The organism is Pseudovibrio sp. W74 (genome assembly GCF_001623085.1).
Classification (GTDB): domain Bacteria; phylum Pseudomonadota; class Alphaproteobacteria; order Rhizobiales; family Stappiaceae; genus Pseudovibrio.
Genome location: NZ_LMCJ01000016.1, coordinates 1 through 109899, shown reverse-complemented (window position 1 = coordinate 109899; position 109899 = coordinate 1). Strand labels below are relative to the sequence as shown.

Below are 109899 nucleotides of genomic sequence, written 5' to 3'. Positions count from 1 at the left end.
ACTTCGTTCCTGCCACTCAAACTCAATACGGCTGGTGTTATTCCACCGATTTTTGCGAGCTCCTTGTTGCTGGTACCAGCGACTGTAGCCAGTTTCCAAACCGGTGATTCCACTGGTTCGATGGCGTGGTTGACAACAATCACTGCGCTGCTGGGACACGGTCAACCAGCCTACATGGCTCTTTATGCAGCATTAATCATCTTTTTCTGCTTCTTCTACACCGCGATTGTTTTCAATCCGTCGGAGACAGCAGACAACCTCAAGAAGCATGGTGGCTTCATTCCAGGAATTCGTCCAGGCGAACGTACTGCGCAGTACATTGACCATGTGCTAACTCGTATTACGGTTGTCGGTGCAATATACATTACTCTCATTTGTTTGTTGCCAGAGTTCCTGATCTCAGCAACGGGTGTGCCGTTCTACTTCGGTGGTACGTCTCTGCTCATTGTTGTTAGCGTCACCATGGATACCGTTTCTCAGATCCAGGGACACCTTCTTGCTCATCAGTACGAGGGCTTGGTGAAGAAAACGAAGTTGAGGGGGAAACGTAGATGAGATTGATTCTTCTTGGCCCTCCTGGTGCTGGTAAAGGCACTCAGGCAGGTCGACTTGTTGCGGTGCATGGTATTGTCCAGCTTTCTACTGGTGACATGCTTCGTGCAGCTGTTGCAGCTGAAACCGAAGTCGGCTTGAAGGTTAAAGATGTTCTGACACGTGGTGACCTGGTTTCTGATGACCTGATTTGTTCCATAATTTCTGATCGTATTGATCAGGCTGATTGTGCAAAAGGGTTCATTCTGGACGGTTTCCCACGCACCATTGCTCAGGCGGACGCTCTTGGCGAATTGCTTGAGAAGAAGGATCAGAGACTTGATGCTGTTGTGCAGCTGAAGGTCGATGAAGGTATCCTTCTTGAGCGTATCGAAACACGTGCTCGTGAAAGCGCGGAAGCTCGATCCGATGACAATGCAGAGTCTTTGAAGAAGCGTCTTGCAGTTTACAACGAGCAGACAGCCCCGCTTATCAAATACTATGGTGAGCGGAACATGCTGATGAGCGTTGATGGCATGAAGTCCGTTGACGAGGTTGCTTCAGAGATCGATACGATTTTGAGCACGGTTTAATCCGTGCTTTTTGAAGGCAGGCGCTTGCGCTTGCCTTTATAATAAAGTATAGCCGGCGCACATCGACACCATAATCGATTGGCGCCGGTTTTCCTTGGGAAACCGAGGCTGATCTTTTTGCTGTGTGATGGTGCGCCCTCAACCTGCCTGGTTGTAGGTGTGTTATCGGCAAAAAAATGGGAGAGGGAACAAACGTACCCTCGTAATTGGAGAAAACAAACGTGGCACGTATTGCTGGCGTCAACCTTCCGACGAATAAGCGCGTAGTTATCGCGCTGCAGTACATTCATGGCATTGGTGCGAAGTTCGCGCAGGAAATCACCGAGAAAGTCGGTATTGCTGCAGAGCGTCGCGTCAACGAACTTTCTGATGCAGAAGTTCTGAAAGTCCGTGAAGCAATCGACGCTGAATACACCGTTGAAGGTGATCTTCGTCGTGAAACTGCAATGAACATTAAGCGTCTCATGGACCTTGGCTGTTACCGTGGCCTGCGCCACCGTCGTGGTCTGCCTGTCCGTGGTCAGCGCACTCATACCAACGCTCGCACCCGTAAGGGCCCTGCTAAAGCGATCGCTGGTAAGAAGAAATAACTAGCCGGTTATCCGGTGGAGCCGCCGGCTATACGGCGGTGTAGATATCGAAGTTAGGAAATATAATGGCTAAAGAATCGACGCGCGTGCGTCGTCGCGAACGGAAGAACATTTCTTCAGGTGTCGCGCATGTGAACTCTACGTTCAACAACACCATGATCACCATCACCGATGCTCAGGGCAATGCGATCTCTTGGTCGTCTGCCGGCGCGCTTGGCTTTAAGGGTTCTCGTAAGTCTACCCCTTATGCTGCACAGGTCGCTGCCGAAGACGCTGGTCGTAAGGCTGCTGAACACGGCATGCGTACTCTCGAAGTAGAAGTACGTGGTCCAGGTTCTGGACGTGAATCCGCTCTGCGTGCGCTTCAGGCTGCAGGTTTCGTTATTACATCTATCCGTGATGTAACTCCGATCCCGCACAATGGTTGCCGCCCACGCAAGCGTCGCCGCGTCTAACAGTTCGTTAGGCTAGTTTTCCACCCAGGCAAGGATTAGTTGACTTTTAGGTCAACGGGAAAGCCAGAGGGTTTATGAACGTGACTATTCAAAAAAATTGGCAAGAGCTTATCAAGCCAACTAAACTCGACATTCGTGCTGGCGATGATGCACGCTTTAAGGCTTCTGTGATTGCAGAACCTCTTGAGCGTGGCTACGGCCTGACTCTTGGTAACGCTCTGCGCCGCGTTCTGCTTAGCTCTCTTCAGGGTGCTGCAGTGACTGCGGTTCAGATTGATGGCGTTCTCCATGAGTTCTCATCAATTCCTGGCGTTCGTGAAGATGTGACTGACATCATCCTGAACATCAAGGAAATCGCGCTTCGCATGGAAGGCGAGGGACCAAAGCGTATGGTTCTGCGTAAGCAGGGTCCAGGTGCGGTCTACGCTGGCGATATTGAAACTGTAGGTGACGTTGAGGTTCTTAACCCAGGTCTGCTGCTGTGTAACCTTGATGAAGGTGCGGAAGTTCGCATCGAATTCACTGTAAACACCGGCAAGGGTTATGTTCCAGCTGCCGCTAACCGCCCAGAAGACGCTCCAATCGGTCTGATTCCGGTTGACAGCCTGTATTCTCCGGTTAAGAAGGTTTCTTATAAGGTTGAGAACACCCGTGAAGGTCAGGTTCTTGATTATGATAAGTTGACTTTGACTGTTGAAACTGACGGATCTGTGATCCCTGAAGATGCAGTAGCGTTTGCTGCTCGTATCCTGCAGGATCAGCTGTCTATCTTCGTGAACTTCGAAGAGCCACAGCGTGAAGTTCAGGAAGACACAGTCGCGGAACTTGCGTTCAACCCAGCACTGCTGAAGAAGGTTGATGAGCTTGAGTTGTCTGTACGTTCGGCAAACTGCCTGAAGAACGACAATATCGTATATATTGGCGATCTCATTCAGAAGACAGAAGCAGAAATGCTTCGTACACCGAACTTCGGTCGTAAGTCTCTCAACGAGATCAAAGAAGTTCTGGCGCAAATGGGCCTGCATCTCGGTATGGAAGTGGCAAACTGGCCGCCTGAAAATATCGATGAGCTCGCTAAGCGCTACGAAGACCACCAATATTAAAGGAACAGGAACCGATCGCGCTGCGTGAGGTTCCGACGATCTGATGTACTAGATCGTAATTGACTTAACAAAGGAGAGGGCCATGCGCCACGGTAATTCCGGCCGCAAGCTCAATCGGACGTCAAGCCACCGTAAAGCGATGTTCGCTAACATGGCAGCTTCGCTCATCCAGCATGAGCAGATTGTTACGACGCTTCCGAAAGCAAAAGAGATGCGTCCAATCATCGAGAAGCTCATCACTCTGGGCAAGCGCGGCGACCTGCATGCACGTCGTCAAGCAATTTCTCAGATCCGTGACACTGCAATGGTAGCAAAACTGTTTGATACCCTTGCAGAGCGTTATGCGGACCGTCAGGGTGGTTATTCTCGCGTGCTGAAAGCTGGTTTCCGTCATGGTGATAATGCACCTATGGCTGTTATCGAGCTGGTTGAGCGCGACGTAGAAGCTAAAGGCGCTGCAGATCGTGCACGCGCTGCTGCTGAAGAAGCTGCTGAGACAGCTGAAGCTGCTGCATAAGCTTTTCGCATAAGCGATTTGAAAAAGGGTGCCTTCGGGTGCCCTTTTTTGTTGCCTGAATGAAATTCACTCAAAGGCTCTCAATTATTTCAGAACGAATCTGATGAAATAGTTTGCGTAACGTGAGTTTTAACAGGTGGAACTGGATTGTTCGGATCAGGTTGGTACTGCAACTTATGATAGTGCAACGTGCTTCGAGTTTTGTGAGAAAACACAGCTAAATCATATCGGTATTTCAATTTTTCTTCGATTTGAAAAGCATTTTAAATATTTGTTTTAAGCGGAGATTAACACTATAGCCCGACTATGCTCCCAACGTATTACTCGGGGGCAAATATGCGTTCTAAATCTGATGAGAGCGGCTCTGTATCCTCACCTAGAGTCAAAAATTATTTTAATCGTATTGCTGTTCGTCTTCCATTCATTATGGTTGGGCTTGCAATTATTGCGAGTGCCGTTGTGGCATTCCTTGGGTATACGCGTGCTGAGAGCGCGCTGACTGAAGCGAGCAAAACACAGCTCGTACTTGTGGCACAGGCTCGACGGGATACTCTCGATGAAAAGTTGGAGCGCGTTGATAGTGACATCAAGCGCCTGGTCAAGAGTAGCGCGATGCGCGTTACCATGACCGACCTACTGGCCTCTATGGATTCTCTAAGTGCAGATAAGGATGATATCCTTAGCTATTTCCAAAAGAGTGGCTCGTCTGTGGCGGACCGTCTGCAGCTGACTGGGAATGGCAACAAGACGCTTTATTCATGGCGTCATGCTGTTGTTCATCCAGACTTTGTGGCGAGTGTAACCGGTGGAGGTTATGCGGACATCCTGATCATGGATGCAAATGGTCTGGTGATCTATTCTGCGACCAAGTCCTCTGAGTTTCTTGAGAGCGTGAAGGATGGCAAGCTATCCGGTACATTGCTCAGTCAGGAATTTAATAAGGCGGCGAAAGCGACAGAAGGCGACGTGGTCTATTCTGAGATCGCTCAATATGCGCCCGATGGAAATTCTGCATCCCTTTTGATTTCGGCTCCTGTGTTTGTTGAAGACTTCAATCAGGTCACCTTTAAGGGTGTGATCGCCATTCGTCTCAGCTCTGAGTTCTTCGATAGTGTCTTGCAAAATCGCGAGAACATGGGTGAGACAGGTCAGACCTATCTGGCACGCATTGATGGCACGATCCTTTCTAATCAGGTTCTGTCTGATGTGCCGACAGCGCTGGTGAAGAAAGATGATCCAAAGGTTGTTGCGAAAGTTGTCGAAGATCTGCAGGCGAACCTGGAAAGCAATGTTGGCTTTGCGGAAGTGAAGGAACAGTTTATTCTGGCCCTGCCACTTGGCTTTGAAAAACTGCCGACTGTTATTGTCGCAAAGACTGATGTGAGCGAAGCGCTGGCTGTTGTGCATGCACTCGCCAAAGAAATCATTATCAGCGGATTGATCGTATTGGCAGTCGTTGCTGCGATTGGCATCTTCATGGCACGTAGTCTGTCTACTCCGCTTAATCGCCTGTCATCCAATCTTAATAAGATTGCGAACGGTAATCTGGATGTGGAGATTATCTCTGCTCAGCGTAAGGATGAGATCGGCGATATTGGCCGAGCTGTTCAGTCTTTCCAAGCTGGTCTTGTCCGTGCAAGAGAGCTGGATGAGAAACAGGTGCGTGAGCAACATGAACAGGAAGAGCGCGTGAAACGCGTGGATGCTTTGAACGAGAACTTTGATGTTGGCGTTCGTGATATCCTGACCACTGTGACTGATGCTGGCGGTAATCTGGAAACCACTGCGAAGAGTATGGCAAGCATCTCTGAGCAGACCAACACTGAAGCGCAGACGGTGTCTTCTGCCTCTGAACAGTCCCTGATGAACCTTCAGGCTGTTGCGGGTGCTGCTGAAGAGCTTTCTGCAACTGTTGGTGAAATTGACCGCGAGGTCCGTCGTTCTGCTGACGTCTCCAAACAAGCGGCTGAGAAGGCTGCTGCGGCTGAGGTGTCTGTAAACGGTCTCATGGAAGCTGCGCAGCGCATTGGTGAAGTTGTGTCTCTCATCAATGATATTGCTGATCAGACCAACCTGTTGGCGCTGAATGCGACGATTGAGGCTGCTCGTGCAGGCGAAGCCGGTAAAGGCTTTGCGGTTGTTGCATCCGAAGTTAAGGGCCTTGCGAACCAGACTGGTCAGGCAACTGGCGAGATCAGTGTTCAGATCCAATCTGTTCAGGCTGAGACGGAGAAAGCCGTTGCGGCTATCAAGGAAATCAGCACGGTTATTGGTGACGTGAATGAAGCGGCGACTGCGATTGCAGGTGCTGTTCAGGAACAGGCTGTAACCGCAACAGATATTTCCAGCAATATTCAGCAGGTGACTTCTGGTAGTTCTGAGGTTGCTCAGGCTATTACCCGTGTGAGCATGATCGCAAGTGATGCGGGCCATGAAGCGGAAAACGTTCTTGGTGCTGCAAATCAGCTGACACACCAGTCCGAAGAGCTGAAGAACATGGTTGAACAATACCTTGAGAACATCCGGGCAGCCTAAATTCTGTCAGGTTTTATCGAGACGAGTGAGGCGCCGGGGAGACCCGGCGTTTTACGTTTTGAGCAGGTGAGATCTTTTTTAGTGCACTCAAACTGTTACTAGTTTGAAATCCACATGCAGTTTTCGGGGATACGAGCTCGCTGCTTAAAACCGACAGATTGGCCTTTTCATTTCCATATTGCAGACTTATCTGTAACCTGCTGCTCCCAAATTTTTTGAAAGAAAATCATTGTGAACTGGGGGCTCTTGCCGAAGGGATTTAAGAATGGGTCAAATCAGGAAGTCAGCTGCTCACCTGCTTTTTTGTGCAGTTCTTGGGACTACTGGCGTTGTGGCAACGCAAAGCACTGGTGCACTGGCCAGTGAAAAGACTGTTCCAACATCTCAAGCCGAGATTTCACTTTCCTTCGCTCCTGTTGTGAAGAAGGTCGCACCAGCGGTGGTGAATGTGTACGCAAGTCGTACTGTTCAGGAGCGCCGCAGAGTTTCTCCATTCTTTGATGATCCGTTCTTCCGTCGTTTCTTTGGTGAGCAATCCGATCGGTTTGCACCTCGTTCGCGTAGCCGTGTTCAGAGCTCTCTGGGCTCTGGTGTGATCGTTTCTGCTGATGGGACGATAATTACCAACCATCACGTTATTGCCGGTGCTGATGAGGTGCGTGTGGCACTTTCTGACCGGCGCGAGTTTGACGCCGATATCATCTTGATGGATGAGCGCACAGATCTTGCTGTTTTGAAGGTGCGCAACGCAGAAGGGGCGTTCCCTGTTGTGCCGTTTGCCAACTCTGATGAACTTGAGGTGGGCGATCTGGTGCTGGCGATTGGCAACCCGTTTGGTGTTGGGCAGACCGTGACGCAGGGAATTGTCTCTGCTGTTGCGCGAAATCAGGTGGGGGTCTCGGACTATCAATTCTTCATTCAGACAGATGCCGCGATTAATCCGGGTAACTCGGGTGGGGCACTGGTTGATCTGAACGGGCATCTTGTTGGCGTAAACACTGCGATCTTCTCGCGTTCTGGTGGTTCCAACGGTATTGGTTTTGCAATCCCTGCCAATATGGTGGAAGTGGTTGCTTCGGCTGCTGATGACGGTGGTATCGTGCGGCGTCCATGGGTTGGAACCAGTGTGCAGCCAGTCAGCTCGGATATTGCTGCCAGCCTTGGGCTGGAGCGTCCTGGCGGGGTTCTGGTGACACGTATTCAAGAGGGAAGTCCTGCTGACCGTGCTGGTATTCGTGTGGGTGATCTGATCCTGTCTGTTGGTGGCACTCAGGTGGATGATCCAGATGCTTATGGTTACCGTTTGGCCACGAAGAAAGTTGGCGGTGTCACGCGTTTTGAGATGTTGCGCGGTGGTGAGGCCTTTGCTGTCGAGATCAGCCTCGAGCGTGCACCGGAAACTGTGGCTAGAGATGAAAGAGAGATCAAAGGGAACTCGCCATTTACTGGTGTACGGGTTATGAATCTTTCTCCTGCTGTGGCTGAAGAGTTGCGCATGTACAACGAGTTTTCAGGCGTTGTAATTGCTGATATTAAAGCTCGTAGTACTGCTGCCTATGTCGGCTTTAAACCCGGTGATATCGTGGTTGAGATTAATGGCGCTGAAGTTCAAAGCACCAAAGACCTTTCCAAGCTGACCGGCAAGAAGCAGCGCACCTGGAACATCACTTTCAAACGTGATGGTCAGCTACGACAGGTAAGTTTGCGATAATGCTGTTTTGAGAGTTTTACCCTCCAAAACAGTTTAGAGGAATGTTGAGAGACCATGAGTGATCTATTTTCCGCCAATGGGATGGATCAGCTGGAAGACAGGCCGCTTGCAGATCGCATGCGGCCTCGTGTTCTGGAGGATGTTGTCGGACAAGGCCACCTTTTGGGTGACGCTGGTATTTTAAGCCGCATGCTGCGGTCCGGCTCTCTGGGGTCTCTCATCTTCTGGGGGCCTCCGGGTACCGGTAAGACCACGGTTGCCCGTTTGCTTGCAGATGCTACGGAACTGGAATTTGAGCAGATCTCTGCCATTTTCTCCGGTGTTGCTGATCTCAAAAAGTGTTTTGAGCGTGCTAGAGGACGTCAGATTTCCGGCAAACGGACTTTGCTGTTTGTTGACGAGATCCATCGCTTCAACCGCGCTCAGCTGGATAGTTTTTTGCCTGTGATGGAAGATGGCACCATCACTCTGGTGGGAGCAACGACTGAGAACCCGAGCTTTGAGCTGAATGCCGCGTTGCTGTCCCGTTCGCATGTGTTGACGTTCCATTCACTTGATGAAGATGCGCTGATTGATTTGCTCAAACGCGCGGAAGAAGTGATGGGGCGTGACTTGCCTCTGGATGAGGATGCGCGTCTATCACTCGTGCGTATGGCAGATGGTGATGGCCGGTCTGCATTGACTTTGGCGGAAGACGTTTGGCGTACGGCTGGCGATGACGAGATTTTCGACACGGAACGCCTTGCGGAAGTGGTGCAGCGACGTGCGCCGATCTATGACAAGACCAAGGACGGGCATTACAATCTCATCTCTGCGCTTCATAAGTCCATTCGCGGGTCGGACCCGAATGCGGCGCTCTACTGGATGTGCCGGATGCTGGAGGGCGGAGAAGATCCGCTATACATCATCCGCCGTTTGACAGTGATGGCTTCTGAAGACATTGGCATGGCTGATCCCAATGCGCTGGTGCAGGTGAATGCTGCACGTCACGCGTTTCAGCTGGTTGGGTCACCAGAAGGGGAGTATGCGCTGGCTCAGGCTGCGGTCTATCTGGCAACGGCCCCTAAATCGAATGCGTCTTATCTGGCTTATAAGGCTGCTCGCATGGATGCGCGGGAACATGGATCTCTTGTGCCGCCAAAGCACATCCTGAACGCACCGACCACGCTCATGAAGAAGATGGGGTATGGTGAAAGTTATCGCTACGATCATGATGAGCCAGATGCGTTTTCTGGTCAGGATTATTTCCCTGAGAAGATGGGTCGGCAAAAGTATTATGAGCCGAATGCTCGTGGGTTTGAGCGTGATGTTCAAAAACGACTGAGCTATTGGGATCGCTTGAGAAAAGAGCGTGGCACTGCCTAGGGCCGTCTGGCTGGGTTCTCATTGGAACGTTGCGACAGAGTTCGTTGTTTCGCCTTTTCTGAAAACTGGCGGTTACTTTTCAAGACTACACATAAACTACACGTAACTTTGTTTGGGTTTCCCGATTGCATTAGGGCATCCTAATTCGCACACTGACATATGAGCTTGTTGCGTTCATTTTTATCTGCGCATCATACTCTGACTTCTTTATTTAAGCGAATTCTGGTGCGTGCATGAGGCAACTTGAGCTGAGATTGGGACTGGTGCTGTATGGTGGGGTTTCGCTTGCCATTTATATGCATGGTGTCACCCGTGAACTCCTAAATCTTCAGCGTGCTTCCCATGCGTTGCATCAGTTGCGGAGAGACCGTGAGCGGGGTGTTGAGAGCGATGTCGCTCTTGAAGGCTCTGCAAAATCCTACTTCGATCTTCTTGAAAGCTTTGGGCCGCAGCTGGACCTGCGGGTTGTGACTGATGCAATCTCTGGCGCGTCTGCCGGAGGTGTGAATGCGATCATGCTGGCGCGGGCACTGGCTCATGATCTGCCGCTCAAGCACCATAGCGATTTATGGCTGTCGCTTGCTGATGTTGATAAACTGGCCAATGAGACATCCGGGGTCAGTAAACACGCCAAGCGGGTGCTGGCGCCCATTCTGGATAAGCTGTTGGTTTTCCTCGGGACTGACGTTCCCCAGAACAAGGAAACGCGCACCAAGCTACGAGACTTTATAAGTTCACGATGGTTTACGCCGCCGTTCTCAGGTGAGCGATATTCAGGATGGCTGGTGGATGCGTGCCGCGCGATGGATGAAGAGGATCGCGGGGAGACGTTGATCCCTTATGGGCAGCGGTTGGAGCTGTTCGTGACACTCACTGATTTCCACGGTGTGTTGCGGCGTATTGCGTTGCACGATCCGGAGTTTATTGAGGAGTTGGATCATCGACGTATTGTGAAGTTCAATGCCATTCATCGGGTGTCCAGCGGTTTACATAGCCAGATGAGTACGGAGTGTATTCCTGATCTGGTCTTTGCTGCGAGAGCGACTTCGAGTTTCCCTGGAGCCTTTCCGCCTATGAGTGCTGAGGAGATGGATGGCGTTCTTGAACGTCAGGGTCTTGAGTGGAGTGGACGTGAAAAGTTCCTGACCAATGTGCTTCATGCCAATTGTGATGCAGAAGGGGAGCGGATCTTCATTGATGGGTCGCTGGTGATGAACAAACCTTTCGAGCCGCTTATTGGTTCCATTGCACAACGACCTGCAGCTCGCGAAGTAGTGCGTCGTTTGCTTTATCTTGATCCGTTGCCCTTTTCGCACCGTGATGTGCCAGCAGAGCCAGAGCCTCCTGGGTTCTTCAAAAGCATCTTTGCATCGTTAGCTCACATTCCGCGGAATGAACCGATTGGTGATGAACTGCAGGAAATTGAGCTGATCAATATGAAAGTGCGGCGGATACAGGAAGTGGCTGAAGCTGCATTGCCGATGGTACGCCATGAAGTGCAGCTGTTGCTTGAAAAACATGGCAGTCTGCCGGAGACCGAGGGTGACTTCTCAGTTGTGCGGCAAGGGGCTGAGCTGGCGGCAATGGAGCAATCTGGTTTCGCCAATGCCGGTTATCTTCAGCTTCGTTTGGGGCATCTCGCCCACCGGGTTGTCTTGTTGATTTCCGAGCTTTCCGGCACACAGCAAGAGGGGTGCGTTGAAAAGGGCGAGGAGGTTGCTCTCTGGTCCTGGGAAAGCGTGGAAGAAGTGGTCGTGAATGCGTTGACCTTCTCCAAAGAAGAGGAGGGGGAAGCGCAGCGGGATCAAGCTAAGATACTTCGTGAGCTGAAGAGCCTTGATGTTGACTATCGCATTCGTCAGCTGCGGTTTTTGATCGAGCAGATCAACAAGTTCTATCACCATGAAGAGATTGCTGGGTCTGTTGAGTTTGCGCGCCACCTGGATGTCTTTAAGCGTGAACTTTATGGGCAGATTGCCAACTTGCGGAGCCGTTGGTCCGAAGAGTTTTATGGCACAGAGACCATCTACCTTGCGACGCTGCTGAAGGAAGTATCGCCGCAATTGGAGACAGTGCGCAAAGTGCTTGGGGTCCTCAGCCTTCGTATGGGGCTTTCTGATCTTGATAAACTGACAGATTCCATCGTGTTCGAGGGAGTTGGTAAACTGGGCGATCTGAAGGCGGCGCAAGGTATTTTAGAAGGCTATATCGGCTTTCCGTTCTTCGACACCAGCATGTTTCCGGTTCAGCAGGCGCTGGATGCTTTTGAACTTCGTAAGATTGAGGTGGGGCGCATCAGCCCAAAGGATGCGCAATTGCTTTGTCCTGGTGGCGTTGATTTGAAAGGCGCGCAATTGCAGATGTTTGGCGCATTCTTCAATCGGGGATGGCGCGAGCATGATTATCTATGGGGACGGCTCAACGCTGCTGAGCGGTTGGTGCGGTTACTGCGGGATGTTTATCATCAGTGCCACGGGTCAGCTCAGCGGATTGCTCCTGGTGATGATATGAACCTGCGCGCGATATTCCTTGATATTCTGGATGAGGAAGAAGAGCATCTGGAAGATCATGAAGAGTTGGTGGAAGCTTGCCGTGAGAAGGTTGACGAGGTCTTCTCTAAGGGATGTTAGTTACTGTGCAATTTGTGCAAGACATGCCATTCAAAATCCGATAGGGAGAATGCATGAAAAATCTCATCCTGATAGCACTTGGTGGTGGGGCAGGAGCGGTTTGTCGACATCTGGTTTCAATGGCCGGACTTCGTCTTCTAGGCCCTTCATTTCCGTGGGGCACTGTCACTGTAAACATTCTTGGTTCGTTGCTGATGGGAATCTTTGTTGAGGTTCTTGCTCAGCGACTGAATGCTTCTTCTGAGCTGCGTTATCTGATCGCGACGGGTTTCCTTGGCGGTTTCACTACCTTCTCCACCTTCTCGCTGGATGTCGCTGTGTTGTGGGAACGCGGAGAACCTATTGCGACCGCCGCTTATGTGTTGGTCTCGCTTGTTCTTTCCGTTTCAGCCTTGTTTGCAGGTCTTTATCTCACACGGCAGGTTCTCGCCTAATTTGCAAGTTGCCCGCAAAAACTCATAGAAACTTGATGGTTTTTCGTTTTTAGGGGCTGAATCTGCGTGAAAGACTTGCATGTTTTGCCTTCACCTGCCAAATGAGCGCCAACGGATTTAATAGGAACGGCTGGCGCACCCTTCGTGCTGCCGCCGCGTTAGAAGTCAGGACCTTCACCCATGAGTGGCTCCCAGAACAAAGCAGCGCCGCAAAACAACGGTGGCAGCCCAGTTAAAATTGAGATGCGCCGCGTTGATGCCGACGAAGCAGGCATGCGTCTTGATCGCTGGTTTAAAGAAAACTTCCCGGAACTTGGTTTTGGCCGCTTGCAGAAACTGCTGCGCACCAAGCAGGTTCGCGTAGATGGTAAACGTGCCGAAAGCTCTACCCGATTGGAAAAGGGGCAAGAAGTCCGCATTCCACCGCTCGGTGTTGAGCTGGCTGCTGATGACCGCAAGAATGCCAGACCTCGTCCGCGCAAGTTGGTTGACAGTGACCGTGAAGCCATTGAGCAGATGATGCTCTTTGAAGATGCGCATGTGATGGTACTGAATAAGCCCGCTGGCCTTGCTGTGCAGGGTGGCTCAGGTTTGACGCGTCACGTGGATGGTATGCTTGATGCCTTCGCCAACCAGAAGGGCGATAAGCCGCGTCTGGTGCACCGTCTTGACCGTGAGACCTCCGGTATTTTGCTGGTTGCGAAGACCCGCCGTGCAGCTCAGGAGCTGACAAAGGCATTTCGTCATCGCAACACGCGTAAAATCTACTGGGCGATGGTTGCTGGCGTGCCAAAACCGCGTCAGGGTCGTATCTCGACCTATCTGGCGCGTGATGAGGGCGAAGAGCGTATGCGTGTTGCTCGTCATGGTGATGATGAAGCACAGCACGCAGTCAGCCTCTACAATGTGGTTGAACAGTCCGGTCAGAAGCTTTCCTGGGTGTCATTGAAGCCTGTAACTGGCCGTACGCACCAGCTGCGTGCCCATGCCGCGCATATTGGTTGCCCTATCGTCGGTGATCCAAAATACTTCAATATCAAGAACTGGGAGCTGCCCGGTGGCATCCAGAACAAGCTGCACCTGTTGGCTCGCCGGATTATGATTCCGCATCCGTCAGGCAATGGTGTGATTGATGTTTCTGCTCCGCTGCCATCGCATATGCAGCAGACCTGGAACTTGCTTGGTATGGATGTGAAGGACTATGATCCGGACATCAATGAACCAGAATAAGTAATAGCAAAGTTACGGGCTGATCTTCATGTATCTCATTGTGTTGGATTGCGACGGCACGCTTGCGGATAGCCAAGACAATATCATGATTGGTTTTACTGCGGCGTATCGGTTTGTCGATCTGCCTATGCCATCGAGAGATGAAATTCTTGCAACGGTTGGTCTGACACTGGATGTGGCGTTTGAACAATTGCTGGGGCGGAATGACCCGGACTTGATTGAGCAGATGGTCAAGGGATACCAACAGATCGTTTGGGAAATGCGTTCCAAAGGGCGTGATTATGATCCTCTTTATGAGGGGGCGATTGATGCTTTGCGAGAGTTGGATAGCCGGGAGGATGTGCTTCTTGGTATCGCAACAGGCAAGCACTCCCGCGGTATGAAGCACCTGATCAGCTTGCATGAGCTGGAAGGGCTTTTCACCACCATGCAGACAGCAGATGTTGCGCCATCCAAGCCGAATCCAGGTATGATTTTTCAGGCGATGAGCGAAACTGGTGTTGATCTGGAAAACACGATTATGATTGGTGATACGACTTTTGATATGCACATGGCGCACAATGCAGGTGTGAAATCTGTCGGAGTTACATGGGGTTATCACAGCGCTGAAGATGTGAAGAGCGCTGGAGCCACCTATGTTATCAATCAGTTTAAGGAACTCATTCCGGTGCTTAGTGAGCACTTCAAATGGAATAAGGAAGTTGCATAATGCGTGACATTTTTGAGCAGATTGCAGATGACATTGCAAAAGGGCCTGTTGATGCTGTTCAGGCTGCACGTGAGCACACCAAACGGAACTTACCGAAACGCTTTTATGAGCGTGTGAGCGTTGAGCTGAAAGATGACGTCTTCGCTGTTTTGCTGGATGGACGCTCTATTAAAACACCCGGTCGCAATGCGCTGGTGTTTAAGGATGAAGTGATTGCTGAAGGCGTGGCTGCCGAATGGGAGCTGCAGGAAGAAGAGATTGATCCGGCGACGATGCCGCTGACGCGCATCGCCCATTCTGCGATTGATGCCGTTGAAGACAAGTTTGCGGAAGTTGCAGACGAGATCACACGGTATGCCGGAAATGATCATTTGTGTTACCGCGCAGCTTCCCCTGCAGAATTGGTCACTCGCCAGAAAAATCAGTGGGACCCAGTCTTGGATTGGGCGGAGAAGTTGTTTGCTGGTCGCTTCAAACTCGTTGAAGGGATTATGCATGTCGCGCAAGATGAGGCGGTGACAACAGCCTATCGTGCGCAACTGGGCAAATATGATGCGCTTCAGTTAACTGCGATCCATACAGTGACGTCCATTAGCGGTTCTGCTTTGCTGGCGCTGGCGCTGGCTGAAAAAGCCTTTGAGGCGGATGTTGTCTGGTCTGCAGCTCATGTTGATGAAGATTGGAACATTCAGCAGTGGGGGCAGGATGAAGAGGCTGCTCGTATTCGTCGTTTCAAAAACGACGAGTTCAACGCAGCAGTGCTTATTCTCGTTGGAGCACCAGAAGAAAGCTAAGGTTTATTCTTTGCGAAGTTGTCTTAAGGCGCGGCTTTTGGCTGCGCTTTTTTGTTGGTGTTATGGCTTCTCCTGATTTCGTAGAAAGAAATCAATAGTTTGTAGTATGTGGGCAAGTGAATTTCATTTGCCGTGTTACCATCGAATCTGTTGAACTATGCACTCTTGCTGCACATATGAGTTCAGGGCTTTCGTAATAACGAAAACATCGCCAAATACTGCCCTAATCAAGAATATTGAGGAATTCCGCAGATGAAACATAATGAGAAAGTTATTGAGCGGCTTAACGAAGCTCTGAAACTGGAGCTTGGTGCCGTCAACCAGTACTGGCTGCATTACCGCCTGCTGGATGATTGGGGTTTTGGAAAGTTGGCGCAGAAAGAGCGCGAAGAATCCGTTGAAGAGATGCAACATGCCGACAAGCTGATTGAGCGTATTCTCTTCCTTGGTGGTCATCCAAATTTGCAGACTGTTGGCGCTTTGAAGATCGGCACCAATCTTAAGGAAGTTCTGGAAGCGGATCTTGCTGGTGAACATGAAGCTCGCACCTCTTATAAGAAGAGCCGTGAGATTTGTGATGCTGAAGGTGATTACGTCACCATGAAGCTGTTTGATGATCTACTGGTTGATGAAGAAGGTCACATTGACTTCCTTGAAACTCAGCTGGATCTCCTTGAGAAGGTTGGTGAACAGCACTACGGCGCGTTGAATGCAAACTCGGCTGATACTGGCGAATAAGTTCGCCTAACCGTTTGTTTTGATTAGAAAGAGCTGTCCTGTTGGGCGGCTCTTTTTTGTTGGGTTAAAGTTGTTTGTTTCAGACTAGCGCTTCATTAGGAACGATAGGGGATTTGAGTTGGCGGCGGGTTAGGCTGATCTATGTTTACTGGATCAAAGCTCGTTTTAGGGTCGGTTCATAACGAGTTGTGTTTCACCTGCATTCCCTAAGGAGCAGTGCTTGCACTGAGAACTCATGAGAGCAAAAGACGGTGTCATTGAACGTTTGAACAAAGCCATTTCCATGGAACTTGGAGCTGTCAATCAATACTGGGTGCATTTCAGACTTCTTGAAGATTGGGGTTACACCAAACTCGCAAAGAAAGAGCGGGCTGAATCGATTGAAGAAATGCATCATGCGGATCGGTTGGTGGAAAGAGTTGTCTTTTTGGAAGGGCACCCAAACCTGCAGCATATCGCGCCCTTACGCATCGGTTCCTCAGTGAAGGAAGTGCTGGAAGCTGATCTGGCAGGGGAGCGTGAAGCGATTGTGTATTACAGCGAATCTCGAGTGTTCTGTGAGCAGCAAGGTGACTTTGTAACAATGGCTCTTTTTGACAGTTTACTGGCAGATGAAGAAGGCCACTGTGATTTCCTTGAGACTCAATTGGAGCTTCTTGAGCAAATAGGCGAAGAAAAATATGGATTGCTCAATGCTGGCAGTGCTGATGAGGCAGAGTGAGTTTTAGCTGTCAAAGCATCAAAGAATGCTTGGTTTCCCAAGGGTTATTGGTTGTTGGGTTGAGGCAGTAATCAGTTGCATCACATGAGGCTTCTCAATCCAACGGCTTACTAGTTTTTGTGCGTAGGGGCGTGCTAGGAGATAACTCAGTTAGATTGGGAGCTGAGATATCTGATGAAGGAAGTTCTAGCTGAATTAGAAAAAAGACGTGATGAAGCGCGGCTTGGTGGGGGACAGCGCCGAATTGATGCGCAGCACAAACGCGGAAAACTCACCGCACGAGAGCGCATTGAAATTCTGCTAGATGAAGGTTCCTTCGAAGAATTCGATATGTTCAAGCAGCACCGCTGTACTGAGTTTGGTATGGAGGAAACGCACTTCCCTGGGGATGGTGTTGTTGCTGGTTGGGGAACCATCAACGGCCGTACCGTTTACCTCTTCTCGAAAGACTTCACTGTGTTTGGCGGATCGCTGTCTGAGACACACGCCGAGAAGATCATGAAGATCCAGGATATGGCGCTGCAGAACCGCGCACCGATCATCGGGATCTTTGATGCAGGTGGTGCTCGTATTCAGGAAGGTGTTGCTGCGCTCGGTGGATACGGTGAGGTATTCTGGCGCAACATTCAGGCATCTGGTGTTATTCCGCAGATTTCTGTGATTATGGGTCCATGTGCTGGTGGTGATGTGTATTCACCTGCCATGACCGACTTCATCTTTATGGTGCGCGATACCTCCTACATGTTTGTCACTGGTCCTGATGTTGTGAAAACAGTGACCAATGAGACTGTGACGGCTGAGGAACTGGGCGGCGCGAGCATTCACACGACCAAATCTTCCATCGCCGATGGTGCGTTTGACAATGATGTGGAAGCGTTGCTGCAGATTCGTCGTTTGGTGGATTACCTGCCGATGAACAATCAGGCTCCGCTGCCTGAACTTTCCGTTTATGATGATCCATCTCGTTTGGATGAGAGCCTCAATACGCTGGTTCCGGATAATCCGAACAAACCGTATGATATGCGGGAACTGATCCTGAAGACTGTCGATGAGCAGGACTTCTTTGAGATTCAGGAAAGCTTTGCCGGAAACATTATCACTGGCTTTGGCCGCGTCGAAGGGCGCACAGTTGGTATTGTCGCCAACCAGCCAATGGTTCTTGCGGGTGTTCTGGACAGTGATGCAAGCCGGAAGGCTGCGCGTTTTGTTCGTTTCTGTGACTGCTTCAACATTCCGCTAGTAACCTTCGTGGATGTTCCGGGCTTCTTGCCAGGGACTGCGCAGGAATATGGCGGGTTGATCAAGCATGGCGCAAAGCTGCTGTTTGCTTATGGTGAAGCGACTGTTCCGAAAATCACAGTGATTACGCGTAAAGCTTATGGCGGCGCGTATGATGTGATGAGCTCCAAGCATATTCGTGGTGATATGAATTATGCATGGCCATCTGCTGAGATTGCTGTGATGGGTGCAAAGGGTGCTGTTGAGATCCTCTATCGCAACGAGCTGGGTGATTCCGAGAAGATTGCTGAGCGCACCAAGGATTATGAAGATCGGTTTGCGAACCCGTTTGTTGCTGCGGAGCGTGGCTACATTGATGAGGTGATCATGCCGCAGTCTACACGGATGCGCATTTCGAGAGCGCTTGCGATGTTGCGGACCAAGAACCAGCAGATGCCTTGGCGAAAGCACGATAACATTCCGCTCTAAAATTGCTGTTTGATCGAACGAAACATAAAAAACCCGGCCTTCATACGGAGGTCGGGTTTTTTGATGGGAAGGGAGACTAACTTGGGGCGAGTTAGGTCTTATCTTTCGTCGTTTTCGATCACGCAGGTGTAACCAATGAGGGAGTGGTTGGAGTCTTTTGTCACAACGTAGGCGCGCTGTGTTTCTTCGCTTGGGCTACAGTAAGAGCCATTTGCTACGTAACGGTCATAAAGGCCAGGACCTGTGGAGAGAACGATCGCACCTTTTTCTTGCACCAGAGACTTTACCTGAGACCCTGTGAGGTCAGTTGTATTGGTGCGTGGAGCGTTCATAGCCTGAGCAACAGAAGCAACAGAGACAAGGCTGAGGACGGAAAGGGTCAGAGCGATCTTTTTCATTTGTTTAGCTTTCGGTTTCTTAATTCTTATGGGAAATGGGGGAGGGAAAGGCTAGGAGGCAGAGCCTTTCCCTGGGACGTGATGATGGGGGACGTGCGTCTAACTTGGGGCGAGTTAGATTTTAGTTGTTTTTGTTGTCAACCACACAGGTGTAACCAATGAGGGAATGATTGGAGTCTTTGGTCACGACATAGGCGCGCTCTGTTTCTTCATGTGTTGCGCAGTAGGAAGCGTTTGCAACGTAGCGGTCGTAAAGACCTGGGCCGGTTGCGAGGACGATTGCACCTTTGTCCTGTACGAGTGATTTTGCCTGGGAGGCAGTCAGGTCACCGGTGTTCACCAGAGCAGCCTGAGCGATGGAAGCAGCAGATACGAGGCCGAGTACGGATAGGGTCAGAGCGATCTTTTTCATTGGTCTTACTTTCAATTTTAATTTGTATCATTTGGGGAGGGAAAGACTGGGGAGGAACAGCCTTTCCCTAAGAGGTTGATGGGGGAAGCTCTCTAACTTGAGGCGGATTAGAGGCTTAGTTATCTCTGTTTTCGACGACGCAGGTGTAACCGATGAGGGAGCTGTTGGAGTCTTTGGTTACGACGTAAGCGCGCTGAGTTTCTTCGTGTGAAGCACAGTAAGAAGCGTTTGCAACGTAGCGGTCGTAAAGACCTGGGCCAGTTGCGAGAACAATTGCACCTTTGTCCTGTACAAGTGATTTTGCCTGGGAGGCAGTCAGGTCACCGGTGTTTACCAGAGCAGCCTGAGCGATAGAAGCAGCAGATACGAGGCCAAGTACGGATAGGGTCAGAGCGATCTTTTTCATTTGTTTTACTTTCAGTTCTAGTCATTTTCAGAGCGAAAGACCGGGAGGAGCAGTCTTTCTGATGGGGTTTTGCCGATGTTGGTTGTTACTTCGGCGTGTCTTTTCAATTTAGACTGATACAAGGCAACTCCGTGCCGCCTTATATCTTGTGTTTTGTAGTTATCTTGTTTTTCTTCAAGCTTATTTTTGTTGTATGCTTTGTTTTTTGATGTTTGTGGTTTGTTGTTGTTCGTTGATGATTGTATGTTTACTGGAAATTTTTGAGTAAGATGTGTTTTGGAACACAAAATTTTCTTTTCGCAACTTTGAATTTAAGCCGGTAACGAACTCGTGTCTTCGTGTTCTTGGGGATTACTTGCCTGTCTGTGATCAAGCTCACACTTTTGCTTGATGGTGGTGCAGAAAGGAGTTCTCAACCGCCTGTTGGTCATGCTGAACGGGCAAGGTGAGCTTTGCAGGATGTGGATGAAGGATTCGAATGTGGGTAACTGCAGCTGCGTTTTATGGTGCAACTGCAGTGTATTTGCGTGAAACGTGGATCTTCAAAGGGCTCAGTCGAAGATATCGGAGCCGAATGGTCCTTCGCCGCTGTTGTAACCCGGCTCACATGAATAGCCGATGAAGCAGCGCTTCTGGTCTTTTGTGGGGACCCAGCGGCTCATCAAGCGTTCGTAAGGCTGACAGAACTGGAGACCTGCGACGAAACGGTCGTAGGTACGAACGCCAGTGCTTAATACAATGCCGCCAGCACGCTGTACGACGGAGCGGGCTTCAAGACAGGACATTTGCCGTGTATCAGGGCGTGCGTGCGCTGTGGTGGAAACCATGAGAGCCAGAGTGCTCGAAAGAACGAGCAGTGTTGATATCCGCATAGTCTCCTCCCTTATTACTGGTTCTGCCGTGTGCGTGGTGAACAGCGATAACCGATCTGGCAGGAGTTGTTGTCTTTGGTCTTGGCCCACTCTCTGCGAAGCACTTCGTTGTGCAGGCAATACCTGATGTTACTCACAAAGCGCTCATAGGTTCGCGGGCCCGTGGTCAGGACGACGCCTCCACGACTGTCGACCAGTTGCTTTGCCTGCTCGCATGTCAGGGCCCTTGCATCTGGACGTGCCTGAGCATTGGCTGAGGCTACCCACAACAGAGTTATGAGACTACTGGCAATAATGGTGGTGGAGGCACTACGCATGGGATCAGTTGCCTTACAATGCAGATGTTGATGCTGGCTTGAACGCCGCAGTTCCATATGTTTTGAAGGCAATAGCCCAAAAGTGCGAGTATCAAGGTGAGCGGTGGTTAGCCGGTTCTAAAGAAGATGCCGCTGATTTAACTTTTTGCAGCAGGGCGTGCACGTGTGACTTCTACGCCAAACCCGCCTGTATGAACCGGCACCGGGGCAGAGGGTTTATTCACTTTCACAGTGATCTTGGAGATTCGCTGATCCATCGCGAAAACGGCCTCACAAATAGCTCCGGCAAGACGTTCCAACAGATTGAAACGGGAGTTGGTCACAACATCCTCGACAGTTTTTGCAAGGGTGCCGTAGCAGATGGTGTCTTCGTAGTCATCTGAAACCGTTGCCTTTTCAAAATCCGCCCAACAGGTCAGATCAATGATAAAGCGTTGGCCCAATTTAGCTTCTTCATCATGGAGACCATGGAATGCATAGAAAGACAGGCCTTCCAGAAAAATCTTGTTTTCATTCATTGTTTGGCTCCTGAGGACTTTCCGACTGTTGGAAAACTGTGTTGCCAGAGGTGAGAGAGAAACTCAACGCATTTTAAGAGATAATGCTCTGTATTTGGGTGAAACTCCGTCAAAACTTAGATGCTTTGCGCATCCATTGCCCCTACGAAAGTGCGATGGTTCTTCGCCCAATTGTGAGGTTGCGGAAGTGCGTAGAGATGCCTACAACCCTGCACTGTAAATAAAGAAGGTGTGTATGTGGGATGGGCATGTTTTCAAAGATTCTGATCGCAAACCGTGGGGAAATCGCTTGCCGGGTTATCAAAACGGCAAAAACGATGGGGATCAAAACGGTTGCTGTTTACTCCGATGCGGACCGAGATGCGCTTCATGTGGAGATGGCTGATGAGGCCGTTCACATTGGTGAACCGGCTGCAGCGAAATCATACCTTGTGATCGACAAGATTATTGAAGCATGTAAGCAGACCGGTGCTGAGGCTGTGCATCCAGGTTATGGCTTTCTTTCCGAACGCGCAGAATTCTGTGAGCGTTTGAAGCAGGAAGGCATTGTCTTTATCGGCCCTAATCCAAGAGCGATTGAGGTGATGGGAGATAAGATCACCTCCAAGCGATTTGCAGCTGAAGCTGATGTTTCCACTGTACCTGGTTATATGGGGTTGATTGAAAGCCCTGAAGATGCCAAGCGGATTGCCTCTGAGGTTGGTTACCCGGTGATGATTAAGGCCTCCGCCGGTGGCGGCGGTAAAGGCATGCGTATTGCTTGGAATGATGAAGAGGCCATGGATGGCTTCGAGCGCGCAAAGTCTGAAGCTATCAGCTCCTTTGGCGATGATCGTATCTTCATCGAGAAGTTTATTGAGAACCCGCGCCACATCGAAATTCAGGTGCTGGGCGATAAACGCGGCAATGCGGTTTATCTGGGTGAACGCGAGTGTTCCATTCAGCGTCGTAACCAGAAGGTGATTGAAGAAGCGCCGTCTCCTTTGCTGGACGAAGAAACTCGCCGCAAGATGGGTGAGCAGGCAGTCGCGCTTGCCAAGGCTGTTGACTATGACAGCGCGGGAACTGTTGAGTTTGTTGCTGGACAGGACAAGAGCTTCTTCTTTCTTGAGATGAACACCCGCCTTCAGGTGGAACATCCGGTGACTGAACTGATCACTGGTGTGGATCTGGTTGAGCAGATGATCCGTGTTGCAGCTGGTGAAGAGCTTTCTTTGAAGCAGGAAGAGGTCAAGCTGAATGGCTGGTCTGTTGAAAGTCGTATCTATGCTGAGGATCCGTACCGCAACTTCCTGCCGTCCATTGGCCGCCTGACGCGCTATCGTCCACCTGCAGAAGGTGATCACGGTACTTATGTGGTGCGTAATGATACTGGCGTGGTGGAAGGCTCTGAAATCTCCATGTTCTACGATCCGATGATCGCAAAATTGGTGACCTATGCGCCGACACGAGCTGAAGCGATTGAAGGCATGAGCACTGCACTTGATGAGTTTCAGGTGGATGGCATCCAGCACAATGTGCCGTTTCTTGCATCTCTCATGAAGCATCCGCGCTGGCGGTCTGGTCAGTTGGCAACTGGCTTTATTGCTGATGAGTATCCAGATGGGTTTGAACCAGCTACACCTGATGCTGGGGCTCGTAATGTGCTGGCATCTGTTGCGCTTTCCATGCACCTGATTGAGCGTGAGCGTCTGGATCACTTGCCGGGCCGCCTGCGTCCGCATCATGGCGGTGTACGCCGTGAGTGGGGTGTTTTGATCAATGGTGAGAAGCTGGATGCTGAGTTGATTGAAGGCATGGCGGCAACACCACTTGATATTGATGTGTGTGTTGAGGGTGGTGCTCGCGAACGCGTTGCGTCCTCCTGGGTTCCGGGTGATATGCTTTGGAAAGGTCACGTTGGTGATCGTGCTGTAAGTGCCCAGGTGCGGTCTGTTGAGAATGGCTACCAGCTGGACTGGCAAGGTTATTCTGTTGTTGCCAAGGTGATGACGCCTCGCAATGCTGAGCTTGCAGCACTGATGCCTGAGAAGGTTGCGCCGGATACATCCAACCTGTTGCTTTGCCCAATGCCAGGCCTTGTTGTTTCTCTTCATGTAGAAGAGGGGCAGGAAGTGAAAGCTGGAGAGCAGCTGGCCATTGTTGAAGCCATGAAAATGGAAAATGTGCTTCGGGCCGAACGCGATTGTGTGGTAAGCGCTATCAAGGCTGCACCGGGTGACAGTCTGGCAGTTGATGCTGTTATCATGGAATTTGAATAAGGAGTTGGTGCGAAGCCAATTCCTATGTTGAGGATTTGGCTTTGCGCACTCTGCTTTTTGATCTGGATGGAACGCTGACAGACCCTTTTGTCGGCATTGTAACGAGCGTTCAATACGCGCTTGAAAAACTTGGCCGCGACGTTCCTCCCGCTGAAGATCTTGCTTTCGTCATCGGGCCACCTCTCACAGAAACCTATCGCCAGCTTCTCAATACGGAAGATGAAGAACTGATCCGTGAGGGTATTCGCCTTTATCGCGAGCGCTTCACCACTGTTGGGCTTTATGAAAACGTGCGTTATGACGGGATCATTGAGCTGCTGCAGGCTGCTAAGGATCGCGGAGATCGCTTGTTTGTTTGCACATCCAAACCTTGGGTTTATGCGGAAAAGATTGTCGCGCACTTTGAGATGGATGGTTTTTTTGAGAAAACCTATGGCTGCGAGCTTGATATGACCCGTGGCAACAAGGTGGATCTTCTGGCTTATCTGTTGGAGCAGGAAGGTCTGGACGCGTCTCAGTGTCTTATGATTGGCGATCGTAAGCACGATATTATTGCAGCAAAAGAAAATGGTGTCCGATCCATTGGTGTGCTCTGGGGCTATGGTTCTGAAAGTGAGCTTGCAGATTGCGGAGCCGGCACCGTGGTTGCTTCGCGTGAAGAGCTTGCCGCTCACCTTGCTGACAGTCTTGTCGCCTGACCTTCTTTGTAATGAGTTGAATTGATGCCGATTTATTTCGCTTATGGCCGCTTGATGAACCCGAAGACCATGGCAAGCCGTTGCCCGCAAGCCAAAGCGCTGGGGCCAGCTTCCATGGATGGCTATCGCTTTATCGTGACGTCTGAAGGCGTTCCTTCCATGGTGAAAGCGCCGGGGAAGCGTGTTCACGGTGTTCTGTGGGATTGCCGCATTGGAGAAATTACAATTGTGGATGGCGCAGAGGCGCTTTTCCGCAAGGGTCTGGACAAGGTCTTTCTTCCGGTTCGCAGCGGTGGGCAGAATAAGTCTGCCATTATGTATATGAGCCGCACTGTGCGGACGGGGAAGCCTCACGTAAAAGCGTGGGAAGGTGTTTTAGAAGCTGCAGAACACTGGGATTTTCCCGAGACATACCGTGAGGAACTGCGCCAATGGGATCTGCGTTAGCAGCTCTTCTGGCATCAGGTTGTAAGGCTACCTTCGAGTGACAGTCCGTTCACAAATGTGTTTTCAGTTAGACTGAAAGACAACTCGCAATTTCCTGAGAATCTGTTAGAAATCAGGTCTCCCTATGATGGGAGATAATTCTCAGGGCGGGGTGTAATTCCCTACCGGTGGTGATGGGCCTTCGAGCCATAAGTCCGCGAGCGCCTTCCATATTCAGGAAGGGTCAGCAGATCCGGTGAGAACCCGGAACCGACGGTTATAGTCCGGATGAAAGAGAATGTAGGTGAGGGGTGCTTTGAAGAGCACTGTTTGCTTGCGCGTCCTGATTCAATGAAACGTGGCGGGTTTCCGCTCTTTGGATCAGAAAGATTTCTTATGTTTATTCCGTTTTTATCTCGTGAATTTGAGGTGCGTGTATGAGTTCATCACGCAGTTCTACTCGCGCGTCTGCAGCTGTTGTGGGTGCAAGCTGGATGGTTTTTGCTGGTGCAGCTTTTGCTATCACCAACTCTGCCATGCAGTATCTGACGATGGTGCAGGGGTTGAGTTCTACCAGCGCAACCTTCTGGCAATACCTGATCTCGCTTGTTGCGATGCTGCCGGTTATCTGGCGCATTGGTGTTGATGGACTGCACACCGAACAACTGGCGCTGCATATCTTCCGTGTCTTTCTGGCGGCGCTGGGCGTTCAGTTCTGGGTAGCCGGTTTGGCGAATGGTGTGCCAATCTGGCAGGCGATTGCGCTTTTGATGACGTCTCCGTTCTTCGTGACCATTGGAGCGGCGTTGTTCTTGCGTGAGACTGCAAGCAGGCAGCGCTGGGCGGCGACAGCTGTCGGCTTTGTGGGTGGCATGATTATTCTGAGTCCTTGGGATGATGCCTTTCAGCTGGTTGCTTTCCTGCCGATTATCGCAGCTCTGCTGTGGGGTTCTTCTATTCTTTGTATGAAGAAGCTGGAAGAACGTGAGAGCCCGCAATCTGTTACGCTCTATCTTCTTCTACTGCTGACACCAGTTAATTTCGTCCTGGCTTTCCTGGCTCCAGGTGGTTTGGCAATGCCAGTTGGCATGAACATGTGGTGGTTGATTATTCTGGCGGGGCTTTTGGGGGCGATTGCGCAAGGCTCTTTGGCTATGGCCTATGAGAAGGTCGATGCAGCTTATCTGCAGCCGTTTGATCATCTCAAGCTGCCGCTTAATGTGCTTTGTGGATTTCTTATTTTCGGCTGGGTACCACCGGGCAACTTGTGGCTTGGAGCTGCGCTGATCATTGGCGCATCGCTCTATACTGTGCATGTAGAGCGCAAACAGAACTAATTGAAAAGCCCGGTCTAATTGCCGGGCTTTTTCTTTAGGGGAACAGTTAGTTGAACCAGACCGCAAATGAACCGAAGTTTCGGCCCATTGGGCGCGTTATGGTGCGCATGAAATCTCCTTCCCAAACAGGGCCTTGTTCCACATAGTCAACGGAGTTTGGTCCGGTGATGAAGAGCACAAGGTCGAAGGTCTTTGCGGTCTCGAAGAAGGTCTTCATGTTGATCCCGCCTTCAAATACCATGGATGGAATCAGGAGCTTGCCGTTCAATACCAGTTCGGAGGCTTTGACGGCTTCCAGCCAACTGTCGATGGTCTCTTGCGTGACAGGGAGGGCTTGAAAGGGGCTGGTCTGATTGGGATTTGGCAACCATTCGTTGTCGTTATCCGTTTCTTTTTGAACCAGATCCCATGTCTCGTAGTTCAGCTGCATCACCTGCAAGAGGTTCTGGCGCGTTGCTTTTAGGCGATCAGGGTTCTGTACAGTCCAGTTGATGGAATGCAGGAAGTTGATTGGAGTGGCAAAGGAACCAAAACCGCGCCCGTTGTCTGCTTTTCCCATGTCTTCTAACTGCTGACCGTATGTGGTTGCAGATGCGCCGAAGAGACTATGGAAGGTGAGGTCGTAGGTGCTCTCATAGTCAAAGGTGAGTAGGAAATTTCCCATTGACATGAGTAGGTTAGAATATCCCTGTAGCCACTTTGCGTCTGCCCTGTCAAAGGTTATAGGAAACGCAGTTGTATCATCCTCAAGCTGAAACGGGCTTCTTCTGGAAAGACCAGATAGGATTACTGCAAGGTTCTCGTGAGGATCAACAGTTCCACTGTTGTCTGCATCTAAGTTGATCTTCAAAAGGTCTACCGTGAGCTTTACTGGTTGCTCTGATATCCCGTTCAAAGTTTCATTTGCCTGTTCCAGCTGAGTCACGAATTCTTCCAGCATTTCCCTTGTCTTGTCGTAAGTAACTGGTTCTGGCGTTGGGTTTGGGGCAACCGGGATTCTGAAGACGGGGAGGATCGATCTCAGGCTTCTGTTTGGGGATGTGTTTCCGGCGCCATATTTGTATAGGTCCTGTTGAATGCCTTGGAGGGCATTGAGAAACTGCAGGGCGCCCAATGCGAGCTTTGCCTGATTGTTTTCCGGGTTCTGCTTAGTGTTGCTTACAAAAGATGCGATGCCGGTTTCATAATCAGCCGTTTCTATGATCTCGTTGAACTGACTGGTGAAATCAGTCTGAGCAAAGGCTTGAGTTGGTAGAAAAATCATGACTGCAGAGAATGAAAGAGCAGTCAGGCGGGATTTGAGAAAATTCATAAAGTCTCTCCTAAAGGGCTACCTATTAGATATAGGAGTTGATGTTTTTTTTATGGCTTGCAATCTAAGGCTGTGGCGAGGCTGAGCTGTGTTGCCAACTTCGCCCTCTGAATCGAGAAAAGCTTTATCTGTGAAGCCTTTAAGCGCACCGGGAGATACCAATGAAAACCAAACACTTTTCCATTACGGGATTGGTGCAGGGTGTTGGATATCGTGCGTGGCTTTATAAAAAAGCCGGAATGCTCGGTGTTTCCGGCTGGTGCAAGAACAATGCTGATGGATCGGTAGAGGCAGTTGTCACCGGTGATCCGGAAAAAGTGGATGCCCTGTTGATGGCTGTTCAGCAGGGGCCTGTCGGGGCACAAGTTGAAGCGGTGACACTGCTGGCGGATGCCCCTGACGAAAAGGGGTCTTTCCGCATCGAGTACTAGTTATACGCTCTCAGGCTTTTGAGCGAGGCCGGATGGGCCAAAGGTTTCTGTGGCTCCGAAGATCTCTTCGAATTGTTCGCGCAGGATGATATCCACCTCTGGCATGGTGAGTGGAAGGCCAAGATCCACAAAGCTGGTGACACCATGTTTTTGCACGCCGCAGGGGACAATGCCGGTGAAGTGCTCCAGATCCGGGTCTACATTCAGTGAGATGCCGTGGAAGGTTACCCACTTGCGCAGGCGAATGCCGATGGCGGCAATCTTATCCTCGACGTCCTTGCCTTTTTCGGGACGCTGAACCCAGACGCCAACACGATCTTCCCGTCGTTCTCCGCGGACGTGATGCTGCCACAGGGTGTCGATGAGCCATTTTTCCAGCGCTGCGACGAAGGCGCGAACGTCTTGCAGGCGGCGCTTCAAATCGAGCATAACATAAGCAACACGTTGTCCCGGACCGTGATAAGTATACTGCCCTCCGCGACCTGTTTCATAAACCGGGAAGCGGTCTTTGGCGATCAGGTCGACTGGATCGGCGCTTGTGCCTGCTGTGTAGAGGGGCGGATGTTCCAAAAGCCAGACGCGTTCGTTGGCTTCGCCAGCTGCGATTGCGGCAACGCGGTCTTCCATTTCCTTCTGGGCAACTTCGTAAGGTACAAGATCGTCGTCGATCACCCACTCAACAGGGGGAGATCCCTCTAAGGGGAAGAAGTCTGTTTTAAGGGTTTGACGATCGGCCATGTTGTTATCCCAAAATGATCTGCGGATTTCGGTTAGTTGGTTTGCCCTAATGAGATGTAAGCGTCTACACTAAAAATAACAGGGCACCAACTCACAGAGACGAGACGGGTGCATTTTATTCCCTCAGATGGAGGCAGACAGAGATGAACAGGTTTGATGATATCTCCGTCGACATATCAGTGGTGCTGGGCAAATCTGAAATGCCAGTGCACCAGTTGTTGCGCATGGGACGAGGTGCGGTGATTGAGCTGGACACCCATGAAGCTGATGATGTTACGATTTTGGCAAACAGTACACCTGTTGCTGAAGGGCAGGTGACTGTGGTTGGCGATAAAGTTGGCATTGTCATCACAAAGGTATTGCAGCGTGCTGTGGATATGCGACCTGTAAACATGGAAGATCGCATCTGAAATATCTCGTGCAGTGGATAAGTGCCCGTCTAAAAGAGGTTTTTTCGATTTTTTTCCTCTGCGCTGTGAATTTTTGAAAAAGGGTACTTGCGCAGGTTCGAGGGGTTGGCTATATCACCGCTCACCAGCCGACGGGGCGAGGCCAACGAGCCAAACAAACCGGAGGCAAGCCAAGGTTTTGCGGCCGTGGCGGAATTGGTAGACGCGCAGCGTTGAGGTCGCTGTGGGGTAACACCCGTGGAAGTTCGAGTCTTCTCGGCCGCACCAAAAGCCCCGAGCTCTTTATGAGCCGGGGTTTTTTGCTATCTAAGCTTCTGTTTTTTCTCAGTATAAAATATGCATATGCCATTCCCTGAAAAGGGGAGTGTCGCTGGTTTGCGTTGCTTTGTGATTTTTTGCGCGAATTTGCGTTATTTACGTTTTTGATGCGTTCGTTGGTTGAGCGTGCGTTCTCAACCTGAGTGCGGTTGCTCAAACAGAATGCGTTTTGATGTAAATCGTGAATTCTTCGTAAAAGGATTGCACGGTCTGCGCAGGTCGCTATAAACACAAAACTGTGCATAGGGACGATGGTTCCACGTGCATTTCAATTTTCAGCAATCTCGAAGGACGATGCTCACGCCAAGCATTTGACTCTGGAACGCGTCGCGGTCATTTACATTCACGCACCGCATTCTAGCATCTTTGGTGGAGCGAATTCTTGTCGTTTGATTAAATCCAATTAAACGGAACGCGCTCTAACGTGTGGAGGTCACATGACCCAATCGGAAAATCCCGGTGCGCTTCATGCCGCGCCCCCTCCACCACATGTCAGAGATGCAAGCGGATACCTTGATACCGGCTTTGTTGCGCACGTTGAAGCAGCCCTTGATACGCGGGATGCGGCTGTTGTGCGTGAGCTGGCGGGTAATCTGCATGATGCGGATATGGGTGACCTGCTGGAGATGCTGCGCGAGGATGATCGCCTTCTCCTGATTCAGCTGCTGGGTGAAGAATTCGACTTTGCCGCTTTGACCGAAACCGAAGAGTCTGTGCGCGCGCAGGTTCTGGAAGCATTGCCGGATGGGGATGTTGTTGAGGGGATTGGCGAGCTTGAGTCAGATGACGCGGTTTATCTGCTTGAGGACATGGAGCAGGAAGAGCAGGAGAAGATCCTTGCTCAGTTGCCCAATGTGGATCAGGTCCAGATTAAACGTGCGCTGGAGTTTCCCGAGGATACTGCTGGACGTATTGTTCAGACTGATTTTATTGCCGTGCCGCCGTTCTGGACTGTAGGGCAGGTGATTGACCATCTGCGCAGCTCCAAAGATCTGCCGGACAGCTTCTATGAGCTTTACGTGGTTGACCCCGGCTTCCATCTTTTGGGTGCTGTGGCGCTGGACCGGTTGTTGCGCACGAAGCGATCAAAAAAGATCTCCAAGATCATGGAGGAAACCCGTCATTCTGTTCTGGTCACCGATGATCAGGAAGATGTGGCGCGTTTGTTTGAACGCTATAACCTTGTTTCTGTGGCGGTGACTGACGTCTCCGAGCGTCTGGTCGGTATTGTGACCGTTGATGACATTGTTGACGTCATTCAGGAAGAGGCTGAGGAAGACATGCTGGCGATGGCTGGTGTGGGGGATGAGGAGATCTCAGACAGTGTGCTTGAGATTGCCAAGTCCCGTTTCTCCTGGTTGTCGGTGAATGTGTTTACCGCAATCTTTGCCGCTTTTGTCATATCGCTCTTCACGGCCACGATTGAGCGCATGGTGGCTTTGGCTGTGTTGATGCCGATTGTGGCGTCCATGGGCGGAAACTCCGGTACGCAGACCATGGCGGTGACGGTGCGCGCAATTGCGACCCAGGAATTGAACCGGCGTAACATTCTACGCGTTTTGCGACGTGAGCTGTTGGTGGGCCTTATCAACGGTGTCGGCCTCGGATTCCTGATTGGTGCTATCGCGGGGGGATGGTTCCTCAACCCAGAACTTGGGGTGGTTATTGGCAGCGCAATTCTGATTAACTCAATCTGCGCTGGTCTGTTTGGATTGCTGGTTCCTATGGGCTTAGAGAAAATTGGAGCGGATCCTGCCATTGCTTCTTCAGTTTTTGTGACCACCATAACGGACGTTGTTGGCTTCTTTACATTTTTGTTCCTGGCTGCGTGGTGGTTCGGTCTGCCATACTAGCCAATCAGGAGGTTAGGAATGGACGCCCCAGGTATTAATGGAATTGTCGAAACTGCCGTTTACGTTGATGATTTTGCCAGTGCGCATGATTTTTATGGTGAGTTTTTGGGGTTGAGGCGGGTTGTTGAAGGCGAGCGCATGCATGGGTATGACGTTGGCCCCAATCAGATGCTTCTGGTCTTCAGGCGCGGTGTGTGCCGTGAGGATGTTGAAAGCCCATATGGCATGGTACCGGGGCACAGCACTGACGGCCCTTCTCATTTTGCATTTGCGATCTCCAGAAGTGCATTGATCGAGTGGCGTGAATATCTTGAAGAGAAAAAAGTTGCGATCAGCAGTGAGGTGCGATGGCCTCAAGGCGGTGTGAGCCTGTTTTTCCATGACCCGTTTGGCAATGTGGTGGAACTGGCAACACCGGGACTGTGGCCCAACTATCAGGATTAGAACGCGTCTCGCGTTTTGCGGTGTAATCTCCTTTTGCAGTTCCAGTCTTAGGATTGGCAGATGACTTTTTGTCGAAAGGCGGGAGTTATGGTTCAGGAGTGCAAGATCATAATCAGAAACCGGTCAGATCAGGCCTGTGGTTTCTATCTCTTTCAGTTGCAGCCCTCCTATGTGGTTCAGGGTGGCGTGCCTCCCGTTGTGCAGTCCTGCTGTGTTTGTTCTGGAAATATCGCGCCTTACAACGCTTCGGGACCTCAGCTTGAGTTCGCGTTTCGTGAACATGTTTTGGCTGGTGCTGTGCGTGAGAAAAGGCCGGCTGCTGGCCGTTGTCGCTATGTTTTTACAACGGGGCAGGATGAGACAGATGTCTTAGAGTTCGTTTCACAGCGCATGGTGGGGACACAAAGTTCCGCTGATCGTGTTTCCCTCAACGGCACTCATTTAACCACAAAGCCGCTGGGCTTATCCCCCTCTGCCAATGAGGCTGGTGTGACCCTCCGCAGTTTCAGGATAACGATCCCATCTGTGTCTGATGAAGATTTGCTTGGGGTTTGCTGCGGGAATGCCATTCAGCATTCGGATGGGCGGGTGGTGCTTTCCAGCTTTGTACTGCCTGTTGCTGACACTCAGATTGATTGCGCGCCGCTGTTTGCTTTTTGGTTGAGTACCGGATCCTACGATGAGGGTGAAGTTGTGCCTTACAATCTCGCAGGTTCTGCGCCTGTGCTTATTGAGTTTGCTATTGATGGGCCACAAATCGTTGTTGTTGACTACAATGCTGATGGCACGTTCTCTCCGGGAGAATAAGGCGCATTGTTGTCTGGGAACTGGAACCGCTTTTAGCGAATGCGCTTTCTTGTTCCCCTATATGTTCACTGGGATATGCTAGGCCTTGTTGAGAGACGTTTTGAGTGTTGAGAGAGGGAGCCATTGGGTATGACATCGCGCGGCGGACTGGATTTGCAAGAACTTCTCGCTTCCATGGAAGCTTCTCTTTCTGAAGAGAGCTTCGTGTTTTGCTGCTTTCCCAATGGCAGTGTTGAGGGTTTGGCTGAGCACTCACCGCTCGGGTTGTTCTGGGAGAACGAGGGCCTGACAGCCATTCTATCTATTGAAAATGCAGGCAAGGCTGGTGTTGATACTGAGCCGTGCTTTCGGCGGATTTCGCTTGCGGTTCATAGTTCGCTTGAAGCGGTGGGACTTACGGCAGCTCTTTCCAGCGCGTTGGCAGATGTGGGCATTTCTGCCAATGTTGTGGCTGCGTATTATCACGACCACATCTTTGTACCAGAAGAAAAGGCTGAGGAGGCACTGGCCGCTTTGACGGAGCTAAGTCGCTCTGCAAAAGCTGCATTAAGCTAAGGCGCCAACTGTTGGCGGGGAGGTGACGGTGTGCTGTCCTTTAAGAAGGCATTCAAAGGTGTGGGGGGAGACGGCAGGAGAATACAGGTATCCCTGATACTCATGGCACTGCAGTTTCTGGATTTGGCGAAGCTGCTCTCGTGTCTCGATGCCTTCTGCCACCAGTGTCAGGTTTAGCAGGCGGCCCATCTGCACAATCATTTGCACAATTGGCCAGCGTTTGGTGTCTGCGATGAAGGATCGGTCGATCTTGAGCGCTGTGACTGGATACCGCTGGAGATAGCCCAGGTTTGAGTAACCGGTTCCAAAATCATCAATTTCCAGCGTAAAGCCCAGATCTCGGAGTGCGTTGAGTTCTTTTAGCGTTTCATTGGCATCACTGAGAAGAGCGCTTTCGGTGATCTCAAGGCGAATTGAGCTGGCTGAGGCGCCCGTCTCAAGAAGGATGCGGTGCAGGCGCTGGGATATGCGCCCGCGCCGGAACTGAGCCGGAGACAGGTTGATTGAGATGGCGATGTTGTGACCGGCCAGCGCCCATTGCTTTTGCTGGAGCATGGCTTCGCGGGCCACCCAATCTCCGATCTCATCAATCATGCCTGCTTCTTCAGCAATCTCAATGAAGCTGGCGGCGGATACGAGGCCACGTGTTGGATGATGCCAGCGCAGCAGGCCTTCTGCTCCAACAATGCGGTTGGTCGCGATGCAAACACGCGGCTGGTAATGAACGGCGAGCTCGTGATTGCGTAGGGCCTGACGCAAGGCGGTTTCCAGACTGACCCGCTCTTCAGCTTCGCGGGACATGGATACATCAAAGAAGCAGATGCGGTCGCGGCCCAGATCCTTGGCTTTATACATGGCGAGATCCGCTTTACGCATGAGCGTGTCCAGATCAACGCCGTGTTCGGGATAGGTGCACACGCCAATGGATGGTGTCACCTGCAGCATATGCCCGCGCACTTTGCAGGGTTTGGACAGGGCGGTTCTGATTTCGCGGCTGATGTCGTCGAGCAGGTCGTAGTCTGCGAAGTTGGCAATGAGCACAACGAACTCATCCCCGCCGAGGCGCGCCACAAAGCCTATGCCTTCAACAACCTCTTTGAGGCGCTTGGCGATGACGACAAGCAGATCGTCGCCGACCAGATGGCCGAGGGTGTCGTTGATTGTTTTAAAGCGGTCAAGATCAATGAAGATCAGTGCACCCGGATTGCCGGTGATGCGGGTTTCATCCAGATAGCGTTCTGCTTCGATCTCAAGAAAGGATCTGTTGGCCAATCCTGTCAGGGTGTCGTGGTGGGCCAGATAGCGGACTTCATGTTCTGCTTTCAGGCGTTTGGTGACATCTGTTGCACTGAGCAGGATGGCCCGGGAGCCGGAATAAGGATCGTATCCACTGCGGGCGTTGAGGTCGAACCAGCGTTCTCCCTGAGAGGAGTGCATGAGAGCGACGAGATTCGCGCGGCCTGTTTTGCGCAGTTCATCCAGCAGCGCATCAAAATCGCGGCGGTTGCACATGCGGTTGATCAGGTCTTCGCAGCCGTCTGGGCGGTTGAGGCGGCTTGCGGGGTTTTCAAAGATGAGTTTGCCGTTCTCATCAAACATGCTGATCATGGACGTGGTGTAAAGCAGCACCTGTGCGCTGCGGACTTGCTCAGGCTCGTTGCCAACCTCTGAAATGACCTGCACCAAAAGCGCAGGGTTTCCCGTGATCAATGGCTGCGGGGAGATGGAGCAATATACAGAGACCGGCTGGGAGTTGGGAATTACGGTGATGCACTCGGTAATGCGGCCTTCTTCCGTGACCCGGCTCAGATAGGAATGAAGCTGGCGCTGATAGGAGAGGTCATCGAACGGCGCAGGCAGGTCCATCCGGAAGGTTCCGGAGGCGTCGATACACTCGCGCAGGCTAAGGCCCAGGAAGGACAAGCCCGCAGAATTTGCCCAGACAAGCTTGGTCTGGCTGACATCAACAATGTACATGGGAACGTCCACGCGCGCAAAAGCCCGTTGGTCTTCCGCCGGGACAGGCGAATGATATTGGACGTTGGAATCCAGCGTTTCAGTATAACCAGTCAAACCCGAAAATCCCTTTGTGCTGTGTCCAAGGACTAGACACCATCCCCTGCATGTCTATATCAGCTATAGGTAGATCGTTATTTTTACCGATTATGTGAGTTGCAAGGTTATTAAAACGTTATTCCTTTGCCTTTAAGTTGGAACAAAGGAACTGAAAATGTGCATAATGCATTGATTTTAAGTGGAGAAACGGCGGCTTTCCGAAAAGCCTATCAAAAGTGAGGGGAGAACGCCCTCTTTTTCCTAGGGAATTTCTGTTAGGCTATGACTTTGCGTGTTTGCGGTCTGCCGCAGTATCTTTTAGTTATGTTTGATCACAGTCTGCCGCGTGGGGCGGTAGCTAATATAAGGGAGCATGTCATTCGCATGACGGACATTTGTGCTTCGACGTCAGTTCGCCTCGAAGGTGATGAAGACGCGCCAAAGAATCCTGACAAGTCCATCCCGGTGGACAAGCATCTTTTTGATGCGCGTACAGTGCTGATTACAGGACCTGTGACTCAAGAGATGGCTCAGGAAGTCTGTTCCCGTCTGCTTGCGCTTTCCCAGGTTAGCAGTGACCCGATTACCGTTATTGTTTCTTCTCCGGGTGGACACGTTGAGTCCGGTGATATGATCCATGACATGATCAGGTTCATTCAACCGGAAGTTCGTATTCTCGGTATGGGCTGGGTCGCGAGCGCTGGTGCTCTGATTTATGTGTCAGTGCCTAGAGAACGTCGTTCCTGCACTCAGAACACACGTTTCCTGCTTCACCAACCATCTGGTGGTGCCGGCGGTATGGCAACTGACATCGAAATTCAGGCCAAAGAAATTTTGAAGATGCGTGATCGCTTGAACCAGATCTTTGCAGATGCAACTGGTCAGCCGATTGAGCGCATTGAAAAAGACACTGACCGTGATTACTGGATGAGCCCGGAAGAGGGCATCGAGTACGGTCTTGTTGGTAAAGTCATCAACAACGTCTCCGAGCTTGGTTAATACCTTGCTTGCTGGAATTTGAAAAAGGCAGCCGTTTGGCTGCCTTTTTTGCTGCCCGGGTCAGGATGAGTGACGAGCAAGTTCGCTCTCCTTATATAAAGAGGCGATGCGTTATGGGATGCGCTTCTACCGCTGCCAGTTTTGGGAGGCTTGGAGCCATTGGGTGGTGCGGTGTTCCGGGTTGGAGGCGTTGATGACGTCGGAGATGGTGGCGATGGAATCGGCGCCGCTTTCGAAGACTTCGGTAGCCCGGTCCAGTGTGATGCCGCCGATGGCGACCAGATGTTTACTTGTGCGTGCCCGCCATCTTTTGAGTGTTTCGAGGCCCTGAGGTTGCCAGCGCATTTCTTTTGTTGCGCTATTGTAAATTGGACCAAGGGCCACATATTCAGGATCTAGCGCCAGAGCTGTGTCCAGCTCGGCTTCATCATGGGTGGAAACACCGTAGTAGATTCCTGCGGAACGGAGTGCGCGGAAATCGGCGGTTTTCAGGTCTTCCTGTCCTAAATGCACATAGCCCACGTTTGCGTCGTAGGCGGCTTGCCAGTGATCGTTGACGATAAGCACTGCGCCGGCTTTGTCGCAAAGCTGTTTTGCTTCCCGGACCTGCGATCGGATTTCATCCTCTGATTTATCTTTGATGCGGAGCTGGAGACATTTGACGCCAAGAGGAAGGATACGTGGCAGCCACTGGGTGCCATCGATGATCAGATAAAAGCGATCTAACATTGCTGGGTTTCTCGGTTAAGGGCGCTGTGATTGGATGGACAATCACCAGATGCGTGCTGCGTTCATATTTTTGGGCAAAAATAGGAGTTGATCAGGTTGTTGGCTACAAATTTCTAAAATTTGAAGCATTTACACGTTGTGCGTGTGTTGAATTGTGGAGAAAGTCTAGCAAAAAAGGCGAGAGTTTCTTGAAGGGATTCCTGTAAATGTCTGAGTTGAAAAGTAAATGATAAGAAATATTGGAACTTTTGCCGTGTTTGCTTGCGAGTGTGGTGATTTTACGTGGTCTTCTTCTCCGCTCGTCTCTGGGGTGTAAATGTCTAGTAGTGAGTCTTTTTCCCTCTGCGATTTAATGGAATGGCTGTCTAAGGACGCAAAAATGTTGGGGCGTCCCTGTCGCATCTTTGCGGCATTGGGCGAACACTTGCAGAATATTGGCGTGGAGGTGGACCGGATCTCTACGGGTATCGCTATTCTGGATCCGAACTATCATGGTGAGGGGCTTATCTGGGAGCGGGGCGTTGGTCCGCGTGTACGATATTTCCAGCACACACCTGAGATGAGTGAGTCCTACAATCAAAGCCTATGGAAACGGTCCACTGAAGCCGGGCATATGATCCGGCATAAGTTTGGGCATCATGATGAGTATGACCGGCTCAAGGTTATTCAGGAGCTTAAAGAGCAAGGGTACACGGATTACGTTGCCCTCCCCATGGTGTTCTCGGATGGTGAGGTCCATGGGCTGGCTTTTGCTTCGCGGGCGGCTGATGGTTTCAAGGATGAGTATATCAGTGTGTTTGAGCAGATCACTGCTCCCCTCGCGCTGATTTGTGAGCTGTTTAATTCCCGGCAGGCCTCTGAGAACATTCTCAATACCTATCTTGGAACACGTGCCGGACGGCGGGTGATGAATGGTGAGATCCGGCGGGGAGATGGGGAACACATCAACGCGATTGTAGCGTTTTGCGATATTCGCAACTTCACCGGGTTTTCAAATTACCTGCCAGATAAAGCCTTGTTGCAGCTGCTTAACGAGTATTTCGGCATTGTTACGTCGCGGGTTGAGCAGCACGGCGGCGAGATCCTGAAGTTTATCGGTGATGAAGTTCTGGCGGTGTTTCCCTATACGGATGATCAAAGCGCTAGAATAGCGGCGTTTGAAGCCATGTCGGCACTGCGCGAAAGCATGGCGGACCTGACGATTGCGAATGCGCGCGGGTTTCCTGATTTGCCTGCCATCCATGTTGGTATGGGCGTGCATTCAGGTCGCGTGTTCTTTGGCAATGTTGGTGGGCAGCGGCGACTGGACTTTACGGTTGTTGGACCTGTGGTGAATGAGGCCGCACGGATTGCCGACCTTTCAAAACGCCTCAATCAGGAAATGCTGATTTCGCAGTCAGTTGCAGAAGTCCTCAGCTGTTGTGAGGATACTTATGTGGGGACATACCCACTCAAGGGCTTCCCCACACCGGTGAAAGTTTATCAAGCGCCAGAATTGACGAGGTCTTGTGTATTTGGACCCGGCAATACGGCTTTTCTTGCTTTTGAGAAGAACTGACGGCGCAGCAGCACCAATGTCACCATCAGGGTCGTTCCGATGAATACGAACGGCCCTGCATACCATCCCAGATAACCTACCGCGAAGAAGAGCGCTTGCTGGCCGCTGCTGAAATGGCGGCCCGCGAGGGTTGCCAGCCGTGCTGCGCGCAGGGATGCTTCAACAGCCTCTTCATTGTCTTCATGACAATCATCCGGGATAGAGCCCATGACGATGGTTGTGTAGTTGAACAAGCGGTAAGCCCAGCCGAATTTAAAAAACGCGTACGCCAGAATGATCATCAAACCGAAGGTCTTGGCTTCATTTTGTATTGGATCATCCAAAAATGGCAGGTCGAGCGTGCGGGCGAGGGCGGTGACCTCATCCATCGCGCTGAGCAGAGTGACTGTGCCGCCGATGGCCAGAAGGGAGGCTGAGGCAAAAAATGCGGTGCCTTGCTGCAGGCCGGACGCGATGTTGGTGTCAGCAATGCGGACCTCTCGTTTGAGCATTGCGCGCATCCAGCGGTAACGGTGCGCGTCCATGGCGTGAGAGAGCGTGTTTTTGGACCAGGGGCTTCGATAGGCCAACCAGCTGTACAAGCCCCATGAGGAGACGAAGACGAGGATGGCAATGAAGTTGGAAAACGGGATCTGAAGCATTGGTCTTTCTGTTTTTAAGCCTGAGTCCGGACATGAGCCCGTCTTGATGCAAACGGGCAGTCTTATGTTTGGCATGATTTGCGGAGAGGGGCTAGAGGGCGCGCATGACATGCGGCTGTGTGAGCCCGGCAAAATTGCGAGAAAACAGACTCAGAATGGTCAAAAAATGGAGTTTGAGTTGTCCTATAGGGTAGCCAATTCTCAATTAAGTCGAGTTTTGAACGAATTTTTGCATAAATATTTTCAGTGAATTTTTTTATGGTTATCGATAATTTTATCAATTCTAAAGAACCCTAACTCTTTGGAGCTATGAGTTTTTATGGAGTAGGTATATCTGACTGATGAATGAGTAATGATTTGTACGTAGTGAGGTGCGGCAGTCTGCCAAGCCAAATTTTGCCGTTTTGCTGTTGCGCTTTGATCACGGAAGGGATATTCCGTGCGCCCTGTGCTGACGGGGTCTCCTCGGCGCACGTGTATCAACCATTAAACGGTGTTTTATGGATCACGAAATTCAGAAGTCCTGCTGGGGGTTCACTGTGTGGACTGTCGCAACCCTCGGCGGCGTTATGGCGCTGCTTTATGTATTTGCAGGTGCCGGCAGTTAATCCCAAGATAACTGCTTAAACGCGGATTTTGGTAGGGATGCAGATGTGACGTCTGCATCCCTTTTTCTTTGAACTGGTTCTAGCGTATCTTCAAAATCGATAATGTGCTTTTTGTCACGCAATGGACGCTAGGGCAGATTGCGTGCGGTTTTCTCGCCAGAGCAATTGTCTGCAACTGCCAGCACAATCTTTCCCAGATGCTTCTTTTGCTCAAAAACCTCTTGCGCTTTGCCAATTTCAGCAAGCGGGAAGGTTTGCGCGACCAGAGGCTGTATGCTGCCTGATTCAATGTGAGCAACAAGGTTCCCGAAGACTTCGGGTTCCAACACGGTGCAGCCGAAGAAGCTCAGGTCTTTCAAGTAGAGTGTACGGACATCCAGTTCCACGATAGGGCCAGCCATCGCTCCGGCGACTGCATAGCGCCCTTTGGGCTTGAGAATGGCGAGAAGATCTGGCCATTGCGGACCGGCGACCAGATCAACCACCACATCAATGCTGTTGGGGCCAAGGCTCTCAACCAGATCATCACTGCGATCCAGCACACGGCTTGCTCCGAGCTCCTGAAGCATCTGAGCCTTTGAGGCCGAGGAGATGGCGATGACGTTTGCGCCGCGTGCGCGTGCCAGCTGGAGGGCCGCTGAGCCAACGCCTCCTGAGGCCCCTGTCACCAGAACGGTCTCTCCGGCTTTCAGGTTGGCGCGGGTCAGCATGTTCTCCGCGGTTGAGTAGGAACAGGGGAAGGATGCCAGCTCCAGATCGCTCAGTTGGCTTTGGATCGGGTAGACGTGGCGGTGATCGATTGAAACAAATTCAGCAAAGCCGCCATCGCATTCTGAGCCCATGAACCACGGTGACACCAATTTTTTGCCATTGGCATATTGCAGGCATGGCTCTACCAGCACGCGCTTGCCCAGAAGGGCCTGATCGACCTTAGCGCCTGCCGCGACGACCTGTCCGCACACGTCTATGCCCTGAATGCGGGGGAACTGGAGCGGCTGGCCAGACCATGTGGAATCCTCTGCCTGATTGTCGTGGCGTGAGTACCATGCTTTTCGTGTGTTGATGTCTGTGTTGTTGACGGCTGCCGCCAGAACTTCAATCAGCACCTCCTCAGGGCCGATGGCAGGCAAGGGCAGGTCGGTGCGCAGCTCCAACATGTCCGGTCCACCGTGCCCGGTGAGCGTTACTGCAGTCATTGTGGTGGGGAGGTTGCTCATCATGTTGCTTTCTGAGTGAGTGATTGAATTGCGGACTTGGCCCAAGTGAAGACCGTGGATCCGTGCAGGGGATAGGTTGAGACAACGCCTTCGTGGATCATGAAGAGCTCTCCGGCGTTGTTCTCAAGGCTGAGAAGGGCTGCCAGCTGGTCCTTGGTTTGTTGCTTGTGGCGTGTGACGCATTCTCTGACGAGTGCGCTGTCCGGATAGGCCGCAAGGGCCGCCTGATCCATGCAGCCGTGCGGTGCGTTGTTTGCCATCCAATGTTCGATGGTGCTGAGAATGCCTTCCAGAGGATCATCAGGGGACTGGGTTGCTGCCTCACTCAGGAAGGACAAGTAACGCTGATTGCGGACTTCCAGCGCGCCGATGATCATATGTTCTTTGGAGGGGAAGTATTTGTAGAGCGTGCGCAGGCTTACATTGGCGCCGCGCTTGAGCTCTGCAACGCCGGGGGCGGTGAAGCCACGTGCTGCGAAGACGCCTTCCAGGCCTGTACAGATGGAGTGTTCAAGATCAGTCATGATTAGTTGGTAGAGCGATCATTCTACCGAGTCAAATTGAAAAATTGAGAGCGCGGTTGTGCGATCACCGATATGTTTGTGCAATGCGTTAGCTATGGAGGCTGCTATGACTGGCAAAAGCCAAAGCTTCCTGCTATTTGAGCGCTATGACGTTACATCTGGTGAAACTCTGTGTTGGCGTGGAAAGCGTTGACCAGCTGCGGAATTACATTGAACAGCGACAGATTCTGGCGCTGTCACACGGTTTGAGTGACGAGCAGATCCATACCACCCGTATGGTGCCGACTCGCATTGACGAGCTGCTGGATGGTGGTTCGCTGTACTGGGTGATCAAAGGCAATGTTCAGGTTCGCCAGAAACTGATTGATATCCGCGTGCACAAGGATGATTCCGGCAAGAAGCGCTGTGACCTTGTGATGGAGCCTTTCCTCCACCAGACACAGCTTCAGCCGCGCCGTGCCTTTCAAGGCTGGCGGTATCTGAAAGTGTCAGATGCACCGCCGGATGTGAGCGGGCCAATGCTGGATGGGGATCAACTTGCCGAAATGCCAGAGGGTATGCGCCGCGAGTTGCAGGAGCTTTGCCTGATTTAAGCGGTCTCTTTTTTGCGGATTGCATCTGTAAAGGCTGGATGAGATAAACGCAGCATGTGACTGTCTGTTCGGGAGAACCATGCTGTGACCGAGCTTATCGCATCGATTGCCGGGCCGTATCTTTTCGTGACAGGCCTTGGCTTCTTTATTTCCAGCAGTTTTTACCAGCGGATGATTGCTGCCCAATCAGATGCGAATCCGATTCTGCTCAATCTGTCTGGTGCTGTGCATTTTGTGGTTGGTATGGTTGTGCTTGCCAATCATTTCAAAGTGTCCAGCATGGCCGGCGCTCTCGTAACACTGGTTGGGGCAGCTGCTGTGTTGAAGGGGGCAAGTCTTATTGTCATTCCGGATTACATGACAAAGTCGCAGCAAATGGGGAAGAGGGGCGTGCTTGCCACGGGCACCGCTTTTACCGCAGCGGGTGCTTATCTGAGCTATGTCGGGTATTTTTAGGATGCTTTGTGTGGGCAAGCCGCTCTCAGAGTTAATGTGAGATTTGGAATAGCTTGGGACACGGCAGGGTTCCGGGCAAATGCATTCATTCGCCCGGAGAGTCGTTTTAAACTTCGATATTGTCGATCAGGCGGGTATCACCGACTTTGGCGGCGACCAGAATGCGGGCGCCTTTGGCGTCGATGGGGGTGCCCAGATGTTTGCCGTGGCGCAGCTCAAAGTAGTCTGTCGCAAATCCTGAGAGCTTGAGGACAACAAGCGCTTTCTTGCGCACTTCAATCCAGTTTTCACCGTTATGGAGTGCATTGCGCGCAGTCTGCAGCGTTTCAGAAATTGTTCTGGCTGTCGTGCGTTCCTTATCATCCAGATACTCATTGCGGGAAGACATGGCGAGGCCATCCTCTTCCCGCACGGTTGGAGCGCCGATGACTTTGGTTGGCAGGTGCAGGTCTCTGGCCAGTTGCTTGATGACGCGCAGCTGCTGGTAATCTTTTTCGCCGAACACAGCGACATCTGGCAGAACGGCCAGCAACAGTTTTGCCACCACTGTGGCAACGCCGTTGAAGAAGTGCGGTCTGTGATCTGTTTCCAGACCAAGGGCCGGACCTTCGATCTGAATAGATGTGGCAAAGCCGTTCGGGTACATTTCCCTTGTATTTGGAGCAAAGACGCCAAACACGTCGTAGCCCGCCAGCTTTTGCAGGTCGGTCTCTTCCGTTCTTGGGTAGCTCTCGAAATCTTCGCCCGGCGCGAACTGTTTTGGATTCACAAAGATTGAAACAATCACGATGTCCGCATGTTCCCGGGCCTTTTCGACCAGAGACAGGTGGCCTGCGTGCAGTGCCCCCATGGTTGGAACCAGAGCGATTGTTTTGCCTTCTCGTCTCAGAGGTAATAGTGCAGCCCGCAGGTCGTCTACACCACGGTATACGTCTGGGAGATTTCTCATAGGCGTCTCCATGTGGGACCTCATCCCTTAATTTCTTGGCTTTGCAGCGTTTTTATCTGTTGTTGGTAATGGGTTTGCCCAGAAACTGTTGAACCCAATTGCAAGCAGAAACTGATATAACTGATTTTAGCAGATTTTGTGATTATTCTCATTGCACCAATAGTGGGTATTGGTCTTTAGCGAGCGAAATAACCAATCTGTCCCAATAATTGTTAAGTTGTTGGAATAAAATGCCTTCGTAATCTTTAGTGACGTGAACACAGGTACGCCCATGTCAGACAAGCTCTCCAAAAGATCCGGATCTTTAAACAGTCCTGTAGACAGCAAGAGTGATCTTTCCAGCTTTCTGGAGGCTGCCAAAGACGCGGTTGCAGCGCCTGCCGGGGATGAGCGGGGCCGTTTGATCTTTGCACTGGATGCCACAATGAGTCGGCAGCCCACGTGGGATCAGGCTTGTCACCTGCAGGAAGAGATGTTCATCGAAGCGGGCCGGGTTGGGTCGCTTGATGTGCAGCTGGTGTTCTTTCGCGGATATGGCGAGTGTAAATCCTCGCGCTGGGTCAGCAATTCCAAAGAACTGGGCGGAATGATGCGCAAGATTCGCGTGCAGGCCGGGCGCACACAGATTCGCAAGGTGCTGGATCACGCCTTGGCCGAGACGCGGAAAAAGCGGGTGCAGGCGGTTGTCTATATTGGTGACTGTATGGAGGAAAATCCTGATCTGGTCTGCGATAAGGCAGGGGAACTCGGATTGTTGGGCGTGCCGGTTTTTGTGTTTCAGGAAGGCAAGGACATCCTGGCAGAGCGGGCGTATCGCGAGATCGCTCGTTTGAGCAATGGCGTCTATCTGAATTTTGATGAGGGATCTGCTGCGAGCTTGCGCGGATTGCTGGCTGCGATTGCAACATTTTCTGCAGGTGGCAGACAGGCCCTTGAGCGCCTTGAGCAATCGGGGCATAAAGGTGCTCAATTCTTGATTGAACACCTAAGCTAGAGCACGCCGCGTTTATTTACATTCACGCATCACGCTCGAGCTCTCTAATTTTGTGCGTATTCTGATCCGGAAACCGGAGCCACTTTTGGGGAATGCGCCTAATACATGTCAGGTACTAAATGGGCTATTTGGTCACGGGAGGATTGGTGCTTGCCATCCTCTATTTCTTCGCAAAGTGGCTGACGCAGTCAAATCCGGCAAAACTTAAAGAAGTTTTGAAAATGCTGATTGGCGGACTGCTGCTGGCATTCTGCGCTTTTCTTGCCGTCACCGGCAGATACGTTATTGCGCTGCCACTTGCGGCCTTTGCGCTGTCCCTTTTGGGTTGGGGGTCTGCGCAGAGTTTCAAGTTTCCCGGTGGATTCCCTTTCGGAGGACTGGGTGGTGCCTCCAAGAGTGCCGGTCAGACTTCTAACATCTCCTCCAAATTTCTCCATATGGAGCTGGATCATGATAGCAAGAAGCTGGAGGGCAATGTGCTTGCCGGTTCCTTTGCTGGCCGCGCGCTGAGTTCTTTGCAGGTTGCAGAGCTCAAACAGCTTTGGCGCGACGTGCAGCCGGATGGCGACAGCGTTGCCCTACTCGAAGCTTACCTCGATAGCAGGCTCTCCAACTGGCGTGTAGACTTCCACGCGGATTCCACAGCGGGGCAGAGAGACACGTCTAGCTCGAGCGCTCTGACTGAGAAGGAGGCCTACGAGGTTCTTGGACTTGCGCCGGGAGCCTCCGTGGAAGACATCCGTGCTGCTCACCGCAGACTGATTAAACGATTGCACCCCGATAGTGGGGGTTCTGCTTTCCTGGCTTCCAAACTCAACGAGGCGAAGGATCGGCTTCTCAACAGACATTAGACTCACCGTGACTGATACGAGTTACTGATAGACGGCATAGCAGGAGTACTTGGCCTTCTTGAGTTTGGCACAAGCATCCCAGGCTGCTGTTTTGGTTTCAAACCCGATGAACCGCGCGCGGTACAGGGTTTGTTTCTTAGATTTGACCGGCTCTGTGTAAATGCGTTTGTTACGTAGGGTGGCCCCTGTCGCAGCGCGCGCATTTTCCAGGATCTTGATTGCTTTATCCTGGCTGTCGGTCGCAGAAATCTGAATGTGCCAGCCGGAGGTGTCGATGTCCTCTGGCTTCAAGCTTGCAATCTTCTGCTGAATTGGAGCGGAAGATGGTGCAGCTGTTTTCGCTGGCTGCTGCAGTTTTGCCGAGGCAGAAACAGCGGGGGCAGCCAGTGAATTGGCAACAAGGTCCTTACGCGGTGCCGGAGCAGGGGCTGTGGCCTGATGTTCCAGCATTTTTGCGATTGGATCAGATGGTTTTGAATTCGGTTTTGTGCCGGTCGCGTTGGCATAAGCCAGCAGTGTCGACTGCTTTGCAGCTGGTGTGCCTGCTTTGGCAACTGGAACAGCCGGAGCAACTTTTGGGAACTGATAGCGTTTTGTGGTTCCTGCGTAGAGCATTGGCGTGGTGCGACGACCACGGGATGCTTTTGGCAGGTACTGGCTGATCAGCTTGACCATCTGTGCATCACGGCTTTTGCCTGTACGGCCACCCAGAACCACAGCAACAATCTGGCGATTGTCACGTTTAACGTTGGTCACAAGGTTGAAGCCGGAGGCGTTGGTGTAACCGGTTTTGATTCCATCAACACCACGGACACGGCCGAGCAACTTGTTGTGGTTGCCCATGCGGCGGCCAGCATATGTGTAAGAGCGGGTGTTGAAGTACTTATAATACTTCGGGAACCGATCCTGAATCGCGCGGCCCAACAGAGCAAGGTCTGCTGCGGTGGTCACCTGCTTGGAATTTGGCAAGCCATGCGGGTTTCTGAATGTGGTGTTGCGCATGCCAATTGCACGGGCGGTCTGCGTCATGCGGCGCGCAAAGGCTGTTTCAGAACCGGAGATATGCTCTGCAATCACAGTCGACGCATCGTTTGCGGACTTGGTGACGAGTGCATAGATGGCATCCTTAACGCGCAAAGAGCTGCCAACCTTCAAGCCAAGCTTTGTCGGTGGGCGACCTGCTGCGTAGCGGGAGACCTTCATTTTGGTGTTTAGTGTCGCGCGGCCAGCTTCCAGTTCCTCAAAGAGCACATAAAGTGTCATGATCTTTGTGGTGGACGCAGGGTAGCGTCGTGCATTGGCGTTGTTGGCGTACAAAACCTTTCCGGTTTTTGCATCAACGACAATACCAGCATATTTGGAATTTGCCTGGGCACCAGACGGAGCTGTAGCGATTGCTAAGGATACGGCAAGAATGCCGACAGCTTGTCCCAATGCCTTTTTTAGGCGCCCAAATGGCCCAAAATTACGCAGACCCATGTTCTTTTCGCCCCGTGAGCAATAATGGCGGTTTACGCGCTCTGTACTAAATAAATTCTCTCATTGCTAGCGGAGGTGTGTTCAGAAAGCCTCAGCCGCTAAAAATGCGGCGCAGGTGACACCCCCCGTTCGCGTCATACCCAGAATGATGCGATTACGGTTACAATTCTGTAAATACGATAAGGCAGATTGCAAAAATATTGTTTTTATCCGTTTTTTGTTTGTGGCTACGCCCCTGTCTTTTCATGATATTGCAGCGCAAAATAAAAGTTGACAAAATTTGTGCAGCGCATAATATCGTTGCGTAAGTTTAGAAATGTGGCGTTTGCTCCCCAAGAGACAAAAACCTAATCATCGAAATACCGGCGCCGCCCAATTGATGAGGTAATTTTCATGGTCACAGGATTTGAGAATATGCAGAAGCTTGGAAAAGATAACATGGACGTCGCTATGCAAAGCTTCGGCGCGTTTTCCAAGGGCATGCAGGCGATCTCTGCTGAGGTTGCGGACTACTCTAAGAAGTCTATGGAAGAGAGCAGCGCAGCAATGGAGAAAGTTGTTGGCGCGAAGTCTCTTGATAAGGCTATGGAAGCTCAGGCAGATTTTGCCAAAGTGAGCTACGAAAGCATGGTCGGTCAGGCAACTAAAATCGGCGAAATGTACGCTGAGATCGCTAAGGACGCTTACAAGCCCTATGAGGGTATGCTGTCTAAAGCTGCCAAGTAATCTACTGGCATAATTGAGATTGAAAGCCCGAGGTGCGTTAGCGCTTCGGGCTTTTTGGTTTTGCGTGTTTTAAATAGATTGCCCTGGTTGTTTCCATTTTCAGACAACCTATCTCTCTTCTTCAAGGCCCTCTCAAAACATTGTGATTCAGTATCCTGAATTCTGACGGGCGTGTTTGGGTCCGCAGAATGGCCCGAATATGCTCATCTTACGTTGGGAGCAGGGTTTAACCCTTCGGATAGTCTGAGTGTTTTCTCTTCTTATTGGTTTGCATTTTCCAGTTTGCTTGGGGAATAATCAGTACTAACAATGAAGGAGAAGGCTTCGCGTGTCCTGAATGTCTGCAATTGATTGATCTGGCAGGTACATTCGGGAGGCTGCTGATGCCACCGGGTGCGGGGCGTTGGCGCCAGCAAGTCTGTAAACCAGAGCGAAAAGACAGCGCAGATGCTGTAGCGAGAGTGTGAATGAGAGACCAGCGACAGGCAATGAGTGTTCTCAGGGGAGATAATCTTATGCTTACGGTGTATAATGAAACAGAAAATGAAACGCTGTTTGATTTTTCTGGAGTTGTTGGTGTGCCCTATGAAAATGCATATCCCTTGAATTCGCAGGGGGTACGTTTAAATACTATAAAGTCCTCTGCGTTATACATGGAGGGACAAAGAGAACAAATGAGCAGCGATTTCGACCTGGATAATGACGATGATGGCGGGACGATAACCGTTACCAAACCTAAGCCAAAAACAAAAAGGCCCAGTTTGTATCGCGTGTTGTTGCTCAATGATGATTTTACGCCGATGGAGTTCGTGATCCACGTTGTGGAGCGGTTCTTTCATAAGGATCGTGAAGATGCGACGCAGATTATGCTCCATGTCCATCATCATGGCGTAGGGGAGTGTGGAGTCTTCACCTATGAAGTGGCCGAGACAAAGGTCACACAAGTTATGGATTTCGCCCGAAAACACCAACATCCATTGCAATGTGTAATGGAGAAAAAGTAATAGGGGGCGCCTGTGCCGTCATTTTCTCGCAGTCTGGAGAAAGCTCTCCATCAAGCTTTGGCGTTTGCTAATGAACGCCATCAGGAATATGCGACCCTGGAGCATCTGCTGCTTTCATTGATTGATGATCAGGATGCTGCTGCGGTGATGCGTGCATGCAATGTGGACCTCGATCAACTGCGAAAAAGCATTGTCGAATATATTGATACTGAACTAGAGAACCTCGTTGTTGACGGGGATGATGATTCAAAACCAACCGCCGGTTTCCAGCGTGTCATTCAACGTGCTGTCATTCATGTTCAATCATCCGGGCGTGAAGAAGTGACTGGTGCCAACGTTCTTGTCGCCATTTTTGCTGAGCGTGAAAGCCATGCTGCTTACTTCCTGCAAGAGCAGGAAATGACACGGTACGACGCTGTCAATTATATCTCCCATGGTATTGCAAAACGGGCTGGCTTGTCTGAACCACGTCGGGTACGTGGTGCTGAAGAAGAATCCGATAGTGGCGCTGATCCTAATGTGAGCATGCCGCAACCTCCATCTGGTGGTTCTTCTGACCAAACAAAGCGGAAAACAGAAGCTCTTGAGGCTTATTGTCAGAATCTCAATGACAAAGCGTTTTCCGGTAAAATTGATCCGCTTATCGGGCGTGAGAAGGAAATTTCGCGCACTATTCAGATCCTGTGTCGCCGTGCCAAGAACAATCCACTTTATGTGGGTGATCCGGGCGTTGGTAAAACAGCAATCGCTGAAGGGCTTGCGCGCCGCATCATTGTTGGTGATGTGCCTGAGGTACTGAAAAACGCGACGATTTTTGCGCTGGATATGGGGTCTCTGCTTGCAGGTACTCGATATCGCGGTGATTTTGAGGAACGTCTGAAGCAGGTCGTCAAGGAAATCGAAGATTATCCGGGTGCGATCATGTTTATTGACGAGATCCACACCGTGATTGGTGCGGGTGCGACGTCAGGTGGTGCGATGGATGCATCTAATCTGCTGAAGCCTGCGCTGGCATCCGGTACGATCCGTTGTATCGGTTCCACCACATATAAAGAGTATCGCCAGTTCTTTGAAAAGGACCGTGCGCTGGTGCGTCGCTTCCAGAAAGTGGATGTGAACGAGCCAACCATTCCAGATGCGATCGAAATCCTGAAAGGGCTGAAGCCTTACTTTGAGGACTTCCATAACATCAAGTACACCAATGATGCGATCAAGGCAGCAGTTGAGTTGTCCTCTCGCTACCTTGCTGACCGGAAGCTTCCGGATAAAGCGATTGATGTGATTGATGAGTCTGGTGCGTCGCAAATGTTGCTGCCAGAGGGCAAACGTCGCAAGACAATCGGCCTGAAGGAAATTGAAGCAACCATCGCGACCATGGCGCGGATTCCTCCGAAGTCTGTTTCCAAGGACGATGCAGCGGTTCTGTCCAACCTTAAGGACAGTCTGAAGCGCGTTGTTTATGGGCAGGATCCGGCGATTGAAGCGTTGTCTGCTTCCATCAAACTGGCCCGTGCCGGTCTGCGTGAACCGGATAAGCCAATTGGCTCTTATCTGTTCTCCGGTCCGACTGGTGTTGGTAAGACGGAAGTTGCGCGCCAGCTGGCATCGACACTGGGTGTTGAGCTGACCCGATTTGATATGTCCGAGTACATGGAGCGCCATACGGTTTCCCGCCTGATTGGTGCACCTCCAGGCTACGTGGGCTTCGATCAAGGTGGCTTGCTGACGGACGCTGTTGATCAGCATCCGCATTGTGTGCTGCTTCTGGATGAAATCGAGAAGGCTCATCCTGATCTGTTCAACATTTTGTTGCAGGTTATGGATCACGGTAAGCTGACAGACCACAATGGTAAGTCTGTCGATTTCCGCAATGTGATCCTGATCATGACCACCAACGCTGGTGCGGCTGATCTGGCGAAAGCTCCTATGGGCTTCAATCGCATTGACCGTGATGGCGATGATATGGATGCGATCAACAAGATGTTCACTCCGGAGTTCCGGAACCGTCTTGATGCGATCATTCCGTTCGCAAATCTGGATAGTGACGTTATTCATCGTGTGGTTGAGAAGTTCGTTATGCAGCTGGAAGCTCAGCTTGCTGAGCGTAACGTGACCTTTGAACTGACACCTGAAGCTGTGGCCTGGCTTTCTGAGAAGGGCTACGACCGTCTGATGGGCGCGCGTCCGCTGGGCCGTGTCATTCAGGAGCACATCAAGAAGCCGCTGGCTGATGAGGTTCTGTTCGGCAAGCTTCAGAAGGGCGGGACTGTGAAGGTCTCCGTTTCTGAGGATCTTGAAGGTCTGCTTCTTGAAAGCGTTGAGGAACGTCCGACACCTAAGGCGAAGGCTGCCAAGAAAAAGCCGGTTGCCAAAGGCAAGGGCAAGTCCGTTGTTCCAAAAACGGGTCGGGGTGCTGATGCCACCAAGCGTGGTGATGTTCCCGGTATTCCGATTGCGGATTAAAGCATTGATAGTTGAGAAAAAGCCGGAGCATCTGCTCCGGCTTTTTTGTATGGTGGAGCTACGTAGTCTTGTGTAGGCTTCTTTATGCAGCTTCAATAGATTGCGTTTCTTCTTCCCCACAGGCTCTTTTATCTCGCGAGCCTCCGAGTTCTTAAATGACCAGTTCAGACATGGATATTGACGAAGGAGAGGATCCTTCGGAATTTGAGGGAGGTGCTTATTGGTTCCGCCAAGGAGCTAAAGGTGCGTTTTGCCTCCCGACACTTATTTTGATGATGGCCTTTGTGGGGTTTACCTCGCTGGCCCGCGAAGTTGGGCTCACGCTCACTGAAGTGCTCTTGATGAGTCTGTTCATGTGGGCGTTGCCGAGCATTGTTGTTTTGACGGGTGCAATGAGTGCTGGAGCCGGATTGATCCCCGCTGCGATTGCGGTTGCTCTTTCCGCTGTGCGTTTGATGCCGATGACGGTGGCGCTGATGCCCGTTCTGCGGGATGAGAAGCGCACCAAGACGTGGCATATGCTGATTGTGTCACATTTCGTGGCCGTGACGGCGTGGGTGTTTGCCATGCGCAATCTGCCAAGCATGCCAAGGGCGGCGCGCCTTCCGTTCTTTGCCGGGTTCGGGTCCACAGTGCATTTTGTGGTGCTGTGTTCGACCGCGTTGTCTTACATAGTGCTTCCAGCGGTAGAAGGGCCGATTGCAGCTGGTCTGGTTTTGCTGACGCCGATCTACTTCATGTTTTCCATGTATCAGGCTTCTCGCACGAGTGGTGATAAGGCTGCGCTCATTTTGGGTCTCATTCTCGGGCCTGTCTTCTATCACTTCTTTCCGGGTGCTGATTTGCTGCTGACCGGGTTTGTGGGCGGCACAGTTGCCTTTGCGGGCTGGTTGTTTGCAACGCGGAGGGCTGAGCTGTGAGTGAAGTTTATGGCAGCTGTTGGTGGCCTTATGTGATGATCCTTGTTGCTGGCTTTCTGGCAACAGAGTGCTGGCGCTGGATAGGTGTGTTCGCCTCCGGCAAGCTGCGCGAGGACAGTCTTCTGTTCGCGTGGGTGCGGGCTGTTGCGACGGCGTTGATTGCTGGCATCATCGCGCGGTTGGTTTTGTTTCCGGAAGGTGTGCTGGGCGATGTGCCGGTGTGGCTGCGTCTTGCTGCGGTGGCTGGCGGTGTTGTTGGATACAAGCTCCTCAACGACCGGCTGATGGCCGGGATTATCACAGCTGAGTTTGTGCTGATTGGTGGTTGGGCCTTTTTGATTTAGCGGATCTTGCTAAGCTTGATCGCACGCATTGCTGATCGTTGTTTCCCGCTCTAACGTAAGTTAGCGACTCGGGAGCTGACGATGACTTATATTGCCTTGAATGAGCAGACACTCTGTGATGAGCATATTTGCTGTGCAATCTCGGACAAAAAATGTGCGCAGGGCTATCAGTTGAAGAAGGACTGGCTGAGCCAGCAATTCTCCTCGGACTATCAGTTCATACGGTTGGATGAGCGTGCAAAGGTGTTCATTGAGTTTGGTCCAGCGGAAGCTGGCTGGGCGCCTTTGGTTGCTCCCGGACATCTGCTCATCAACTGCTTCTGGGTTTCTGGCAAATACAAAGGGCAGGGTCATGGCAAGGCGTTGTTGGCCAGGGTTGTGGAAGCGGCGCGTCAGACTGGTTCAACGGGTCTTGTGACGATTGCTGGCGCTAAGAAGATGCCTTTCCTCTCAGATGGCAAATGGTTCAAGCGGCAAGGTTTTGAAGTCTGCGACACCTCTCCAGATGGTATTGAGCTGTTGCGGCTTGGTGTTGATGGACAGGCTGGTTCAGCGACCTTCTCTGAGGCGGTTCAAAAAGGAGCTGGGCCAAAGGGGGAGGCGCTGGTTGCGTACTACTCCAATCGCTGTCCGTTCACGGATCATCATGTGATGCAGAATCTGAAAGAGACTGCTCAAAAGCGTGGGTTGCCGCTCAAGATCGTTCATCTTGATACACTGGAAAAAGCGCAGTCGGCGCCGACGGCTGCTACGATTTTCTCGCTGTACTGGAGCGGGAAGTTTGTGACGACAGACCTGAGTGTCTGCATGGATTCACGCTTCGATAAAATCATGCAAAAGGCATTGAATGAGAAAGTGTCTATCGAGCTGGTTTGATCATTTCAGGTGAACCGAAATTTTGGGTGCCTTGAAGATCTGATTCAAGTGTGCGGGCTAGTGCGTTGATTTCAGAATCAAAATTGCAGGCTGGTGTGGCGGTCGTTTCATGTGAATCGAATTTTCCTCGCGCAATCTGGTGTGAGTGCGCGAGGTTGTTTCATTTGAACTGATCAAGAGTGAGCTGCAACAGCTGCGCGGATTTTCTCTGCGTTTGCTTTGAGCTTGTCGCCGTCTTCCATCTCGCCTGTGTGCGGGCGCAGGGAAACACCTTCAGTGCGCGGAATGACGTGAAAATGGGTATGGAACACCATCTGTCCGCCAGCGCCTTCGTTGAACTGGTGGATGGTGATACCGTCCGCTGCAAATGCCTGCTTGAGGATACGAGCCATCTTCTGGGCCGTCTTTGCGACAGCGGCAAGGTCAGCTTCTTCAATGTCGAGGATGTTTCGGGAGCCGTTTTTAGGCAGAACCAGCACATGACCATCTGCGCGTGGCATGATGTCCATGATTACAATGGTATTTTCGTCCTCAAAGACCTTCTCGGAAGGCAGTTCGCCGCGTAAAATTTTGGCGAAGATGTTGTGTTCATCATATGCGGAGCTGGTCATTGTGGGGTCCTCAATGGTCTCAATAATGTTTGGCCCCATTCATATCGCGATTCACTGCGGAAATCCCAATAAGAAATATGTGTTGCGATCTGGTAGGTGTTGAGAACCTGAGTGGACTTAAGAAACTGATTCAAGTTTGGCGAGATTCGTGAGTCTCTTCAGAATCTTGTGGGGGTGTCTTAATGTAGGTTCTAGGAGCCCTGCTGGCGAAACGGTCCGTGTTCCGACAGGATTTTCTGTTCATGCAGAACGGCTTGACGCTCCTGATCCAAATAGTGTGCGACTGCATTCCTTAACGAAGGGTGTGCAATCCAGTGAGCGGAGTAGGTGAGGTTGGGCATGTAGCCACGGGCGAGTTTGTGGCTTCCCTGCGCGCCAGCCTCAACACGTTGCAGACCACGCGACAAAGCAAACTCAATGGCTTGATAATAGCAGATCTCGAAATGCAGGCAGGGGTGGTTCTCGATACAGCCCCAGTTGCGACCATACAGGGTGTTGCCGCCGATCATGTTGAGGGCGCCAGCAATATAGCGGCCATTGCGCTTTGCCATGATGAGCAAGGTGTGGTCAGCCAGTCTTTCGCTGAGGAGTGAGAAGAATTCCCGGTTGAGGTAAGGCGAACCCCATTTGCGATTGCCAGTGTCTACATAAAACTCATAGAACGCGTCCCAGTGGCTTTCCTGTAAATCCGGGCCGGTGATCCATTCCACCTCAATATCGTGGTCCAGCGCGGTCTTACGCTCCTTGCGGATGCTTTTGCGCTTGCGGGAGGATAAGACCTCCAGAAACTCGGTGAAGTCGCTGTAGCCGTTGTTCTCCCAATGGAACTGCTGGTCTGTTCGTAACAGAAAGCCTTCGTCGCCCAGTTCCTTCCACTCCTGCTCAGTGAGGAAAGTGAGATGAGCTGATGAGCCTTCGATGCGTGTTGCCAGCTCTTTCAGGCCTGTGGTGAGGATCTTGATCGTTTCTGGTCGGTTGGCCTGCGGTGAGATCAGCAGGCGGCGTCCCGGTACTGGTGTGAAGGGAATGGAGCATTGCAGTTTGGGATAATAGTTTCCGCCAGCACGCTGAAATGCTTCAGCCCATGGATAATCGAAAACGTATTCGCCCTGACTGTGGCTTTTTGCATAGGTTGGGATGGCAGCGATTGGTTTGCCATTTTCTTCCCACCAGATGTGTTGCGGGATCCAGCCTGCGTCCCATCCGACGCATCCGCTTTCTTCCAGTGCTTGTAAAAAAGCATGTGAAAGCATTGGGTTAAACTCGCAAACTTGAGAAGTTGATTCAGTTTGCAAGTTTGGTGCGGATTGGATCGTTTCAGGTGAATCGATCCAATCCTGTTGATCGTAAAGGATCGGCGGCGTGCCGGGATTTGCCAGTGCGTCCCAGTCGGTGCTGGGTATCTCATCCAATGATGAGAGAACTTTCAGAACGGGTGATGGTGGTACTGGCAAATCAATTGGTCCTAAAGTGGATCTTCGTTTGGGTTGAAGCCCTCGAAGACAATCTGGTCAGCGTGTTTGGCCGCGTTGAGGCGATCTTCTTTGGTTCTGACAGTCCATGTCATGGTTGGCAGGCCGTAGAACTCACGCAGGAAGCTTGGGCCATCAGCAGGCAAATCTTTTACGAAGAAGGAGACGAAGTGTGGGTCTGTTCCTGCCATGTGCACCATCCAGGAGATTTTCTCGATCTCGTGTTCTGTCAGGTGCAGATGATCGTTCTCGCTCAGCGTGGTCATGGAGATGCAGCCACGCGGGATTTGCGGTGCCACGTCCTTCATGGTCCGAAGCATCTTCGGGTCAAAGGATTTTATTGCTGCCGGACCTTTATAAACGCTGAGGATTTTGGCGATGGTTTTAATGAACTCATCCTGACCTTCTGCAAGGTTCAGGGTTTTGATTTCAATAACCAGCGGCACCTTGCCATCGACCAGGTCGAGCAGTTCTTGCAGGGTCCACATTGGATCAATGGAGCCGCGCATGGAGAGCTTGCGCAGGTCAGCCAAATCGAAGTCGATGACCTTGCCTTCGCCGTGTGTCAGGCGCTCAAGGTTCGGGTCGTGAAATACGATGACCTGACCGTCTTTGGTTTCCTGAAGGTCGACTTCAATGGCGAAGTTGTTTTCAACGGCAGCTTTGACAGCAGACGGGGTGTTTTCAAGAATGCCTGCTTCTTTGTTATGGAAGCCGCGGTGAGCGATTGGGCGGGCGGTGAGCCAGGAGAGATCTTGCATGGATTATTCGAACTTGCTTCTTCAATAAACGGGAGGTGTTTTGTGTGATCAGAACACAATTAGTCAGCAACTTCGAAAATTGCTTCGATCTCAACTGCTGCGTTGAACGGGAGTGAGCCAGCGCTGACAGCAGAGCGTGCGTGACGGCCAGCATCACCCATTGCGGCAACCATGAAGTCGGATGCGCCATTGATGACTTTTGGCTGGTCGCCGAAGTCGCCATTGGAGTTGACGAAGCCAACGATCTTGACGAGGCGGACGATTTGGGAGAGGTCACCGGTGGCAGCTTTTGCCTGTGCCAGCAGATTGATTGCGCAAAGACGTGCTGCTTCCACACCATCTTCGATGCTCAGGTCAGCGCCAACCTTGCCGGTTTTTGCGATCTTGCCGTCCTGCATTGGCAGCTGGCCGGAGATGAAAAGCTGATTTCCGGTTTTTACGAAAGGCACATAATTTGCAGCAGGAGCAGCAGCTTCCGGCAGTGTGACACCAAGCTTTGCGAGGTTTTGCTGGATTGTATCAGACATTCGTTTTCCCTCCGGTCGGAATGTTCTTTTGCAATAAGTGATGCAAATCCACGAAAACTCAAGAGTTTATCTCTTCACGAAGCCGTGGTCTGCAAGGTGAGGCGCAGACTCACATTAGAATCACTATGGTTGCAAGAGTGCAGGGGGCGTTGTCTACGTGGGAAACGTGTATCTAATTTGAAAGATTTACCCTAGCACCGATTTCCTTGGTGGAATGTTTGCGTTGGCGGTGGCGTTTATGCACTCTTTGAGGCTGGAAGAGAGGCATGCCCACGTGTCTTTTGTTCCGACATGATCGGAGGTTTTATGCTGAAACTACGCTTGAGACATGGTCTTCGCGGGATTGCAGGTTCTTCCCTCTCTATGAGTTTTCTGCTGTTTCCCTCGTTAGGCAGTGCTGCCGATCTTCAGCCTCACAAAGCCGTTTATAACATGCGATTGTCGAGCGCCCAAAATGGCGCGGACATTTCTGATGTGAACGGGCGCATGGTCTATGAGCTTTCCGGTTCTGCCTGTGATGGATTTACTGTGGACCTGCGTTTTGTGGTGATGAGTGTTGATGACGAGGGGCAGGAGACTATCACTGATCTGCGCAGCACCTACTTTGAAGCACCAGACAATTCTCAGCTTTCATTTGCCTACAAAACCTTCATCGATGATTTTTTGGCCGAGCAAGCACAAGGTACAGCGGAGCATCAAAGCTCCAAAGTGGACGTGGATTTGAGCGGGCCAGATGAGAAGACGCTGAGCTTTGATGGTTCCATCATGTTTCCGCTGCAGCATCTGCACAGCGTGATTGATGGTGCAGCTGGTGGGCAGCACTTTATGGTTTCCAAGCTGTATGATGGCAGTGTTACTGGTGAGCAGTTGTTTGAAGCCACCACTGTTGTTGGCCGCAAGCTGGCTGATTCTTTGGCGCAGCGTTCCGATCAGCTTTCCCTGCCGAATGCTCTGGGACATGCAGATGCCTGGCCGGTTTCTATCGCTTATTTCAACTTAAGTGATGGTGCGCGTGGTGAGCGGACGCCGGACTACCAGTTACGGACAGTGCTTCATGAAAACGGTGTCACAAGAAGCATGAATCTGAATTACGGTGTATTTGAGCTGGAAGGTGCTTTGGTTGAGTTGGATCTGAAGCCTATTGTGCATGTCAGTACATGTGGAAGCTCCGTGGCGCTGGAGGAAGAAGTGAGCGCACCGTTTGCAGGGGCGATCAAGAAAGAGCAGCTGCGGTAGCTCAGCGTTTGCTCGGTGCCTTTATGGAGCGGCCAAGTGAGACGACTGAGCTGTCTTTGAATTTTCCACGCAAGGCATCCATTGCCCGTTCTGCTTTGGCGCGTTTTTCTGCTTGTTCGTCCAGTAAGTCTTCCGGATCGGCCTGATCTGCCGGGCCTAAATCTCCAATCCCTACACCAATGAGGCGAAATCGCATTTTGCCGTCGGCCACATTGTGCAGCAGATCGTCTGCTGTGCGGAAAATCTTGTCGGCCAGTTGGGTGGGATCATGCAGCATGCGCGAACGGGTGATGGTTTTGAAGTCGGCTGTTTTGAGTTTCAGCGTGACGGACCTGCCAGATTTTTCTGCCTTCTTGGTGCGGTAGGAGACCTTTTCAGTCAGCGCCCAAAGGCTTTTTGAAAGCTGAGTGACGTCAGAGACATCCGTGTTGAATGTGGTTTCGCCACTGATGCTTTTTGCGCCTCTGTTTGAGGAGACGTGCCGGTCATCTTCCCCCTGACACAGTTTTGCAAGGCGCAAGCCCATGGCGCCGTATTTGCGCGCGAGGTCTGTCGGGTCTTTGAGCTGCAACTGGCCGATGGTTTTGATGCCGTCCCGTTCCAGCTTGCCCTGAAACACCTTGCCAACGCCCCAGATGACGCTGGTTGGCTGTTTGGCGAGGAATTCTTTCTTCTCTGCATCCCCAATGACCGAGAAGCCGCGGGGTTTGTCCAGGTCTGAGGCGATTTTGGCGAGGAATTTGTTGGGTGCGAGGCCAACGGAGACTGAGAGCCTGAGTTCTGTCTGGATCTTGTTCACGAACTGGACGAGTAGTTCTGCTGGTGTCGCGCCATGAAGTTTCTGCGTGCCGGAGAGGTCGAGGAAGGCTTCGTCAATGGACAGGGGTTCGACAAGCGGGGTGAGTTTTTCCATCTCTTCGCGAATTTGGCGGCCAACCTGAGAGTACAGTTCCATGCGCGGTTTGATAACGACTGCGTCCGGGCAGGCATCGAGTGCCTTGAACATGGGCATGGCAGAGCGCACACCGTAAATGCGGGCGATGTAACACGCTGCGGAGACAACGCCGCGCTGGCCACCGCCGACAATGACAGGACGATCTGCCAGCTCTGGGTTCTCGCGCTTTTCGACGGAGGCATAAAATGCATCGCAGTCGATATGCGCGATTTCGAGTGTATCCAGTTCTGCGTGGGCAAGGATGCGCGGGCTGCCGCATTTGGGGCAACGCGTCAGGTCTGCCCGAAACCTGTGTGTGCAGTCCCTGCAGAGTGCTTTGAGGGGAGTGGTGGCCTCAGGTGCCATGGAAGCCAGACCTTAGATTGCTTTTGGAGTTCAGGTGCAGGGTCTGTAGCATGACCTAGTCCTCAATCTCCCAGGAAATTCGTGCGCCGCCCACATAAAACACGGAATTGCGCATCTGGTCTTTGTCCCATTCCTCAATCGTCCAGTCTTTTGAGTTGACGGGATCAAAGTTCAGGAAAAACTTGTCTTGCAAAAACATGCCGACAATAGGGTGTTTGATAGTGGTGTAGGCGCCGCCGCCCGGTTCGTGGAGTTTGAACTCAAGACTCTCTTCGACCCTGATCTTCAGCTTGCTGATGGCCCCTTGTGGTGATGTCGCCGGACGCTGGCAGTCATGCGCAGCAAACTCCAGGAGCATGGAGCCGGGGGCACCGGATACACCGGAGGTGAACAGGGCACTTTGCAATATCGCCCCGTTTAAATGTCCAAAACGCTCCAGAAAATACTGAAGGGTCGTGCTTGAAAGTTGTTCCACGCTTGGATTCTCTGGTTTTGTGAAAGGTTCACTTACAGCTGTGAGCTTACCTTACCGCAGCGACCAGCAGATTTTCAATAAAATCGCCTGTTTCTTTCCAGCAATTGCTCTTCAGGGCAACGTTTGGCAGATCTCCGGCGGTTGCGAAGAAGCGTGAGTCAGCAATGAAATGTACGAGCTGTACGTGAGGTGTGCTTTTGCCGACGGAGATAATGTTGGTTGGGCTGTCGTCAATGAAAATAACCGGGTGATGGCCCCGTTTAGCGCATAAAGCCGCAACAGCTCCGCCTTTCGGGCCTTCGTTGGTGACGAGCGGATAGTCCATGCCAAGACGTGCGAGCAGGTTTTCACGGGCGGATTTGTTGTGGCTCCCGGGCAAGTTAGTCAGGATGACGATGTCACAGAGCTTCGACAGGCGCTCAAGCTGTTCAGCAGCATGTGGAACAGCTTCCTGCTTGCCGACCTCGCTTTCGAAGAAGTCATGAATGACAGCCATACAAGCATCATCTGTCAGGTTCTCGCCAGTCTGCGTGTAGACCATGTTTGCCTTGAGGCGGTAGGCGGTTTCCTTGAAGGCGACGCCATGATCTTTCATGAAACGCTCAAGGTGCGGGATGAATTGCAACAGAACTTCGTCCACGTCGCAGATGAGGAGCGGATGGGCGCGTTTTTCGATCTCTTTGATTTGCTGCAATGCGCTGGCGTTTGCGGTCTCAATGTTGGGCAAGGAAATCTACGCCTCCAGCAAGTTTAAGATGAGCTGCGGCAATCATGGTCGGGCGAACACCGACACTTTCTGTGTAGGCGAGCAGTAGTTGCTCGTCCTGCATCAGGAATTCAAGGACGCCTGCCAGGAAGCCCGGCTCGGCTGCCGCGTCGCGAATCTCTTGAGGCCCAATCCCGGCTAAAGACAGGAAGCGACCGAGCTGTTCGGGCTCGCTGCCAAGAAATGTAAGGGCACCAATTGCAATTTCCTGTGCAGTATCTTCGGTCAAACTGCCGGTTTTGCCTAAATTCATTGGTGTTTGCCTTTCTGAAACGAATCCGAATTAACTATGTAGCAGGAAATTTAGTGTGGGACTTGTCCCAATGCCAGTCGCAACGCGGCTGCATCACACCTTTATTTATGGCTAAACCATTTTTGGGGCGGCATTCTGTGCAGGACTGAACTGATGCAAAAGACCGTGCTGATTGTTGAAGACAACGAACTCAACATGAAGCTGTTTAACGATCTGCTTGAAGCTCATGGATACGCGACCTTGCAATCTCGCAATGGCATGGAAGCGCTTGAGCTTGCTCGTGCACATAAGCCGGATCTGATCCTGATGGATATCCAGCTGCCTGAAGTTTCAGGGCTTGAAGTGACCAAATGGATCAAAGAGGATGATGACTTAAAGATCATTCCTGTGATTGCGGTGACTGCTTTTGCCATGAAGGGGGATGAGGAGCGCATTCGCCAGGGCGGATGTGAGGCCTACATTTCCAAGCCAATCTCTGTTGGCAACTTCCTGGAGACAGTCTCAGGGTTCCTGAAGGACACATAATACAGCCGTGATTAGTTGTGATTGTGGTTAATTGGTAAATTGTGCTCAGCTAGAAGTTGTGGGTTTACCGATCCTCAGAAAGCAAAGCTTTAGTAACCTGTTTGATCTTACCAGTTTTCATTGAGTGAAAGACTCTCATCAAAAGTCGTAGGTCTTTGAAACTAGATGAAATCACCGAGTGAGTCTTGCAGGGACTGTTGGGTTTCTGTGCGTATGCCTCTTGATAATCGGCGGTTTCTTTCCTTTTGTTGTGTATAGGTGAAGAATCCCCTCCATTTTCAGGAGCGCAATTACCTTAAAGCTTTACTAAAGTCGTAAATGTTGCGATGGTGATATACGAAATCATCAGCTTCATGAAATTATTGACTGTAAAATTGCAGTATTGGCCTTTGGTTGATTGAATAGGTCCCGGCAATACTGCTTCATAGTTTCCCTACGGAGCGCTCAGGTCCGCCGCATCTCCTGGGTCCGTGGGGTTGGCCGGCGAGTAAGCGGGTTCTGAGTGGCCTCCTCGTGTCATCCGGTTCTCGCCGGCCACCACTTCTTTCCAATAGTAGAGGATTGACGCTCACAGGCATGGGCCTGTGCATCTGGTGCTGTTTGCGCTGGATTCTGCGCGTCTGTGCCAGAGTTAGTGCGTGGAGGGCTTGCAGGAGGCGTGAAGCTGGTGTGATCGGTCATTCGGGGCGGTTTTCTTATGTGTCAAAGTGATCGTGGTGGCCAATTCTCGTTGAATTTGAAGCGGAATTGACCGTATTGACCGGACTATACTCAGTCCAATTCCTCTTGTGTGAGGAAATGTTGTCCACCCCTGACAATTGAGTGGTTCGAGCGTGCAAGCGTGTTGGTTGAGGAGTGCTCAGTTAGCGATTCTTGTTTGCGCTTGAGTGCTGGAGGGGCTGTCGTGAGAACGCGCTCTTGAGAGCGCATACAAAAAAGGCGCTTGCAGACTGCAAACGCCTTTTTTGAAAATTCAGATGAAGCCAAGACTTACTTGATCTTGGTTTCCTTGAACTCAACGTGCTTCTTTACGACTGGGTCGTATTTACGCTTCACCATTTTTTCGGTCATGGTGCGGGAGTTCTTTTTAGTCACGTAGAAGTAGCCGGTGTCCGCAGTGGACTGCAGCTTGATCTTAATGGTGGTCGCCTTGGCCATCGCTAAGGATCCTGTCTGTTTTCGGCCTTTTTAAAGAAGTGGCCGGTTGTTTTGTTTGTCCCGGTGGCACCCTCACACCTTCGCTTCGGGTAGGGTGCGCTTCCGGGGAAACTTTGGGAATTCAGCGCGCACATTACTAATCACAGGGCTAAAGTCAAGATGCATTAGGGCGCTGAGCCGAGTCTTGTCCCCCTTATCAGGCATATAATTACATATGCGCCCAAGAAACCTGCAAATACCAGTGGTAGTCCGTCCGCACCCCACGCGGAAAGAGCAAGTCCGGTGCTGGCAGGGCCCACCAACTGGCCAATAGAATACATGAGAACGAAGGCCGCATTGGCGGAAGCCAGATTAGCCCCATCAAAGCGTGCACCAAGGTGTGTGAGGCCAACTGTGTAGAGCCCGGCCACGACACCGCCCCAGACAAAGAGAAGAGCGCAGATGCCATAAAAACTGCCGGAGAGCGGGATCATAAGCAGTGCGCCGATCACGCCAATAGCTCCGCAATAGACCAACAGATGACGGCGGTTCATGCGATCAGAGAGCATTCCCAGCGGGATCTGGAGTACCATGTTGCCGGCAGCCATTGCCGAGACAAGCAGGGTCGCAGTTTGCGCTGTCAGGCCAATCTTGAGGCCGAACAAAGGAAGCAATGATATGCCTGATTGTTCCACAGCTCCGAAGACAAATCCGGCGAATGTGGCAGCTGGAGCTATCCACAAAAATGCATAGAGCTTTGAGGTCGCTTCACTTTCGATTCTCGGTGCAGCGTTGAAACCGATCAACACAGGTAAGGCTGCAATAATGATGCCTGCGCTTGCCAGCAAGAATGGGAGTGCGCCTGTTGTGCCCGCAAATGCAAGTACCAGAGGCCCTGAGGCAAAGCCAAGGGCCAGCACAGTTGCGTAAACGCCCATGAGGAAGCCTCTGTGCTTTGAAGGTGCCAGTGCGTTGATCCAGAACTCGGAGAGGATGAAGGCAGAGGTTGTTGCACCGTGGAACAGCAGACGGAGTGGGAACCATGCCCAGAAGTTTTCAAACACAAAAAAGAAGGGCAGGGAGAAGCCTGCGACCAACAGGCTGATCAGGAGCGCCTGAGGTGTGCCCAGTTTGCGTGCAAGGTAAGGGCCGACCGGTGTCGCAACAATGGAGGCGACGCCGGAGAATGCGGTGTTGATGCCGATCCATGTGTCGCTGACACCGCGATACTCAAGCGTGAGTGCAAGCAGAGGCAGGCTTGCGGACAGAGAAAGGCCAACAGCTGTGATCGCCGCGATGGCTGCAATGATGCCGCGAACCTGTTTCGGTGAGAGGGAATTGGCTAAAGTGCCCGATGTCTGAAGCATTTACACAACTGCGTTTCAAGCTCGTTACGAGCAGGTGCTTTCGTCCATATTGCGCTCATATACATTCACGCGTCATGTTCTAAAGCCGTGTTTCATGCGTGTTCTTGTCCGAAAAACAGATCTGCTTTCCGGGGATACGCTCTAAATGCTTCTATCAGGAAAAGTGCAAGGCGCAACACATAGTATCGTGGCGATATATGTTTGTTGCGCCTTGGATAATCAGAATTAAATTTCTTCGCGCGCGAAGCCGTCATTCTTCCAGTAGTAGTATGGCACAGGGCCATCTGGAGAAAGATCCGGGTCTTTGGCAAGGCGATTTTCAAGATCTGTCAGGACAGCCAGAGTGATGCGTGGCAAGTCCAGCTCTTTGCACTGCTCAATTGGCAGCCACTGGAGCTCTTCCAGCTCTTCTGTTGGTCCAATGCCGGTTTCCAGCTTGTGCGCAATCTGGTTCGCCCATACAGCGAAGAACCGTGCATCAAAGCGGCGGGTCCTGCCTGGAGGGGTGATTGCACGGGCAACGTAGCGAAGTGGCTCAAGATCCGGCAGGATGCCCAGTTCGTCAAAAGCTTCAAAGCCTGGACCTGCTGGTTCGCTTGGGCCTTCGGTTTTGCGGCCAACAAACAGGCCTGCTTCCTCGTAGGTTTCGCGAATGGCAGCAATTGCCAGCGCACGCAGGCGGCTTTCAGTCTTTATCTGCTTTTTGTCGTAGTTGAGTTTGGCGAGAACATCTGGATGATAGTCACGTACATATCTTACACGGCTGTCTTCAGAATCGACACGGCCACCTGGGAACACGAATTTGCCAGGCATGAATTTGTGCGCCATATGACGCTTGCCCATCAGCAGATGCAGGGAGCCATCGTCCTTGCGATCCAGAATAAGCAGTGTGGAGGCGTCTTTTGGCCTCAAAGGCTGAGCGGCCGGGTTGTTGTTTTCTTCCGCTCGCTCAACTTTGACTTCTTTCGTCAGGTCTTCCGTGGACATTCCTTACCTCTGATTGGCGCGTGTTGGGCCAAAACTAGGTGCTTTGCCGGCAGTTGCAAAGCCATCCATACGTAGTGCCCATTGCAAACCAACCAAGGCGCCCTTGATTGGGCGCAGGAGAGACAGAGACATGATGATGGTTAAAGGCAGCCAGACGGCCATGTGGAGCCACATAGGCGGCACGTAGGCCATCTCTACCCACATGGCCAGCGCAACGACGACGTGACCAACGATAAAGATAGTGAAATAGGGCGGAGCATCATCTGCGCGGTGGTGGTGAAGTTCTTCACCACAGTTGTCGCAGGACTGTTTCACGCTCAAGTAACCGTCGAAGACAGAGCCAATGCCACAGGAAGGGCATTTGCAGCGCATGCCACGCAGCACCGCTTCTCCGGTATTCCGATCTTGATGGGTATTCATTTATACCTGCCTTTTCCGTCCCGTAAATGCAGGGGAGCGCACGTTCTTTTTATGTGCGCTTCCGCTTATTTCCGTTTTTTGACCGGTGTAAACCTTTTGGCTTGCTGTTGTTTCTTGCTTGCCAACCCTTGTGCTTAGCAACCCGTCCCGCTGCTTCGCCCTTGGATTTGCCTTTTGTGAGCATTTCAAACCGTAAAGAGCCCGCAAATGGGGCGGCTTCCACCAGTTTGACCTGCACTGCGTCACCAAGTTGGTAGGTTTCACCAGTTGCTCTGCCCACGAGGGCATGAGCCGATTCTACATATTCGTAGTAATCCATACCAATGGTAGATGCAGGAATGAAGCCGTCTGCGCCATTTTGTAGCAGTTTGACGAACAGGCCAGATTTGGTCACTCCGGCAATTCGCCCAGAGAATTCAGCCCCAATTCTCTCGCAAAGGTACAGGGCAATCAGTCGGTCAATGGTTTCGCGTTCAGCCAGCATCGCCCGTCGTTCTGCCGCAGAAATCTCGGCTGCAATGGCAGGTAGCTTCTCTTCGATGCCGTATGGCAAGCCATCATCCCCGAGGCCGAGTGCACGAATGAGTGCGCGGTGCACTATCAAATCTGCATAGCGGCGAATAGGGGATGTGAAGTGTGCATAACGTCGGAGGTTCAAGCCGAAGTGTCCGATGTTCTCGGCATTGTACTCTGCTTGTGCCTGTGAACGCAGCACGACCTCTGACACCATGGTAGCGCTTGCGGTGTCTTTGAACTTGTCGAGAATGTTGTTGAACACAGAAGGACGCAGGCCGCCAATGTGAGGCAGTTTGACGTCCAGCGTGGAGAGGAAATCTCTCAGGTTCTCCAGCTTTTCCGGTGTCGACGCATCGTGCACACGATAGAGCAGGGCAGAGTTGCGTTTCTCAAGCTCTTCTGCTGCTGCGACGTTCGCCTGGATCATGCACTCTTCGATGAGTTTGTGCGCATCCAATCGGTCAGGAACGACGATCTGGTCAACGGTGCCGTCTTCTTTCAGCAGAATACGGCGTTCCGGGATGTCGAGTTCCAGCGGCTGGCGTTTGTCTCGGCCACGTTTCAGGATCTCATAGGCAGCCCACAATGGCTCAAGAACCGGTTCCAGCAGCGGGCCGGTTTTGTCGTCTGTCACGCCTTCAATGGCTTTTTGGGCCTGTTGATAGGAGAGCTTAGCCGCGCTGCGCATGATGACGCGATGGAACGAGTGGGATGTTTTCTTGCCGTTCTTGTCAAAGACCATCCGTGTTGCGATGGACGGGCGGTCTTCGTTCTCGCGCAAGGAGCACAAATTGTTAGAGATGCGCTCAGGTAGCATTGGGATTACGCGGTCAGGGAAATAGACCGAGTTGCCGCGCAGCAGTGCTTCCTTATCCATCGGGGAGCCCGGTGTGACATAGGCTGCGACGTCTGCAATTGCGACGTAAACGATGCAGCCGCCTTCGTTCTCCGGGCTGTTGTCCAACTGAGCATAGACCGCGTCATCGTGATCTTTTGCTGTCGCAGGGTCGATGGTGAGGAGCGGGATGTCACGCCAATCTTCACGGCCCTTGTGGCCAACAGGCTTGATGTTTTCCGATTCAGCAATGACAGCTCCTGGGAACTCATTACGAATACCCTGTGTGTGCAATGCGATTTCGGAGACAGCCATTTCTGAGGTGGTGGACCCAAAGCGTTTGACGATGCGGCCACGCGGTGTGCCGTATCGTCCGACTTTGTGGACTTCGATCTTTACGAGGTCACCGTCTTCAGATTCCATCAGCTCACGCGGATCCAGATCGACAGCGCGCTGCTTGCGGTCAACTGGTTCCAGAGTTGCCGCTTTGGTTGCCTTGTTGATGCGCAGGATGCCAAGGACGTCGGTGTCCTGGTTCTCCAGACGCTTCATCACGCGCACGACGTGTTTGGCTTCGGGGGATCCATTCTGATCGTCCAGCAGTTTCACAAGGGCGCGGTCGCCGATGCCTGGGACGGGGTTGAATTTGTTTTTGTTCTTTTGCGACAAGACGAGAACGTTCGGTGGCTCTCCATGCTCTTCATCCCAGTTCATCGGGATGCCGAGGAGCTCACCGTCAGCAGTTCTGCTTGTGATTTTTACAACAAAGACAGGAGGAAGATCGCCTGGACGCAACATGCGTTTCCGGCGTTTTTCGAGATGACCAGCTTCAGTCAAATCTCTCAGCATTCGTTTGAGGGGGATGCGCGCGGCGCCGACGATACCAAAATGGCGGGCGATTTCGCGTTTACCAGCTTTGCCGGGATTGTCGGCAATAAACTTCAGAATGTCTTCGCGGGATGGCATTTCTGCCGGTCCCTTATGTCTTTTTTCAGTGGCCTTTTTTCGGCTCAATGTATCTCATCCAGTGCGGCCTTTATGCCGCGAAAAGGGGCTCCCGATAAACGGAAGCCCTTATGTTTCGTTGTCCGGAGAGTAACGGGGATCTTAATCCTTCTTCGCGTTGATCAGCTCGATTGCCTGTTCGCGGGTTACCGTCTCCGGGTCTGTTCCTTTTGGCAGGGAGGTGAACTCCTTGCCCCATTTGATCCGAACGCCGAGGCGGCCACTGTCGCGCAGCTCCATCGCTCCACCATCCGGATGATCGCCAAGTTCTTTCAGTGCCCCTTTGGGCGCTGCTTTCTTGGCCGTTGTTTTCTTTGCAGCTGCCTTTTTGGCAGGCGCTTTCTTCTTACCTTTTGTTGCTGCCTTGGCATTTACAAGCTCTGTTGCCTGTTCCAGCGTGACAGCTTCTGGTGCAACGTCCTTTGGAAGGGTTGCGTTGATCTTTTCCCACTTCACGTAGGGGCCATAACGACCGCTGTATACGTTGATGGCGCCGCCATCGGGGTGGTCACCAAGTTCTTTGAGTGGTTTTGCGGCAGCTCCGCGGCCTCCGCCCTTGGCGCGCTTTTCTGCCAAAAGGGTTACGGCGCGGTTGATGCCGACGGAGAAGACTTCGTCCGGGCTGTCCAGGTTGGCATAGGTGCCATCATGTAGCACGAATGGTCCAAAACGGCCCAGGCCTGCGGAAATGGTCTTGCCATCTTCTGGATGGGTGCCGACTTCGCGTGGCAAGGAAAGCAACTGAAGGGCTTTCTCCAGATCCAGATCGGCAGTGCTCCAGCCACGTGGCAGGGACGAGCGCTTTGGTTTAGCTTCTTCACCTAGCTGTACATATGGGCCGAAACGGCCTGTGCGCAAGGAGACTTCCAAACCGGTTTCCGGATCAATGCCCAAAACCTGAGGTCCGTCTGCTGCTGCGCCCGCATCAGATGTACCGCCTGAGGTGAGCTGACGTGTATAATCACAATGTGGCGGATTTTCGTTTGGTTCTTTGCCGTCTTTCTTGTTTTTGTTGTAGTTGGAACAACCAACAAACGCGCCGAATTTGGAGACTTTCAATGACAAGCGACCGGTTTCACATTTCGGGCACTTGCGTGGATCAGAGCCATCTTCCTTGTCTGGGAAGACGTGTGCTTTGAGGGTTTCGTTCAGGGCATCCAACACTTCCGTGTTGGAGCGCTTAATCACCTCATCACAAATTTCGTGGAACGGGTTCCAGAAGTCACGCAAGACGGCCTTCCATTCCAGATCGCCAGCTGAGATCTTGTCGAGCTGGTCTTCAAGGCTTGCTGTGAAGTCATACTCCACGTAGCGATTGAAGAAGTCTTCAAGGAATGCAATTACCAGACGACCTTTGTCCTGTGGGATCAGGCGTTTCTTGTCCAGATCTACGTATTCGCGATCGCGCAGAGTTTGCAGCGTTGCGGCGTAGGTGGACGGGCGACCAATCCCCAGCTCTTCCATCTTCTTCACCAGTGTTGCTTCGGTGAAGCGTGGTGGAGGTTCTGTGAAGTGTTGGTTGGCTTCAATGCCTTTACGACCGAGGCTGTCGCCCTTCGTCATTGGCGGCAGGCGCTTGCTTTCCTCGTCTTCCTCATCATCTTTACCTTCTTGATAAAGGGTGAGGAAGCCATCGAAACGGACAACAGAGCCAGATGCGCGCAGGGCAGCTTTCTTGGCGCCGTTTGCAGCTTCGATGTCAACAGTGGTGCGCTCCAGTACAGCAGATTCCATCTGAGAGGCGATGGTACGCTTCCAGACCAGCTCGTAAAGGCGTGCGCCGTCTTCGTCGAGGAACTTTGCCATGTCCCGTGGGTGACGGGACAAGTCAGTCGGGCGGATCGCTTCGTGTGCTTCCTGAGCGTTTTTGGCTTTGGATGTATACACCCGTGGCTTTTCAGGAACGTACTCATCCCCATAACGGGAGCCGATGACGGCGCGCGCGCTTTGAATTGCTTCCGGAGCGATCTGCACACCATCGGTACGCATATAGGTGATCAAACCAGTGGTTTCACCACCGATATTCGCGCCTTCATAAAGCTTTTGCGCAACCTGCATGGTGCGTGCTGCTGCAAAGCCGAGCTTACGGGAAGCTTCCTGCTGAAGGGTCGAGGTGGTGAATGGTGCATATGGATTACGTCGTTGTGGCTTGCTCTCAACATTGCTGACAGAGAAGCTCGCACCTTCAAGCATCTGCTTGATCGCTGTGGCTTCCTGCTCGTTCTTAATGTCGAGGCGCGTAATCTTCTGGCCGTCAAAATTGGTGATGCGTGCCTGAACCGGTGCGTTTTCCGGTGTGTTCAGGTTTGCCAGAATGGACCAGTATTCCTGAGAGAGGAATGTCTCGATCTCGTTCTCGCGCTGACACACAAGGCGCAGCGCAACGGATTGCACGCGACCTGCTGAGCGGGCACCTGGCAGCTTGCGCCATAGAACCGGTGAGAGCGTAAAGCCCACGAGGTAGTCGAGTGCGCGACGAGCCAGATAGGCGTCGACAAGTGGCACATCCAGTTCGCGCGGATTTTTCATTGCTTCCAGAATGGAATTCTTGGTGATCGCGTTGAATACCACGCGCTCGACCTTCTTATCCTTCAGGACGCGTTTCTTTTTCAAAACTTCCAAGACGTGCCAAGAAATGGCCTCTCCTTCGCGGTCGGGGTCAGTTGCGAGAATAAGGCGGTCAGCCTCCTTCACAGCGTTGGCGATATCCGACAGGCGCTTTTGAGATTTGGAATCGACAGACCAAGACATGGCAAAGTCGTCGTCCGGCAGCACGGAGCCGTCCTTTGGAGGCAGATCGCGCACATGGCCGTAGGACGCCAGAACTATATAGTCCTTGCCCAGATATTTATTGATGGTCTTGGCTTTCGCCGGTGATTCCACAATGACTACGTTCATTGATTTCCTGGCTTTCGCGTAAATCTCGTCTTGGAATTGATAAATCAAAAACCGTTTTATGAGTCGAACCGACACAATCTCGGATGACTTCGCGGCTGTCAAATGGCCTTTTCAGATCAATTGGTCAAGAGCGGAAAAGCCACTCCCTTAATTTTCCTTGGGTCATATTTTGGTTGCGCTTGCTAATTTACGCAACCTAAGGTAATGGCTTTACTTGCTGTAACCCTCAGATTGCAAAGCGCTTTTTATCATCTGAGGCTTGTGTCATGGTTGCATAAGAAGGTTAAAAAGCTTGCGTAATTACCCGTTGCCGAAAAATGACAGAACAATCGAAACACGTGACGTAGCAGAGTACTGCGCCAAAATGTGTCGTGAATTGAGTGACATGGCGCGATCGCAGAGGCTCGACCTGCTGAGATACTTATTGCTTCTGGCTCAAAAAGAAGCGGAAGCTCAATCCGGTGGATTACCGGACCCTGTTGAGGTTGAGGGCTTGGATCTCGAAAACAACGAAACCGGCTAAGACGCAAAATTGTCACGCTCTGTCAGAATGTATCAAAGAAAGCTTGTTGGGTTTGTGGCGCTCCAAGCGTCCGGCCAGTTCGATCTCCAGCAGGATGAGTTGAAGCGTCTGTAAGGTGACACCGGTAAATCGCAGGAGCTCATCCTGATCTATGGGGGTCTCACTCAGTGCATCGATGACGGCCTGTCTGTCCTGTTCTTTGGCATTGAGTGGGCTTGAGGTCTCGTCTGCATCTGCCTGCTCCAATGCTGGCCAGCTCATAGCAGGATCATCAATCCCCTGATGAAGTGGCAGGGACATAGAGATTTTGGGTTCCATGATCTCCAGAATATCGTCAGTCGATTGAATGAGCGCAGCGCCTTGCTGGATAAGTTTGTTGGCGCCGACTGACCGAGGATCCAATGGAGACCCAGGGACTGCCAATATCTCTCGGTTCTGTTCCAGTGCGTATCGGGCGGTGTGCAGAGATCCTGATTTTTCTGCGGCTTCAATTAAGATAACACCCAATGACATTCCCGAGATTAGGCGGTTGCGGCGGGGGAAATCCCGAGCTCTCGGGTTCCAGCCCATGGGCATTTCGCTGATGGCTGCTCCGTTGGCTGCGATCATCTTTGCAAAAAGTTCCGTATTCTCTTTGGGGTAGATGGTGTCTATGCCTCCGGCAAAGGCGGCGATGGTGCCAGACGTGAGAGCGGCCTGATGCGCTGCGCTGTCGATGCCTCGTGCCAGACCTGAGATGATGGTGAAGCCTTCTGCTGAAAGGTCTCTAGCCAGTTTTGTTGCAAACTTTGCTCCGGCGACCGAGCAATTGCGGGCGCCGATGATCGCAAGCGTCTTTTGCGTGCCGGTGAGCTCTTGTTGCAACGGCTCTCTGGCTCGAACTGCGAGCAGGGGTGGCGGTGCATCAATGTGTCTGAGAAGCGGAGGATAGGCGGTCTCACCCATGGCGACGAGGCGTGCGCCCATTTTATAGAGGGAAGCCAGTTCGGCTTCGGCTTTGTCCATAGAAAAAAGGCGATAAGTTTTCTTACCGCCTCTTCGGGATAGCTCTGGCAGGGCATCAAGTGCCGCTTGTGCTGAGCCAAAATGGTTGAAAAGCTCCCGGAATGTTCTTGGCCCGACATTCTCAGAGCGAATAAGGCGAAGCCACGCAAGCCGTTGGGTATCACTTAGGTGTGGTGCCCGGCTTTTGGTGGCTGTCTCCATTTACATCATCCCTTGGAACCTATCTTGCTTTCCTTGCCTTTTAGCAGGCGGGCAATGTTCTCGTGATGTTTTGCCCATAGCAATATGCTGAGTAATCCCATCATTTGCGCAATTTGCCACTGATCGAAAGCCAGCAGAATAAAGGGAGTGACAAGACTTGCTACCAGTGCTGACAGGGATGAGAATTTGGTGATGTAGGCCGTCGCAATCCAGATGGCGATGAAGATGACACCAACCGGCCAGAAGATGCCGAGCAGGATGCCGATGTAAGTAGCAACGCCTTTGCCGCCTTTGAACTTGAGCCAGACCGGGAAAAGGTGGCCAAGGAACGCGCCTAGACCTGCAATCAGTGCTGCTTCACCGCCCATGTAAAGAGCTACAAGTACGACTGCAGCAGTGCCTTTGAGCGCATCACACAGCAGAGTGAGGGCTGCGAGTTTCTTGCTGCCAGTGCGCAGGACGTTGGTGGTGCCAATGTTGCCGGATCCGATGTTTCGGATATCGCCGTGACCTGCCATTTTTGTAAAGAGCAGGCCAAACGGAATGGAGCCTAATAGGTAGCCAAAGGCCAATGCAGCCAGATAGTAGGGTAAATCAAGGGACCAGCTGATTGGATCAGGCACGGGTGTTCTCCAGTAGTTGAATATTAAAGCAGTATGCCTGTCCTCGCGGATGAGCATACTGCTTTAAAACTTTATCGTATCGCGTGCATTGTGCCAAAGCCTCGTGGGCCGGTTCAGAGCTACACGTTAAATTGCGTCGTGATCTAGGATGCCGCCTGCAACGATGGTTGTCAAAACCCGACCTGTCAAAGTTTCGTCCTCAAAAGGGGTGTTCTTTGAGCGGGAGCGGATTTTATCTTTTTCTACGATCCATGGTTTTTGCGGGTCGAATACGATCAGGTCTGCTGGAGCGCCTTTTGAGAGGCGGCCAGCAGGAAGACCAAGACGGTCCGCTGGATTGCAGGTCATTGTTGCAAGCAGTTTGGAAAGTGAGATGTCCTCATTCAGAACGAGGCGCATTCCAGCTCCAAGCATTGTTTCAAGCCCTAAAGCACCATATTCGGCTTCTGCAAAGGGGTGACGCTTAGTTTCCACATCTTGTGGGTTGTGATCGGACATAATGATGTCGATTGTGCCATCTGCCAGTGCTTTTACCATGGCCTGACGATCATCTTCCGTGCGCAGCGGTGGCGACATCTTATGGAAGGTCCGGTAGGGGCCGATGTCGTTTTCGTTGAGCGTGAGATGATTGATGGAGATGCCTGCAGTGACATTGAGCCCGTCGTTCTTTGCTTTCTGGATGGCTTCAGCGCTTTGCGGACAGGAGATCAGGCGTGCGTGATACTTGCCTTTTGCCATGGCAACGAGGCGCATATCGCGTTCGATTGCGACGAACTCAGCCTCGCATGGGATGCCGCCCAGACCCAGCCATGAGGCCCGCAGACCTGCGTTCATGACGCCGGAGCCTGCCAGATCCTTATCCTGTGCCTGATGAACCACCAGCGCGTCGAAGTCACGAGCGTAGGTCAGCAGACGGACCAGAACGGAGGAGTTGGTGATTGGCAGTCTGTCATTGGAAAAGGCGATGGCGCCAGCTTCCTTGAGCAGGCCAATCTCGCTCATGTCCTTGCCAGCCAGACCTTTGGTGAGGGCGGCCATCGGGTGCACGTTGACGATCGCTGTGTCGCGGGCACGGCGGAGCATGAAGTCTACCAGTGCAGGATCATCAATCACCGGGTCCGTGTTGGGGCTGGTGAGGATGGTGGTTACACCGCCAACGGCTGCTGCGCGGCTGGCGCTCTCCAGCGTTTCGCGGTGTTCTGCGCCGGGTTCGCCTACGCTGACGCCCATGTCGATGAGACCGGGCGCAACGACGGCACCGTGGCAATCAACGGTCTTTGCGCCATCCGGAGTGCCCTGATTGAGAGCCTCTGCACCTGCGGCGAGGATGGTGCCGTCCTGCACAATCACTGCACCTGCTTCATCAACATTGTTTGCTGGGTCGATGATGCGGGCGTTTGTCAGGACCAGCGGGTTTACATTCTTGTACATGCGCGTGTCCTCTAGTTGTTGTCAGGAAGGTTTTGAGCAAGAGCTTCAAGCACTGCCATACGTATGGCGACGCCCATTTCCACTTGCTCGCGGATCAGACTTTGCGGACCATCTGCGACTTCTGCTGAGATCTCGACACCACGGTTCATAGGGCCGGGGTGCATGACCAGAGCATCAGGTTTGGCGTAGGAGAGTTTTTCGGAGTCCAGACCGTGATAACGGAAATACTCACGAACAGATGGTACAAACGCACCGCTCATACGTTCGCGTTGCAAACGCAGCATCATGACGATGTCGCAGCCTTTTAGTCCTTCGCGCATGTCTGTGAATACTTCGACGCCCATACTATGAATACCAGAGGGCAGTAGTGTAGAGGGAGCTATGACACGCACGCGAGCTCCCATGTTGGAGAGAAGGATGATGTTGGATCGGGCGACGCGGGAGTGGCGGATGTCGCCGCAGATGGCTACTGTCAGGCCGCCGAGGGTTCCTTTGTGGCGGCGGATGGTCAAGGCATCCAGCAGAGCCTGAGTTGGGTGCTCGTGAGGGCCGTCGCCGGCGTTGACGACCGCGCAGCCGACTTTGCGGGCCAGCAGGTGGACTGCTCCAGCGGCGTGGTGGCGAACAACCAGCAAATCAGGGCGCATGGCGTTCAGGGTTGCTGCGGTGTCGATCAGGGTTTCACCCTTTTTCACCGAAGAGGTGGAGACCGACATGTTCATAACATCCGCGCCCAGGCGCTTGCCTGCAAGCTCAAAGGAAGATTGGGTGCGGGTGGAAGCCTCAAAGAAGAGGTTGATTTGCGTTCGCCCACGCAGAACAGCTTTCTGCTTTTCTACCTGTCTGGAGACTTCGACGGCTTCGTCGGCAAGGTCCAAAAGGTAATTAATGTGGGGAGGCTGCAATCCCTCGATACCGAGGAGATGGCGATGCGGGAACGCTGAGGATCGATGTGTGGTTTTCTTGCTCATCGAAGACCCTTCTATAGGCAGAAACACCGAGTTCGTAAAGAGCTCAACAGATGTATAGTTTTTATTGTGCAAATCGCAGTTGCAACGTGCGCGCTAACCTATCAAAATCGCTGGGGCAACTCGCGGGAGGAAAAATGGATAAAGTTTCACAAGCCACTATGACAACAGGGGTAATTAATCAGGCCCCGCCATATTGTGGGTATAACCTTGCCGAGAGTGATCCAATTCTCCTTGCTGATCTGGGTGGCACGGGCTCCAACGATTCTGCACGGGAGGAGCTTATCAAGTTTGGTGAGCAGTGTGGAGCCGCAGATGCACTGGATCTGGGGAGACTGGCAAATGTTAATGAACCGGTGCTGAAAACACACGATCCGTATGGTCGCCGTCTGGATGTTGTCGAATTTCACCCGTCCTATCATGCGCTGATGCGCCGCTCTTTTGAAGCTGGCCTGCACAGTGCGTCTGTTGAGTCCATGGAGCCGGGTGGTGAGCGTGCGTTTTATAATCGTGCGCGCAAGTATTTCGTGATGAGCCAGGTGGAAGGTGGGCACCTTTGCCCGGTGACCATGACCAACGCGTCTGCCATGGCCCTTACTCAGGCCCCTGAACTTGCCAAGGTGTGGAATGAGCGCATCCTGAGCCGCAAATATGATCAACGTTTCCGCCCTGCCAGCCAGAAGATGGGTGCGAGCCTTGGCATGGGCATGACGGAGAAGCAGGGTGGGTCCGACTTGCGTCAGATCATCACTCGCGCTGAAAAGGTTTCTGACGACACTTATGTGATCAATGGACATAAGTGGTTCTTCTCTGCGCCGATGTGTGATGCGTTCCTTGTGCTGGCGAAGCTGGAAGAGGGGCCAACCTGTTTCCTTGTGCCGCGTATTTTGGAATCTGGCGAAGTGAATGGACTGGACTTCCAGCGCCTGAAAAACAAGCTGGGTAACAAGTCCAATGCCTCTTCCGAGGTTGAGTTTAACAACGCTGTTGGTTTCCTTGTCGGGGAAGTAGGTAAGGGCATCAAGACCATTTTGAAAATGGTGACACCTACCCGTGTGGACTGTTGTATTGGGTCTTCTGCCCTGATGCGGGCTGCGATTTCCAGAGCGGTTCATCACACCTCCAACCGCAGTGCATTTGGGGCTCGTCTTATTGAGAAGCCACTGATGCAGCGGGTTCTTGCGGATATGTCTCTTGATATGGCTGCAAGTGAGGCACTGGCGCTGAAACTGTCGCATTGCATGGATTTGGAAGGTGAAGACAGCCAGGCCGCTGACTTCCTGCGGATCATCACACCTGCTGCAAAATACTGGATCTGCAAGAGTGCAGAGAACGTTGCGGCTGAGGCGATGGAGTGTCTGGGTGGCAACGGGTACGTGGAAGATCACGACATGGCTCGTATCTACCGTGAAGCCCCAGTCAACAGCATCTGGGAAGGCTCAGGCAACATCATGGCGCTGGATTTGCTGCGGGCTATGCACCGTACTCCAGACAGCTTCATGAATGTGCTTGGCATGCTGGAAGCTGATCTTGGTCCTGCCGGCAAGGTGTCTGTTGAAGTGTTGCAGGCTGCAGCACGGACGTGTCTGGAAGATGAGGGTGGTGCCCGGTTGCTGACTGAACAGCTGGCGATCACAGCTGCAGCTGCTGCGCTGAAAGAAGTTGCTCCTCCAGCGATTGCCAATGCGTTTATTGAGACCCGTATGGCAGGTCAGTGGCGTTCAAGCTACGGCATGCTGGATGCACGCTATGACGCCAAGGGGATCCTTGAGTGGCTTTACCCGATCAAGTAGGCCACGACCAATAACCACGTCGGAATAGTGATTGCGGCGGCGACTGTCTGAAGGGTCAGAATTTCGGCCATCAACTTGGCGTCACCGCCCATTTTCCTCGCCAGAACAAAACTTGCCCCTGCTGCCGGAACAGAAAACACCAGTGTGACGATGGTTGCCGAGATTTCGTCAAGCCCAAGTGCGAGCGCGAAACTCAATGCGATGCCGGGTGCAAGTACGTTGCGCAAAAGCAGAGCTGTTGTAAGCGCTGGGCCCGGGCGACGCAACGCTCCTAAGTCCAAAGCTGCACCGACGCACAGAACTGCAATTGGTAGGGCTGCACTTCCCAAAAATGTCAGATAGTTTGCAATAACTTCCGGGATATAGCCACCGGAGGCGTTGATGAGGCCTCCTGCTGCAACGCTGATGATGAAAGGGTTCTTGATCAACTCTTTTGCAAGTGTTTTTGGCGAGGGGACAGACCCTCCTGCATAGATCGATAGCACAATCACGCAGAGCAGGTTTGCTGCCGGGATCATGATTGCCATGATGACCGCCACCAGCGCCACTCCTTCCTCTCCAAAACTATTGGCTGCGATTGCCATGGCGACAAAACCATTCCAACGCACAACACCTTGAAAAATGGAAGTGAAGCGCGGACCTTCGATTGCAAACTTCTGTTTTAGAAAGGGTTGCAGGACGAGGCACAGAATGGCCAGAAGCGAGAAGGTTCCCAGTACGGATATGGTGATTTCCATGACTGGCATTGCCGAGAAATCTGAGGTGCCCACGTTGATCAGGATGATCGCAGGGAACAATACCCAATAGGCCAGATCTTCCATACCGCTCCAGCGCTCTCTTGGGATGAGATTGCGGTGACGGAGGAACCATCCTGTGGCTGTGAGGAGCAAGACAGAGATGATGGCTGACAGGGCAGAGAACATGCTTATGCTTTTCAGGCTGTTGCACAGACAGGAAAGTGTCTGTGCAAGTGGATGGACAAACAGCGTATTGAGGCGCGTATCCGTTTATTCACGTAGCCTGAAAAAAGCAGAGTGGTAAAGCGCAGGGTGCCTTAAATTTTCTCAAGTGTTGTTGCTTGAGAGCTGGACCTACTCGTCCTCAAAGAGAGAGGTGCCGCCATAGTTGATGCGGTCCAGGAAGCCCTGCAGGATGTAGGAGGCAGCCATCTTGTCGACCAGCTCGGCTCGGCGGGCGCGGGAACGGTCTGCTTCGATAAGTGTGCGTGTGACCGCAGCGGTGGAGAGACGCTCGTCCCAGTAGGTGATCGGGATTTCCGTTTTCTGGGCAAGATTGCGCACAAATGCGCGGGTCGCCTGACAGCGCGGGCCCTCGGTGCCATCCATGTTGAGCGGCAGGCCAATCACGAGGCCAAAGACGCTGTGTTCCTTACAAAGATCCAGCAGACGTTCGACATCCTGCGTAAACTTCTTGCGCTTGATGGTCTCCAGCGGAGATGCAATCTGCCGACCTGAATCAGTCAGTGCCAAACCAATGGTCTTGCTGCCAAGATCGATACCGATCAGGCGGTCATCATCATAAAGCGCGTCGCAGAAATCTTCGAGAGAAAGTGAGGGATCATTTGCCATGGCGGCGAGTTAGCACGGCTTGAGAGTAACGCCAAGCAGGTAATCTATATTTTTCTCGGGGACATGCTGTTTCCTGCTGAACTGTGCAACGGCTGTTCTGATAAAGGTAAGGGTGCAAGACGATTGAGCAGGTGGATATAGGCGTGACGCAAGTGCAGTTTGAAGAGGGATGGCAGGGCATTCTGGCTCCTGAAATGGATAAACCCTACTTTCAGAAACTCCAGGCTTTTCTGGATGCTGAGGAAGCGGAAGGAAAGACCATTTATCCTCCGACAGCTGACTGCTACGCTGCCTTTAATGCAGCTGCTCTGAGTGATGTGCGTGTTGTCATTCTTGGGCAGGATCCCTACCACGGGGAAGGGCAGGCACATGGACTTTCTTTCTCAGTTCGCAAAGGCGTGAAACTGCCGCCGTCGCTTCGCAATATCTACAAGGAGTTGGAGAGCGACCTTGGTTTAGCGCCAGCAACTCATGGGTGTTTAACGCATTGGGCGGAGCAGGGTGTTTTGCTGCTCAACACGTCTTTGAGTGTGGAGGAAGCCAAGGCCGGGTCTCATGCCAAGAAAGGGTGGGCGCCGTTTACAGATGCTGTGATCAAGGGCTTGTCCGAAGCACGAGAGCATCTGGTGTTTATCCTGTGGGGCGCGCATGCACAGAAGAAGCTGGATCTGATTGATGAGAGCAAGCATCTGGTATTGATGAGTGCGCATCCATCGCCGTTGTCGGCACGGCGTGGCTTTATCGGATCAGCTCCATTTTCCAAAACCAATGCCTATCTGAAAGAACATGGTATTGCAGAGATTGACTGGAAGATCTCCTAGGGCATTACCGGAGTTTTGCCAGTGTCCGGTTACATTTAAGGGTTGTGTAACCAAATTACTACTAGTTTAGATAATATTTTAGATATCACGGATGTGCCGCGTTTCGGCACTCCGCATTGGGGGATTGGTAGTATGGATTTACAGTTTCTGGGCCATTCTGCTTTTAAGGTTCACATTCCTGGGGCAACGCTTCTGATTGACCCGTTCTTGTCTGGCAATCCGAGCTTTCCGGCAGAGATGAGTGTGGAGCAGGTGAGTGAAGGTGTTGATCATGTTCTGCTGACCCACGGCCACGACGATCATGTGGGCGATACCATCGATATCTTGAAAATGACTGGTGCAACGCTTACGGCGAACTGGGAAATCTGTATGTGGGCGCAGGACAAAGGTATTGAGAAAATCAATCCTATGAACCATGGCGGCTGCGTGAACATGGGGGCGTTTGGTGTGGCGCTGACCAATGCAGTGCACAGTTCTGCCTGTTCGTTTGATAGTGAAGGCAGCGTTGCGGATGTGTATCTGGGTAACCCTGCTGGCGTTGTGGTGATGGCTGAGGATGAGCCAACACTGTTACATATGGGTGATACGGACATCTTCTCTGACATGGAGCTGATCAACGAGATTTATCGGCCTCAGATTGGGATTGTGCCGATCGGGGATCGGTTCACCATGGGCGCTCGCACCGCATCAATGGCATGTCAGAGGTTCTTTGAGTTCCAGACCATCATTCCGTGTCACTACGGTACCTTCCCAATTTTAGACCAGAGCGCAGATCAGTTTACCGAATGCATGGAGGATGATGCATTTCGTGTGGCAAAGCTGAAACCGGGGGAGACGGTGACAGTCAATAACAGTGTTGCAGCTTCATAGCTGCATTGATTTTTGTCACTGAAACAAGAAAAGGCCTCAGCGTGAACTGAGGCCTTTTAAGTTTGAAAGGGACACATTCCGCGTTTTTTTGCTTTCACCGCGGGAGCTACGCTTAGTTGGGGGCACGCGTAGCTTGAGTGGCCTTCAAGGGAGCATGGGTGGGGTTCGCTTAAAGGTCTGCTTCTGGCGTGTGTATGATTGTTGGCCAGTTTTCATTTGCCCGGGCGATGGAAGCGTTCGGGTCTTTTAGGAAGTGACGCTGGGCGCCTGCATGGGCATTCAGGTAAAGTTTGCCATCGACGATCTTCCATTGTTCTGGCTGGATCGGAATTTTTACTCCGAAGCTCACACCAGTCGCACACCAACCACCATACTGAGGCGCGTACTTGGTTGGATCCTTTTTGAACTTGTCGAGATTTTCAGCGGAAGAGAACAGCCACGTCACGTCCTGATACTGCGTGGAATACTCTTTTTTGCCTGGAACTGGCTTGCCTTGTGTGAAGTAAGCGACCGGATCAGTTCCTTTGATTGCGTAGCCTTCTTCAACGAAGTTGGTTACGTCATCGGCCATTGCCGTCATCGGAACAGTTACAAGTGCTGACAGTGCTAGTCCAACTGCAAGAACTGAAGATTTGATCGGCATGGGCAACTCCTTCGGACTGATCTTTGAAGCCAAGTCTGGCTTGTTTCGTTTACCAGTTGATTATGGGGAACCACTGGTTTTTATCTATGTTCTGAAAACACTATGCGTGAATACCTATCTTAAGGCCAATAACGCTTCATCACCGTTTTGAGAACTGGTTGTGAGGGGAAGGTTTACTCGCTGCAAAGTGCATTTGAAGATGCGTAACTTGTTGTAGATGCAGCGTTAGTTTTGTTTATGTGTGCTTTGAGCTAATGGGTGCCATAAACGAAAGAAAGCCGCAGATTTCTGCGGCTTTCTCTAGGGCTCAATGCATATGCCACCATGAGATTTGGGGAGATGTCGGAATAGGCGCTAGGCATCGCCTATTGCAGCATATGCACTGAAGGAAACTTAGAGTTTGTCTGCTGGTACGTCGCGGATCTCAACCCAGTTTGTGTCTGCATTGGTGATCGTTTCGATTGTGCGGGACTGCATGCGCTTTACTGCACCATCGTGTGCGTTGAGGTAGAGCTTGCCGTCGACGATGTCCCAAAGCTCAGGCTTGGTTTCCAGCTTGCTGCCGAAGGATGCACCAACTGCACACCAGCCACCGTACTGCGGAGCGAACTTTGCTGGCTCTGCAACGAATTTGTCACGGTTTTCAGCGCTGGAGAATTTCCAGGTTACGCCGTCGTACTGAGCGGTAAATTCAGCTTTACCCTGAACAGGCTTGTTTTGTGTGAAGTATGCAACAGGATCGGTACCACCAATCGCATAACCACCAGAGGTGTAGGTCGAGATTTCATCAGCGAATGCGCCGAATGTGCTTGCGGACAGGGCGGCACCTGCAATAGCCGCTGCAACAGCGATAGATTTGATTTTCATTATATTACCCTCAATGAAACAATGAACTTCGCCAGACAAACAAAGCCAGGTCAGGAAGAATGCTTTGTTTGTTCGACAACCTCGGCCCGCGGAAATTGCCCGTTCTTGCGAGGCCCAATCTTCTTGCCCCAAGAGGGTGTACAAGTGCCAATCAAGTGTCTTCACCAAGAGGAGAGCGGCTTTGATTTTTTATGATCGACTTGTAATGCTCTGAATTAACTCGGTAATTTCCCGTAGTGCCGGTTTTCTCCTGCGAACGAGGCTGGTGAAAAACACAAAACCGAGAAGTTGGTCGATGCTTGTCTCCATGGTTGCAGTGGTATTCCAGTAAACGAAAACCTGTCTGAAGTGCGTGCGCTGTTCGCCTTCTATGAGGGAAAGTTCCTCCACTAACGAAGGCTCTGAGAGCAGGGCAAGCCATGCGGTGCCCAACGGAGTGTCGTAAAGGGCGTTGAGGATGCCTGAGGTGGCGTCCTGCAAGTCATTGTGAAAAGAAGACATGCCGGGGTAGATGGGGGGAACCTGGCGGAACCCGTAGCGCAGGGCTTCGAGAGTCAGACCTGCTTTGTTTGGCCAGCGGCGATACAGCGCTTGTTTGGACGTGCTTGCTGTCTGCGCAATTTGCTGGGTTGAGGTGCCGTGATAGCCATCCGTTGCCAGTGCTTTGAGCGTTGTAGTCAGGATCAGACGGGTGAGTTCGTTGTTTTGTGGGCGGCCTCTTGGTGTGGTCGGCTCAGGCATCAGGAAAACCTCTCCGCATACTCAGAGGGTGTGATGCCAAAGTTTCGCTGGAAGGCACGGCGCAAGTTTTGGATATGCCCGAAACCGGACAAATGAGCTGCCTGTTTGATGGAGCTGCGTTTGAGAAGGGCTGTTCTGGCAAGATCCAACCGAAGACGCTCTACGAACTGAGCTGGGGTCGCGCCAATGTCTTCTTTCAGGCGGCGGTGCAGAGTGCGCGTGGAGACACCTGCTGATTTTGCCATGTTCTCGATGGTCCAGTCTGCCTCTGGCTCTGACAGAATGATCTCTGAGAGTTTTGCGATGTTGGATTGACCGGCGGCTTGCAGGGAAAGGGCGGAGGAGAACTGGGCTTGTCCCCCATTGCGGCGCAGGTAGACCACCAGCTCCTGCGCGGTCTTCAGTGAGATCGCAGCTCCCAGATCTTGCTCGATGAGGTGCAAGGTCAGGTCGATGCCTGCAGTGACACCTGCAGAGCTGTAGACATTGCCTGCATTGACGAAGAGTTGGTTGAGCTGCCAGTTCACATTTGGGAACTCTGTTTGTGCTGTGGAAGCGCGGCTCCAATGGGTGCTGGCTTGCTTGCCATCTAAAATGCCAGCGTCGGCCAGAATAAGTGCGCCGGAGCAGATGGAGATGATGCGCTCTCCGTTTGCCCTTGCTGCAGCTTTTTGAAGAAGCGAGCGAAGGGTACTGCTGCCCAGCTCTTTATCGACACGCCCTCCGGGGATGAGAAGATCAGCGGCTGGGTTCCAGTCGGATATCTTGCCATCAACGGCGATTTTGATCCCTGGCTGGGTTTCTACCGGCTGACCATCAACAGAGAGAATTCTGAGCTTATACTTGGGATGATAACTGTCTGCCGTCCAGAAAGCCTGCATCGGGCCTGCCAGATCCAGAAGGTTGATCCCGTGATACACGAGTGCATCTATATGACGGTAATGCTCGATTTGTGTGTTTGGCATGATTTGAAGCTTGAATGTCCTAACTGCCAATTGTTGTAGGCGGTAATCTCAAGGAGGTCAAAGTTTCTACGAGGAATAATTATGGGATTTTCAAAGGTAGCGGAGCCGGGGACTGCCTATAGGGCGCGCAATTTTCCGCTCATTTTGATTGCAACAGCAATCCTTTCCATGCAGATGCCAATCCTGATTGCGATCAGCGCTCTGGCAGGGTCTTATCTTGCACCCCACCCCACCATGGCAACTGTGCCGCTTGCCTTGCAGATGTTTGGTAACTTTCTGTTTGCTACACCAATCTCGCTGTTTATGGGGCGGTATGGGCGTCGGAACGGGATATTGCTGGGTGTAGTCCTGAGCATTATCGGTTCGTTGCTCTGCGTTTATGCGCTTTATTCCAATCAGTTTGTCGTGTTGCTTGTTGGGCATGTGCTTTTAGGCATTGCCACGGCGGCCTACACCTTTATGCGGTTTGCTGCATCTGACAGCGCCAGCGAAAAGTGGAAGCCCATGGCGATCTCGCTGAGCATGTCTATGGGGTTGCTCTCTGCGCTGCTTGGCCCAAGCCTTGTTGGTGTGGTGAAAGATTTTGGCGGGGTCATTCCATTTGTGGGCAGTTATCTGGCGTTGGCAGGTGTTGCTGTTGTGGGCGCGTTGCCTGTGCTTGGTTTGAGCCTGCCGCCTGCTTTGACGAAAGACCAGACTAACAAAGGGTTTGTTGCGTCCTTGAAGGTGCTGCGCCGACCAGCTGTCTGGAGTGCGACGGCGTGTGCGGGGCTCTCTTTTGGTTTCATGACTATGCAGATGTCTCCGACACCGCTTGCGATGGACTATTGTGGGTTTTCTGTTGGTCAATCCAGCGATGTAATCCGCTGGCATTTGGTCGCCATGTTTGGTCCGAGCTTTGTTACAGGCTTTATCATCCGCCGGATTGGAACAACCTCGGTCATGGTGCTGGGTTTGTTGATGCTTGCTGGGGCTGGTGTGATTGGTGCGCTGAGTGTTGAGATTTGGGCCTTCTATGTGGCTTTGCTCCTGCTGGGTGTTGGCTGGAACTTTGGTTTTATCGGCGCGACGTCTCGTTTGGTTGAGGTTGTTGCACCTGAAGATGCGCCGCTTGCTCAAGGAGCCAATGATTCAGTCGTAGCGTTGGTTTCTGCGATCTGTGCGCTTTCAACGGGCATTTTGTTCAGCACTGTTGGTTGGGCAGGGCTTTCACTCTCGGCACTTCCTTTGTTGCTGGGTCTGGCGTTGTGGTTGGTGGTGTCGGGTGTGCGTGGGAGATCTCTGGAATATGCTTCTTATTAATCGGTACTGATTGGTTCCGTAATATCGAGAATATGAGGGATGAACAGCAGGGCAGTGATTGTTCTGCTGTTTTTTTGTGTTTATAGCTCTTTGCCATGAATTCGAGGCGGGCAGTCTTTTGCCCCCGTAATTTCGGAGTGAAACATGTCGGTTGATCTAAACACCGTAAAACGTGTTGCCGGTCTGGCGCGCATCAAGGTTGATGACGCGCAGGCGGAGAAAATGACTGGTGAGCTGAACACGATCCTTGGTTTTGTTGAGCAGCTGGATGAGGTGAATGTTGACGGCGTTGAGCCAATGACCTCTGTGGTTGAAACCACCATGAAGAAGCGGGCTGACGGCCAGAGCGATGGCGGTTATGCGGACAAGATCGTTTCTAACGCGCCAGTGCATGAAGACAACTTCTTCACCGTGCCTAAAGTTGTTGAATAAGCGCCCGATTTCACAAGGATAATGACTGTGTCTGATCTTACCAAACTGACGATCGCAGAGGCGCGCGATAAGCTTGCTGCCCGCGATTTTACTGCAACTGAACTGACTGAGAGCTACCTCGGTGCCATCGAGTCCGGCAATGAGGCGCTGAACGCTTATATTGCTGTAACTGGCGATATTGCCCGTGAGCAGGCCAAAGCGTCTGACGCAAAAATCGCTGCTGGCGAGGCGCGTCCGCTGGAAGGTATTCCTCTCGGCATCAAAGACCTTTACGCGACGAAGGGTGTTCACACTCAGGCGTGTTCTCACATCCTCGATGGCTTTAAGCCAGAGTATGAGTCCACCGTCACGCAAAACCTGTTTGATGACGGTGCTGTGATGCTGGGTAAGCTGAACATGGACGAGTTCGCGATGGGCTCTTCCAACGAGACTTCCTTCTATGGTGACGTTGTGAACCCTTGGCGCCGCAATGGCACTGAGACTGCACTGGTGCCTGGTGGGTCTTCTGGTGGTTCCGCTTCTGCCGTTGCTGCTCATCTTTGTGCTGCGGCGACAGCGTCTGATACCGGTGGTTCCATCCGCCAGCCTGCAGCGCTGACCGGTACTGTTGGCATCAAGCCAACTTATGGCCGTTGTTCTCGTTGGGGTATGGTTGCGTTTGCGTCCTCATTGGATCAGGCTGGCCCGATTGGCCGTACAGTGCGTGACAACGCGATCCTGCTGAAGTCCATGGCTTCTGTTGATGCGAAAGACACCACTTCTGTTGATGCGCCTGTGCCGAACTACGAAGATTTCATCGGCAAGTCCATCGAGGGCATGAAGATCGGTATTCCTAAAGAGTACCACATGGACGGTATTCCAGAGGAGATTGAGGCGCTCTGGCAGCAGGGTATTGCATGGCTGAAGGAAGCTGGCGCTGAGATCGTCGAGATTTCTCTGCCGCACACCAAATACGCTTTGCCTGCTTATTACATTGTGGCTCCAGCGGAAGCGTCTTCCAACCTGGCGCGTTATGATGGTGTTCGTTACGGTCTGCGTGTGCCGGGCAATGACATTGTAGAGATGTATGAGAACACTCGCGCAGCTGGCTTCGGTGACGAAGTGAAGCGCCGCGTGATGATCGGCACCTACGTTCTGTCTGCAGGTTATTACGATGCGTATTACCTGAAAGCGCAGAAGGTTCGTACCCTGATCAAGCAGGACTTTGACAATGCATGGGCTGACGGTGTGGATGCAATCCTGACACCGACCACTCCTGATGCAGCGTTTGCTCCAGGCGAGATCACTGATCCAGTGACCATGTACATGAATGACGTGTTTACTGTGACAGCCAACATGGCTGGCGTTCCGGGCATGTCCATCCCAGCTGGCCTCAACAAAGACGGCCTGCCACTGGGCCTGCAGCTGATCGGCAAGCCATTTGACGAAGGCACTCTGTTCCAGGTTGGTGAAGTGATTGAGCAAGCCGCTGGCCGCTTCGAGCCTTCCGCCAACTGGTGGAGCAAGTAAGCCTCAGCGCTGCTGCTATGAAATGAGAGAGGCCTCGGAGAGATCCGGGGCCTTTTTTGTTGGTATGCATCTATTCTGTCGACAAAAGAGGCAATACTTCAATAAATTATCGCCATAATATTGCACTTGCATATAAAGCAACTTCTAATTGTGGAAGATTGAAGGATGTTGATTTATGCGTTTTGATTTTTCATTGAAGTTTGGTTGGGGCGAGTTACTCGCTTTGCTTGCAATAATTGTTAGTATTGTTACGGCTTGGTTGAATAGGCCTGGCCCTGAGTTCCTGTTTAGTAGCGGAGCAATGAGTATATCAGCCAAATTGGAAAAAAGTGAATGCAAGATTCGGTTCGTATTGCCTATACACATCAACAACTCTGGGCAAAAAAGCGGAATTTTTCTGAGGTACTCTCCGTCGGGGACTGCTAATGAGAGCATTCAGCTATTCACGAGTAACGGTCCTGAATACGTTAAAGTCCATAATTTTAAACGAGCGATTTCGTCAAATAATCAACAAGGCATTGTTCAGCGTCTTATGAGTGGTGACTATGAAGGCTTTAAGATGTTTGACTTCCAATCTCAGTCATACCTGTACTCTGAAGTTGTAGTGCCGAGTATGAGCTCGCATATGGAGTACATCTATGGAGAGCTCTTGTTGCCTAACTCCACGGATCTCTTGAATTCAGGTTTGGCTTGGTCCATTGCCGCAGAGTTTTCCAACGGTCAACGATTAGAAGCTGCGAATGTCTATGAACTTAAGAACTATATTAAGAAGTGTTCAGCCAAAAATCTTGATATTTTGGGAAGTTAATATCCAACCTCTGGCCTCACAATCATCAGCCAAACAATCCCTAGTATCGCAACGAAAGCGGGGAAGCCGCAGGCGAACCAGATGCGGTAGAGGGTGTGGTAGCGGGGTGGTAATGGCGTGCATGTTTGGGCGGCTGATGCGGCGAGGTTTCTGAGTTGGATTTGTATCCAGACCACTGGGAGCCAGAATGCGCCAATAAGCATGTAAAGTGCGAGTGAGAGCACGATCCATCCTTCGGTCAAAGACCAGCCAACTTCTCTTGCCAGCAGATATCCGGTGATGGGTTGAACGATCACAGCTGTGGCGGTGAAAAGTGTGTCAGCAATGACGACGGTTCCAGCTGTATGAGCGATGGCCGCAGCGTTTAACGTTCTGGCGGCTATCACCATGAAGAACGCAATGCCTGCGCCTGTTCCGATAAGGACACAGGCGCCGATGATGTGCAGGAACTTGAGGAACTCGTAGGTCATCTCTCCTCCAGCAGCAGAATGGGAAAGAGGGCTAGGATCATAGCGGGGATTGTTTTGACATACGGGCCAAGGGGATCTGCCCAGAGGTCTGTTGCCCACAATGTGCCAGCTCCTAAGTATCCAAGCGTCACTGCGATCATGCCCAGACAGGCGAGGCAAGTGTGTCTTCTAAAGAGGATAAGGCTGCCAAGCGTGACGTCTGCGATACTGCCTGCAAAGACAAAGAGCAGACTTAGTGTTTGATCCATGCCGCGCTCGGTCAGAACTCTCTGTGCGTCGCTAAACTGGATTGCTCCGATGATGCCAGAGGCAAACCAGAAGAGAGAAAGGCAGGCGATGGTGAGGGGCAACAGAAGATAAAGTCTGGCAAACCAACGCTCCTGCGTTGAGCATGGCAAACACCTCAGTGTTTCATTAAGTGATTTGCAGGGAAAACCACCCGCCTTTTGCCAAGTGGACGTATCCGCGGTGATGCCGTTTTGCAGGGTTTCGATGGACGTGGAGCGCAGGGGAGAGCGCCATCCAAACGCACCAAGAGCATCCGCCAGTTTACTTGTCACTGTTAGGAGCCAGTTTGGTGTTGTGACAGCATAGCGCCATTGCGGGAAGCCTTGCCATGCTCTTATTGCTTTTGTGAGTTGCCAGAGGGTTTGAGGTGTTTCTTCAGCGAGGTCTGCCGTTGTCCCTGTCGGGATTTTGCCAAGCGCGCAGTGTGTGACTGCTTGTGCCAGGTCGTCCAAGGCTATGGTTTGAATTTGGCTTTTGGGGAATACCTTAAAGCCGATGAGCGGCATCGCGCTGGCTGCTCGTAGAAGTGCTGTTCCGCCATAGGCTTGTGGTCCAATAACAAGGGCAGGGCGCAGAATGATTGCATGCTCAAGCTGTTGCTTAATGATTGCATCGCCTTTTGCTTTGGTGCGGAAGAAATTGGTGTTTGCGTCAAGCGCGACGCCTGCAGCTGAGATCTGGATGAATAGCTTATCTGTGTTGGTCAAAGCCTCGCACATACGTTCGACGGCTTGCACATGGATTGCTTCCAGATTGTCTTTGGCAGAGTCTTGCAGGGCGCCGGATGCGTTTATGACAACATCTGCTGCTTCAAAGATTTTGCTCCAATCCTCAGTGGTTGCGGTGGCGATATCCAGAAAGTGCCACTGTAGTTCGGGAAAGCATTGCCTGGCGGCTGATTGGGAGCGTCCAACCCCCGTGACATGAAATCCTGAATGTTGGAGATGTTTGACGCAGGCGGCACCGATGAAGCCATAAGCGCCGAGGACAATTGCTGATTTGCGGATACTCATAAATTGAACTTTTAAGAGGAAGAACAGACTCACTTTAATGCCTCAATCTAGCATGAGGGCGTTCAGTTGAGCACATCTTATTTGTCAACTAAGTTGACAAATAAGATGTGTGGTGGTTTTGTGCGGGTATGGAAGAGCGGGACGTACAGAGAGATCCTGAACTGGCGGTTTCGCTTTATGAGGGGATCAGTTCACACGGCCTTTGGCGCAGTACGGTCTGTTCTTGAAGGGCTTTTGCAGTGTCCGCGTGCAGGTGAGATGCGGGCGTGTCTGTAAGTGCAGAGGGCGTTGCTTGGTTGTTTTTCCTCACTGGCACAGTCGTAATTTGGAGGCGTTGATGAGTATGTGGAGTGTTGTTGGTCTTGTGGTTCTGGTGCTTCTGATTGGTGCAGGATACACCGCGCAGCGCTTGATGCGGTTGCAGGGACCAACGCAGGGAGACGTGATTGATAAGGCAAGCCGCGGTCAGTCTGCGTTGCTGGTGCTGGATGTGCAGGAGGACTTTACAAAGGATACCAAGGCAAGACAGTGGCCTGCTGCCTTTGTGGAAGAGCGGATTGCGCGGATTAACGCGTTGGCGGCAGAGGCGCAGGCACGCGGGGAGCCCGTGATTACCACACGGTTGATCTATGAGGGAGGCTATACGAACTTTCTGATTGGATTGCTTGGCGAAGGGCTTGGGACAGAGGGCTCTGACGGGCTTGAGTTGGATAAGCGGCTCGGGTTTCAGCCGGACATGGATCTTGTAAAGAGTGTGGGGGATGCATTTGCCAGTGAAGAGCTGGAGGCTTTCCTGAAGACGCACGGTGTTGGACGGCTCAGGATTGCCGGGCTTGATGGATGTTACTGTGTGAAGAGCACGGCGCTTGGAGCGCTTGGGCGTGGATATGCGGTGGAGTTGGCAGAGGATGCTGTGCTTTCCATTGATCCGAAAGGCTGGACGCAGTGCCGGGCAGAGTTGGTGAGTAAGGGCGTGCAGCTGGTGAAATCGGCAGAGCTGGCTGTGGCTCAGTAGGTTCTGATCTCAACTGCATTGTGCCGGTTGCACATTATCAACATGCACCCTACATGGGCATGGGAAAAGTCTGCGTCTGACGCAGGCTTTTTGCTTGTGTATCTGCGTGATGCATCTGGCTGTGGATCAAATTGAATGAGCTGAACCCTGGTATATTAAGCTGCCTACTAGATGTTGGGTGTTTTGCCGTTTCAAGACATACTGCCTCAAAATCTACACATTTGCCTTGGGGATTAATGCGGGAAAGGCTGTGGGTATATTGTTTAGATTGCTGCGTAATGTGCTATGGGTCTGTCTCCCAACAATAAAAGAGCAAACAGGAATAGCATGGCAGACGTTGAGTGCATCGTAATCGGTGCAGGAGTTGTGGGCTTGAGCGCGGCTTATGAACTAGCGCGCAGGGGACGTGAAGTTATTGTGCTTGAACAGCACGAAATCATCGGCTCCGAAATCAGTGCTCGTAATTCCGAAGTTGTCCATGCCGGAATTTACTACGCAAAAGATTCATTGAAATCAAAAGCTTGCGTGCAAGGTAAGGAGATGCTGTATTCCTTTTGTGAGGAATTTAGCGTGCCGTACAAGCGCGTTGGTAAGCTGATTGTAGCAACCGATGAAAGCCAGGTTTCCATGCTGGATGGCATTCGCGCACGTGCTGCTGCCAATGGTGTTGATGATCTTTTGATGCTCAATGAAGCACAGGCGCGGGGCTTTGAACCGCATCTGGCGTGTAAGGGCGCTCTGTTTTCTCCTTCCACAGGCATTGTGGATAGTCATGCGTATATGATGGCGCTGCAAGGTGGATTAGAGGCGCATGGCGGGCTTGTTGTTGTTGGGACAGAAGTCACCGAGATCGAAACCGGTATGCGCCCAAGCGAACTGATGGGCGCTGACATTCTGGTGGAAGAGGATCTGGAAGCGGCTGATCATCACTTTGATGATGACGAGCATGAAGAGTTTGCTGCCAAGAACTTCAAAGGCGACGGCTTTACCGTTGTCATGAAGGATGGCTACGCGATCACTTGTCATGAGCTTGTGATCGCTGCGGGTCTTCACTCCAATAAGATGCTCTCCAAGCTGGCCGGACACATGTCATGTAAAGTGCCGAAGCTTTACTATGCGAAAGGCAACTATTTCAGCCTTGCCGGAGATGCTCCGTTCTCGCATCTGATTTATCCTGTGCCAGAGCCGGGTGGGCTTGGTGTTCACCTCACGCTGGATATGGGTAATCAGGCACGCTTTGGTCCTGATGTGGAGTGGATTGACGAGATCGATTACGAAGTGAATGAAGCGCACGGCGAACAGTTTTATTCGCAGATCCGTAAATATTATCCTGATCTGGCTGATGGCAGCTTGCAGGCGGACTATTCTGGTATTCGTCCTAAGCTGGTTCCTGCGGGCGCTGAAGCGGCCGATTTTGCAATTTGGGGTGAGGAAACGCACGGCATTCCGGGGCTGTTGACTTACATGGGTATTGAAAGCCCAGGCCTGACCAGTTCTCTTGCGCTGGGCTCCATGGGCGCTGATCGTTTGATCGGCGCGTAACCTATTCCTTATAATCCTCTCGATAATGCTAGGGAAATGTAGGGTTTCCCTGCCTAAGCTGCTCTTTTCGTCTGGAAGAGCAGGTGCGCTTATGAAGCTGAGCCGTCGAGACTTTGTGAAAACCAGCGCAAGCGGCGGGCTTGCCGCAGGTGCAGCTACATTCATTTCCGGCAGTGCTGGCGCACAGCAATCTCAACCTGTTTTGCCTCCTGCTTCTGTCCCGCAGGAAACAGCTTGCGCACAATCACTCCTTGGTGCAGGTGTTGCTAAGCCGGATTTTACGCTGGATGTGGATGAGAAACCTTACTCTCAGTATGGTGTCGATCTCAAAGGCATGCTTGTTGGTGGCACATGGCCAGGTACTCCTATCCGATATACGGAAGGGGATATGTTCCGGGTGCTCATCAATAACCGGATGAAACAGCCCACCTGCATTCACTGGCATGGAATCCTGTTGCCGTCTTTACAGGACGGTGTCCCCGAAATTGCGCAGTTGCCCATTGAAGCGGGAACCTCTCAATATTACGAGTTTCCGCTGGTTCAACAGGGGAGCTATTATTACCACTCCCATCTTGGATTGCAGGAGCAGTATGGTCTTCTGGGAGCTCTCATTATTGATCCTAAAGACAATCCATACTCCTATGATTATGATGAAGTGCTGATGTTTAGCGACATTCCACCAGCCGAAGGTGGAGAGATCATCAAAGGCTTACGAAGTGGCAGGCATCGGCCCGAGATCAAAGACGCTTATGAGCCTCCCAACTCCAAAGACTTTGATATTGATGTTGTGAATGCTGGTTACACTCTGAATGGACAACCCAACTCCAAACCGTGGACGTTGACGATCAAAAAAGGAGCGCGTTTGCGGCTGCGGTTGATCAACTCGTCCGGCAGCACCTTCTTCAGAATTTCTATTGATGGACTGAAGTTCTCAGTCATTGAAGTTGATGGCAACCGTATGCAGCCTGTTGAAGGGCAGAATGTGATTGTCCCGACATCAGCCCGTTATGATGTGCTGGTAGATGTGCCGGACAGTGGTAGTTACACAATCCATGCTGCTGCGCTTGGTGATAGTAAGCAGTGTCTTGGGGTTATTCATACTGATGATGTGAAGGCCAGCGTGAATGACAAGCGTCCTTCCTTTGACGGGGTTACTGTTGATTTCAGAAGCCTGAAGTCGCTTGAGGCATCAGGGTTTGGCCGAAAAGTTGATCGTGTTTATGATGTACTGCTTTCCGGAGATATGAAGGCCTATGAGTGGATGATGAACAATCACTACTGGCCTGAGCCCTATGCGGGGCCTGATCCGCAAAAGACGTATCTGGATGTGAAACAGGGTGAGGTGGTTCAGTTGCGGATGATCAATCGGTCTCCCATGTCTCATCCCATGCACCTTCACGGCCATACATTCCGCGTACTTGGAGGCCCTGATGACGACTATGCGCCAGTGATGGATACGGTTTGGGTGCCTAAGAAGCAAACGGTGACCATCGAATTTCTGGCCAACAACCCCGGCATGTGGGCCTATCACTGTCACAATATCTGGCACTTGGCTGTCGGGATGATGCAGCCCGTGCGCTACGTTGTTGGTGAGCGTGAGATGCTGCGGTAGCTCCGTAATTTCTGTTGGGGGGCTGCTCTTGATGTGTTTACGCTGTTGCCGGATTTAGCTGCTTAAAAAGGGGGCTGCTGCGTCTTCCTTTTGCCCGAAGTTTCGGGGAAAGGAAGAATAAATGAAAATTGGAAAATTTATGGGTGTCTGTTTACTGGCGTTGAATGTTGGTCTGCCGGGTGCTCAGGCTGACGTTTATTGGGCAGATGAGCCTGATACCCTTGTAGGTAATAGAACTTTGGACTCGCGCTCAAGCTTTACAGGGCCAACTGTTCGGCAGGTGCTGAGTGAATCATCTGATCGCGATATCCAGCGTGCTTACCAGAATCCGGCAGGGACTGATGGTCTGTACTTGCTCCTGCGTGATGAGAGTGGTGTTTGGCATCGTGGCGGACGCCCTCCGGCTACCCATGTGACTGTCGAATTATGGGATCGAGGGCGATATCAAACGACCTGTCATGTCTATTCATATCGCGAGGACCGGGATCGAAGGTTCTTTTACACGACCTGTAACTAATGCTCGTGCTAATCGACCTCGCAGAACGCTGCTGCGAGGTCTCATGATGCTATGCGTTTTTTCCCAGTATTGAGTAAATGTGAGATTTGAGCATCAGATGATCTAGTTTGGCGAGATTTCTATGTTGAGCCAATGCAAAAACTCTTTGATTTCAGGTTCGTTGCGTTTGCAGTAGGACCATTTCAAATGCTTCTGTGCAGTTATAAAGCCAGCTTGTTTTAAAATATCCAGATGCCTGCTGGCCGTGGGTTGGGCAACGCCAAGCGCCTCTGCAATCAAACTCATGCAAACTCCAAACTCAGAAGGATCAGCTGATTGCTGATGGCTGAAGTGTTTTTGTGGGTCTCTCAGAAGGCGCAGGACCATTAAACGAGGCTCACTGGAGATGGCTTTAATTTGTATTGCTCTATCCATGTAAATATTCATATAGTCATTTAGCTAAATGTCAATGTGAGTCGTGCTATGCTGGAACTTCCAAACACCTCGGTCATTAACGGAAATGCTGTTCGCTGGGGAGTAACGGGGGATGGATCGCCACTGGTTGCCATCCACGGCACACCTTTTTCTTCGCAGGTCTGGCGCAGGATTGTGCCGCATCTCTTCGATCACAGGAGGGTCTATTACTTTGACCTGGTGGGCTACGGTTACTCCGAGAAACGCGAAGGGCAGGATGTTTCCCTCGGGGTTCAAAATGAGGTGCTGGCTGCGTTGTTTCAGGAATGGGAGTTAGATCGCCCTGATGTTCTGGCTCATGATTTTGGAGGCGCGACAGCTCTGCGGGCCTATTATCTGAATGGTCTGCGTTACGGTTCTCTGACGATATTTGATGCGGTTGCTTTGGCTCCATGGGGATCGCCGTTGGTGCAACATGTGCGCGAACATGCTGAGGCCTTTGCTGGGATGCCGGAGTATATGCATAAAGCGATGTTACGGGCTTATTTGCAGACGGCTGCTTATAACGAGCTTTCCGAGGAGGCTTTGGAGATTTATGCCGCTCCTTGGATTGGACCCGTTGGGCAACCAGCATTTTATCGTCAGATTGCCCAGATGGACCAGAAATACACTGATGAAGTACAGGGGAGTTATGGGGCTCTGGATTGCCCGGTCTCGGTACTTTGGGGGGCGTGTGATGAGTGGATCCCATATGAGAAGGGGGAGGTTTTGGCTGGTCTGATTTCCGGGGAAGATTGTATTCCAGTTCCTCAAGCAGGTCATTTGGTTCAGGAAGATTGCCCTGAGGCTATTGTAGCTGCGGTTTTGAAGCAGATTTTGGGTAGATGACATCCAAGCTTTGCTTGATTGAAAACCACCCCGCAGCATGGTGCTGCAGGGTGGTGTTGGTCAGCGATTGTCGAGCTGGCTGCGGACGCGGGTCAGGCCCAGTTTGGTGATGCGATAGGGGCGGCCTCCTTTTGAGGAGATCAGGCGTCTGTACTTCAGTTTTCTGAAGATGTGCTCGGAAAGACCGGCATAATACCAGCCGTCCCGGGTGACGCAGTTCATTTCTTCCAGAGTGCCATCATCGTCACGGCGCAATTCAATGCAGCCGCCTTGTGCCAGCACATGCAAAATGCGCTGTTCAGCTTTCGAAATATCCATGGATGTCTTTGAGTTTTAAAGATGCACTTGTCTCGTCTGCCCGCTCATGCGGTCAGTGAGATTGTTTGGATTGTGCATGCCCTGCCTATCTTCGACAGGGCTTTACCGGGACTCTTGTCGAGCTCGCATCAAAACTCCATTGATTGATGGCTGCCTTATAGGCAACTCATTTGAGTGTCGCAAGCGTGTCATTTCTTGCTGGACTGCGAAAACAAGCAGGTGTTGCAGATTTGCTGGAAGTGTTGGACGTCTCTCCCTATTATTCTCTGCAACGTACTTTTCGGGGATGTGCTCCAAGTCTGTTTCGCAGTCACTCCAATAATGTGCTAGGGGAACTACGTAGCGCTGTGCAGGTGCTTTCCTAATTGATCTGAATGAGACTTTAATGACCGACGATATCTCTGTAATCCTGCTGTGGCCGGGGCTTTTGAATCCGTTTGCCATATTGATCGCCGCCTATATGGGCTACTACGCCAATCAACGGGGGAAGATCTTCATTGCAGGATTTGCTGCGGCTGCGCTCAGCTTGTTTCTTGAGGGGCTTATCAAGCTTGTTGGGATACCTTTGCCGTGGAACCCTGAAGTGGGGCCGCTGGCGTTGTTCCCGTTCCGCTTCGCGACGGGGCTGATTGTAAGTGCTATTGCTATGAAAATCGGGGCAAGTCGTCGCCGCGCAAAGTGAGTGCTGAGGGATTGTTGTTCAGCGTGGGCCAAGCTCCAGATGCTTCTGCGCGACTTTCTACAAGCTTCTCCCCGAAATTTAGGCACTCTGGTTCAAAAACCCCCGAAGATTCACTTGCCATTGCGGGGTTGATGGCCTACCCAACACCATTGAGAAATTAGGTGGTCTTCGTGGCTGTGCATCGCGTGGCCGGACTTCCGTGAAGACTTATACGAACACAGGATATTGATCGCATGACGCTGCTTGTCGATACGCGCACTCCGGATCCGAAGAAATTCATCAAGGGCGCAACTGGCGACTGGGAAATCGTAATCGGCATGGAGGTTCACGCTCAGGTGACCTCTGAGGCCAAGCTTTTCTCGGGCGCTTCTACCAGCTTTGGCAGCGATCCGAATAATAATGTGAGCTTGGTTGATGCGGCGATGCCGGGCATGCTGCCAGTGATCAACGAAGAATGTGTTCGTCAGGCTATTAAGACCGGTTTGGGTCTGAAGGCCGAGATCAACCTGAAGTCCGTTTTTGACCGCAAAAACTACTTCTACCCTGATCTGCCGCAGGGCTATCAGATCTCCCAGTTCAAACAGCCGATTGTTGGTGAAGGTATCATTCACCTTGATATGAAGAGCGGTGAGCAGGTTGAAGTGGGCGTTGAGCGTCTGCATCTGGAGCAGGATGCGGGTAAATCCCTGCATGACCAGCACCCGACCATGTCTTTCGTGGATCTGAACCGTTCCGGTGTGGCGCTGATGGAAATCGTTTCCAAGCCAGACATTCGCTGTGCTGATGAAGCCAAGGCTTACCTGACCAAACTGCGCACTATCCTGCGTTACCTGGGCACTTGTGACGGCAACATGGATCAGGGTTCCATGCGTGCTGATGTGAACGTTTCTGTTCGCAAGCCGGGTGGTGAGTTTGGGACGCGTTGTGAAATCAAGAACGTGAACTCCATCCGTTTTGTTGGTCAGGCGATTGAATACGAAGCGCGTCGTCAGATCGGCATTTTGGAAGACGGCGGCAAGATCGATCAGGAAACACGCCTGTTTGACAGCGTGAAGGGTGAGACCCGTTCCATGCGTTCTAAAGAAGAAGCGCATGATTATCGTTACTTCCCTGATCCAGATCTACTGCCGCTTGAGTTCACTCAGGCGCTGGTTGATGAGCTGGCTGCAACTCTTCCTGAACTGCCGGATGAGAAGAAGGCGCGTTACATTAAAGACTTCGGTCTGACCCCATATGACGCTGACATTCTGGTTGCTGAGCGTGTCTCCTGTGACTTCTTTGAGGAAGTTGCGAAGGGCCGTGATGCGAAGCTGGCTGCGAACTGGGTGATCAACGACACCTTTGGCCGCTTGAATAAAGAAGGTCTGGATGTGACCTCCAGCCCGATTTCTTCTGAGCAGCTGGGCAAGATCATCGACCTGATCAAAGCAGGCACTATTTCCGGTAAGATTGCGAAAGACCTCTTCGATATTGTTTGGACAGACGGCGGCGATCCTGCTCTGATTGTTGAAGATAAGGGCATGAAGCAGGTGACTGACCTTGGTGCGATTGAAGGCATCGTGGATGAGATCCTCGCAAACAACACCGACAAGGCAGAGCAGGCGAAAGAAAAGCCAGGCATGCTTGGCTGGTTCGTTGGTCAGGTGATGAAAGCCTCCAAGGGTAAAGCAAACCCGCAGGCAGTATCTGACATGCTGAAAGCGAAGATCGGTCTCGAGTAAGTCGTTCTTACAGCTTTGTTGAATTCGAAGGCCTGCCAGTTTGGTGGGCCTTTTTTGTTGGAGAGGCTAGTTCACCTCAACCCAACGTCCTGATTTATGAGAGCGGCGGGCAGCATCGGCCACTTTTGTAAAGTCAGAGTGTGTTCTGGTCTTCCTGATCAAACCGCAGTGCGCCTTTGGTGCCGATGATTTCATAGATAATGCCCATCTTTTTGCCCAGTGCGACGCGGCTGAAGAGGAGGTGACCTGTCGCTCCGTTTTCAAAAGTGCACATAAACTGAGCTACATCATCATTGGTGACTTGCTCGACGATGTTTGGCGCGCATTCTGACGGGCGTGTTTTGAAAACGGTCTCAATCTGTGCACTGACTTTCCTGATTGGGCCAACCAGAACATGGGCGCAGTTGATCATGTGAGGGGCGAGGTCTCCCATAGTGCCGTTGGAATCTCCGCTGGAGCGCCATGTGGCTGAGGCATTGGGGTTTGCGAAAAAATCCTCGGTATGTTCTCCGCGAAAGAAAGTGATGTCTCCGATTACACCTTCTTTGATGAGCTGATGGGCCAGTTGTGTCGCGGGGGTGCGGATGTAGTTGAATCCCACCAGATTGACTTGCTCTGAAGCTTGCGCTGCCTGTGCCATTGCGGTTGCGTCTGCAAGGCTCGCGCCCAATGGCTTTTCGCAGAGCACGGGCTTTCCCAGTTTGAAAGCTTCCAGAGCGATTTCCCGATGGGTGGTTTGTGGGCTGGCAATGACTATGGCTTCAACCCGCGGATCGTTGACCAATGTGCTCCAGTCACTGGTGGATCTGGCAAAGCCGAATTGCTCGGCTTTCTCCTTAGCGCCGTTTTCTGTGGTGGTGCAGATCATCTCAAGTCGGGCACGGAGTTTGGTGTTGAACACTGCGGGGGCTGCGTTGAGTGCGACGGCGTGCAGTTTTCCCATATACCCTGCGCCGATCAGGCCAATGCCAATTTCCATAGGGCGTCCTTTTATAGATAAGGGAGGGTATGTCGGGGGGCTTAAAAACTAATCAGGGAAACCGATAAGAATTGGAAATGTTCTGTTGCTTGATCCCTTCAAAGGGACTAGGGAGAGGCATCGACCCCAAGAAAAGTTGACTGGATATCATCTCATTTTGAGTGCGCGTCCCCAGCTGGGTTCAGATTGGTTCTGCGGGTGCGTGTAAAGAAGTTGACGAACAGAGGCGATTGCTTTTGGTGGGTTTGGGGTTAGAGCGTGGTGAAAACGTGTCTCTTGAATGAGCTACCCCTAATATCTCAGTAATTCTAATGGCTTAGAGATGTTTCACAGGGTTAATTTTCGCTGTGAATCATCATCGCTCTGCCTAGCCACGACCATATCTCCGCCTTATTACGCTACGATAAACTTCAGGTGATCGGGCGTTATGGAGACTTGTCTGGTCTGGGGTCTAAGCTCTGCTAGAACTTATAGTTGCGCAGTGTATGCGAACACTGCACTTTGTTGTATTTGAAACCTTGGGGGCGTCTCGTTGCTTAATCAACGAAGTAGTTTTCTTTCCAATATCGCTGTATTAGGCGTCATTTGCTCCAGTGTTGGACTTGGGGCTTTTGCTTCTTCTTCAGTGGCTGCTGCAAGCGAAAGCTCTCAATCTCAGGTGTCATTCACCTTTGGCGCACTCGTGGCAAAGATGAAGGCACAGGCGCAAGACGCCTATGTTGAACCAACCAGCGAACTGCCGGAAGCACTTGCGGCCTTGAAGTACGATGGCTATCGGAAAATTGGCTATAAACGTGATCGTAGCAAGTGGAAGGACACCGAGAACTTTCGGGTTCATGCCTTCCATCCGGGCTGGTTGTTTAAAAATCCTCTGAAAATTCATGAGGTAAGCGAGGGCGCTGCTCAACCATTCGTGTTTGAGGCTGCTGACTTTGACTATCAGGATGCGGAGCTGACCGCATCGCTGAGCGATGTTTCTTTTCCCGGTGTTGCCGGATTCCGCTTGCTAAATCCACTCAATGTGGAAGGGCGGATGGATGAATTGGTGGCGTTTCTGGGCGCCAGCTATTTCCGTGCTTTGGGCGCGGGCAATGTTTATGGCTTGTCCGCACGTGCGCTTGCCATTGATACAGCCAGCGGTAAGCCGGAGGAGTTTCCGAACTTCACTGCGTTTTATCTTGGCAAGCCAGTAGATGGCTCTGACAAGGTGACGGTTTGGGCTGAACTTGATAGCCCAAGTGTGACCGGAGCCTATCAGTTTGTCTTTAAACCAGGCCAGCAAACAGAAGTTGATGTGACTGCACATCTGTTCTTCCGCAGTGATGTGGAGCGGCTTGGCATTGCACCACTGACTTCCATGTATCTTTACGGTGAGAATGACCGTGTCGGGTTTGATGATTTCAGACCAGAAGTGCATGACAGTGATGGGCTGAAGCTGCGCTTTGCCAATGGCAAGACCGCGTGGCGGCCACTTTCTAACCCAGATAATCTGCAGCTTTCCTTTATTGGTGCCAGAAGCCCAGTTGGGTTTGGTCTGATGCAGCGTGACAAAGATCTTGAGAATTATCAGGACCTTGAAGCTCGCTATGACAAGCGTCCAAGCCTTTGGATTGAGCCTCTTGGTGATTGGGGTTCTGGTGCTGTTATGCTGGCAGAAATTCCAACAGATCAGGAAATCAACGACAATGTTGTTGCCTTCTGGTCTCCGAATGAAGCGGTGAAAGCGGGTGACGAACTCTCATTCCACTACAAGATGTATTGGGGTGATGAGGTTGGCCGTAGTGAGCAGATGCTGATGCCTGTGGTCCAGACCCGTTCTGGCAAAGCCGGACATTCGGCTTCTGAAGAAAGCTCGCTGACCCGTAAGTTTGTGGTGGACTTTGATGCTGAGTTGTTTGCTGAGAGTGGATTGGATGGGGAGCAGCTTGTACGCGCAAAACCATTTATTGAAAACACTGCTTTAAACGGCACAGTAAACTTTGCTGACGTTCGCTACATTGAAGAACTGGGTGTTTATCGTGTGTTTCTGGATGTTTCCCGCGATGATCTTGAAGTCCCGGTTGAGTTGCGCCTTCAGCTGACTGATGGCGAAAAAGCAGTTTCCGAAGAATGGCTTTACCAGTGGGGGTGGAGCTCATGAGGCCTATGACATCTAATCTATTTTCGACACAAGTTGACTTGAGCAGCGGTCCAGTTGCACCGCTTGCCATGCCAGTGCAGGACCTTTCTGCAGATGACAGCTGGCTTGTTCTGATCTGGCGTCGCATGCGGTTTGGGCGCAGCTACTCTGCGCTTCCTTCCAAACGGACGCGCTTGCAAAAAGCCATCTCTACCTTTTCGGAGCGGTAATCCATGGATAAGCCGTTTCGCGACGGGGTAGGACACCGCCGGGCTGCGGCTTTTGTCTTCTGCCTGGCGTTGTCCCTTAGCTTTACAGGGCTGTTTTATGCAGCTTTGAGTGCTGACTATCTTAATATCTATGAGGTTGTTCGGATTGTGCTGCTGTTTGTCAGCACCCTCTGGCTTTCCTGGGGTGGAGCAACCGTTCTGCTGGGTTTGCTTTATGGTCGCTCTGTTCAACCTCTTGAAACTGATCCGCGATCTCTGCCTGCTGCTGGCACCGCAATCCTCATGCCAATCTACCATGAAGATGCACCGGAAGTTGCCGCTCGTCTTGCCGCGATGATGGATGATCTGCGCGCTAACAATGCAACACACTTGTTTCACTGGCATGTGCTTTCTGACAGCCGTGATGAAGAGATTGCGGCAGTGGAAGAGCAAGTGGTGCGTCAGCTGGTTGCCCGCTATCCGGAACAGAAGATCTTTTATCGTCGCCGGGCTGACAACCATGGCCGCAAAGCGGGCAATGTTGCTGAGTTTGTGCAGCGGTGTGGTGGTGCCTACCGTTACATGGTGGTGCTGGATGCTGACAGCCTGATGCGTGCCGACACACTGGTGCACATGGTTGGACGCATGGAAGCCGAGCCCAATCTTGGGCTGTTGCAGACCGTGCCGATGCTTGTTGGCCTGAAAAGTTATTTTGGTCGCAGCATCATGTTTGCCTCTGGCATGTTTGGCCGGTCCTTTGCTTTTGGCCTTGCAGCGATGCAGGGCGAATGCGGGCCATTTTGGGGGCACAACGCGATTATTCGCACACGTGCATTTGCTTCTAGTTGTGGTTTGCCGGAGTTGGATGACACCGCGGCATTTGGCGGGCACATATTGAGCCACGACAGTGTTGAATCTGTGCTGTTGGCGCGTGCGGGCTGGCAGGTGGAGTGTGATCCACGGATTACTGGCTCCTATGAAGCCGCACCTGAGAATATTCTGGGCTATGCCGCGCGTGACCGGCGTTGGTGTCAGGGCAACTTGCAGCATTCCCGCGTGGTTGGGGCTCGTGCTCTGAAGCCCTGGGGCCGGTTCTCTCTGATACTTGGCATTATGTCTTACCTGAGTTCGCCGGTCTGGGCTGCGTTTCTTCTGGCAAGTTTGTTTGCGCCTTTGGATCTTCCTGTACTGCAGGCCTATACCTTCCAGAACCACCTTCCGGTTCTTGGCCACATTCCGATGAGTGCGGCTTATGAAGGGGCAGCTTTGCTCTTTGGTGTGGTTGCCTTGCTGGTGCTGCCGAAAACACTCGTTGTTTTGAAAGAAGTTTTTCTGGGCGTAGAGAACACCTCCCGCAAAGGCATACTGGGCGGTTTTGTGGAGCTCATCAGCTCTGCGGTGTTCGCACCGGTTTTGATGGTGTTTCAGTGCCGTTCTGTCTTTGAGGTTCTGATGGGCCGGGACAGTGGCTGGACCAATGCGCACCGCGATGCTGGTCGCTTGCCTTTGCTGGACTGTCTCAAATCTGTCTGGTGGGTGAGTGTGATTGGTGCAATGGCCATAGGGTTGAGCTGGATTGGTGAAGCCTCACTCTGGCTTTGGGTGATGCCGGTTGCTCTGCCGATGTTGCTGGCGCCGTTCATCATCTGGGCAAGCTCTTACAATGTGGGTAGCCGGGCTGCTGAACGTTTGGGTTTTGTGCTTTCCTCTGACCAGGAGGGGGCTGCGCAATTGCTCGCTCATGTGGAAAAATACTCCGAAGATCTCAGGGTATAGACGACTAATTTGTGCTTTAAGGGCCACATCCACCAGCTGAACCGCTGGGATGTGGCCCTTCTTATATCTGCTGGTGTCTCTCCGATTTAAGCTTTCGCTCCAAGCCTCTGATGGGGATGCAGTGATGCCGGAAGAGACAGTTACAACCCGATTTTGGTGGCGTCCCGCAGGCGTCTTTGTTCTGATTGCAGGATACTTGCTTCTGCATCTGGTTTTGCGCGGTTATTTCTCTCCCACACTCAGCACGGATGACATGTTTGAGAACGTGTTTGTGCAAGAGCTGAAGCTTGGTTACCAGGTGCGGCAGCCTCCGCTTTATGAGTGGATGCTTTATGGGGTTCAGAAGATCTTCGGGCCGACGATCTGGAGCTTTCTGGTTCTCAAGTACGCACTGGTGCTGTGTTTTGCGCTGTTCCTTTACGCAGTTGCCCGGCAGGCGATTGCCAATGCAAAACTGGCTGCGCTTGCCGTATTTTCCTATGTGGCGCTCTATCAGATTGGCTTCAACCTGCATGAGGGCGTGACGCATACCGCTGTGCTGATGGGGGCTTCTGCGGCAACGGTTTACTGCTTCCTCTGGCTTTTGAGGGAGAAGACGGTGACTGCGGCTGTGTGTTTGGGGCTCGCAGTTGGGTTTGGGATGCTTTCCAAGCACTCTTACGTGCTGGTGCCGGCTGCTGTTTTTCTGGCAGCGCTCAGTGATGGGCATTGGCGCAAGCAAGTGCGGCTTCCGATGTTGATCGTTGCTGGTGTGATCGCGGCCGCAGTGTACTCGCCCTATCTGTACTGGGTCATGACTGGCGAACAGGCCCTTGTCGGTTCCGCGTTGACTGTGATGCGCGAGGGAGAGCAGGGGGCTGGGCTTACCCGCGTTGTAACAGGCGAACTGCGATTACTGGTGAGTGTGCTCGGGTTCTCCGTCCCGTTTTTACCACTGGTGCTGCTGCTGTTTTTCCCGGCGCTGTTTCGCGGCGCAAAGGCAGGGGGGACCGATCCTGATGTGCAGCAGGTTGGCAGACTGCTTCAACGGGCTTTGCTTGTTTCTCTGGCTCTGGCGTTTGTAGGCGTGTTGGCCAGCGGGGCGCAATACATCAAGGAACGGCACATGCATCCAGTGCTGCTCTTGTTGCCCATCGTGATGTTCACCCTCATTTCCCAGAGGGGCTACTCGCCAAGGTCGGTGAAGATCTACAGCAGTGTGCTGGCTCTGCTGGTTCTTGTGGTGCTGGGCATCCGCATCTCCGGCTTCCTCGCTCCGGACAAGAAAATGTGCGGTGGCTACTGCCGGCATATGAAGCCCTACGAGGACCTAGGGGAGCAACTCAAGGCGCAATTCCCTGAAGCTGCGCAAGCGACGATTGTCTCACTGGATGAATACACCGGAGGAAACTTGCGCGTTACCCTGCCAGATGCCCGGCACATCATCCAAAGTTTCCAACCGAGCACCCGGCAACGACAAGACTGCTTCGTTGTCTGGGATATGGGAGACAACGGCGCACAACGCGGCATGCAGGCAGCCTTGACCAGCAGTGGTTTTGCACCTGGCAAAGCACCCGCAAACCGAAATACTTTACATTCAAATCAGATAGATGTGAGTTGGCCTCATTTGTGGAAGAAGGATAACTTCCGTAAAACCACATTCGGCGTCGCGAAGATTGATCGCGATTCTGAAATTTGCCGCTAACTCATATTGGGTGTTTTGATGCTGAAGATACGTGTTGCCAAAGACGAAGACATTGAGGCTGTAGTGCAGATGATGAATGGAGGAGCTTCCTCCCAGCGTGTTCATCTGGAAAACGGGGAGACCGACACATATAAGCCAGCGTTTCACGCGATCCAGCAATGCCCTAATACCGATATTTATGTGGGTGAGACAGATACGGGCGAGGCGGTCGCAACTTTTCAGCTGACTTACGTGAAGGGTCTTGCCTTCAACGGCAAACCGCGTGGTCAAATTGAGAGTATGCATACTCGTGCTGATATGCGCGGCCAGGGAATTGGGCAGGAAATGCTTGCCCACGCGGTCAAGTTGGCACGTGATAAAGGCTGCTGTATGGTGCAGTTGACCTCAAACAAAGAACGCAGTGGCGCCCATCGCTTTTATACCAGCAACGGATTTGTGCCGACGCATGAAGGCTTCAAGCTGATTTTCTAAACGTTAACTGAAATGAAAGCCGGATGTTTTCGCCGAAAGCTTCTCGAAATATCTGCATCCCCGAACCGGGGGGATGAAACTTTCCTTTATCCGCCCATTTCAAGTGTTTTCTTACAGGTGATCAAATGGCCGTATCGCAGACCAAACCCATTGAGCTTTATTATTGGCCAACACCGAATGGCTGGAAGATTTCCATCATGCTGGAAGAGCTTGGTGTTCCCTATGACTTGAAACTGGTGAACATTGGGCGTGGTGAGCAGTTTGAGCCAGACTTTCTTAAAATAGCGCCAAACAATCGAATGCCTGCGATTGTTGATCCTGAAGGACCGGATGGTGAGCCGATCTCGATTTTTGAGTCAGGTGCTATCATGCAGTATCTGGGGCGGAAGTTTGAGCGGTTTTATCCGTCAGAAGAACGTGCTCGTGTTGAGACGGAAGAATGGTTGATGTGGCAAATGGGCGGGTTTGGCCCCATGCTTGGGCAAAACCATCATTTCCGCGTCTATGCACCCGAAAAAATTGAGTATGCCATGACCCGTTATTTTAACGAGACACATCGGCTGTATGGTGTGCTTAATAAACGGCTTGCTGATCGGGCTTATGTTGCTGCCGGGGAATATACGATCGCAGATATGGCAATATTCGGCTGGTCTCATCGCTGGGAACGGCAGGGAATGGATTTGGAAGAGTTTCCGCATGTAATGGCTTGGCGCGAACGTTTGTTGGCTCGCTCTGCAGTTGTCAGAGGGTTAAATGTGGGTGACACAGAAGCTAAAACCTCAAATATTGCAGAGGACAAGCAGGCACAATCAGTGCTGTTTAATCAACGTGGATCATAGCCTGACGACATAGCAGTCTCTTCCAGAGCTGTTCGACCTATATGCCTTGGGCTATCTGCAATGGAGACTTCCGCCTTCGATCCCTTTTTAGGCCATTTATTCATCACGTCACCGGCACTTTAAGTTGATTTGAACCGGAGGTCTCTCAAACCTAGGCTCACGCAGAATGATAAATTGAAATCACTTGCGAATGGACCTTGGAACTATGCGGGCTCATAAATTCTTCCTGACCTCTCTTATTCTGGCTGTTTGGGCGTTTGCCTCGCCTGTCTCAGCCGCTTCTTTTGAAGACCCTAAGTACAGTCTTGAAGTGAAAGACGAGGCAGGTACTAAAACACTGCGCGATGCTTTCACCAAAGGACCTGCTATTTTGCATTTCTGGGCAACATGGTGCCCGAACTGCCGTGTTGAACTACCAGCAATGGAACGGTTTGAAGATGAGTTGAAGGCGCAAGGTCTGGATGGTCAATTTGTTGTTGTAGCATTGGAAGATGTTCCGTATGGCCGCATCCAAAGTTTCCTTCAAGATCGTTTGGAACTGGAGCGTTTTACCAGCTATCAAGCCGTTGACATGCAAGCAGTTGGAACCGCATTTCAGGTTGCGGCGATGCCTTACACGCTCTTTATCGATGAAAACGGGGATGTTCTTGGCGGAATTCCAGGATCTCTTGAATGGGATGCCCCACAGATCAAAGAGACCTTTATTGGTCACCTTCAAGGCAAAGATACGATCGCCTCTGGTAACTGAGTCTGTTTTCCGGGTTTCTGCAGTTTCGAACTTGGAACCCAGGGAAAGTTGATTATCCTTTGATACATGAGAGCCCTCTTGCACGACTACTTAAGTCCGGGCAAGTTTGGGCTCTTTTTCATACGAGTTGAAAGAGCTTCCATGGTGATGTCGATTGCAGGGAAAATTTGATCCAGTGGAGTTTCGAACTTGACCATCTGGATGATCCCTTCAAAAGCCATCATAAAATAATCCACCAGATGGTCTATGTCCTCTGGTGCTTGCAGATCGCTTTCAAACTTTACCAGGCGCCGCCGGATCTCAGCTGCCCATTGGAGACGCAAAGCGAGGTACTCTTGACCCAGCTCCGGATCAAGCCGACCAATCTCGCCAATGGTGGACCAGTAAAGGCTACCTTCGGTACGGTTTTGTTCCTCGCATAGCTCTGCAAAATCAGTCAGCATCAGGTACATGCAGGAATAAATATCAGCGTACATCGCGGAGCTTGAGCTAACTTGCTGGCTAAATCGCATGAAGTACCAGCGCATAGCCGGGGCGATGAGATCCCGTTCCCCCTCAAATCTTTGGCGCAATAAGTCAGGGGCAATCTGTGCTGCTTCAGCAACTGCGTCGATGCTTGCTGCTTGCCGACCTTTTTCCAAAAGAAGTTGGAAAGCTATTTTGAACACCTGTTCCAACCTGAGAGGCGGAATTAAGTCGTCGGGATTTTTGTTGCTGATCATAAAACCACAGACTCATCCTTAGCATTTCAACCTTAGCAAACTGCGGTAATTGTTGTGCGTCTTCCTGAGTGTCTTCGAGTTCAATTTGGCCTTCGAAGCGAGTATTCAGAGTGCCTGAGCTGTTGTCCTTAGCATAAAGCCGAAAATGATCCGGAAAAGAATGCAGCGAGATATGTTTCAATTTGTTGGGGTTGTTCTATGGGTAGCTCTTTAAGATATTTCACAGCAAGGGGGAAAGCTGCAGGATTGATTTTGTTATTTGAGTTTAGGGCGTTGCCAGATCACATTTTCACAAAAATTCAGGAGGATCTTTTTGCAACCTGTCATTTTTAGAAGGCCACTGGGCAACAGGTGAATATTGATAGTGATTTCATACCCACGCCGAGGATCATAGCCTTCTGCGTACCATTTATTTTCTCCAGCTGCCTTTATATTCCAGAGTACCTTTAATCCAAGGACTTTGCGCTCCCGTTTGGTTGTATCGTGATTTCGGAGGTCCAGAATATCTTGCTGACGTTTACCGTCGGGTGGTTTGAAGGACTGAAGCTGCCCACACATGGTCGAACCACATTGTGAGATGCTGATAATTGCACCCTTGGTTGTCTGCCACAAACCGTGCAGATCAGAACCTTTGGCTGCTGTCGCCAATGAAGTTGAGAGAAAAATAAAGCCAAAGATGAAACCAGAACGGATCATTCCAACCTGCTTGCTTGGTCACCTGCTCAATCTCAGGAGCAGGTGATTAGCTATCATAACAGGCCAGTTTCGGCTTGTTGCCTCTGGGCTTAAGGTAAATTTACTTTGTACGGGTCCAGGTGTCGCCTTTACAGAAGATCAGCACGCAACCCTCAAGTTTCAACTTGTCGCTGGAAACCAGTTCCATTTTGCCGGAATATGTTTTGCCATCTTCCGCATTGTAAACCTTGCCCTTCCAGCTGTTTTTTCCGCTGGGTTTCATACCAAGAATGGTTCTTGAGCCAATTAAGGACCGATCGCGGAGCTTGGGATCCGGGTTCTCTGTATCCTTACGTGGTTTTTTTAACCAAACAATGTTGCCGCAAAGATTCCCCCCGCACTTGGAGATCTTAATCTTGGCGGTTCCGTTTGCCCTCAGCCAGGTGCCGGTTGCATCAGCGGCAAGGGCTGATGTGGCCAAGCCAATTGAAAGTATCGCTGCCAAGGATGATTTCAATAAGGGTGCTTTCATGGTTCCTCCCAAAACACTGAAGCTTGCTAATAATGGCTTTACCTTATCGTAAAGCTGGGAATGTGCAAGGCAATCAAACAGAGGACTGGACAAGCTCTCATTGATTTCGATTCGCACAACCCACCAATTCAATCAGTGCGATATCCCTTGGTTTACAGCGTGTCAGAACTGCGTAATTTTTGACTTTAAAGCAGCTTTTTTCGTTTCAATCATGGTTTTTAACCGCCTTTTTAGAGTGTCAAAATCTAATAGTCCGCGACGTCAATTAGATTTCGGGGAGGCGTCGGCTTCCTCTTATCTCATGAAAAATTACGAGCAAATCCACACGAGTTCACTGTGTTTTAGGAGAGAGATTTAATGACTGTGTTGCAGTTTGATGGCGTAATTCATCGGCATGTGAAGCAAAACCTATGCGAAGTAGAGTCTCTGTTACGGCGTGGTCTGGATGCGGCATCTGGAAAAGCCGGTGCTTGCGATCTGATCGAAGCCCATAAGTGGTTTAACCTTGCTGCGATGCGAGGTAGTACGCAGGCAGTAAGATATCGTCGTGAGGTATCTCAGGAAATGTCGAATATGGAGATTGCTGAGGCACAACGGGCGGCTAGAGACTGGCTTTCTGTACACTGATATGAATTCTACAGCTTGTCGCGATTGGTATGCGGCAAGCTTATGATCCGAGGCTTTGGGAACCTTCTCCCAAGATAGAGCCGGGGACACTCGTTTGAGCGAGAGCTGTTTTTTGAAAAGATAACGTTTGAGCGTCTCCTACATCTAAAGTCAAGAACCTGTTTTCCGCGTTGGTTTTGCGATGTTCGCAGCCGTGCACAGGACGCTTAATAAGTTCATTATTCAATTGTCAAAGAACTCGGATTTTACCGATAGTCGGATTGTCTGTGTTGGTTTTGATAGTGTAGCTTGTTTTGATCTTGGTCTATTCCTGTAATGTTCTCCTTGAATCTTTGTTGGCGGTGATTTGGTTGCCGGGATTTGGTTGATATTTGGAATTGGTTTGATTTGAAGGCTTGAGGTGGTTTGAGTTTGGCCGTTTGCTTTGGGTGTTGATGTTGTTTGTGCATGTTGGGGCAGGGGGTGCTTCGTAGTGCTGGGCTTATGTGAATGCGCTTTTGTCATGGTGCGTGCAGTATCGGGCTAAAGCGGGGTCTTCTTGTTGTGATGGGTGCGGTGCCGGGTTGAATTGAGCGTTCTCTTGGACCTGGGTGTGCTGAGTTAAATGTTCGCTGACTTGATTAAAGGTGGCGGCTTTACGGTTTGTCCGATGCCGATGCCGATGTTGTCGTGCTGAGTACGGGGATATGTTTTTCTGGAACGGGAATAGATGTTGGCAGATGGGGAATAAGTCTGCTTCTGTGCCTTGCTTCTGGTTGCTTCTTTGGACTGTCTTGGTGTGAGGTCTTTTGTAATCTTGCACCGCTGTTTGACCTGCTGGCTTTACATAGCAACGTAACATTGCGGGTTTGAACGCAAAAAAACACAAAGCCTCTCAAATCTGGCGTTGTGGCGTTTTTAGGCTGCTGAAGGTGGTTTTTGTTGTTGTGCTTCGAGTGTTGGTTTGGCTTTTGGGCTCACGGCTCACGGCTCACGGCTCACGGCTCACGGCTCACGGCTCACGGCTCACGGCTCA

At 51.7% G+C, this 109899-nt stretch carries 112 protein-coding genes, 1 tRNA gene and 1 riboswitch; of the genes, 66 read left to right on the top strand and 47 right to left on the bottom strand.

Annotation, left to right across the window (positions count from 1 at the left end; translation table 11 throughout):
* The 17 genes from PsW74_RS29695 to PsW74_RS11070 all read left to right on the top strand — a co-directional run.
* On the top strand, positions 1-555 hold a 555-nt coding region (locus PsW74_RS29695; protein ID WP_244277858.1), incomplete at its 5' end, for a preprotein translocase subunit SecY.
* Positions 552-1124 carry an adenylate kinase gene (locus PsW74_RS11145; RefSeq protein ID WP_057463420.1) on the top strand — a complete coding sequence of 191 codons (573 nt, stop codon included), beginning with the start codon at positions 552-554 and terminating at the stop codon, positions 1122-1124. The genes PsW74_RS29695 and PsW74_RS11145, both read left to right, overlap by 4 nt.
* A 221-nt stretch (positions 1125-1345) precedes the next feature.
* Entirely contained in the window at positions 1346-1714 is a 369-nt protein-coding gene (gene rpsM, locus PsW74_RS11140; RefSeq protein ID WP_063289475.1) for a 30S ribosomal protein S13, read from the top strand.
* 65 nt (positions 1715-1779) lie between these two features.
* Positions 1780-2169: a 30S ribosomal protein S11 gene (rpsK, locus tag PsW74_RS11135; protein WP_054664941.1), complete on the top strand. Its 390-nt coding sequence runs from the start codon at positions 1780-1782 to the stop codon at positions 2167-2169.
* A 74-nt stretch (positions 2170-2243) separates the two neighbouring features.
* The gene (locus PsW74_RS11130; protein ID WP_057463419.1) at positions 2244-3272 is read left to right on the top strand and encodes a DNA-directed RNA polymerase subunit alpha; all 1029 of its coding nucleotides are present in this window, start codon (positions 2244-2246) and stop codon (positions 3270-3272) included.
* Positions 3273-3354: 82 nt separating this feature from the next.
* Positions 3355-3789 carry a 50S ribosomal protein L17 gene (rplQ, locus tag PsW74_RS11125; protein WP_057463418.1) on the top strand — a complete coding sequence of 145 codons (435 nt, stop codon included), beginning with the start codon at positions 3355-3357 and terminating at the stop codon, positions 3787-3789.
* Between the two features lie 336 nt (positions 3790-4125).
* On the top strand, positions 4126-6324 hold the full coding sequence (locus PsW74_RS11120) for a methyl-accepting chemotaxis protein (RefSeq protein ID WP_063289474.1): 2199 nt from the start codon (positions 4126-4128) through the stop codon (positions 6322-6324).
* Between the two features lie 265 nt (positions 6325-6589).
* Positions 6590-8035: a Do family serine endopeptidase gene (locus tag PsW74_RS11115; RefSeq protein WP_063289473.1), complete on the top strand. Its 1446-nt coding sequence runs from the start codon at positions 6590-6592 to the stop codon at positions 8033-8035.
* A 54-nt stretch (positions 8036-8089) separates the two neighbouring features.
* The gene (locus PsW74_RS11110) at positions 8090-9400 is read left to right on the top strand and encodes a replication-associated recombination protein A (RefSeq protein WP_063289472.1); all 1311 of its coding nucleotides are present in this window, start codon (positions 8090-8092) and stop codon (positions 9398-9400) included.
* Positions 9401-9633: 233 nt separating this feature from the next.
* Positions 9634-12030, top strand: coding sequence for a patatin-like protein (locus tag PsW74_RS11105; protein ID WP_063289471.1), 2397 nt, complete (start codon positions 9634-9636; stop codon positions 12028-12030).
* A gap of 53 nt (positions 12031-12083) precedes the next feature.
* A complete protein-coding gene (gene crcB / locus PsW74_RS11100) occupies positions 12084-12464 on the top strand; it encodes a fluoride efflux transporter CrcB (protein ID WP_063289470.1) in 381 nt (126 codons plus the stop codon).
* A gap of 180 nt (positions 12465-12644) precedes the next feature.
* On the top strand, positions 12645-13694 hold the full coding sequence (locus PsW74_RS11095; protein ID WP_063289469.1) for an RluA family pseudouridine synthase: 1050 nt from the start codon (positions 12645-12647) through the stop codon (positions 13692-13694).
* Between the two features lie 28 nt (positions 13695-13722).
* Positions 13723-14403, top strand: a complete 681-nt coding sequence (locus PsW74_RS11090) for an HAD-IA family hydrolase (protein WP_063289468.1) — start codon at positions 13723-13725, stop codon at positions 14401-14403.
* Entirely contained in the window at positions 14403-15197 is a 795-nt protein-coding gene (locus PsW74_RS11085) for an ATP12 family protein (protein WP_063289467.1), read from the top strand. The genes PsW74_RS11090 and PsW74_RS11085 overlap by 1 nt, the downstream gene beginning before the upstream one ends.
* A 252-nt stretch (positions 15198-15449) precedes the next feature.
* Positions 15450-15935 (top strand): bacterioferritin, encoded by a 486-nt coding sequence (gene bfr, locus PsW74_RS11080; RefSeq protein ID WP_063289466.1) that lies wholly within the window; start codon positions 15450-15452, stop codon positions 15933-15935.
* Between the two features lie 235 nt (positions 15936-16170).
* Positions 16171-16656 (top strand): bacterioferritin, encoded by a 486-nt coding sequence (gene bfr / locus PsW74_RS11075; protein WP_063289465.1) that lies wholly within the window; start codon positions 16171-16173, stop codon positions 16654-16656.
* Positions 16657-16830: 174 nt separating this feature from the next.
* A complete protein-coding gene (locus tag PsW74_RS11070) occupies positions 16831-18363 on the top strand; it encodes an acyl-CoA carboxylase subunit beta (RefSeq protein ID WP_057463407.1) in 1533 nt (510 codons plus the stop codon).
* Between the two features lie 98 nt (positions 18364-18461).
* Here the strand turns inward: PsW74_RS11070 and PsW74_RS11065 are convergent, their stop codons facing one another.
* The 6 genes from PsW74_RS11065 to folB form a co-directional block, all read right to left on the bottom strand.
* Positions 18462-18761 carry a hypothetical protein gene (locus PsW74_RS11065; RefSeq protein ID WP_063289464.1) on the bottom strand — a complete coding sequence of 100 codons (300 nt, stop codon included), beginning with the start codon at positions 18759-18761 and terminating at the stop codon, positions 18462-18464.
* A 121-nt stretch (positions 18762-18882) separates the two neighbouring features.
* Entirely contained in the window at positions 18883-19173 is a 291-nt protein-coding gene (locus PsW74_RS11060; RefSeq protein ID WP_057463405.1) for a hypothetical protein, read from the bottom strand.
* A gap of 115 nt (positions 19174-19288) precedes the next feature.
* Entirely contained in the window at positions 19289-19579 is a 291-nt protein-coding gene (locus tag PsW74_RS11055; RefSeq protein ID WP_057463404.1) for a hypothetical protein, read from the bottom strand.
* Between the two features lie 551 nt (positions 19580-20130).
* Positions 20131-20451: a hypothetical protein gene (locus tag PsW74_RS11050; protein ID WP_063289463.1), complete on the bottom strand. Its 321-nt coding sequence runs from the start codon at positions 20449-20451 to the stop codon at positions 20131-20133.
* A 14-nt stretch (positions 20452-20465) separates the two neighbouring features.
* Positions 20466-20768, bottom strand: a complete 303-nt coding sequence (locus tag PsW74_RS11045) for a hypothetical protein (RefSeq protein WP_063289685.1) — start codon at positions 20766-20768, stop codon at positions 20466-20468.
* Between the two features lie 137 nt (positions 20769-20905).
* Positions 20906-21286 (bottom strand): dihydroneopterin aldolase, encoded by a 381-nt coding sequence (gene folB / locus PsW74_RS11040; protein ID WP_063289462.1) that lies wholly within the window; start codon positions 21284-21286, stop codon positions 20906-20908.
* A gap of 248 nt (positions 21287-21534) precedes the next feature.
* On the opposite strand from folB, the gene PsW74_RS11035 reads away from it, so the two are divergent.
* From PsW74_RS11035 to PsW74_RS11020, 4 genes are all read left to right on the top strand, one after another.
* Positions 21535-23547, top strand: coding sequence for an acetyl/propionyl/methylcrotonyl-CoA carboxylase subunit alpha (locus PsW74_RS11035; RefSeq protein ID WP_063289684.1), 2013 nt, complete (start codon positions 21535-21537; stop codon positions 23545-23547).
* A gap of 41 nt (positions 23548-23588) precedes the next feature.
* Complete coding sequence (locus tag PsW74_RS11030; RefSeq protein WP_063289461.1) at positions 23589-24245, top strand: HAD hydrolase-like protein; 657 nt, start codon at positions 23589-23591, stop codon at positions 24243-24245.
* Positions 24246-24269: 24 nt separating this feature from the next.
* Positions 24270-24692 carry a gamma-glutamylcyclotransferase family protein gene (locus tag PsW74_RS11025; protein ID WP_063289460.1) on the top strand — a complete coding sequence of 141 codons (423 nt, stop codon included), beginning with the start codon at positions 24270-24272 and terminating at the stop codon, positions 24690-24692.
* Between the two features lie 133 nt (positions 24693-24825).
* Positions 24826-24975, top strand: a riboswitch (FMN riboswitch).
* 133 nt (positions 24976-25108) lie between these two features.
* A complete protein-coding gene (locus tag PsW74_RS11020) occupies positions 25109-26008 on the top strand; it encodes a DMT family transporter (RefSeq protein WP_057463399.1) in 900 nt (299 codons plus the stop codon).
* A gap of 46 nt (positions 26009-26054) precedes the next feature.
* Here PsW74_RS11020 and PsW74_RS11015 read toward each other — a convergent pair whose 3' ends face one another.
* Positions 26055-27320 (bottom strand): hypothetical protein, encoded by a 1266-nt coding sequence (locus tag PsW74_RS11015; protein WP_063289459.1) that lies wholly within the window; start codon positions 27318-27320, stop codon positions 26055-26057.
* A 161-nt stretch (positions 27321-27481) separates the two neighbouring features.
* Between PsW74_RS11015 and PsW74_RS11010 the strand changes: the two genes are divergently transcribed.
* Positions 27482-27751, top strand: coding sequence for an acylphosphatase (locus PsW74_RS11010; protein ID WP_057463397.1), 270 nt, complete (start codon positions 27482-27484; stop codon positions 27749-27751).
* Here PsW74_RS11010 and lipB read toward each other — a convergent pair whose 3' ends face one another.
* Complete coding sequence (gene lipB / locus PsW74_RS11005) at positions 27752-28489, bottom strand: lipoyl(octanoyl) transferase LipB (protein WP_063289458.1); 738 nt, start codon at positions 28487-28489, stop codon at positions 27752-27754.
* Between the two features lie 143 nt (positions 28490-28632).
* Here lipB and PsW74_RS11000 point away from each other — a divergent pair, with 143 nt between their 5' ends.
* From PsW74_RS11000 to PsW74_RS10975, 6 genes are all read left to right on the top strand, one after another.
* Positions 28633-28899 carry a FliM/FliN family flagellar motor switch protein gene (locus tag PsW74_RS11000; protein WP_063289457.1) on the top strand — a complete coding sequence of 89 codons (267 nt, stop codon included), beginning with the start codon at positions 28633-28635 and terminating at the stop codon, positions 28897-28899.
* 180 nt (positions 28900-29079) lie between these two features.
* Positions 29080-29166 (top strand) — tRNA-Leu (locus PsW74_RS10995).
* A gap of 488 nt (positions 29167-29654) precedes the next feature.
* Entirely contained in the window at positions 29655-31070 is a 1416-nt protein-coding gene (gene mgtE, locus PsW74_RS10990; RefSeq protein ID WP_063289456.1) for a magnesium transporter, read from the top strand.
* Between the two features lie 18 nt (positions 31071-31088).
* Positions 31089-31514, top strand: a complete 426-nt coding sequence (locus tag PsW74_RS10985) for a VOC family protein (RefSeq protein ID WP_057463394.1) — start codon at positions 31089-31091, stop codon at positions 31512-31514.
* Between the two features lie 87 nt (positions 31515-31601).
* Positions 31602-32321: a hypothetical protein gene (locus tag PsW74_RS10980; protein ID WP_063289455.1), complete on the top strand. Its 720-nt coding sequence runs from the start codon at positions 31602-31604 to the stop codon at positions 32319-32321.
* 129 nt (positions 32322-32450) lie between these two features.
* Positions 32451-32876 carry an ACT domain-containing protein gene (locus tag PsW74_RS10975; RefSeq protein WP_063289454.1) on the top strand — a complete coding sequence of 142 codons (426 nt, stop codon included), beginning with the start codon at positions 32451-32453 and terminating at the stop codon, positions 32874-32876.
* Here the strand turns inward: PsW74_RS10975 and PsW74_RS10970 are convergent.
* The gene (locus tag PsW74_RS10970; RefSeq protein WP_208987938.1) at positions 32868-34949 is read right to left on the bottom strand and encodes an EAL domain-containing protein; all 2082 of its coding nucleotides are present in this window, start codon (positions 34947-34949) and stop codon (positions 32868-32870) included. The genes PsW74_RS10975 and PsW74_RS10970 overlap by 9 nt on opposite strands.
* 366 nt (positions 34950-35315) lie before the next feature.
* Between PsW74_RS10970 and PsW74_RS10965 the strand changes: the two genes are divergently transcribed.
* The gene (locus PsW74_RS10965) at positions 35316-35930 is read left to right on the top strand and encodes an ATP-dependent Clp protease proteolytic subunit (protein ID WP_063289683.1); all 615 of its coding nucleotides are present in this window, start codon (positions 35316-35318) and stop codon (positions 35928-35930) included.
* A 126-nt stretch (positions 35931-36056) separates the two neighbouring features.
* Here the strand turns inward: PsW74_RS10965 and PsW74_RS10960 are convergent, their stop codons facing one another.
* Positions 36057-36659, bottom strand: a complete 603-nt coding sequence (locus PsW74_RS10960; protein WP_063289452.1) for a thiamine phosphate synthase — start codon at positions 36657-36659, stop codon at positions 36057-36059.
* A 379-nt stretch (positions 36660-37038) separates the two neighbouring features.
* Between PsW74_RS10960 and PsW74_RS10955 the strand changes: the two genes are divergently transcribed.
* Positions 37039-38217, top strand: a complete 1179-nt coding sequence (locus PsW74_RS10955) for an adenylate/guanylate cyclase domain-containing protein (RefSeq protein ID WP_063289451.1) — start codon at positions 37039-37041, stop codon at positions 38215-38217.
* Here PsW74_RS10955 and PsW74_RS10950 read toward each other — a convergent pair.
* The 3 genes from PsW74_RS10950 to PsW74_RS10935 all read right to left on the bottom strand — a co-directional run bounded on the left by PsW74_RS10950 (position 38142) and on the right by PsW74_RS10935 (position 41207).
* Positions 38142-38858, bottom strand: a complete 717-nt coding sequence (locus tag PsW74_RS10950; RefSeq protein ID WP_057463387.1) for a DUF599 family protein — start codon at positions 38856-38858, stop codon at positions 38142-38144. The two genes, PsW74_RS10955 and PsW74_RS10950, sit on opposite strands and share 76 nt — an antisense overlap.
* A gap of 736 nt (positions 38859-39594) precedes the next feature.
* Positions 39595-40683, bottom strand: coding sequence for an alcohol dehydrogenase family protein (locus PsW74_RS10940; RefSeq protein ID WP_063289682.1), 1089 nt, complete (start codon positions 40681-40683; stop codon positions 39595-39597).
* Complete coding sequence (locus PsW74_RS10935; RefSeq protein ID WP_063289449.1) at positions 40683-41207, bottom strand: TetR/AcrR family transcriptional regulator; 525 nt, start codon at positions 41205-41207, stop codon at positions 40683-40685. Before PsW74_RS10935 ends, PsW74_RS10940 begins: the two co-directional genes overlap by 1 nt.
* Before the next feature lie 146 nt (positions 41208-41353).
* Here PsW74_RS10935 and PsW74_RS10930 point away from each other — a divergent pair, with 146 nt between their 5' ends.
* Entirely contained in the window at positions 41354-41800 is a 447-nt protein-coding gene (locus tag PsW74_RS10930) for a DUF1489 family protein (protein WP_057463384.1), read from the top strand.
* An 84-nt stretch (positions 41801-41884) separates the two neighbouring features.
* Positions 41885-42256: a hypothetical protein gene (locus PsW74_RS10925; protein WP_063289448.1), complete on the top strand. Its 372-nt coding sequence runs from the start codon at positions 41885-41887 to the stop codon at positions 42254-42256.
* 106 nt (positions 42257-42362) lie between these two features.
* Here PsW74_RS10925 and panC read toward each other — a convergent pair whose 3' ends face one another.
* The gene (gene panC, locus PsW74_RS10920) at positions 42363-43205 is read right to left on the bottom strand and encodes a pantoate--beta-alanine ligase (RefSeq protein ID WP_063289681.1); all 843 of its coding nucleotides are present in this window, start codon (positions 43203-43205) and stop codon (positions 42363-42365) included.
* 271 nt (positions 43206-43476) lie between these two features.
* Between panC and PsW74_RS10915 the strand changes: the two genes are divergently transcribed.
* Together PsW74_RS10915 and PsW74_RS10910 are read left to right on the top strand one after the other, a co-directional pair.
* A complete protein-coding gene (locus tag PsW74_RS10915; RefSeq protein ID WP_063289447.1) occupies positions 43477-44199 on the top strand; it encodes a hypothetical protein in 723 nt (240 codons plus the stop codon).
* A gap of 119 nt (positions 44200-44318) precedes the next feature.
* Positions 44319-45050, top strand: a complete 732-nt coding sequence (locus PsW74_RS10910; RefSeq protein WP_063289446.1) for a DnaJ domain-containing protein — start codon at positions 44319-44321, stop codon at positions 45048-45050.
* 21 nt (positions 45051-45071) lie between these two features.
* On the opposite strand, the gene PsW74_RS10905 is transcribed toward PsW74_RS10910, so the two are convergent.
* Complete coding sequence (locus PsW74_RS10905) at positions 45072-46529, bottom strand: D-alanyl-D-alanine carboxypeptidase (RefSeq protein ID WP_063289445.1); 1458 nt, start codon at positions 46527-46529, stop codon at positions 45072-45074.
* A 393-nt stretch (positions 46530-46922) separates the two neighbouring features.
* Between PsW74_RS10905 and PsW74_RS10900 the strand changes: the two genes are divergently transcribed.
* The 6 genes from PsW74_RS10900 to PsW74_RS10875 all read left to right on the top strand — a co-directional run bounded on the left by PsW74_RS10900 (position 46923) and on the right by PsW74_RS10875 (position 52862).
* Positions 46923-47255 carry a phasin family protein gene (locus PsW74_RS10900; RefSeq protein ID WP_057463379.1) on the top strand — a complete coding sequence of 111 codons (333 nt, stop codon included), beginning with the start codon at positions 46923-46925 and terminating at the stop codon, positions 47253-47255.
* A gap of 674 nt (positions 47256-47929) precedes the next feature.
* Entirely contained in the window at positions 47930-48259 is a 330-nt protein-coding gene (clpS, locus tag PsW74_RS10895; protein ID WP_057463448.1) for an ATP-dependent Clp protease adapter ClpS, read from the top strand.
* Between the two features lie 12 nt (positions 48260-48271).
* Positions 48272-50722 (top strand): ATP-dependent Clp protease ATP-binding subunit ClpA, encoded by a 2451-nt coding sequence (gene clpA / locus PsW74_RS10890; protein ID WP_063289444.1) that lies wholly within the window; start codon positions 48272-48274, stop codon positions 50720-50722.
* Between the two features lie 155 nt (positions 50723-50877).
* Entirely contained in the window at positions 50878-51642 is a 765-nt protein-coding gene (locus tag PsW74_RS10885; protein WP_063289443.1) for an AzlC family ABC transporter permease, read from the top strand.
* Entirely contained in the window at positions 51639-51986 is a 348-nt protein-coding gene (locus PsW74_RS10880) for an AzlD domain-containing protein (protein ID WP_063289442.1), read from the top strand. Before PsW74_RS10885 ends, PsW74_RS10880 begins: the two co-directional genes overlap by 4 nt.
* An 81-nt stretch (positions 51987-52067) precedes the next feature.
* The gene (locus tag PsW74_RS10875) at positions 52068-52862 is read left to right on the top strand and encodes a GNAT family N-acetyltransferase (RefSeq protein WP_063289441.1); all 795 of its coding nucleotides are present in this window, start codon (positions 52068-52070) and stop codon (positions 52860-52862) included.
* Positions 52863-53035: 173 nt separating this feature from the next.
* Here the strand turns inward: PsW74_RS10875 and PsW74_RS10870 are convergent, their stop codons facing one another.
* The 4 genes from PsW74_RS10870 to PsW74_RS10855 all read right to left on the bottom strand — a co-directional run bounded on the left by PsW74_RS10870 (position 53036) and on the right by PsW74_RS10855 (position 56233).
* A complete protein-coding gene (locus PsW74_RS10870; RefSeq protein WP_063289440.1) occupies positions 53036-53473 on the bottom strand; it encodes an HIT family protein in 438 nt (145 codons plus the stop codon).
* A 191-nt stretch (positions 53474-53664) separates the two neighbouring features.
* On the bottom strand, positions 53665-54903 hold the full coding sequence (locus PsW74_RS10865) for a GNAT family N-acetyltransferase (protein WP_063289680.1): 1239 nt from the start codon (positions 54901-54903) through the stop codon (positions 53665-53667).
* A 35-nt stretch (positions 54904-54938) separates the two neighbouring features.
* Positions 54939-55706, bottom strand: a complete 768-nt coding sequence (locus PsW74_RS10860) for a glycerophosphodiester phosphodiesterase family protein (RefSeq protein WP_063289439.1) — start codon at positions 55704-55706, stop codon at positions 54939-54941.
* A gap of 59 nt (positions 55707-55765) precedes the next feature.
* The gene (locus PsW74_RS10855) at positions 55766-56233 is read right to left on the bottom strand and encodes a RidA family protein (RefSeq protein WP_063289438.1); all 468 of its coding nucleotides are present in this window, start codon (positions 56231-56233) and stop codon (positions 55766-55768) included.
* 306 nt (positions 56234-56539) lie between these two features.
* Between PsW74_RS10855 and PsW74_RS10850 the strand changes: the two genes are divergently transcribed.
* Positions 56540-57469: a DUF1849 family protein gene (locus PsW74_RS10850; RefSeq protein ID WP_193775975.1), complete on the top strand. Its 930-nt coding sequence runs from the start codon at positions 56540-56542 to the stop codon at positions 57467-57469.
* Between the two features lies 1 nt (position 57470).
* Here PsW74_RS10850 and PsW74_RS10845 read toward each other — a convergent pair whose 3' ends face one another.
* From PsW74_RS10845 to PsW74_RS10830, 4 genes are read right to left on the bottom strand one after another with little or no spacing between them, the layout of a single operon-like run.
* Positions 57471-58769 (bottom strand): DNA polymerase IV, encoded by a 1299-nt coding sequence (locus PsW74_RS10845; protein ID WP_063289437.1) that lies wholly within the window; start codon positions 58767-58769, stop codon positions 57471-57473.
* Between the two features lie 55 nt (positions 58770-58824).
* The gene (locus PsW74_RS10840) at positions 58825-59244 is read right to left on the bottom strand and encodes a hypothetical protein (protein ID WP_063289436.1); all 420 of its coding nucleotides are present in this window, start codon (positions 59242-59244) and stop codon (positions 58825-58827) included.
* A gap of 46 nt (positions 59245-59290) precedes the next feature.
* Entirely contained in the window at positions 59291-59971 is a 681-nt protein-coding gene (locus tag PsW74_RS10835) for a hypothetical protein (RefSeq protein ID WP_063289435.1), read from the bottom strand.
* On the bottom strand, positions 59958-60263 hold the full coding sequence (locus tag PsW74_RS10830) for a DUF3572 domain-containing protein (RefSeq protein ID WP_057463369.1): 306 nt from the start codon (positions 60261-60263) through the stop codon (positions 59958-59960). Before PsW74_RS10830 ends, PsW74_RS10835 begins: the two co-directional genes overlap by 14 nt.
* A 153-nt stretch (positions 60264-60416) precedes the next feature.
* On the opposite strand from PsW74_RS10830, the gene PsW74_RS10825 reads away from it, so the two are divergent.
* On the top strand, positions 60417-60788 hold the full coding sequence (locus PsW74_RS10825; protein WP_057463368.1) for a response regulator: 372 nt from the start codon (positions 60417-60419) through the stop codon (positions 60786-60788).
* Between the two features lie 990 nt (positions 60789-61778).
* On the opposite strand, the gene rpmG is transcribed toward PsW74_RS10825, so the two are convergent.
* The 6 genes from rpmG to topA all read right to left on the bottom strand — a co-directional run bounded on the left by rpmG (position 61779) and on the right by topA (position 69953).
* Positions 61779-61946 (bottom strand): 50S ribosomal protein L33, encoded by a 168-nt coding sequence (rpmG, locus tag PsW74_RS10820; protein WP_008552972.1) that lies wholly within the window; start codon positions 61944-61946, stop codon positions 61779-61781.
* A gap of 164 nt (positions 61947-62110) precedes the next feature.
* Positions 62111-63292, bottom strand: a complete 1182-nt coding sequence (locus PsW74_RS10815; protein WP_063289434.1) for an MFS transporter — start codon at positions 63290-63292, stop codon at positions 62111-62113.
* Positions 63293-63517: 225 nt separating this feature from the next.
* A complete protein-coding gene (locus PsW74_RS10810; protein WP_063289433.1) occupies positions 63518-64279 on the bottom strand; it encodes a hypothetical protein in 762 nt (253 codons plus the stop codon).
* Between the two features lie 3 nt (positions 64280-64282).
* Entirely contained in the window at positions 64283-64699 is a 417-nt protein-coding gene (locus tag PsW74_RS10805) for a DUF983 domain-containing protein (RefSeq protein ID WP_057463365.1), read from the bottom strand.
* Between the two features lie 49 nt (positions 64700-64748).
* Positions 64749-67016, bottom strand: coding sequence for a ribonuclease R (rnr, locus tag PsW74_RS10800; RefSeq protein ID WP_063289432.1), 2268 nt, complete (start codon positions 67014-67016; stop codon positions 64749-64751).
* A 141-nt stretch (positions 67017-67157) separates the two neighbouring features.
* Positions 67158-69953 (bottom strand): type I DNA topoisomerase, encoded by a 2796-nt coding sequence (gene topA, locus PsW74_RS10795; protein WP_057463364.1) that lies wholly within the window; start codon positions 69951-69953, stop codon positions 67158-67160.
* Positions 69954-70338: 385 nt separating this feature from the next.
* Between topA and PsW74_RS28865 the strand changes: the two genes are divergently transcribed.
* Positions 70339-70476 carry a hypothetical protein gene (locus PsW74_RS28865; protein ID WP_193775974.1) on the top strand — a complete coding sequence of 46 codons (138 nt, stop codon included), beginning with the start codon at positions 70339-70341 and terminating at the stop codon, positions 70474-70476.
* Between the two features lie 12 nt (positions 70477-70488).
* Here the strand turns inward: PsW74_RS28865 and dprA are convergent, their stop codons facing one another.
* From dprA to PsW74_RS10775, 4 genes are all read right to left on the bottom strand, one after another.
* A complete protein-coding gene (gene dprA, locus PsW74_RS10790; RefSeq protein ID WP_063289431.1) occupies positions 70489-71682 on the bottom strand; it encodes a DNA-processing protein DprA in 1194 nt (397 codons plus the stop codon).
* Positions 71683-71687: 5 nt separating this feature from the next.
* Positions 71688-72305 carry a glycerol-3-phosphate 1-O-acyltransferase PlsY gene (gene plsY, locus PsW74_RS10785; protein WP_063289430.1) on the bottom strand — a complete coding sequence of 206 codons (618 nt, stop codon included), beginning with the start codon at positions 72303-72305 and terminating at the stop codon, positions 71688-71690.
* A gap of 126 nt (positions 72306-72431) precedes the next feature.
* Positions 72432-73736, bottom strand: coding sequence for a dihydroorotase (locus PsW74_RS10780; protein WP_063289429.1), 1305 nt, complete (start codon positions 73734-73736; stop codon positions 72432-72434).
* A gap of 11 nt (positions 73737-73747) precedes the next feature.
* A complete protein-coding gene (locus PsW74_RS10775) occupies positions 73748-74707 on the bottom strand; it encodes an aspartate carbamoyltransferase catalytic subunit (protein ID WP_082596876.1) in 960 nt (319 codons plus the stop codon).
* A gap of 134 nt (positions 74708-74841) precedes the next feature.
* Here PsW74_RS10775 and PsW74_RS10770 point away from each other — a divergent pair, with 134 nt between their 5' ends.
* A complete protein-coding gene (locus tag PsW74_RS10770; RefSeq protein ID WP_082596874.1) occupies positions 74842-76497 on the top strand; it encodes an acyl-CoA dehydrogenase family protein in 1656 nt (551 codons plus the stop codon).
* Here the strand turns inward: PsW74_RS10770 and PsW74_RS10765 are convergent.
* Both PsW74_RS10765 and ruvX read right to left on the bottom strand, forming a co-directional pair.
* Entirely contained in the window at positions 76482-77420 is a 939-nt protein-coding gene (locus PsW74_RS10765; RefSeq protein ID WP_063289428.1) for an AEC family transporter, read from the bottom strand. The two genes, PsW74_RS10770 and PsW74_RS10765, sit on opposite strands and share 16 nt — an antisense overlap.
* Positions 77421-77588: 168 nt before the next feature.
* Positions 77589-78086 carry a Holliday junction resolvase RuvX gene (gene ruvX, locus PsW74_RS10760; RefSeq protein ID WP_063289427.1) on the bottom strand — a complete coding sequence of 166 codons (498 nt, stop codon included), beginning with the start codon at positions 78084-78086 and terminating at the stop codon, positions 77589-77591.
* 143 nt (positions 78087-78229) lie between these two features.
* On the opposite strand from ruvX, the gene ung reads away from it, so the two are divergent.
* Positions 78230-78907: a uracil-DNA glycosylase gene (gene ung, locus PsW74_RS10755; RefSeq protein WP_063289678.1), complete on the top strand. Its 678-nt coding sequence runs from the start codon at positions 78230-78232 to the stop codon at positions 78905-78907.
* A gap of 132 nt (positions 78908-79039) precedes the next feature.
* Complete coding sequence (locus tag PsW74_RS10750) at positions 79040-79777, top strand: metal-dependent hydrolase (RefSeq protein WP_063289426.1); 738 nt, start codon at positions 79040-79042, stop codon at positions 79775-79777.
* 169 nt (positions 79778-79946) lie between these two features.
* Here PsW74_RS10750 and PsW74_RS10745 read toward each other — a convergent pair whose 3' ends face one another.
* From PsW74_RS10745 to PsW74_RS10730, 4 genes are all read right to left on the bottom strand, one after another.
* Positions 79947-80420: a YHS domain-containing (seleno)protein gene (locus PsW74_RS10745; protein WP_057463358.1), complete on the bottom strand. Its 474-nt coding sequence runs from the start codon at positions 80418-80420 to the stop codon at positions 79947-79949.
* 393 nt (positions 80421-80813) lie between these two features.
* Positions 80814-81287, bottom strand: coding sequence for a YHS domain-containing (seleno)protein (locus PsW74_RS10740; protein ID WP_057463357.1), 474 nt, complete (start codon positions 81285-81287; stop codon positions 80814-80816).
* 189 nt (positions 81288-81476) lie between these two features.
* Positions 81477-82028: a helix-turn-helix domain-containing protein gene (locus PsW74_RS10735; RefSeq protein WP_063289425.1), complete on the bottom strand. Its 552-nt coding sequence runs from the start codon at positions 82026-82028 to the stop codon at positions 81477-81479.
* The gene (locus PsW74_RS10730) at positions 82028-82993 is read right to left on the bottom strand and encodes a helix-turn-helix domain-containing protein (protein ID WP_063289424.1); all 966 of its coding nucleotides are present in this window, start codon (positions 82991-82993) and stop codon (positions 82028-82030) included. Before PsW74_RS10730 ends, PsW74_RS10735 begins: the two co-directional genes overlap by 1 nt.
* An 81-nt stretch (positions 82994-83074) precedes the next feature.
* On the opposite strand from PsW74_RS10730, the gene PsW74_RS10725 reads away from it, so the two are divergent.
* From PsW74_RS10725 to PsW74_RS10710, 4 genes are all read left to right on the top strand, one after another.
* Positions 83075-84295 (top strand): MFS transporter, encoded by a 1221-nt coding sequence (locus tag PsW74_RS10725; protein ID WP_063289423.1) that lies wholly within the window; start codon positions 83075-83077, stop codon positions 84293-84295.
* A 144-nt stretch (positions 84296-84439) separates the two neighbouring features.
* The gene (gene gatC, locus PsW74_RS10720) at positions 84440-84727 is read left to right on the top strand and encodes an Asp-tRNA(Asn)/Glu-tRNA(Gln) amidotransferase subunit GatC (RefSeq protein WP_057463353.1); all 288 of its coding nucleotides are present in this window, start codon (positions 84440-84442) and stop codon (positions 84725-84727) included.
* A gap of 27 nt (positions 84728-84754) precedes the next feature.
* Positions 84755-86236, top strand: a complete 1482-nt coding sequence (gatA, locus tag PsW74_RS10715; protein WP_153041739.1) for an Asp-tRNA(Asn)/Glu-tRNA(Gln) amidotransferase subunit GatA — start codon at positions 84755-84757, stop codon at positions 86234-86236.
* A gap of 175 nt (positions 86237-86411) precedes the next feature.
* Positions 86412-87044 carry a hypothetical protein gene (locus PsW74_RS10710; RefSeq protein ID WP_063289421.1) on the top strand — a complete coding sequence of 211 codons (633 nt, stop codon included), beginning with the start codon at positions 86412-86414 and terminating at the stop codon, positions 87042-87044.
* Here the strand turns inward: PsW74_RS10710 and PsW74_RS10705 are convergent.
* Both PsW74_RS10705 and PsW74_RS10700 read right to left on the bottom strand, forming a co-directional pair.
* Complete coding sequence (locus PsW74_RS10705; RefSeq protein WP_063289420.1) at positions 87041-87514, bottom strand: DUF2269 domain-containing protein; 474 nt, start codon at positions 87512-87514, stop codon at positions 87041-87043. The genes PsW74_RS10710 and PsW74_RS10705 overlap by 4 nt on opposite strands.
* Positions 87511-88815: an SDR family oxidoreductase gene (locus PsW74_RS10700; protein WP_063289419.1), complete on the bottom strand. Its 1305-nt coding sequence runs from the start codon at positions 88813-88815 to the stop codon at positions 87511-87513. Before PsW74_RS10700 ends, PsW74_RS10705 begins: the two co-directional genes overlap by 4 nt.
* Before the next feature lie 337 nt (positions 88816-89152).
* Between PsW74_RS10700 and PsW74_RS10695 the strand changes: the two genes are divergently transcribed.
* The 4 genes from PsW74_RS10695 to PsW74_RS10680 all read left to right on the top strand — a co-directional run bounded on the left by PsW74_RS10695 (position 89153) and on the right by PsW74_RS10680 (position 93501).
* Complete coding sequence (locus tag PsW74_RS10695; RefSeq protein WP_063289418.1) at positions 89153-89830, top strand: cysteine hydrolase; 678 nt, start codon at positions 89153-89155, stop codon at positions 89828-89830.
* A 327-nt stretch (positions 89831-90157) separates the two neighbouring features.
* A complete protein-coding gene (locus PsW74_RS10690) occupies positions 90158-91372 on the top strand; it encodes an NAD(P)/FAD-dependent oxidoreductase (RefSeq protein WP_063289417.1) in 1215 nt (404 codons plus the stop codon).
* A 91-nt stretch (positions 91373-91463) separates the two neighbouring features.
* Positions 91464-92984 (top strand): multicopper oxidase family protein, encoded by a 1521-nt coding sequence (locus PsW74_RS10685; RefSeq protein WP_063289416.1) that lies wholly within the window; start codon positions 91464-91466, stop codon positions 92982-92984.
* Positions 92985-93105: 121 nt separating this feature from the next.
* Positions 93106-93501 (top strand): hypothetical protein, encoded by a 396-nt coding sequence (locus PsW74_RS10680; protein ID WP_063289415.1) that lies wholly within the window; start codon positions 93106-93108, stop codon positions 93499-93501.
* Between the two features lie 102 nt (positions 93502-93603).
* Here PsW74_RS10680 and PsW74_RS30205 read toward each other — a convergent pair whose 3' ends face one another.
* The gene (locus tag PsW74_RS30205) at positions 93604-93786 is read right to left on the bottom strand and encodes an ArsR family transcriptional regulator (protein WP_343286497.1); all 183 of its coding nucleotides are present in this window, start codon (positions 93784-93786) and stop codon (positions 93604-93606) included.
* Between the two features lie 177 nt (positions 93787-93963).
* On the opposite strand from PsW74_RS30205, the gene PsW74_RS10670 reads away from it, so the two are divergent.
* Positions 93964-94782, top strand: coding sequence for an alpha/beta hydrolase (locus PsW74_RS10670; protein ID WP_063289413.1), 819 nt, complete (start codon positions 93964-93966; stop codon positions 94780-94782).
* Between the two features lie 60 nt (positions 94783-94842).
* Here the strand turns inward: PsW74_RS10670 and PsW74_RS10665 are convergent, their stop codons facing one another.
* On the bottom strand, positions 94843-95100 hold the full coding sequence (locus PsW74_RS10665; RefSeq protein ID WP_054667435.1) for a YjhX family toxin: 258 nt from the start codon (positions 95098-95100) through the stop codon (positions 94843-94845).
* Between the two features lie 385 nt (positions 95101-95485).
* Here PsW74_RS10665 and PsW74_RS10660 point away from each other — a divergent pair, with 385 nt between their 5' ends.
* Together PsW74_RS10660 and gatB are read left to right on the top strand one after the other, a co-directional pair.
* Positions 95486-95782, top strand: a complete 297-nt coding sequence (locus PsW74_RS10660; RefSeq protein ID WP_057463341.1) for a hypothetical protein — start codon at positions 95486-95488, stop codon at positions 95780-95782.
* A 233-nt stretch (positions 95783-96015) separates the two neighbouring features.
* The gene (gatB, locus tag PsW74_RS10655) at positions 96016-97503 is read left to right on the top strand and encodes an Asp-tRNA(Asn)/Glu-tRNA(Gln) amidotransferase subunit GatB (RefSeq protein WP_063289412.1); all 1488 of its coding nucleotides are present in this window, start codon (positions 96016-96018) and stop codon (positions 97501-97503) included.
* 133 nt (positions 97504-97636) lie between these two features.
* Here the strand turns inward: gatB and PsW74_RS10650 are convergent, their stop codons facing one another.
* Entirely contained in the window at positions 97637-98482 is an 846-nt protein-coding gene (locus tag PsW74_RS10650; RefSeq protein ID WP_208987936.1) for a Gfo/Idh/MocA family oxidoreductase, read from the bottom strand.
* A 532-nt stretch (positions 98483-99014) separates the two neighbouring features.
* On the opposite strand from PsW74_RS10650, the gene PsW74_RS10645 reads away from it, so the two are divergent.
* From PsW74_RS10645 to PsW74_RS10615, 7 genes are all read left to right on the top strand, one after another.
* A complete protein-coding gene (locus PsW74_RS10645; RefSeq protein ID WP_063289411.1) occupies positions 99015-100622 on the top strand; it encodes a glucan biosynthesis protein in 1608 nt (535 codons plus the stop codon).
* A gap of 5 nt (positions 100623-100627) precedes the next feature.
* Positions 100628-100831 (top strand): hypothetical protein, encoded by a 204-nt coding sequence (locus PsW74_RS10640; protein ID WP_057463442.1) that lies wholly within the window; start codon positions 100628-100630, stop codon positions 100829-100831.
* 3 nt (positions 100832-100834) lie between these two features.
* Positions 100835-102586 carry a glucans biosynthesis glucosyltransferase MdoH gene (gene mdoH, locus PsW74_RS10635; RefSeq protein WP_063289410.1) on the top strand — a complete coding sequence of 584 codons (1752 nt, stop codon included), beginning with the start codon at positions 100835-100837 and terminating at the stop codon, positions 102584-102586.
* A gap of 124 nt (positions 102587-102710) precedes the next feature.
* On the top strand, positions 102711-104270 hold the full coding sequence (locus PsW74_RS10630; protein ID WP_063289677.1) for a glycosyltransferase family 39 protein: 1560 nt from the start codon (positions 102711-102713) through the stop codon (positions 104268-104270).
* Positions 104271-104288: 18 nt separating this feature from the next.
* Positions 104289-104741 carry a GNAT family N-acetyltransferase gene (locus tag PsW74_RS10625; protein ID WP_063289409.1) on the top strand — a complete coding sequence of 151 codons (453 nt, stop codon included), beginning with the start codon at positions 104289-104291 and terminating at the stop codon, positions 104739-104741.
* A 125-nt stretch (positions 104742-104866) separates the two neighbouring features.
* Positions 104867-105580, top strand: a complete 714-nt coding sequence (locus PsW74_RS10620) for a glutathione S-transferase N-terminal domain-containing protein (protein ID WP_063289408.1) — start codon at positions 104867-104869, stop codon at positions 105578-105580.
* Positions 105581-105785: 205 nt separating this feature from the next.
* Positions 105786-106328 carry a TlpA disulfide reductase family protein gene (locus PsW74_RS10615; RefSeq protein WP_208987935.1) on the top strand — a complete coding sequence of 181 codons (543 nt, stop codon included), beginning with the start codon at positions 105786-105788 and terminating at the stop codon, positions 106326-106328.
* An 86-nt stretch (positions 106329-106414) separates the two neighbouring features.
* Here the strand turns inward: PsW74_RS10615 and PsW74_RS10610 are convergent, their stop codons facing one another.
* The 3 genes from PsW74_RS10610 to PsW74_RS10600 form a co-directional block, all read right to left on the bottom strand.
* Positions 106415-107050 carry a TetR/AcrR family transcriptional regulator gene (locus PsW74_RS10610; protein ID WP_208987934.1) on the bottom strand — a complete coding sequence of 212 codons (636 nt, stop codon included), beginning with the start codon at positions 107048-107050 and terminating at the stop codon, positions 106415-106417.
* A 255-nt stretch (positions 107051-107305) separates the two neighbouring features.
* Positions 107306-107746 (bottom strand): DUF2147 domain-containing protein, encoded by a 441-nt coding sequence (locus tag PsW74_RS10605; RefSeq protein WP_063289406.1) that lies wholly within the window; start codon positions 107744-107746, stop codon positions 107306-107308.
* A gap of 100 nt (positions 107747-107846) precedes the next feature.
* The gene (locus PsW74_RS10600; protein WP_244271769.1) at positions 107847-108206 is read right to left on the bottom strand and encodes a DUF2147 domain-containing protein; all 360 of its coding nucleotides are present in this window, start codon (positions 108204-108206) and stop codon (positions 107847-107849) included.
* On the opposite strand from PsW74_RS10600, the gene PsW74_RS29690 reads away from it, so the two are divergent.
* On the top strand, positions 108142-108309 hold the full coding sequence (locus PsW74_RS29690; protein ID WP_244271773.1) for a hypothetical protein: 168 nt from the start codon (positions 108142-108144) through the stop codon (positions 108307-108309). The genes PsW74_RS10600 and PsW74_RS29690 overlap by 65 nt on opposite strands.
* Before the next feature lie 305 nt (positions 108310-108614).
* On the top strand, positions 108615-108884 hold the full coding sequence (locus tag PsW74_RS10595) for a hypothetical protein (RefSeq protein WP_063289404.1): 270 nt from the start codon (positions 108615-108617) through the stop codon (positions 108882-108884).
* Positions 108885-109899 lie beyond the last annotated feature (1015 nt).

Excerpts from the sequence above, each read along its gene's own strand:
- PsW74_RS11145 (WP_057463420.1), top strand. The coding sequence starts at position 552 with ATGAGATTGATTCTTCTTGGCCCTCCTGGTGCTGGTAAAGGCACTCAG.
- rpsK (WP_054664941.1), top strand. The coding sequence starts at position 1,780 with ATGGCTAAAGAATCGACGCGCGTGCGTCGTCGCGAACGGAAGAACATT.
- PsW74_RS11130 (WP_057463419.1), top strand. The coding sequence starts at position 2,244 with ATGAACGTGACTATTCAAAAAAATTGGCAAGAGCTTATCAAGCCAACT.
- rplQ (WP_057463418.1), top strand. The coding sequence starts at position 3,355 with ATGCGCCACGGTAATTCCGGCCGCAAGCTCAATCGGACGTCAAGCCAC.
- PsW74_RS11120 (WP_063289474.1), top strand. The coding sequence starts at position 4,126 with ATGCGTTCTAAATCTGATGAGAGCGGCTCTGTATCCTCACCTAGAGTC.
- PsW74_RS11115 (WP_063289473.1), top strand. The coding sequence starts at position 6,590 with ATGGGTCAAATCAGGAAGTCAGCTGCTCACCTGCTTTTTTGTGCAGTT.
- PsW74_RS11110 (WP_063289472.1), top strand. The coding sequence starts at position 8,090 with ATGAGTGATCTATTTTCCGCCAATGGGATGGATCAGCTGGAAGACAGG.
- PsW74_RS11105 (WP_063289471.1), top strand. The coding sequence starts at position 9,634 with ATGAGGCAACTTGAGCTGAGATTGGGACTGGTGCTGTATGGTGGGGTT.
- crcB (WP_063289470.1), top strand. The coding sequence starts at position 12,084 with ATGAAAAATCTCATCCTGATAGCACTTGGTGGTGGGGCAGGAGCGGTT.
- PsW74_RS11095 (WP_063289469.1), top strand. The coding sequence starts at position 12,645 with ATGAGTGGCTCCCAGAACAAAGCAGCGCCGCAAAACAACGGTGGCAGC.
- PsW74_RS11090 (WP_063289468.1), top strand. The coding sequence starts at position 13,723 with ATGTATCTCATTGTGTTGGATTGCGACGGCACGCTTGCGGATAGCCAA.
- PsW74_RS11085 (WP_063289467.1), top strand. The coding sequence starts at position 14,403 with ATGCGTGACATTTTTGAGCAGATTGCAGATGACATTGCAAAAGGGCCT.
- bfr (WP_063289466.1), top strand. The coding sequence starts at position 15,450 with ATGAAACATAATGAGAAAGTTATTGAGCGGCTTAACGAAGCTCTGAAA.
- bfr (WP_063289465.1), top strand. The coding sequence starts at position 16,171 with ATGAGAGCAAAAGACGGTGTCATTGAACGTTTGAACAAAGCCATTTCC.
- PsW74_RS11070 (WP_057463407.1), top strand. The coding sequence starts at position 16,831 with ATGAAGGAAGTTCTAGCTGAATTAGAAAAAAGACGTGATGAAGCGCGG.
- PsW74_RS11065 (WP_063289464.1), bottom strand. The coding sequence starts at position 18,761 with ATGAAAAAGATCGCTCTGACCCTTTCCGTCCTCAGCCTTGTCTCTGTT.
- PsW74_RS11060 (WP_057463405.1), bottom strand. The coding sequence starts at position 19,173 with ATGAAAAAGATCGCTCTGACCCTATCCGTACTCGGCCTCGTATCTGCT.
- PsW74_RS11055 (WP_057463404.1), bottom strand. The coding sequence starts at position 19,579 with ATGAAAAAGATCGCTCTGACCCTATCCGTACTTGGCCTCGTATCTGCT.
- PsW74_RS11050 (WP_063289463.1), bottom strand. The coding sequence starts at position 20,451 with ATGCGGATATCAACACTGCTCGTTCTTTCGAGCACTCTGGCTCTCATG.
- PsW74_RS11045 (WP_063289685.1), bottom strand. The coding sequence starts at position 20,768 with ATGCGTAGTGCCTCCACCACCATTATTGCCAGTAGTCTCATAACTCTG.
- folB (WP_063289462.1), bottom strand. The coding sequence starts at position 21,286 with ATGAATGAAAACAAGATTTTTCTGGAAGGCCTGTCTTTCTATGCATTC.
- PsW74_RS11035 (WP_063289684.1), top strand. The coding sequence starts at position 21,535 with ATGTTTTCAAAGATTCTGATCGCAAACCGTGGGGAAATCGCTTGCCGG.
- PsW74_RS11025 (WP_063289460.1), top strand. The coding sequence starts at position 24,270 with ATGCCGATTTATTTCGCTTATGGCCGCTTGATGAACCCGAAGACCATG.
- PsW74_RS11020 (WP_057463399.1), top strand. The coding sequence starts at position 25,109 with ATGAGTTCATCACGCAGTTCTACTCGCGCGTCTGCAGCTGTTGTGGGT.
- PsW74_RS11015 (WP_063289459.1), bottom strand. The coding sequence starts at position 27,320 with ATGAATTTTCTCAAATCCCGCCTGACTGCTCTTTCATTCTCTGCAGTC.
- PsW74_RS11010 (WP_057463397.1), top strand. The coding sequence starts at position 27,482 with ATGAAAACCAAACACTTTTCCATTACGGGATTGGTGCAGGGTGTTGGA.
- lipB (WP_063289458.1), bottom strand. The coding sequence starts at position 28,489 with ATGGCCGATCGTCAAACCCTTAAAACAGACTTCTTCCCCTTAGAGGGA.
- PsW74_RS11000 (WP_063289457.1), top strand. The coding sequence starts at position 28,633 with ATGAACAGGTTTGATGATATCTCCGTCGACATATCAGTGGTGCTGGGC.
- mgtE (WP_063289456.1), top strand. The coding sequence starts at position 29,655 with ATGACCCAATCGGAAAATCCCGGTGCGCTTCATGCCGCGCCCCCTCCA.
- PsW74_RS10985 (WP_057463394.1), top strand. The coding sequence starts at position 31,089 with ATGGACGCCCCAGGTATTAATGGAATTGTCGAAACTGCCGTTTACGTT.
- PsW74_RS10980 (WP_063289455.1), top strand. The coding sequence starts at position 31,602 with ATGGTTCAGGAGTGCAAGATCATAATCAGAAACCGGTCAGATCAGGCC.
- PsW74_RS10975 (WP_063289454.1), top strand. The coding sequence starts at position 32,451 with ATGACATCGCGCGGCGGACTGGATTTGCAAGAACTTCTCGCTTCCATG.
- PsW74_RS10965 (WP_063289683.1), top strand. The coding sequence starts at position 35,316 with ATGACGGACATTTGTGCTTCGACGTCAGTTCGCCTCGAAGGTGATGAA.
- PsW74_RS10960 (WP_063289452.1), bottom strand. The coding sequence starts at position 36,659 with ATGTTAGATCGCTTTTATCTGATCATCGATGGCACCCAGTGGCTGCCA.
- PsW74_RS10955 (WP_063289451.1), top strand. The coding sequence starts at position 37,039 with ATGTTGGGGCGTCCCTGTCGCATCTTTGCGGCATTGGGCGAACACTTG.
- PsW74_RS10950 (WP_057463387.1), bottom strand. The coding sequence starts at position 38,858 with ATGCTTCAGATCCCGTTTTCCAACTTCATTGCCATCCTCGTCTTCGTC.
- PsW74_RS10940 (WP_063289682.1), bottom strand. The coding sequence starts at position 40,683 with ATGAGCAACCTCCCCACCACAATGACTGCAGTAACGCTCACCGGGCAC.
- PsW74_RS10935 (WP_063289449.1), bottom strand. The coding sequence starts at position 41,207 with ATGACTGATCTTGAACACTCCATCTGTACAGGCCTGGAAGGCGTCTTC.
- PsW74_RS10930 (WP_057463384.1), top strand. The coding sequence starts at position 41,354 with ATGACGTTACATCTGGTGAAACTCTGTGTTGGCGTGGAAAGCGTTGAC.
- panC (WP_063289681.1), bottom strand. The coding sequence starts at position 43,205 with ATGAGAAATCTCCCAGACGTATACCGTGGTGTAGACGACCTGCGGGCT.
- PsW74_RS10915 (WP_063289447.1), top strand. The coding sequence starts at position 43,477 with ATGTCAGACAAGCTCTCCAAAAGATCCGGATCTTTAAACAGTCCTGTA.
- PsW74_RS10910 (WP_063289446.1), top strand. The coding sequence starts at position 44,319 with ATGGGCTATTTGGTCACGGGAGGATTGGTGCTTGCCATCCTCTATTTC.
- PsW74_RS10905 (WP_063289445.1), bottom strand. The coding sequence starts at position 46,529 with ATGGGTCTGCGTAATTTTGGGCCATTTGGGCGCCTAAAAAAGGCATTG.
- PsW74_RS10900 (WP_057463379.1), top strand. The coding sequence starts at position 46,923 with ATGGTCACAGGATTTGAGAATATGCAGAAGCTTGGAAAAGATAACATG.
- clpS (WP_057463448.1), top strand. The coding sequence starts at position 47,930 with ATGAGCAGCGATTTCGACCTGGATAATGACGATGATGGCGGGACGATA.
- PsW74_RS10885 (WP_063289443.1), top strand. The coding sequence starts at position 50,878 with ATGACCAGTTCAGACATGGATATTGACGAAGGAGAGGATCCTTCGGAA.
- PsW74_RS10875 (WP_063289441.1), top strand. The coding sequence starts at position 52,068 with ATGACTTATATTGCCTTGAATGAGCAGACACTCTGTGATGAGCATATT.
- PsW74_RS10870 (WP_063289440.1), bottom strand. The coding sequence starts at position 53,473 with ATGACCAGCTCCGCATATGATGAACACAACATCTTCGCCAAAATTTTA.
- PsW74_RS10860 (WP_063289439.1), bottom strand. The coding sequence starts at position 55,706 with ATGCAAGATCTCTCCTGGCTCACCGCCCGCCCAATCGCTCACCGCGGC.
- PsW74_RS10855 (WP_063289438.1), bottom strand. The coding sequence starts at position 56,233 with ATGTCTGATACAATCCAGCAAAACCTCGCAAAGCTTGGTGTCACACTG.
- PsW74_RS10850 (WP_193775975.1), top strand. The coding sequence starts at position 56,540 with ATGCTGAAACTACGCTTGAGACATGGTCTTCGCGGGATTGCAGGTTCT.
- PsW74_RS10845 (WP_063289437.1), bottom strand. The coding sequence starts at position 58,769 with ATGGCACCTGAGGCCACCACTCCCCTCAAAGCACTCTGCAGGGACTGC.
- PsW74_RS10830 (WP_057463369.1), bottom strand. The coding sequence starts at position 60,263 with ATGAATTTAGGCAAAACCGGCAGTTTGACCGAAGATACTGCACAGGAA.
- PsW74_RS10825 (WP_057463368.1), top strand. The coding sequence starts at position 60,417 with ATGCAAAAGACCGTGCTGATTGTTGAAGACAACGAACTCAACATGAAG.
- rpmG (WP_008552972.1), bottom strand. The coding sequence starts at position 61,946 with ATGGCCAAGGCGACCACCATTAAGATCAAGCTGCAGTCCACTGCGGAC.
- PsW74_RS10815 (WP_063289434.1), bottom strand. The coding sequence starts at position 63,292 with ATGCTTCAGACATCGGGCACTTTAGCCAATTCCCTCTCACCGAAACAG.
- PsW74_RS10810 (WP_063289433.1), bottom strand. The coding sequence starts at position 64,279 with ATGTCCACGGAAGACCTGACGAAAGAAGTCAAAGTTGAGCGAGCGGAA.
- PsW74_RS10805 (WP_057463365.1), bottom strand. The coding sequence starts at position 64,699 with ATGAATACCCATCAAGATCGGAATACCGGAGAAGCGGTGCTGCGTGGC.
- rnr (WP_063289432.1), bottom strand. The coding sequence starts at position 67,016 with ATGCCATCCCGCGAAGACATTCTGAAGTTTATTGCCGACAATCCCGGC.
- topA (WP_057463364.1), bottom strand. The coding sequence starts at position 69,953 with ATGAACGTAGTCATTGTGGAATCACCGGCGAAAGCCAAGACCATCAAT.
- PsW74_RS28865 (WP_193775974.1), top strand. The coding sequence starts at position 70,339 with ATGGCGCGATCGCAGAGGCTCGACCTGCTGAGATACTTATTGCTTCTG.
- dprA (WP_063289431.1), bottom strand. The coding sequence starts at position 71,682 with ATGGAGACAGCCACCAAAAGCCGGGCACCACACCTAAGTGATACCCAA.
- PsW74_RS10780 (WP_063289429.1), bottom strand. The coding sequence starts at position 73,736 with ATGTACAAGAATGTAAACCCGCTGGTCCTGACAAACGCCCGCATCATC.
- PsW74_RS10775 (WP_082596876.1), bottom strand. The coding sequence starts at position 74,707 with ATGAGCAAGAAAACCACACATCGATCCTCAGCGTTCCCGCATCGCCAT.
- PsW74_RS10770 (WP_082596874.1), top strand. The coding sequence starts at position 74,842 with ATGGATAAAGTTTCACAAGCCACTATGACAACAGGGGTAATTAATCAG.
- PsW74_RS10765 (WP_063289428.1), bottom strand. The coding sequence starts at position 77,420 with ATGTTCTCTGCCCTGTCAGCCATCATCTCTGTCTTGCTCCTCACAGCC.
- ruvX (WP_063289427.1), bottom strand. The coding sequence starts at position 78,086 with ATGGCAAATGATCCCTCACTTTCTCTCGAAGATTTCTGCGACGCGCTT.
- PsW74_RS10750 (WP_063289426.1), top strand. The coding sequence starts at position 79,040 with ATGGATTTACAGTTTCTGGGCCATTCTGCTTTTAAGGTTCACATTCCT.
- PsW74_RS10745 (WP_057463358.1), bottom strand. The coding sequence starts at position 80,420 with ATGCCGATCAAATCTTCAGTTCTTGCAGTTGGACTAGCACTGTCAGCA.
- PsW74_RS10740 (WP_057463357.1), bottom strand. The coding sequence starts at position 81,287 with ATGAAAATCAAATCTATCGCTGTTGCAGCGGCTATTGCAGGTGCCGCC.
- PsW74_RS10735 (WP_063289425.1), bottom strand. The coding sequence starts at position 82,028 with ATGCCTGAGCCGACCACACCAAGAGGCCGCCCACAAAACAACGAACTC.
- PsW74_RS10730 (WP_063289424.1), bottom strand. The coding sequence starts at position 82,993 with ATGCCAAACACACAAATCGAGCATTACCGTCATATAGATGCACTCGTG.
- PsW74_RS10725 (WP_063289423.1), top strand. The coding sequence starts at position 83,075 with ATGGGATTTTCAAAGGTAGCGGAGCCGGGGACTGCCTATAGGGCGCGC.
- gatC (WP_057463353.1), top strand. The coding sequence starts at position 84,440 with ATGTCGGTTGATCTAAACACCGTAAAACGTGTTGCCGGTCTGGCGCGC.
- PsW74_RS10710 (WP_063289421.1), top strand. The coding sequence starts at position 86,412 with ATGCGTTTTGATTTTTCATTGAAGTTTGGTTGGGGCGAGTTACTCGCT.
- PsW74_RS10705 (WP_063289420.1), bottom strand. The coding sequence starts at position 87,514 with ATGACCTACGAGTTCCTCAAGTTCCTGCACATCATCGGCGCCTGTGTC.
- PsW74_RS10700 (WP_063289419.1), bottom strand. The coding sequence starts at position 88,815 with ATGAGTATCCGCAAATCAGCAATTGTCCTCGGCGCTTATGGCTTCATC.
- PsW74_RS10695 (WP_063289418.1), top strand. The coding sequence starts at position 89,153 with ATGAGTATGTGGAGTGTTGTTGGTCTTGTGGTTCTGGTGCTTCTGATT.
- PsW74_RS10690 (WP_063289417.1), top strand. The coding sequence starts at position 90,158 with ATGGCAGACGTTGAGTGCATCGTAATCGGTGCAGGAGTTGTGGGCTTG.
- PsW74_RS10685 (WP_063289416.1), top strand. The coding sequence starts at position 91,464 with ATGAAGCTGAGCCGTCGAGACTTTGTGAAAACCAGCGCAAGCGGCGGG.
- PsW74_RS10680 (WP_063289415.1), top strand. The coding sequence starts at position 93,106 with ATGAAAATTGGAAAATTTATGGGTGTCTGTTTACTGGCGTTGAATGTT.
- PsW74_RS30205 (WP_343286497.1), bottom strand. The coding sequence starts at position 93,786 with ATGAGTTTGATTGCAGAGGCGCTTGGCGTTGCCCAACCCACGGCCAGC.
- PsW74_RS10670 (WP_063289413.1), top strand. The coding sequence starts at position 93,964 with ATGCTGGAACTTCCAAACACCTCGGTCATTAACGGAAATGCTGTTCGC.
- PsW74_RS10665 (WP_054667435.1), bottom strand. The coding sequence starts at position 95,100 with ATGGATATTTCGAAAGCTGAACAGCGCATTTTGCATGTGCTGGCACAA.
- PsW74_RS10660 (WP_057463341.1), top strand. The coding sequence starts at position 95,486 with ATGACCGACGATATCTCTGTAATCCTGCTGTGGCCGGGGCTTTTGAAT.
- gatB (WP_063289412.1), top strand. The coding sequence starts at position 96,016 with ATGACGCTGCTTGTCGATACGCGCACTCCGGATCCGAAGAAATTCATC.
- PsW74_RS10650 (WP_208987936.1), bottom strand. The coding sequence starts at position 98,482 with ATGGAAATTGGCATTGGCCTGATCGGCGCAGGGTATATGGGAAAACTG.
- PsW74_RS10640 (WP_057463442.1), top strand. The coding sequence starts at position 100,628 with ATGACATCTAATCTATTTTCGACACAAGTTGACTTGAGCAGCGGTCCA.
- mdoH (WP_063289410.1), top strand. The coding sequence starts at position 100,835 with ATGGATAAGCCGTTTCGCGACGGGGTAGGACACCGCCGGGCTGCGGCT.
- PsW74_RS10630 (WP_063289677.1), top strand. The coding sequence starts at position 102,711 with ATGCCGGAAGAGACAGTTACAACCCGATTTTGGTGGCGTCCCGCAGGC.
- PsW74_RS10625 (WP_063289409.1), top strand. The coding sequence starts at position 104,289 with ATGCTGAAGATACGTGTTGCCAAAGACGAAGACATTGAGGCTGTAGTG.
- PsW74_RS10620 (WP_063289408.1), top strand. The coding sequence starts at position 104,867 with ATGGCCGTATCGCAGACCAAACCCATTGAGCTTTATTATTGGCCAACA.
- PsW74_RS10615 (WP_208987935.1), top strand. The coding sequence starts at position 105,786 with ATGCGGGCTCATAAATTCTTCCTGACCTCTCTTATTCTGGCTGTTTGG.
- PsW74_RS10610 (WP_208987934.1), bottom strand. The coding sequence starts at position 107,050 with ATGATCAGCAACAAAAATCCCGACGACTTAATTCCGCCTCTCAGGTTG.
- PsW74_RS10605 (WP_063289406.1), bottom strand. The coding sequence starts at position 107,746 with ATGATCCGTTCTGGTTTCATCTTTGGCTTTATTTTTCTCTCAACTTCA.
- PsW74_RS10595 (WP_063289404.1), top strand. The coding sequence starts at position 108,615 with ATGACTGTGTTGCAGTTTGATGGCGTAATTCATCGGCATGTGAAGCAA.